97 protein-coding genes, 4 tRNA genes and 1 pseudogene (2 of these 102 cut by a window edge) are annotated in these 113,537 nt (G+C 73.1%); 40 read left to right on the top strand and 62 right to left on the bottom strand.

What is annotated here, in order from left to right; genetic code table 11:
* The 4 genes from VKA29_RS05655 to VKA29_RS05640 form a co-directional block, all read left to right on the top strand.
* Positions 1–501, top strand: partial view of a hypothetical protein gene (locus VKA29_RS05655; RefSeq protein WP_420718440.1) — the 3' portion only. 396 nt of this gene lie to the left of the window's left edge; 501 of the gene's 897 nt are visible here — the last part of the coding sequence; its start codon lies off the left edge, out of view; it ends in the stop codon at positions 499–501.
* Positions 502–624: 123 nt separating this feature from the next.
* Positions 625–1,404 carry an HAD-IIA family hydrolase gene (locus VKA29_RS05650; protein ID WP_324784061.1) on the top strand — a complete coding sequence of 260 codons (780 nt, stop codon included), beginning with the start codon at positions 625–627 and terminating at the stop codon, positions 1,402–1,404.
* 149 nt (positions 1,405–1,553) lie between these two features.
* A complete protein-coding gene (locus VKA29_RS05645) occupies positions 1,554–2,093 on the top strand; it encodes a hypothetical protein (protein WP_324784060.1) in 540 nt (179 codons plus the stop codon).
* Positions 2,094–2,149: 56 nt separating this feature from the next.
* Entirely contained in the window at positions 2,150–2,818 is a 669-nt protein-coding gene (locus VKA29_RS05640) for a class F sortase (RefSeq protein WP_324784213.1), read from the top strand.
* A 336-nt stretch (positions 2,819–3,154) separates the two neighbouring features.
* Here the strand turns inward: VKA29_RS05640 and VKA29_RS05635 are convergent, their stop codons facing one another.
* Positions 3,155–3,280 (bottom strand): hypothetical protein, encoded by a 126-nt coding sequence (locus VKA29_RS05635; protein WP_324784059.1) that lies wholly within the window; start codon positions 3,278–3,280, stop codon positions 3,155–3,157.
* A 150-nt stretch (positions 3,281–3,430) separates the two neighbouring features.
* On the opposite strand from VKA29_RS05635, the gene VKA29_RS05630 reads away from it, so the two are divergent.
* Entirely contained in the window at positions 3,431–4,447 is a 1,017-nt protein-coding gene (locus VKA29_RS05630; protein ID WP_324784058.1) for a glycoside hydrolase family 6 protein, read from the top strand.
* Positions 4,448–4,639: 192 nt separating this feature from the next.
* On the opposite strand, the gene VKA29_RS05625 is transcribed toward VKA29_RS05630, so the two are convergent.
* The 3 genes from VKA29_RS05625 to VKA29_RS05615 all read right to left on the bottom strand — a co-directional run bounded on the left by VKA29_RS05625 (position 4,640) and on the right by VKA29_RS05615 (position 9,109).
* Entirely contained in the window at positions 4,640–6,577 is a 1,938-nt protein-coding gene (locus VKA29_RS05625; protein WP_324784057.1) for a galactose oxidase-like domain-containing protein, read from the bottom strand.
* The gene (locus tag VKA29_RS05620) at positions 6,574–8,559 is read right to left on the bottom strand and encodes a glycosyltransferase family 2 protein (protein WP_324784056.1); all 1,986 of its coding nucleotides are present in this window, start codon (positions 8,557–8,559) and stop codon (positions 6,574–6,576) included. The genes VKA29_RS05625 and VKA29_RS05620 overlap by 4 nt, the downstream gene beginning before the upstream one ends.
* A gap of 476 nt (positions 8,560–9,035) precedes the next feature.
* Positions 9,036–9,109 (bottom strand) — tRNA-Lys (locus tag VKA29_RS05615).
* A 183-nt stretch (positions 9,110–9,292) separates the two neighbouring features.
* Here VKA29_RS05615 and VKA29_RS05610 point away from each other — a divergent pair.
* The 3 genes from VKA29_RS05610 (at position 9,293) to VKA29_RS05600 (ending at position 12,643) form a co-directional block, all read left to right on the top strand.
* Positions 9,293–10,591, top strand: a complete 1,299-nt coding sequence (locus VKA29_RS05610; RefSeq protein ID WP_324784055.1) for a peptidoglycan-binding protein — start codon at positions 9,293–9,295, stop codon at positions 10,589–10,591.
* A gap of 217 nt (positions 10,592–10,808) precedes the next feature.
* Entirely contained in the window at positions 10,809–11,921 is a 1,113-nt protein-coding gene (locus VKA29_RS05605) for an SPFH domain-containing protein (protein WP_324784054.1), read from the top strand.
* A 116-nt stretch (positions 11,922–12,037) separates the two neighbouring features.
* Positions 12,038–12,643, top strand: coding sequence for a lytic polysaccharide monooxygenase auxiliary activity family 9 protein (locus VKA29_RS05600; protein ID WP_324784053.1), 606 nt, complete (start codon positions 12,038–12,040; stop codon positions 12,641–12,643).
* Positions 12,644–13,073: 430 nt separating this feature from the next.
* Here the strand turns inward: VKA29_RS05600 and VKA29_RS05595 are convergent, their stop codons facing one another.
* Positions 13,074–13,196, bottom strand: coding sequence for a hypothetical protein (locus tag VKA29_RS05595; protein WP_324784052.1), 123 nt, complete (start codon positions 13,194–13,196; stop codon positions 13,074–13,076).
* Positions 13,197–13,292: 96 nt separating this feature from the next.
* On the opposite strand from VKA29_RS05595, the gene VKA29_RS05590 reads away from it, so the two are divergent.
* Positions 13,293–14,951, top strand: coding sequence for an AMP-binding protein (locus tag VKA29_RS05590; RefSeq protein ID WP_324784051.1), 1,659 nt, complete (start codon positions 13,293–13,295; stop codon positions 14,949–14,951).
* Here VKA29_RS05590 and VKA29_RS05585 read toward each other — a convergent pair.
* The 6 genes from VKA29_RS05585 to ehuB all read right to left on the bottom strand — a co-directional run bounded on the left by VKA29_RS05585 (position 14,917) and on the right by ehuB (position 19,127).
* Positions 14,917–14,990, bottom strand: a tRNA-Lys gene (locus tag VKA29_RS05585). The genes VKA29_RS05590 and VKA29_RS05585 overlap by 35 nt on opposite strands.
* 113 nt (positions 14,991–15,103) lie before the next feature.
* Positions 15,104–15,862: an IclR family transcriptional regulator gene (locus tag VKA29_RS05580; protein WP_324784050.1), complete on the bottom strand. Its 759-nt coding sequence runs from the start codon at positions 15,860–15,862 to the stop codon at positions 15,104–15,106.
* Positions 15,863–16,059: 197 nt separating this feature from the next.
* Positions 16,060–16,857 (bottom strand): ectoine/hydroxyectoine ABC transporter ATP-binding protein EhuA, encoded by a 798-nt coding sequence (ehuA, locus tag VKA29_RS05575; RefSeq protein WP_420718439.1) that lies wholly within the window; start codon positions 16,855–16,857, stop codon positions 16,060–16,062.
* Positions 16,847–17,494 (bottom strand): ectoine/hydroxyectoine ABC transporter permease subunit EhuD, encoded by a 648-nt coding sequence (ehuD, locus tag VKA29_RS05570; protein WP_324784049.1) that lies wholly within the window; start codon positions 17,492–17,494, stop codon positions 16,847–16,849. The genes ehuA and ehuD overlap by 11 nt, the downstream gene beginning before the upstream one ends.
* The gene (ehuC, locus tag VKA29_RS05565; protein ID WP_324784048.1) at positions 17,491–18,216 is read right to left on the bottom strand and encodes an ectoine/hydroxyectoine ABC transporter permease subunit EhuC; all 726 of its coding nucleotides are present in this window, start codon (positions 18,214–18,216) and stop codon (positions 17,491–17,493) included. Before ehuC ends, ehuD begins: the two co-directional genes overlap by 4 nt.
* The gene (gene ehuB, locus VKA29_RS05560) at positions 18,213–19,127 is read right to left on the bottom strand and encodes an ectoine/hydroxyectoine ABC transporter substrate-binding protein EhuB (protein WP_324784047.1); all 915 of its coding nucleotides are present in this window, start codon (positions 19,125–19,127) and stop codon (positions 18,213–18,215) included. Before ehuB ends, ehuC begins: the two co-directional genes overlap by 4 nt.
* Before the next feature lie 311 nt (positions 19,128–19,438).
* Between ehuB and VKA29_RS05555 the strand changes: the two genes are divergently transcribed.
* Entirely contained in the window at positions 19,439–20,170 is a 732-nt protein-coding gene (locus tag VKA29_RS05555) for a decarboxylase (protein WP_324784046.1), read from the top strand.
* A 596-nt stretch (positions 20,171–20,766) separates the two neighbouring features.
* Entirely contained in the window at positions 20,767–21,870 is a 1,104-nt protein-coding gene (locus VKA29_RS05550) for an LLM class flavin-dependent oxidoreductase (RefSeq protein ID WP_324784045.1), read from the top strand.
* Here the strand turns inward: VKA29_RS05550 and VKA29_RS05545 are convergent.
* Positions 21,849–23,705 carry a putative bifunctional diguanylate cyclase/phosphodiesterase gene (locus tag VKA29_RS05545; protein ID WP_324784044.1) on the bottom strand — a complete coding sequence of 619 codons (1,857 nt, stop codon included), beginning with the start codon at positions 23,703–23,705 and terminating at the stop codon, positions 21,849–21,851. The two genes, VKA29_RS05550 and VKA29_RS05545, sit on opposite strands and share 22 nt — an antisense overlap.
* A 313-nt stretch (positions 23,706–24,018) precedes the next feature.
* Between VKA29_RS05545 and VKA29_RS05540 the strand changes: the two genes are divergently transcribed.
* Positions 24,019–25,281 carry a M6 family metalloprotease domain-containing protein gene (locus tag VKA29_RS05540; RefSeq protein WP_324784043.1) on the top strand — a complete coding sequence of 421 codons (1,263 nt, stop codon included), beginning with the start codon at positions 24,019–24,021 and terminating at the stop codon, positions 25,279–25,281.
* Between the two features lie 258 nt (positions 25,282–25,539).
* On the opposite strand, the gene VKA29_RS05535 is transcribed toward VKA29_RS05540, so the two are convergent.
* The 7 genes from VKA29_RS05535 to VKA29_RS05505 form a co-directional block, all read right to left on the bottom strand.
* A tRNA-Lys gene (locus tag VKA29_RS05535) sits at positions 25,540–25,613 on the bottom strand.
* The gene (locus VKA29_RS05530) at positions 25,604–26,194 is read right to left on the bottom strand and encodes a hypothetical protein (RefSeq protein WP_324784042.1); all 591 of its coding nucleotides are present in this window, start codon (positions 26,192–26,194) and stop codon (positions 25,604–25,606) included. Before VKA29_RS05530 ends, VKA29_RS05535 begins: the two co-directional genes overlap by 10 nt.
* A 113-nt stretch (positions 26,195–26,307) precedes the next feature.
* A complete protein-coding gene (locus VKA29_RS05525) occupies positions 26,308–26,682 on the bottom strand; it encodes a hypothetical protein (protein ID WP_324784041.1) in 375 nt (124 codons plus the stop codon).
* Between the two features lie 154 nt (positions 26,683–26,836).
* Complete coding sequence (locus tag VKA29_RS05520; RefSeq protein ID WP_324784040.1) at positions 26,837–28,171, bottom strand: AAA domain-containing protein; 1,335 nt, start codon at positions 28,169–28,171, stop codon at positions 26,837–26,839.
* Complete coding sequence (locus VKA29_RS05515) at positions 28,168–29,760, bottom strand: hypothetical protein (RefSeq protein ID WP_324784039.1); 1,593 nt, start codon at positions 29,758–29,760, stop codon at positions 28,168–28,170. The genes VKA29_RS05520 and VKA29_RS05515 overlap by 4 nt, the downstream gene beginning before the upstream one ends.
* A 130-nt stretch (positions 29,761–29,890) precedes the next feature.
* A complete protein-coding gene (locus tag VKA29_RS05510; protein WP_420718438.1) occupies positions 29,891–31,150 on the bottom strand; it encodes a hypothetical protein in 1,260 nt (419 codons plus the stop codon).
* On the bottom strand, positions 31,047–31,985 hold the full coding sequence (locus tag VKA29_RS05505) for a phosphatase PAP2 family protein (protein ID WP_324784038.1): 939 nt from the start codon (positions 31,983–31,985) through the stop codon (positions 31,047–31,049). The genes VKA29_RS05510 and VKA29_RS05505 overlap by 104 nt, the downstream gene beginning before the upstream one ends.
* Positions 31,986–32,174: 189 nt before the next feature.
* On the opposite strand from VKA29_RS05505, the gene VKA29_RS05500 reads away from it, so the two are divergent.
* A complete protein-coding gene (locus tag VKA29_RS05500; RefSeq protein ID WP_324784037.1) occupies positions 32,175–32,771 on the top strand; it encodes a histidine phosphatase family protein in 597 nt (198 codons plus the stop codon).
* Positions 32,772–33,733: 962 nt separating this feature from the next.
* On the opposite strand, the gene VKA29_RS05495 is transcribed toward VKA29_RS05500, so the two are convergent.
* Positions 33,734–35,188 (bottom strand): tetratricopeptide repeat protein, encoded by a 1,455-nt coding sequence (locus VKA29_RS05495; RefSeq protein ID WP_324784036.1) that lies wholly within the window; start codon positions 35,186–35,188, stop codon positions 33,734–33,736.
* 298 nt (positions 35,189–35,486) lie between these two features.
* On the opposite strand from VKA29_RS05495, the gene VKA29_RS05490 reads away from it, so the two are divergent.
* Positions 35,487–35,942: a hypothetical protein gene (locus VKA29_RS05490; RefSeq protein ID WP_324784035.1), complete on the top strand. Its 456-nt coding sequence runs from the start codon at positions 35,487–35,489 to the stop codon at positions 35,940–35,942.
* A 48-nt stretch (positions 35,943–35,990) separates the two neighbouring features.
* Positions 35,991–36,860: a fused MFS/spermidine synthase gene (locus VKA29_RS05485; protein WP_324784034.1), complete on the top strand. Its 870-nt coding sequence runs from the start codon at positions 35,991–35,993 to the stop codon at positions 36,858–36,860.
* Positions 36,861–36,910: 50 nt separating this feature from the next.
* On the opposite strand, the gene VKA29_RS05480 is transcribed toward VKA29_RS05485, so the two are convergent.
* Positions 36,911–37,432 (bottom strand): hypothetical protein, encoded by a 522-nt coding sequence (locus VKA29_RS05480; RefSeq protein WP_324784033.1) that lies wholly within the window; start codon positions 37,430–37,432, stop codon positions 36,911–36,913.
* A 98-nt stretch (positions 37,433–37,530) separates the two neighbouring features.
* On the opposite strand from VKA29_RS05480, the gene VKA29_RS05475 reads away from it, so the two are divergent.
* Positions 37,531–38,244: a response regulator transcription factor gene (locus VKA29_RS05475; RefSeq protein ID WP_324784032.1), complete on the top strand. Its 714-nt coding sequence runs from the start codon at positions 37,531–37,533 to the stop codon at positions 38,242–38,244.
* The gene (locus VKA29_RS05470; protein WP_324784031.1) at positions 38,241–39,623 is read left to right on the top strand and encodes a HAMP domain-containing sensor histidine kinase; all 1,383 of its coding nucleotides are present in this window, start codon (positions 38,241–38,243) and stop codon (positions 39,621–39,623) included. The genes VKA29_RS05475 and VKA29_RS05470 overlap by 4 nt, the downstream gene beginning before the upstream one ends.
* Before the next feature lie 139 nt (positions 39,624–39,762).
* Here the strand turns inward: VKA29_RS05470 and VKA29_RS05465 are convergent, their stop codons facing one another.
* The 4 genes from VKA29_RS05465 to VKA29_RS05450 all read right to left on the bottom strand — a co-directional run bounded on the left by VKA29_RS05465 (position 39,763) and on the right by VKA29_RS05450 (position 44,538).
* Positions 39,763–41,199 (bottom strand): GH1 family beta-glucosidase, encoded by a 1,437-nt coding sequence (locus tag VKA29_RS05465; RefSeq protein WP_324784030.1) that lies wholly within the window; start codon positions 41,197–41,199, stop codon positions 39,763–39,765.
* Positions 41,200–41,301: 102 nt separating this feature from the next.
* A complete protein-coding gene (locus VKA29_RS05460; RefSeq protein ID WP_324784029.1) occupies positions 41,302–42,204 on the bottom strand; it encodes a carbohydrate ABC transporter permease in 903 nt (300 codons plus the stop codon).
* Entirely contained in the window at positions 42,194–43,228 is a 1,035-nt protein-coding gene (locus tag VKA29_RS05455) for a sugar ABC transporter permease (protein ID WP_324784028.1), read from the bottom strand. Before VKA29_RS05455 ends, VKA29_RS05460 begins: the two co-directional genes overlap by 11 nt.
* Positions 43,225–44,538 (bottom strand): ABC transporter substrate-binding protein, encoded by a 1,314-nt coding sequence (locus VKA29_RS05450; RefSeq protein ID WP_324784027.1) that lies wholly within the window; start codon positions 44,536–44,538, stop codon positions 43,225–43,227. Before VKA29_RS05450 ends, VKA29_RS05455 begins: the two co-directional genes overlap by 4 nt.
* Before the next feature lie 385 nt (positions 44,539–44,923).
* On the opposite strand from VKA29_RS05450, the gene VKA29_RS05445 reads away from it, so the two are divergent.
* Positions 44,924–45,979 (top strand): LacI family DNA-binding transcriptional regulator, encoded by a 1,056-nt coding sequence (locus tag VKA29_RS05445; RefSeq protein ID WP_324784026.1) that lies wholly within the window; start codon positions 44,924–44,926, stop codon positions 45,977–45,979.
* Between the two features lie 390 nt (positions 45,980–46,369).
* Here the strand turns inward: VKA29_RS05445 and VKA29_RS05440 are convergent, their stop codons facing one another.
* From VKA29_RS05440 to VKA29_RS05420, 5 genes are all read right to left on the bottom strand, one after another.
* Positions 46,370–46,867 (bottom strand): GNAT family N-acetyltransferase, encoded by a 498-nt coding sequence (locus VKA29_RS05440; RefSeq protein WP_324784025.1) that lies wholly within the window; start codon positions 46,865–46,867, stop codon positions 46,370–46,372.
* 66 nt (positions 46,868–46,933) lie between these two features.
* Positions 46,934–47,006, bottom strand: a tRNA-His gene (locus VKA29_RS05435).
* A gap of 116 nt (positions 47,007–47,122) precedes the next feature.
* On the bottom strand, positions 47,123–47,725 hold the full coding sequence (gene orn / locus VKA29_RS05430) for an oligoribonuclease (protein WP_324784024.1): 603 nt from the start codon (positions 47,723–47,725) through the stop codon (positions 47,123–47,125).
* A gap of 171 nt (positions 47,726–47,896) precedes the next feature.
* The gene (locus tag VKA29_RS05425) at positions 47,897–49,153 is read right to left on the bottom strand and encodes a helix-turn-helix domain-containing protein (RefSeq protein ID WP_324784023.1); all 1,257 of its coding nucleotides are present in this window, start codon (positions 49,151–49,153) and stop codon (positions 47,897–47,899) included.
* A gap of 432 nt (positions 49,154–49,585) precedes the next feature.
* Positions 49,586–49,864: a hypothetical protein gene (locus VKA29_RS05420; protein WP_324784022.1), complete on the bottom strand. Its 279-nt coding sequence runs from the start codon at positions 49,862–49,864 to the stop codon at positions 49,586–49,588.
* A gap of 315 nt (positions 49,865–50,179) precedes the next feature.
* Here VKA29_RS05420 and VKA29_RS05415 point away from each other — a divergent pair, with 315 nt between their 5' ends.
* Complete coding sequence (locus VKA29_RS05415) at positions 50,180–50,707, top strand: universal stress protein (RefSeq protein WP_324784021.1); 528 nt, start codon at positions 50,180–50,182, stop codon at positions 50,705–50,707.
* 364 nt (positions 50,708–51,071) lie between these two features.
* Here VKA29_RS05415 and glmS read toward each other — a convergent pair whose 3' ends face one another.
* The 5 genes from glmS to VKA29_RS05390 form a co-directional block, all read right to left on the bottom strand.
* Positions 51,072–52,889: a glutamine--fructose-6-phosphate transaminase (isomerizing) gene (gene glmS, locus VKA29_RS05410; protein ID WP_324784020.1), complete on the bottom strand. Its 1,818-nt coding sequence runs from the start codon at positions 52,887–52,889 to the stop codon at positions 51,072–51,074.
* Between the two features lie 14 nt (positions 52,890–52,903).
* On the bottom strand, positions 52,904–53,161 hold the full coding sequence (locus tag VKA29_RS05405) for a hypothetical protein (RefSeq protein ID WP_324784019.1): 258 nt from the start codon (positions 53,159–53,161) through the stop codon (positions 52,904–52,906).
* A gap of 104 nt (positions 53,162–53,265) precedes the next feature.
* Positions 53,266–54,150, bottom strand: coding sequence for a DUF4429 domain-containing protein (locus VKA29_RS05400; RefSeq protein WP_324784018.1), 885 nt, complete (start codon positions 54,148–54,150; stop codon positions 53,266–53,268).
* A gap of 248 nt (positions 54,151–54,398) precedes the next feature.
* On the bottom strand, positions 54,399–56,168 hold the full coding sequence (locus VKA29_RS05395; RefSeq protein WP_324784017.1) for an IucA/IucC family siderophore biosynthesis protein: 1,770 nt from the start codon (positions 56,166–56,168) through the stop codon (positions 54,399–54,401).
* Positions 56,165–56,719: a GNAT family N-acetyltransferase gene (locus tag VKA29_RS05390; RefSeq protein WP_324784016.1), complete on the bottom strand. Its 555-nt coding sequence runs from the start codon at positions 56,717–56,719 to the stop codon at positions 56,165–56,167. Before VKA29_RS05390 ends, VKA29_RS05395 begins: the two co-directional genes overlap by 4 nt.
* A gap of 117 nt (positions 56,720–56,836) precedes the next feature.
* Between VKA29_RS05390 and VKA29_RS05385 the strand changes: the two are divergent.
* Positions 56,837–57,187, top strand: a pseudogene (locus VKA29_RS05385) (zinc ribbon domain-containing protein); the annotation flags it as partial.
* On the opposite strand, the gene VKA29_RS05380 reads toward VKA29_RS05385, so the two are convergent.
* The 3 genes from VKA29_RS05380 to VKA29_RS05370 all read right to left on the bottom strand — a co-directional run bounded on the left by VKA29_RS05380 (position 57,114) and on the right by VKA29_RS05370 (position 61,198).
* Positions 57,114–58,397 (bottom strand): lysine N(6)-hydroxylase/L-ornithine N(5)-oxygenase family protein, encoded by a 1,284-nt coding sequence (locus tag VKA29_RS05380; protein WP_324784015.1) that lies wholly within the window; start codon positions 58,395–58,397, stop codon positions 57,114–57,116. The pseudogene VKA29_RS05385 and the gene VKA29_RS05380 sit on opposite strands and share 74 nt — an antisense overlap.
* Complete coding sequence (desA, locus tag VKA29_RS05375; protein WP_324784014.1) at positions 58,381–59,823, bottom strand: lysine decarboxylase DesA; 1,443 nt, start codon at positions 59,821–59,823, stop codon at positions 58,381–58,383. Before desA ends, VKA29_RS05380 begins: the two co-directional genes overlap by 17 nt.
* A 319-nt stretch (positions 59,824–60,142) precedes the next feature.
* Positions 60,143–61,198: an ABC transporter substrate-binding protein gene (locus VKA29_RS05370; RefSeq protein WP_324784013.1), complete on the bottom strand. Its 1,056-nt coding sequence runs from the start codon at positions 61,196–61,198 to the stop codon at positions 60,143–60,145.
* 178 nt (positions 61,199–61,376) lie between these two features.
* Here VKA29_RS05370 and VKA29_RS05365 point away from each other — a divergent pair, with 178 nt between their 5' ends.
* The gene (locus VKA29_RS05365; RefSeq protein WP_324784012.1) at positions 61,377–61,889 is read left to right on the top strand and encodes a DUF6232 family protein; all 513 of its coding nucleotides are present in this window, start codon (positions 61,377–61,379) and stop codon (positions 61,887–61,889) included.
* Positions 61,886–62,224 (top strand): hypothetical protein, encoded by a 339-nt coding sequence (locus tag VKA29_RS05360; protein WP_324784011.1) that lies wholly within the window; start codon positions 61,886–61,888, stop codon positions 62,222–62,224. Before VKA29_RS05365 ends, VKA29_RS05360 begins: the two co-directional genes overlap by 4 nt.
* Before the next feature lie 195 nt (positions 62,225–62,419).
* Here VKA29_RS05360 and VKA29_RS05355 read toward each other — a convergent pair whose 3' ends face one another.
* The 4 genes from VKA29_RS05355 to VKA29_RS05340 are packed head-to-tail and all read right to left on the bottom strand — an operon-like array spanning position 62,420 to position 68,180.
* The gene (locus VKA29_RS05355) at positions 62,420–63,580 is read right to left on the bottom strand and encodes an acyl-CoA dehydrogenase family protein (protein WP_324784010.1); all 1,161 of its coding nucleotides are present in this window, start codon (positions 63,578–63,580) and stop codon (positions 62,420–62,422) included.
* A 6-nt stretch (positions 63,581–63,586) separates the two neighbouring features.
* The gene (locus VKA29_RS05350; RefSeq protein ID WP_324784009.1) at positions 63,587–64,528 is read right to left on the bottom strand and encodes a hydroxymethylglutaryl-CoA lyase; all 942 of its coding nucleotides are present in this window, start codon (positions 64,526–64,528) and stop codon (positions 63,587–63,589) included.
* Entirely contained in the window at positions 64,525–66,546 is a 2,022-nt protein-coding gene (locus tag VKA29_RS05345) for a biotin carboxylase N-terminal domain-containing protein (protein WP_324784008.1), read from the bottom strand. Before VKA29_RS05345 ends, VKA29_RS05350 begins: the two co-directional genes overlap by 4 nt.
* 17 nt (positions 66,547–66,563) lie before the next feature.
* Positions 66,564–68,180, bottom strand: a complete 1,617-nt coding sequence (locus VKA29_RS05340) for a carboxyl transferase domain-containing protein (RefSeq protein WP_324784007.1) — start codon at positions 68,178–68,180, stop codon at positions 66,564–66,566.
* A gap of 97 nt (positions 68,181–68,277) precedes the next feature.
* On the opposite strand from VKA29_RS05340, the gene VKA29_RS05335 reads away from it, so the two are divergent.
* The 4 genes from VKA29_RS05335 to VKA29_RS05320 all read left to right on the top strand — a co-directional run bounded on the left by VKA29_RS05335 (position 68,278) and on the right by VKA29_RS05320 (position 71,936).
* On the top strand, positions 68,278–68,886 hold the full coding sequence (locus VKA29_RS05335) for a TetR/AcrR family transcriptional regulator (RefSeq protein ID WP_324784006.1): 609 nt from the start codon (positions 68,278–68,280) through the stop codon (positions 68,884–68,886).
* Positions 68,887–69,139: 253 nt separating this feature from the next.
* On the top strand, positions 69,140–70,297 hold the full coding sequence (locus tag VKA29_RS05330; RefSeq protein ID WP_324784005.1) for an acyl-CoA dehydrogenase family protein: 1,158 nt from the start codon (positions 69,140–69,142) through the stop codon (positions 70,295–70,297).
* Positions 70,298–70,332: 35 nt separating this feature from the next.
* On the top strand, positions 70,333–71,208 hold the full coding sequence (locus tag VKA29_RS05325) for an acyl-CoA thioesterase (RefSeq protein WP_324784004.1): 876 nt from the start codon (positions 70,333–70,335) through the stop codon (positions 71,206–71,208).
* Positions 71,209–71,267: 59 nt separating this feature from the next.
* Positions 71,268–71,936, top strand: a complete 669-nt coding sequence (locus VKA29_RS05320; RefSeq protein ID WP_324784003.1) for a maleylpyruvate isomerase N-terminal domain-containing protein — start codon at positions 71,268–71,270, stop codon at positions 71,934–71,936.
* A gap of 24 nt (positions 71,937–71,960) precedes the next feature.
* Here the strand turns inward: VKA29_RS05320 and VKA29_RS05315 are convergent, their stop codons facing one another.
* Together VKA29_RS05315 and VKA29_RS05310 are read right to left on the bottom strand one after the other, a co-directional pair.
* The gene (locus VKA29_RS05315; protein ID WP_324784002.1) at positions 71,961–72,749 is read right to left on the bottom strand and encodes a phosphatase; all 789 of its coding nucleotides are present in this window, start codon (positions 72,747–72,749) and stop codon (positions 71,961–71,963) included.
* Positions 72,750–73,234: 485 nt separating this feature from the next.
* On the bottom strand, positions 73,235–74,896 hold the full coding sequence (locus VKA29_RS05310) for a helix-turn-helix domain-containing protein (RefSeq protein ID WP_324784001.1): 1,662 nt from the start codon (positions 74,894–74,896) through the stop codon (positions 73,235–73,237).
* A 115-nt stretch (positions 74,897–75,011) separates the two neighbouring features.
* Here VKA29_RS05310 and speB point away from each other — a divergent pair, with 115 nt between their 5' ends.
* Entirely contained in the window at positions 75,012–75,992 is a 981-nt protein-coding gene (speB, locus tag VKA29_RS05305; RefSeq protein WP_324784000.1) for an agmatinase, read from the top strand.
* A gap of 52 nt (positions 75,993–76,044) precedes the next feature.
* On the opposite strand, the gene VKA29_RS05300 is transcribed toward speB, so the two are convergent.
* Positions 76,045–76,530 (bottom strand): MerR family transcriptional regulator, encoded by a 486-nt coding sequence (locus tag VKA29_RS05300; RefSeq protein ID WP_324783999.1) that lies wholly within the window; start codon positions 76,528–76,530, stop codon positions 76,045–76,047.
* 60 nt (positions 76,531–76,590) lie between these two features.
* Here VKA29_RS05300 and VKA29_RS05295 point away from each other — a divergent pair, with 60 nt between their 5' ends.
* Positions 76,591–77,298: an SDR family oxidoreductase gene (locus tag VKA29_RS05295; RefSeq protein ID WP_324783998.1), complete on the top strand. Its 708-nt coding sequence runs from the start codon at positions 76,591–76,593 to the stop codon at positions 77,296–77,298.
* A 69-nt stretch (positions 77,299–77,367) separates the two neighbouring features.
* Here VKA29_RS05295 and VKA29_RS05290 read toward each other — a convergent pair whose 3' ends face one another.
* Positions 77,368–78,171, bottom strand: coding sequence for an endonuclease I family protein (locus VKA29_RS05290; protein WP_324783997.1), 804 nt, complete (start codon positions 78,169–78,171; stop codon positions 77,368–77,370).
* Positions 78,172–78,504: 333 nt separating this feature from the next.
* Between VKA29_RS05290 and VKA29_RS05285 the strand changes: the two genes are divergently transcribed.
* From VKA29_RS05285 to VKA29_RS05260, 6 genes are all read left to right on the top strand, one after another.
* The gene (locus VKA29_RS05285) at positions 78,505–79,359 is read left to right on the top strand and encodes a serine hydrolase (protein ID WP_324784210.1); all 855 of its coding nucleotides are present in this window, start codon (positions 78,505–78,507) and stop codon (positions 79,357–79,359) included.
* The gene (locus VKA29_RS05280; RefSeq protein ID WP_324783996.1) at positions 79,356–79,628 is read left to right on the top strand and encodes a hypothetical protein; all 273 of its coding nucleotides are present in this window, start codon (positions 79,356–79,358) and stop codon (positions 79,626–79,628) included. Before VKA29_RS05285 ends, VKA29_RS05280 begins: the two co-directional genes overlap by 4 nt.
* A gap of 83 nt (positions 79,629–79,711) precedes the next feature.
* Positions 79,712–83,431: an ABC transporter ATP-binding protein gene (locus VKA29_RS05275; protein WP_324783995.1), complete on the top strand. Its 3,720-nt coding sequence runs from the start codon at positions 79,712–79,714 to the stop codon at positions 83,429–83,431.
* A 176-nt stretch (positions 83,432–83,607) separates the two neighbouring features.
* The gene (locus VKA29_RS05270; protein WP_324783994.1) at positions 83,608–83,997 is read left to right on the top strand and encodes a hypothetical protein; all 390 of its coding nucleotides are present in this window, start codon (positions 83,608–83,610) and stop codon (positions 83,995–83,997) included.
* Positions 83,998–84,095: 98 nt separating this feature from the next.
* Positions 84,096–85,517, top strand: coding sequence for a S28 family serine protease (locus VKA29_RS05265; RefSeq protein ID WP_324783993.1), 1,422 nt, complete (start codon positions 84,096–84,098; stop codon positions 85,515–85,517).
* 189 nt (positions 85,518–85,706) lie between these two features.
* Positions 85,707–86,273 carry a hypothetical protein gene (locus VKA29_RS05260; RefSeq protein WP_324783992.1) on the top strand — a complete coding sequence of 189 codons (567 nt, stop codon included), beginning with the start codon at positions 85,707–85,709 and terminating at the stop codon, positions 86,271–86,273.
* Between the two features lie 197 nt (positions 86,274–86,470).
* Here VKA29_RS05260 and VKA29_RS05255 read toward each other — a convergent pair whose 3' ends face one another.
* The gene (locus VKA29_RS05255) at positions 86,471–88,270 is read right to left on the bottom strand and encodes a glycoside hydrolase family 3 protein (protein WP_324783991.1); all 1,800 of its coding nucleotides are present in this window, start codon (positions 88,268–88,270) and stop codon (positions 86,471–86,473) included.
* Positions 88,271–88,507: 237 nt separating this feature from the next.
* On the opposite strand from VKA29_RS05255, the gene aroA reads away from it, so the two are divergent.
* Together aroA and VKA29_RS05245 are read left to right on the top strand one after the other, a co-directional pair.
* The gene (gene aroA / locus VKA29_RS05250) at positions 88,508–89,746 is read left to right on the top strand and encodes a 3-phosphoshikimate 1-carboxyvinyltransferase (protein WP_324783990.1); all 1,239 of its coding nucleotides are present in this window, start codon (positions 88,508–88,510) and stop codon (positions 89,744–89,746) included.
* A complete protein-coding gene (locus tag VKA29_RS05245) occupies positions 89,743–90,381 on the top strand; it encodes a GNAT family protein (RefSeq protein ID WP_324783989.1) in 639 nt (212 codons plus the stop codon). Before aroA ends, VKA29_RS05245 begins: the two co-directional genes overlap by 4 nt.
* Before the next feature lie 30 nt (positions 90,382–90,411).
* Here the strand turns inward: VKA29_RS05245 and VKA29_RS05240 are convergent, their stop codons facing one another.
* Entirely contained in the window at positions 90,412–91,200 is a 789-nt protein-coding gene (locus VKA29_RS05240; protein WP_324783988.1) for an alpha-L-glutamate ligase, read from the bottom strand.
* A complete protein-coding gene (locus VKA29_RS05235) occupies positions 91,197–92,111 on the bottom strand; it encodes a hypothetical protein (protein ID WP_324783987.1) in 915 nt (304 codons plus the stop codon). The genes VKA29_RS05240 and VKA29_RS05235 overlap by 4 nt, the downstream gene beginning before the upstream one ends.
* A 329-nt stretch (positions 92,112–92,440) precedes the next feature.
* Between VKA29_RS05235 and VKA29_RS05230 the strand changes: the two genes are divergently transcribed.
* Complete coding sequence (locus tag VKA29_RS05230) at positions 92,441–93,031, top strand: RBBP9/YdeN family alpha/beta hydrolase (RefSeq protein ID WP_324783986.1); 591 nt, start codon at positions 92,441–92,443, stop codon at positions 93,029–93,031.
* A gap of 22 nt (positions 93,032–93,053) precedes the next feature.
* Here VKA29_RS05230 and VKA29_RS05225 read toward each other — a convergent pair whose 3' ends face one another.
* From VKA29_RS05225 to VKA29_RS05210, 4 genes are all read right to left on the bottom strand, one after another.
* A complete protein-coding gene (locus VKA29_RS05225; protein ID WP_324784209.1) occupies positions 93,054–93,854 on the bottom strand; it encodes a sugar phosphate isomerase/epimerase family protein in 801 nt (266 codons plus the stop codon).
* 11 nt (positions 93,855–93,865) lie between these two features.
* Positions 93,866–94,798 (bottom strand): helix-turn-helix domain-containing GNAT family N-acetyltransferase, encoded by a 933-nt coding sequence (locus VKA29_RS05220; protein ID WP_324783985.1) that lies wholly within the window; start codon positions 94,796–94,798, stop codon positions 93,866–93,868.
* A gap of 380 nt (positions 94,799–95,178) precedes the next feature.
* A complete protein-coding gene (locus VKA29_RS05215; protein ID WP_324783984.1) occupies positions 95,179–95,784 on the bottom strand; it encodes a dihydrofolate reductase family protein in 606 nt (201 codons plus the stop codon).
* Positions 95,785–96,081: 297 nt separating this feature from the next.
* Entirely contained in the window at positions 96,082–97,128 is a 1,047-nt protein-coding gene (locus VKA29_RS05210) for a LacI family DNA-binding transcriptional regulator (protein ID WP_324783983.1), read from the bottom strand.
* 376 nt (positions 97,129–97,504) lie between these two features.
* On the opposite strand from VKA29_RS05210, the gene VKA29_RS05205 reads away from it, so the two are divergent.
* From VKA29_RS05205 to VKA29_RS05195, 3 genes are read left to right on the top strand one after another with little or no spacing between them, the layout of a single operon-like run.
* On the top strand, positions 97,505–98,656 hold the full coding sequence (locus tag VKA29_RS05205) for a Gfo/Idh/MocA family oxidoreductase (RefSeq protein WP_324783982.1): 1,152 nt from the start codon (positions 97,505–97,507) through the stop codon (positions 98,654–98,656).
* On the top strand, positions 98,653–99,804 hold the full coding sequence (locus VKA29_RS05200) for a dihydrodipicolinate synthase family protein (protein ID WP_324783981.1): 1,152 nt from the start codon (positions 98,653–98,655) through the stop codon (positions 99,802–99,804). Before VKA29_RS05205 ends, VKA29_RS05200 begins: the two co-directional genes overlap by 4 nt.
* Before the next feature lie 32 nt (positions 99,805–99,836).
* Entirely contained in the window at positions 99,837–100,652 is an 816-nt protein-coding gene (locus tag VKA29_RS05195; RefSeq protein WP_324784208.1) for a sugar phosphate isomerase/epimerase family protein, read from the top strand.
* Between the two features lie 280 nt (positions 100,653–100,932).
* On the opposite strand, the gene VKA29_RS05190 is transcribed toward VKA29_RS05195, so the two are convergent.
* The 9 genes from VKA29_RS05190 to VKA29_RS05150 all read right to left on the bottom strand — a co-directional run.
* Positions 100,933–102,333: a DUF6177 family protein gene (locus tag VKA29_RS05190; RefSeq protein WP_324783980.1), complete on the bottom strand. Its 1,401-nt coding sequence runs from the start codon at positions 102,331–102,333 to the stop codon at positions 100,933–100,935.
* Positions 102,330–106,301 carry a type VII secretion protein EccCa gene (gene eccCa, locus VKA29_RS05185; protein ID WP_324783979.1) on the bottom strand — a complete coding sequence of 1,324 codons (3,972 nt, stop codon included), beginning with the start codon at positions 106,299–106,301 and terminating at the stop codon, positions 102,330–102,332. Before eccCa ends, VKA29_RS05190 begins: the two co-directional genes overlap by 4 nt.
* Before the next feature lie 49 nt (positions 106,302–106,350).
* The gene (locus tag VKA29_RS05180; RefSeq protein WP_324783978.1) at positions 106,351–107,625 is read right to left on the bottom strand and encodes a hypothetical protein; all 1,275 of its coding nucleotides are present in this window, start codon (positions 107,623–107,625) and stop codon (positions 106,351–106,353) included.
* Between the two features lie 14 nt (positions 107,626–107,639).
* Positions 107,640–109,025: a type VII secretion integral membrane protein EccD gene (eccD, locus tag VKA29_RS05175; RefSeq protein WP_324784207.1), complete on the bottom strand. Its 1,386-nt coding sequence runs from the start codon at positions 109,023–109,025 to the stop codon at positions 107,640–107,642.
* A gap of 16 nt (positions 109,026–109,041) precedes the next feature.
* Positions 109,042–109,311 carry a hypothetical protein gene (locus VKA29_RS05170; protein WP_324783977.1) on the bottom strand — a complete coding sequence of 90 codons (270 nt, stop codon included), beginning with the start codon at positions 109,309–109,311 and terminating at the stop codon, positions 109,042–109,044.
* Entirely contained in the window at positions 109,308–110,054 is a 747-nt protein-coding gene (locus VKA29_RS05165) for an immunity 49 family protein (protein ID WP_324783976.1), read from the bottom strand. Before VKA29_RS05165 ends, VKA29_RS05170 begins: the two co-directional genes overlap by 4 nt.
* Positions 110,055–110,180: 126 nt before the next feature.
* Entirely contained in the window at positions 110,181–112,805 is a 2,625-nt protein-coding gene (locus tag VKA29_RS05160; protein ID WP_324783975.1) for a hypothetical protein, read from the bottom strand.
* Positions 112,802–113,191, bottom strand: a complete 390-nt coding sequence (locus VKA29_RS05155) for a DUF6507 family protein (RefSeq protein ID WP_324783974.1) — start codon at positions 113,189–113,191, stop codon at positions 112,802–112,804. Before VKA29_RS05155 ends, VKA29_RS05160 begins: the two co-directional genes overlap by 4 nt.
* A 91-nt stretch (positions 113,192–113,282) precedes the next feature.
* Positions 113,283–113,537, bottom strand: the 3' portion of a protein-coding gene (locus VKA29_RS05150) for a pore-forming ESAT-6 family protein (protein ID WP_324783973.1). 57 nt of this gene lie beyond the right edge of the window; 255 of the gene's 312 nt are visible here — the last part of the coding sequence; its start codon lies beyond the right edge, outside the window; the stop codon is at positions 113,283–113,285.

Here is a 113,537-nt window from a genome sequence, read left to right as displayed (position 1 = left end):
GCGGGATTCACCGTCGGCCCCGGCCGCACCGTCACGGTCGAGGTGCGGCTCGCCCTCGCCGCCGGCACCGGACCGAACGAGATCACCGCCACGGCGGCCGTCGTCCAGCGGCACGACGACGACGGCGACTGGGTCGGGCAGTCCAACGACTACCGCTTCCGCGTCGAGCCCGAACAGACCCCCACCACCCCGCGCCCCGCCACCCCCCAGCCCACCACACCCCGGCCCACCGGCACCGCCACCGCCAAGGACGCCGTCCCCGACGCCACGGCCGAGGACGCCCCCACCGGCACCTCCGTCGGCGTCGCCCCCACCGCTTCCCCCAGCCCCGACGCATCCCTGCCCTTCGCCGACGAACTCGCCCGCACCGGCCTCGCCACCCGCACCGGAGCCATGGCCGCCACCGCCGCCCTCCTCGTCGCGGCCGGCGCGCTGCTGCTCGCCCGGAAGCCGCTCGGACGAGTGCTGCGCGGGCCGGGCAGACCACGGAGGCGCCGCTGAACGTGCCGTCCAGCGTTCACGCTCCCGCCGAACCGGGCATTCCCTCAAGATCCGGTCACTGTCTAGGCTGGGCCACCCAGCACCGCGTACCCGCGCACACGCGTACGGCAGGAGATCTTGCACATGGCAGACCGCAAGCCCATCGAGTCGTGGCTCACCGACATGGACGGTGTTCTCATCCACGAGGGCGTACCGATCCCCGGCGCCGACGCCTTTCTGAAGAAGCTGCGCGAGTCCGGCAGGCCCTTCCTGGTGCTCACCAACAACTCGATCTACACCCCGCGCGACCTGCACGCCAGGCTGCGCCGCATGGGCCTGGAGATCCCGGTCGAGTCCATCTGGACGTCGGCGCTGGCCACCGCGCAGTTCCTCGACGACCAGCGGCCGGGCGGCTCGGCGTACGTCATAGGCGAGGCCGGGCTGACCACCGCGCTGCACGACATCGGCTACATCCTCACCGACCACGAGCCCGACTACGTCGTCCTCGGCGAGACCCGCACCTACTCCTTCGAGGCCATGACCAAGGCGGTCCGGCTCATCCAGAACGGTGCCCGCTTCATCGCCACCAACCCCGACGAGACCGGTCCCTCCACCGAGGGCCCGCTGCCGGCGACGGGCGCCGTCGCCGCGCTGATCACCAAGGCGACCGGCAAGCAGCCGTACTTCGCGGGCAAGCCGAACCCGCTGATGATGCGCACCGGTCTCAACGCGATCGGCGCCCACTCCGAGAGCAGCGCGATGATCGGCGACCGCATGGACACCGACGTGCTGGCCGGCATGGAGGCGGGGATGCAGACGTTCCTGGTGCTCACCGGTCTGACCCGGCCCGGGCAGGTGGAGGACTTCCCCTACCGGCCGTCCGAGGTGGTCGACTCCATCGCCGATCTCGTCGAGCGGATCTGAGCCGAGCGGATCCGAGCCGAGCGGACCGAGGGCGAACCCCTTCCGAACCCCTTCCGAACCCGTTCCGAACCCGTACGGAGCAGCCGGGGCCCGCTGAGGATGCGGGACGCGGTGCCGGGGAGGAACCTCCAGGTATCTGGAGGTTCACGATGGGTTCCACGAAAGCCACGCTCCGTGTGGCGGTCCTCGCCGCCGCCGTGGTCGCGCTCGCGCCGTCGGCGTACGCACAGGACGGAGGCGTCTCGGTCAGCCCGTCGTCCCCGGCCCCCGGCGGCGACGTGGCCCTGCGCGTGAGCGGCTGCGCGTCGCGGACCGCCACCGCCCACTCCGCCGCCTTCGTCGCGCAGGCCCGGCTCGCCGGTGCCGGCGGCACGCTCGCCGGTGAGACCCGCGTCCGTTCCTCGATCGGCCCCGGCACCTACGACGTGGAGATCGCCTGCGCGGACGCGGACGCGGACGTGAAGGGCAGGATCACCGTCGCCGCCGCGTCGTCCGGCCGTCCCGCCGGGCCCGCCTCGCCCGTCGCCCCCGTCCCCGCGGGCGGCGGCGGCACCGCCCGCCTGGCCGTCACGGACGCCCGGCCGGTCGGCCCCGGCACGGTCCACGAGGTGACCGGGCTGGTGCTGGCCTGCGCCGCCGCGGCCGCCGTGGCGGTGCTGGGTACCCGCCGCGGCCGGGGCAGGGGCTGACCGCCGTGCCGGTCAGGTTCGACCGCGAGTGCTCCGCCGGCGCCGGACGCCTCTTCATGGGGCTGGCCTGGGTCGTGCTGCTGCTCGGGCTGTGGCTGTGGGGGCGTCAGCTGACCGACGTGGCACAGGGCACGTCCGCGCCGACCACCGGTGACATGGCGGCCGTCGGCCGCCCGCCCGAGACCCGGCTGCCGCCCGCGCTGCGCCCGCTCGGGGACGCGCTGCCGCAGCGCATCGACATCCCTGACCTGGGCGTGCAGGCGCCGGTGGTGGCCCGCGGCCTCGACGCGCGGGGGGCCATCGACCCACCGCCCTTCGACCAGGCCGGTGCCGTGGGCTGGTACGCGGGCGGCGCCGCGCCGGGGGCCGTCGGTCCGGCGCTGATGGTCGGCCACGTCGACACCGAGACCCGGCCCGCCGTCTTCCACCGGCTGAGCTCCCTCCGGCCCGGTCAGACGATCCGGGTGGTGCGCGACGACGGCAGGATCGCCGAGTTCACCGTGGACGACGTGCAGGTCCAGGCGCGTGACCAGTTCGACGCCCAACAGGCCTACGGGCCGCGCCGGCCGGGGCGCGCCGAGCTGCGGCTGATCACCTGCGGTGGCACGTTCGACCGGGCGACCCACACCTACACGGCGAACGTGATCGTCTCGGCGTACCTCACGGGGTCGGCGGGTGAGCCCGCCCGGCCGCACCTGGCCCGGTCGACGGCTCGCTCCCCCTGAAGCCGCCGACCGGGCCGGTCCTCGACCGCGCGCCCGCCCCGGGCCGCGGGAGTAGCCCGGCGAGGTGCGCGGGAGGTCTCGGGAACCGAACGGGAGATCGGCCGGCCGGGGTCCGAGGCCGCCCGAGAAGACTTTAGAACGGATGAGCGGCCGGGCCCAGAGGGCGGCGACGCCGAGTCCCCGGCCGCTCGCCCTGAGTCATCGGCGCAGGTAGCGGGCCTTCACGGCCCCTCCTGTGCTCCTTCACGGCCCCTCCCGCAAACCTCCACGGCCTCTCCGGTGAGCCCGGTTGAGCCCTTACGGCGGCCTCCCTCGCGCCCGGCCGGGGCAGGCGTCTCAGCGCTCGGCCGGCATGCCGTCGGCCTGCTCCAGCAGCACCCCGCTGGACGACGTCCGCCGCAACTGCCTCGCCAGGTCCCGGTATTGGGCGTACGCGCTCCGCTGCCCGCCCGCCCCCTTCACCCGCCCCTTCAGCCCGCCCCCTTCAGGCCCGTCGCCTGCCCGCGCCGCCCGTGCGGTGACGGCCCGCCGGGGCAACCCCGCGACCTCGTGGGTGTCCGGGCGCGTGTGACACGATTGGCCCTCGGAAGAGTGCACCCAAGGGGGAGTTGGATGTACGGCAGCAGGGGGGCCGGAGTGCGCAGCTCCGCGATGGTGCTGGGGGCGGCACTGCTGATCGCGGGGTGTTCGTCCGGGGACGGTGACGGCAAGAACCGGGGCGCCGGCGCGAAGATCACCCAACAGCCCAAGGAGACCGACCCGTTCTGGGTCAATCCGGACGGCAACGCGGCCCGGCAGGTCGCCGCGTACGAGAAGGCCGGCAAGGACGCGGACGCCGAGCGGATCCGGCGGATCGCCGAGCAGCCCACCGGGGAGTGGATCGGCCCGGAGAACCCGGAGCAGGAGGCCCGCGGCTACACCGAGGCCGCCGACAAGGCCGACCGCACCGCCCTGCTGGTCCTCTACAACATCCCGCACCGCGACTGCGGCCAGTACTCGCAGGGCGGCGCCGCCGACGGCAACGCCTACCGAGCCTGGATCGACGGCGTGGCGGCGGGCATCGAGGACCGCTCGGCCACGGTGATCCTGGAGCCGGACGCCGTCCTGCACCTGGTCGACGGCTGCACCCCGGACGAGTTCCACGAGGAGCGCTACGACCTCCTCAAGGGCGCCATCGGCAAACTCAAGTCCCTGAAGAACACCAAGGTGTACCTGGACGCGGGCAACGCCGGCTGGGGCCACCCCGACCAGATCTTCGAGCCCCTGAAGTGGGCGGGCATCGACCAGGCCGACGGCTTCTCGGTCAACGTCTCGAACTTCTACACCACCGAGGACTCCATCGCGTACGGCAAGCAGCTGTCCGCGAAGGTGGGCGGCAAGCACTTCGTCGTCGACACCAGCCGCAACGGCAACGGCCCCTACGACGGCGGCGCCCAGGACGAGCGCTGGTGCAACCCGCCGGGCCGCGCGCTGGGCGAGCCGCCGACGACGAAGACGTCGGACCCCTTGGTGGACGCCTACCTGTGGGTCAAGCGCCCCGGCGAGTCGGACGGCGAGTGCAAGGGCGGCCCCAAGGCGGGGCAGTGGTGGTCCGCGTACGCGCTGAAGCTCGCGAAGGCCGGCAAGTAGCGAGCAGGCAGTCAGCAGGCAGTCAGCAGGCAGTCAGCAGGCAGTCAGCAGGCAGTCAGCAGGCAGTCAGCAGGCAGGCAGTCAGCGGTAGGCGCCCAGCAGGCAGTCACCCGGGCACATGAGACGGGGCGCCCTCCGTTCCCGGAGGGCGCCCCTGAGGCTCATCGGGTCAAGGGCTCATGAGCCCGTGACTCACGGCACCTTCACCCACTGCGCCTTGCTGGGGGTGCCCCGGTCGTCGTCGACGAACAGCATGTACCAGCCGGACTGGACCAGGTTGCGGTTCTTCGGCACCGTCACCGTGATCCTGTTGCCGGACGTCCTGAAGTCCAGCGCGATCGAGCGCTGGTCGACGTCCGTGACGTGCGTGCTCGCGCTCGGCCGGATCAGCCGTACCTTCTTCACCGCCGAGGCCTGCGGCGAGGTGAAGGTGCCCGAGCCGCCCCGCGCGATGGTCTGCGGGCCCCCGGACAGCGACGGGCGCGAGCCGCGGTACAGGTACGGCGGCGTGTAGATCTCGATGCGCTGCTCGAACTTGCCCGGCTTGGTGTTGGCCTTGTCGGCGTAGAGCGAGTCCGAGCCGAAGAACATCACGCGGCCGTCGGGCAGCAGGATCGAGCCCGAGTGGTAGTTCCGGCCCACCAGCGGATCGGCGACCCGGTCGAAGGTGTTGGTGTCCGGGTGGTAGATCCGCGCCTGGAGGATGTTGGAGGCGCTGCGCCCGCGGTAGTCCTGCGAGCCGCCCGACACCAGCACGGTGTCGTCGGGCAGCACCGAGGACTGCGGGTAGCGGGTGCCCTTCGCCAGCGTCGGGCCGTCCACGAACTTCGGGTTCTTCGCCTTGAGGTCGATCAGCCGCGTCCGGTTGCTGGACAGCTTGGACTCGCCGACCCCGCCGCCGCCGACGACCATGAACTTCTCGTCCTGCGCCGGCGGCAGCAGCACCGTGCCGGACGTCTCCATCCGGTCGGCGTCGCTCAGGCCGGGCAGCTCGGTGAACTTGTTGCTGGCCACGTCCCAGACGCCCGGGTCGCGGCCGACGTTGTCCGGCCCGTAGCCCGCGTTCGAACCCGAGTAGAAGATCTTGCCGTTCTGCATCAGGAACAGCGCGGGGTAGGTCGGGAACTGACGGATCGTGGACGTGTACGTCCACTTCCTGGTCTTCGGGTCGAAGATCTCGTTCTTGCCCGGCACCAGCTGGCCGATGTCGTCGAGGCCGGAGACGCTGAGGATCCTGCCGTCGCTCAGCGTGGTGAGCGTCGGGTACCAGCGGGCCTCGTTCATCGGGTCGACCTTGATGTACTTCTCGGCGACCGGGTCGAACTCGAAGGCGTCCCGGATGCCCTGGAAGTCCTTCTTGTCCAGGGCGAGCTTCTGCGCGATGCCGTAGGTGTTGCGCGCGTCGGCGCCGGTCAGGCCCTGGATGCGGTAGTTGTTCTGGGCGCCGGTCTCGTACTTGATGCCGCTGCGCTTCGCCTCGACGTAGATACGGCCGAGCCCGGGGTCGTTGCGCAGGAACGCGCCGGTCTTCGGGTCGAAGACCTTCTTCGCGCGCGGGACGAGCACCGGATCCTTCGACACGAAGGTCTTGCCGTTCTCCTTGCCGGTGAAATTGGTGCCCGCGGGCAGCGTGATCGGCTTGTCCGGGTTCTCGTTGTGCACGACCATCAGGCCGCCGGCCTTGGTGACGTCACCCTTGAGCTTCTCGTACCGCTTGGTGCCGCCGGCGATCAGCAGGTTGCCGTTGGCGAGCTGGGTGTGGCCGGTGCAGAACAGGTCCTTCGGCGTCGGCACCTTCTTGATGGTGCCCTTGACGGGGTCCCAGACGCGGGTGTCGTACTTCTTGGCGTCGAAGTTGTCCTGGTTGTTGCCGGAGCCCGCGATCAGCAGCACCTTGCCGGTGCGCAGGAGGGCCGCGTGGATGGTGTCCTGGCGGTACTCCTCGGGGAACTCGACGATGTCCCAGTGGCCGTTGTCCGCTTTGTACTCGGGCTTGTCGATCTGGTACTGGTGGTATTTCTCGGTCCCGAAGCGGTACAGCCACGGCCCGTTCATCCCGGCCAGCGCGAGCACCACCGCCGTGCCTATCGCGAGTCGACGGGCGCGGCGGCGGCCTGCACGGTCGTTCATTCCTTACGTCCCCCAAGTCCACCAAGGGCGATCTGCATGGTCTGGTCGTTGCCCCCGTCGGAGGCGGCCCAGCTCGGCTTCGGCTGCGGCGCGTGTCCGCCGTGCGCCGCCTGCTGCCCGGGCAGCGGCTGCGGCCGGTGTCCCGGGGGCACCGCGTCCTGCGGCTCCGGCGCCGGCGCCGGGGGCCGCTTCTTCGCCTGACGCAGTTCGTAGCGCCACGCGAAGATCGGCGAGGCCGTGATCAGCAGGGCGAACGTGGCCCAGGTGATCATCGCCGGGTGCGAGTGCCCGAGGACGAGACCGGCGGCGATCGAGCCGGCGAAGACCAGGATGAAGAACAGGTGGATGCGGAACGTCCCGAACAGCGTGTCGGGGCTCGCCGAGTCGCCCTTCGGCGTCACCACGAACTTGCTCTTGCGGCGCAGCACGGCGTCCATCAGGGAGCGTGCGTAGATCGGCGCCGACAGGGCCGACATCACCATGCCCGCCACGCCGCCGGAGCCCTCCGGCTCGTGCGGGGAGACGTTGTGCCGGCGGTTCCAGACGTACAGGCCGATCTGCAGCGCCGAGGCGTTGCCGTACAGCATCAGCCAGACGGTCGGGTCGATGTTCACACCCGACGCGCCCAGGCCCAGGAACAGCGCACAGCTGAGCGCCGCCAGGATCCAGTTCAGGGCCGACATCGGATAGAAGATGATCATCATCGTGTAGTTGAAGAGCTTGCCCGGCGGCAGCGTGCCCCAGCCCTTCCAGTACTGCGTGAGGATCGTCTCGTACGTGCCCCGCGACCAGCGCAGCTGCTGGGTGAAGAAGTCCGTCCAGGCGCCCGGGCCCTCACCGACGGCGAGCACGTCCGGCGTGTACACCGAGCGCCACTTCTTCCCCGTCGCCGGGTTCTTGTGCCGGTGCATCTCGAAGCCGGTGGCCATGTCCTCGGTGATCGAGTCGTACAGGCCGCCGATCTGTTTGATCGCCTTGATGCGCACGGCGTTCGACGTGCCCACGAACATCGGGGCGCCGTAGCGGTTGCCGGCGCGCTGGATGAGCGCGTGGAAGAGGAACTGCTGCGACTCGGCGGCCTTGGTGATCGGGTTGTCGTAGTTGCCGTAGACCTGCGGGCCGATGACGAAGCCGACGTCCGGGTCGCGGAAGAAGCCGAGCATCCGCTCCAGGTAGTTGGGCAGCGGCACGTGGTCGGTGTCCACGGAGGCGAAGAAGTCGTAGTCGTCGCCGTGCGCCTCGAGCCAGGCGTTGTAGTTGCCGTGCTTGGTCTTGGCGCGGTGCGGGCCCTTGGGCCGGTTCCACTTCGCCACGCCCTTGCGGGAGAAGTGGTGCACGCCCAGCCGCGCGCACACCTCCTTGACCTCCGCGTCGTCGCCCTCGTCGAGCAGCCAGACGTGCAGCAGGCCCCGGTGGCGCAGCCGGACGGCCGCCTCCAGGGTCTTCGTCACCATCTCCAGCGGCTCCTTGCCGGGCACGAAGGAGGTGAGGAACGCCACTTTGGTGCCGGTCTCCGGCACCACCGGAACGGGGTCGCGGGCGACCAGCGTGGCGTGCGCGTTGGACAGCACGTTCATGCAGCGGAAGAACTCGATCAGACCGATCGAGACGAGCATCACGACGTCGAGCGCCGGCAGGAAGTCGAAGGCGGGGTAGTCGCGCTCGGTCCAGTGCTCCGGCTGGAGCAGCCAGGCCAGCAGGACCAGCGACAGCAGCGGCGCCGCACCCAGCATGAGCGCGGCCCGGACGCGGTGCGGCTCCTGCGACAGCAGCGAGCGGTACTGGACCCGGTAGGGCTTGTCCGGGTCCGGCTGGGTGAGGGGGCCGGCCAGCCTGCTGTAGTGCTCGTAGTCGTATTTCGGCAGGGTCTTCTTGATCCGGCGGAACGCCCCCGTGTTGCCGCTCCGGTGCGAAGGCACCCGGAGCTGGGTGGTGTCTGACGGGTCCGGGTCCGGCCGGGCGCCCGTCGGCGTCGACGTCATGAGTCATCCCCCCACACGCAGGCGACCGCGTGTCGTGTAGTTCCTTACCGCCCGCACGAGTCCCCCTCGACTCCGTACAGACGTATCAGTGGCGGGCCGCGGTCACCACACTGTCCACCCACATGGACACGGAACCGCGACCTTCCGGTTGCATGATGCCCCCCTCGGCACCGCCCCGTGAACGGGGCCCCTCACCCCGTAGACCCGGCAACCGGTTCCCTGCCCCCCAAGTACCGCGGATCCGCGGCATCTTGCACGACAGGGTTCTACGGCGTTCAGCATGATCGCAAGATGCGCAACGCGGTGTTCACCGGTCATACGCGTTCATTGCGCCAGCTGTGGGTGGCATGTGCGCCGATCGCGGACGGACCTGCGCGGATGCCGACCGATCGCTTCCATGCCGCCTCCTTCGCCCTCGCCCGGCGCATACAGAGCAGAGGGCCCCCCGTTCCCACGGGGGGCCCTCTGGCTGTCGGTGCGCCGCCAGGGACTCGAACCCCGGACCCGCTGATTAAGAGTCAGCTGCTCTAACCAACTGAGCTAGCGGCGCCTGCTGACGCGGCAACTCTACCGGACGCCGGAGGGTGCTCCCGACCACCCGGCGCCCCGGCGGGTGCGGCGGGCGTCCGGGTACATCGTTCGGACCGTCGACATGCGCGGTCCGACGACGGTTGGGAAACTGATCGACGTGCACAGGCGCCGTCATTTCCGTCGGGAGTGTGAGGGGAATCGCATGGGAACTCCGGTATTCGAGGAATTCGATCCCGCGAGCGACTGCGACTGCCCCGGCTGCGCGCACTGGCGCCGCGTCCTGCCGTATTCCCCGGCCGCCCGGCGTCCGGCCCACCCGGCCGCGCACCGCGTCGTGATCGTCACGGCCGCCGCCTCCGCGGCCCTCGCCGCGGGTCATGCCGCACCCGCTCTCGCCGCGCCGCACGCCCCCCACCGGCCGGGCGTCCCCGCAGGTGACGAGCCCGGAACGCCACAGGGCGGCAGGGCCCCGCTGCACGGTCCGGCCGGCCGTCCCGCGCTGCCCGCAGCGCCCGTGCGGCTGCCGAAGATCACCCGTACGGAGATCATCAGCCGGGCGAAGACCTGGGTCGCCGCGCAGGTGCCGTACAGCATGTCCGACTACTGGTTTGACGGTTACCGGCAGGACTGCTCGGGCTTCGTGTCGATGGCCTGGAGCCTGCCCGGGAACGAATGGACGGGCAGCCTGGGCAAATACGGGGAACGCATTTCCAAGGCGGAACTCCAGCCCGGCGACATACTGCTGTTCCACAATCCGGACAACCCCGAGAAGGGTTCGCACGTCGTCCTTTTCGGCGGCTGGACGGACTCCACGCACACCTCCTACGTCGCCTACGAGGAGACTCCCCCGCACGCCCGCCGCCGGGCCACCCCGTACGCCTACTCGAGCAATTCGGACCGCTACGTCCCCTACCGGTACAAGGGAATCGCGGTGGGCGCGAACCCCGGCACGCCGGCCGCCCAGCAGGCCGCGACGGCCTATCCGGGCGCGGAGTACTTCGGCCCCGGCGCGAACAACGCGTACGTCACCCGGCTCGGACAGCTGCTCGTGGCGCGCGGCGGCGGGCGCTTCTACGCCTCGGGCCCGGGTCCGCGGTGGACGGACGCGGACCGGCGCGCCACCCAGGCCTTCCAGCTGGCGCAGGGCTGGCGCGGCGCGGACGCCGACGGGCTGCCGGGCCCGGCGACCTGGAAACTGCTGGTCACCGGCAAGGGCAGCGGCATCCCGGCGTCGACCGCCGGGCCGCCCGCCTCGCACGGCGTCCCCGGCTATCCGGGGCGCGCGCTGTTCCGGCCGGGCGCGAGCAACGCGTACGTCACCCGGCTGGGACGGCAACTGGTGAAGAAGGGGTTCGGCGCCTTCTACACGGGCGGGCCCGGGCCGCGCTGGGGCGAGGCGGACCGGCGTGCCGTGCAGGCGTTCCAGCGCGCCCAGGGCTGGCGGGGCGGCGCGGCGGACGGCTGCCCGGGCCCGGAGACCTGGCGCCGCCTCTTCTCCTGACCGACCTCACCGGACCGACCCCGGTCGGTCCACCCACCCCACCCTCACCCGACCCACCTCACTCGACCCACACCGGGCGACCGCAGCCCTGGCCCACCGGGGCCGCGGCGTCCGGGCCCACCGGGGCGGCCGCAGCCCTGGCCCACCGGGGCCGCGGCGTCCCGATCCATCTGTTGTGGCGCATCTGGCGCATCTGGTGCGGAGGCTGGAGGCACGCTTGAGCACGACGACCACGTCACACACGCCCGAGTTCGAGGGGCCGGGCAGGTCCGGGCGTCTCATTCAGAACGAGGCGACCACCGAGATCCCCGTCCACCTGCTGTTCCGCGACGAGCCGAGCCCGGTGCCGGTGCCGCTGAAGCCCGCGGTCGTGGGGCGTCGGCGGGGCACGGGGGAGCAGCCGCGGCTGCGCGGCCCGGCGCCGGTCAGGAACCGTGCCGCGCCGCGCGCCGACCCCGAGCTGGTGGAACGGCCGGCCCGGGTGCTGCCCGGCGCGGCCGGGGTCCTCGCCGGTGTCTGCGGGGCGGCCGGCTGCGCGGCCGCGTCATGGTGGGCCGGCGTCCTGCCGCGGGCGGCGCTGGAGGCACTGCGGCTGCCGGCGTACGCGGGGACGGGGCTGGGGCCGGCGCAGTGGGCGGCCTGCGCGGGGGCGGGCGCCGTAGGGCTGTTCGGCCTCGCCGGGCTGACCCGCGGGCGGACCGGGCGGGCCCTGGTGGTCGGCCTGTTCGGCCGCTACCGGGGAACCGTGCGGCGCACCGGCCTGATGTGGGTCAACCCGCTGCTGCTGCGCCGCCGGGTCGACGTACGGCTGCGGCACTGGCGCAGTGAGCCGATGCCGGCGGTCGACGGCGGCGGGGTCGCCCTGCGGGTGGTCGTGCTGGCGGTGTGGCGGGTGCGGGACACCGCGCGGGCCGTGCTGGGCGTCGACGACCACGAGACCTACCTGCGCGAGTGCGTGGAGGCGGCCCTGGCCCGGGTGCCGGTGGAGACGCCCGACGCCGCGGCGCGGGCGGCGGATGCGGCCGGGGAGGCGCTGACCCGGCTGGTGGCGGCCGACGCCGCGCCGGTCGGGCTGGAGGTGTACTCGGTGCAGCCGGTCCGCGTCGAGTACGCCCCCGAGGTCGCCGCCGCGATGCACCGCCGGAAGGTCGCCGCGCTGGACGCGCGGAACCGGGCGAGCATGCTGACGTCGGTGGTCGACTCCGTGGAGGACACGGTGACCCGGCTGACCGTGCGGGGTCTGGTGGACCTCGACGACTACGAGCGCAAGGCCCTGGTCAAGGACCTGACGGTGGCGTTCTGCGTGGGCCGGGCGGAGCCGGGGCACTGAGAACGACCTCTGCAATTGGTCTGGACATGTTCAAGTCCCGGTCATAACGTGAGGGTTGGTCTAGACCTACCAGCACAGCTCACTGAACCTTCCCCACGTTCTCCAGGAGCGGCAGCATGCGCACAAGAACCAAGTCGTACGCCGCCGTGGTGGGCCTCGCCACGGCCGGAGCCCTCGTGCTCTCCTCCGGTGGTGCAAGCAGCCACGGCTACACCGACCTCCCCGTCAGCAGGCAGAAGCTCTGCCAGAACGGCACCGTCACCGGTTGCGGTGACATCCAGTGGGAGCCGCAGAGCGTCGAGGGCCTGAAGGGCTTCCCCGCCGCCGGACCGGCCGACGGACAGATCTGCTCCGGCGGCAACACCCGCTTCGCGCAGCTGGACAGCCCGCGCACCCCCTCGGGCGACGCCTGGCCGACCACCGCGGTGACGGGCGGCCAGAGCTACACGTTCCGCTGGCAGTTCACGGCCCGGCACGCCACGACCGACTTCCGGTACTACGTCACCCGCCAGGGCTGGAACCAGGACCACAACCTGGCCCGCTCCGACCTCGACACCACGCCGTTCCTGACGGTGCCCTACGGCGGTCAGCGTCCGCCGTCGACCCTCTCCCACAGCGGCACCCTGCCGTCCGGGCTGAGCGGGCACCACGTCATCCTCGCCGTGTGGACGGTCGCGGACACCCCCAACGCGTTCTACGCCTGCTCCGACGTCACCTTCTGACCCGGGCCGGGCCGCGCGCCGGGGGTCCCCGCCCCGGCGCGCGATCTCTGAGGACTCCTCAAGCCCGCCGGGATCTCCCCCGGGTACTTTCCTGGCACGCCCGCCGGCGGGCGGCGCACCGTGACCGGGGGATCTCATGGACGTGCTGCTCTGCCTCGGGCCCGGCCTGATCATCGCCCTGGCCCTCTTCACGGCCTACCGCGTGACGCGCCGCCGGTTGCAGGTGCGCGGCGCCTGGAACGGCGGGCTGACGGCCGAGGGCCGGTGCCTGCGGACGTTCACCACGACCCACGGCGGCGGCCACGACAGCTCCGTGCGCACCCCCCCTGCACCACGTCCACGAGTTCACCGCGCGCGACGGCCGCCGGATCCGCTTCGAGGAGGAGGGCGGCCCGGCGACCCGGCTGGAGGGCGACTTCGTCACCGTCTGCTACACGGACGGCCCCCAGGTGGCCGCCACCGCGCACGAGCCGGCCCGCGCCGAGCAGGCCGCGGCGACCTTCGGCATCCTCGCGTTCCTCGGCGTGGTCGTCGTGTTCTGCGTCGTCTTCATGGTCACGTACACCGAGGCCTTCGTGGCCTCGGACGTCTCCGGCTACCAGGGCCGCACGTCTCCACAACTGACGGCGCGTCAGCTATCGTGCGCGCCATGGAGTCCGGCAGGCGCACGGTCGCGGAACTCGTCGCCGGGCGGTGGGGCGACCACCGGCCCGGTCTGTGGTGCGAGGACCGGACGCTCACCCACCACGAGGTCGCCGCGGGGGCCGCGGCCCGGGCCGCGCTGCTGGCCGACCTGCTGCCGCCGGACGCCGAGCCGCACGTGGGCGTGCTGCTGGACAACACCCCGGAATACCCGCTGTGGCTGGGCGCGGCGGCGCTCGCGGGAGCGGCCGTCGCCGGCGTCAACCCCACCCGCCGCGGCCCCGAACTGGCCCGCGACATCCTGCACACCGAGTGCCGGATCGTGGTCACCGAGCGCACCCACCTCCCGCTCCTCGACGGCCTCGCGCTGCCGGACACGGTGCGTGTCCTGGTCACCGGCACCGAGGAGTACGACACGCTCCTCGCGCCCTACCGGGACGCCGTGCCGGACGCCTCCCGGCGCACCCCCGGCGACCGGCTGCTGCTGTACTTCACCTCCGGCTCGACCGGCGCCCCCAAGGCCGCCGTCTGCAGCCAGGGCCGGCTGGCCGCCGCCGGACGGTCGCTGGCCGACCGGTTCGGCGTGCGCCCGGACGACGTGCACTACGTCTGCATGCCGATGTTCCACGGCAACGCGGTGATCGCCGACTGGGCGCCCGCGCTGGCGGCCGGGGCGGGCGTGGCGCTGCGGCGGCGCTTCTCGGCGTCGCGGTTCCTGGCGGACGTGCGCGCCTGCAACGCCACGTACTTCACCTACGTGGGCCGCGCGGTGCAGTACATCCTGGCCACCGGGGAACGGGACGACGACCGGGACAACCCGCTGCGGACCGGCTTCGGCACCGAGGCGGGGGCCGCCGACGCGGCGGCCTTCGAGCGGCGGTTCGGGGTGCGGCTGGTGGAGGGCTACGGCTCCTCCGAGGGCGGGGCCGCCGTGCAGTGGACGCCGGGCACCCCGCCCGGCGCGGTCGGGCGGGCCGAGCCCGGGCTCGTGGTGCTGGACCCGGAGACCCGGCGGGAGTGCCCGCCGGCCGTCTTCGACGCGGCCGGACGGCTGCTGAACGGCGACCGGGCGATCGGCGAACTGGTGAACCGGGCGCCCAACCCCTTCGAGGGCTACTGGCGCAATCCGCGGGCCGACGCCGAACGGCTCCGGGACGGCTGGTACTGGACCGGCGACCTGTTCTGCCGGGACGCCGACGGCTACCTCTACTTCGTCGGCCGCGCCGACGACCGCCTCCGCGTCGACGGCGAGAACCTGGCCGCCGCGATGATCGAGAACATCCTCGCCCGCTACGACGGCGCCGACGCCGTGGCCGTCTACGCGGTGCCGGACCCGGTGACCGGGGACCAGGTGATGGCGGCCGTCGCCGGGGACTTCGATCCGGCGGGGTTCGCGCAGTTCCTGCTCGCCCAGCCGGACCTGGGCACGAAGATGGCGCCGCGGTTCGTGCGGGTGGTGGAGCGGATGCCGGTCACCGCCACGAACAAGATCCACCGGGCGCTGCTGCGCCGGGAGGGCGTGCGGTGCGCCGACCCGGTGTGGTGGCGCCCGCCCGGCGAGCCGGCGTACCGCAGGCTGACCCCGGAAGACCTCGAGGGGCCCCTCGTGTCGCCGAGAGGCCCCTCATATGTGCGCCGCCAGGGACTCGAACCCCGGACCCGCTGATTAAGAGTCAGCTGCTCTAACCAACTGAGCTAGCGGCGCATGACTCCCGCCGTCCGCGCGATCTGTGTCTCGCGGGCGGCGACAGAGAAAATACTACCTGGTCCGCGGGGGTGCTGGTGACCACCCCCGGCGCGCCCGGATCGTCGGCGCGCTCAGATCGTCAGCGACAGCAGCACCGGCGCCGCGTTCCGGTTCAGGGTGTCCGCGGCCCGGCGTAGCCGGTGGGCGTCCTCGACCGGGAGGGACAGGGCCAGGCAGCCCACCGCCGAACCGGCCGTCGCCGGGACGGCCGCGCACACCGTGCCCACCGCGTACTCCTGGAGGTCGAGCGCCGGGGCGGTGGGCGGCTGGGCGGCCAGCCTGGACAGCAGCAGCTTGTCGCTGGTGATGGTGCGCGAGGTGAGGCGGGCCGGCCGGTGCCGGGAGAGGTGCTCGCGCCGGCTGTCGTGGTCGAGCTGGGCGAGCAGGCTCTTGCCGATCGCGGTGGCGTGCGCCGAGGAGCGGAAGTCGACCCACTCGTTGACCACCGGGGTGGTGGGCCCGGCGGCGTACTGGGCGACCCTGACCTCGCCGTCGACGTACCGGCTGAGGTAGACCGCGGCACCCAGCGAGTCGCGCAGCCGGTCGAGGGTGCGCTGAAGCCTGTCGCGCAGTGCCTGCTCGCGGTCGTGCGCGGAACCCAGGCGGCGCAGGACGTCACCGGTGACGTACACGCCGTCGGTGACCTGCTCGACGTAGCCCTCGCGGCGCAGCCACCTCAGGAGGGCGGCCAGCCGCTCCGGGCCGAGACCGGTGTGCCGGGCGAGGTCCGCTTCGGTGATTCCGGTGCTGTGCCGTGCCACGGTCTCCAGGACGCGCAGGGCGTCCTGGGCCGAGTGGTACGGTGCGGTCGGCTCGTGCTTCAGCGCCACGGTGTTCCCCCTGCGCTCGCTCGTTCGCACTGCTACTGGGCCGTGATCCGGACGGTCAAGCCCCACCACGATAACCGCCACAACGGCGCCGGCGGGTGAGGGCCGACCAGAAAAACGGCTTCCTCAGCAGCGGCGCGGGCCCTCCGGCACATGCCGCCGGCATGACCCGGCGCGACGCGTCCCGCCGGTCACCGCCGTCACAGGACCGCGCCCAGGAACTCCCGCGTCCGCTCGTGCTCCGGCTCGCTGAAGATCTTCTCCGGCGGGCCGGACTCGACGATCCGGCCGGCGTCGAACATCAGGACCTGGTCGGAGATGTCCCGGGCGAAGTTCATCTCGTGGGTCACGCACAGCATCGTGATGTCCGTGCTGCGGGCGATGTCGCGCAGCACGTCCAGGACGCCCGCGACCAGCTCCGGGTCGAGCGCGGAGGTCACCTCGTCGAGCAGCAGCACCTGCGGCCGCATCGCCAGCGCGCGGGCGATCGCCACCCGCTGCTGCTGTCCGCCGGACAGCTGGGAGGGACGCATGTCGCGCTTGTCGGCGAGGCCCACCAGGTCCAGCAGTCCGCACGCCCGCTGCTCCGCCTCGTCCCTGGACAGTCCCAGCACGGTGACCGGGGCCTCGGTGACGTTGCGCAGCACGGTCATGTTCGGGAACAGGTTGAACTGCTGGAAGACCATCCCGATCTTCTTGCGGACCTCGCGGACCTGATTCCCGGGGGCCGGGAAGAGCCGCTGACCGGCCACCGTGATCGTCCCCTCGTCCGGCCGGGCCAGCGTCATCAGCAGTCTGAGGATCGTCGTCTTGCCGGATCCGGACGGGCCGATCAGCGTGACGTGCCTGCCGGACTCGACGGAGAAGCCGAGCCGGTCCAGGACCGTGTGCGTGCCGAACCGCTTGGTGACCTGCTCCAGCCGGATCAGCTCGGTGCCGTCCACCGGCGGGTTGGCGTGGGCGTCTTCGGTGTTCAGCAGGGGGGCGTCAGTGGACAAGGCGTCGCTCCAGAGCTCGCAGGAGAAGGGAGGCCAGACAGGAGAGGACGACGAAGGCCACGCCGACCACGGTGACCGGCTCGGTGAACCGGAAGTGCTCCTGGGAGTACAGGCGCGCCCGGCCGAGCATCTCCAGCACGGTGATCACCATCAGCATCGGCGTGTCCTTCAGCATCGCGATCACGTAGTTGCCGAGGGCCGGCACGACCCGGCGGATCGCCTGCGGCAGGACCACCACCCGCCAGGTCCGCGACCTCGGCAGGTTCAGCGCCGTCGCCGCCTCCCACTGGCCGGCGGGCACCGCCTCGATGCCGGCGCGGTAGACCTGCATCGTGTACGTCGAGTAGTGCAGCCCGATCGCGAGGATGCCGGTGGTCAGCGCCGAGAAGGCCAGGCCCCACTCGGGCAGCACGTAGAAGAGGAAGAACAGCTGCACCAGCAGCGGGGTGTCGCGCACGAACTCGGTGACCGCCCCGACCGGCCGGCGCACCGGGGCCGGCGCCCGCATCAGCAGCGCCCACACCAGGCCCAGCGCGAACGAGATCAGCGAACCGAGGACCACCACCCGCAGGGTGACCAGCAGCCCGTCCCAGAAGTGCGGCATGAAGTCGCGCACGGCGTTCCAGTCCCAGGTCATGCCGCACCGCCTCCGGCGGCCACGCCTGCCGTCCCCGCGGGCCGGGGCTCCCGCGTCCCCGCCCCGCGCCGCGGCGCGCTGCCGACGCCCGACTTCAGCCGCCTCTCCAGCAGCCGCATCCCGCGGGTGAGCAGGAAGGCGATCACGAAGTAGATCAGCAGGACGTACGCGTAGATCTCCGCGCTCTCCTGAAGCGCCAGGCGCACCAGGTTGCCGCTGAAGGCCAGGTCGCCCATGCCCATGACCGACACCAGGGCGGTGCCCTTGAGCAGCTCCACCAGCAGGTTGCAGAACGGCGGGATCATCTCCGGCACCGCCTGCGGCAGCAGGATCAGCCGCATCCGCTGCCAGGGCGTGAAGCTCAGGGCGATCCCGCCCTCCCGCTGCGCCGGGTCGACCGCTTTCAGCGCGCCGCGCACGATCTCCGCGCCGTACGCCCCGTAGGTCAGTCCGAGCGCGAGCGTGCCCGCCCACATCGGCACCAGCTGCCATCCGAAGACCGGCGGCACGACGAAGAACACCCAGAAGATCATGACGAGCGCGGACGTGCCGCGGAACACCTCGGTCCAGCAGCCCGCCAGGAAGCGGACGGCCCACCGCCGGTGCGTGCGCGCGATGCCGACGGCGAAGGAGACCGCGGCGGCCAGCAGCGCGCTGAGGACGAGCAGCTGGACAGTGGTCCAGACGCCCTTGAGCACGAGTTCCCACAGTCCCGGGGTCATCCGGCGCACAGCTCCTTCGCGGTCAGGTCCGTCATCTCGGACTCGGTGAAACCGAAGGGCCGCAGGATCCGGAACAGTTCGCCGCTCCTCCTCAGCCGGCGCAGTTCGGCGTTGAAGGCGTCCCGCAGTCTCGTCTCCGTCGGCCGGAAGGCGAAGGCGCCGCCGTCGACGTGCGGTTTCCCGTCCACGAGCGGGGCGAAGGCCTTCGTCGCCTCCGCCCTGGACGACTTCTTCACCACCTCGCGGACGGTCAGCGCCGTTCCGGCGAAGACGTCCACGCGTCCGGCCTCGACCGCGTTCAGGCCGGCGACCTGGTCCGGCACGATCAGGATGTCGCTCCGCCGGTACCCGGCCCCGACGGCGTACTGGATCTCCGCGTAGCCGGTGCCGGTGGCGAACCTGGCCTTCTTCTCGACCACGTCCCGGTAGCTGTGCAGGCCCTTCGGGTTGCCCTTGCGCACGATGAAGGCGTCCAGCATCCGGTAGTCGGGGTCGGCGAAGATCACCTGCTCGCAGCGGTCGGGGTTGACGTACATCCCGGCCGCCACGACATCGAACTGCTGCGAGTTCAGGCCCGGGATCAGCGAGCCGAACTCGGTCGGCACCGGCTGCACCCGCTGCACGCCCAGCCGCTCGAAGACGGCCTTGGCCAGCTCCGGCGCCTCGCCGGTGAGTCTTCCGTCCTTGTCGATGTACCCGAAGGGGACCTCGCCGGCGATGCCCAGCCGTACCACGCCCGCCGCCCGCAGCCGGTCGAGCAGGTCGCCGCCGGTCCGGGCCGACGCCGAGGGCACGCGTGAGCAGCCCGCCGCGACCGGTACGCCGAGCGCCGCCACCCCCGCGAGCAGCGACCGGCGCGTGGTGCCGGGTGCCGTTCTTTCCTTGTTCTCCTTGCCGAGTGGTGCAGCCATGGCGGCGCTGCTACCCGACCGCCCCGGGTGTATGCCTCCCGGCCGTCCGTCCGGCGGCCGGGCTCCTGCCCGCGGGGAGGCGGGAGTTGGGGCCGGACCCCGGCGCCCCGGCACGTGCGGTGAGCGCGACGCCGGTCTCCCCGTGCGCACCGCGCGGTCGGCTGGGTACACGGGTGTGGGGCACGGGTGCGGGGTACGCGTGCGGGCCGTTCCGGCGCGCCGCGTGCCGCGCGGCGCCTCGCTGGACGCGATCCGGCGGTCGCGCCCGGCCCCGTGCCCGTGGCCGACGCAGACCAGCAGGAAGGCTCGCAATGACCGCTCTCGGATTCCTCTACCCGGGCCACAGCGCCGAGGACGACTATCCGCGCATCGAGCAGCTGATCGGCAGCGACATCAGGCTGGACGTCGTCCACACCCCGATCGGCGAGGACGCGCACCGGATGGACGCCCTGCGGGAGATCGCCTCGCCGGAGCGGCTCGCGGCGGGCGTCGAGGAACTGCGCATGGCGGGCGCGGAGTCGGTGGTGTGGGCCTGCACCAGCGGCAGCTTCCTGGTCGGCTGGGAGGGCGCCCACGAGCAGGTGCGCGCCCTCGCCCTCGCGGCGGGCATGCCCGCCTCCTCGACGTCCTTCGCCTTCGTGCACGCGGTGCGGGAGATCAAGGCGGTGCGGGTGGCGGTGGGCGCGCCGTACCCCGACGACGTGGCGGCGCTCTTCGCGGACTTCCTGCGGGCGGGCGGTACGGAGGTGGTGGCGGTACGGGGCTCCGGGGCCGCCACGGCGGCGGAGGTCGGCACCTGGGGAGAGGCGGAGGTGCTGGCGCTGGCGCGGCAGGCGGACACCCCGGACGCGGATGCGGTCCTGCTCCCGGACAACGCCCTGCACACCGCGGCCCACATCCCGGCCCTGGAGCGGCGGCTGGGCAAGCCGGTGCTGACCGCCAACCAGGTCACCGTGTGGGAGGGCCTGCGACTCGCGGACCGCCGGGTGAACGCCCCGACCCTGGGCGCCCTCTTCACCCGCGAACCCATCGTCCAGGTCTGACCCCCACCGCGTGCGGCGCGTGCGGTCGTGCGGCGCGTGCAGGGTGTGGGGTCGCAGTGCGGGCAGCCGCGATCCCGGCGCGCGAAGGGCCCCCGCGCCCCGCGGGTACGGCGCGCACTCTGGGTACGGCGCGCACTCTGGGTACGGCGCGCACTCTGGGTACGGCGCGCACTCTGGGTACGAGCGGCGCCGGGAACACGGACGCCCGAGGCCCACGGGCGAGTGGCGCCCCGCGGACTGGCGGAGGTCCGCCGACGGGTGGAGGCCCCGGGCGGCCGGGACCTGCGGACGAACAACGGCCCCGGGCGGGCGGAACTCCGCAGGCGAGCCGCTTCCCCGGGTGCGAGCGGAGGCGGGGGACGTAGCGGAGGCCCAGGGGCGGGCGGAGGCTGGTGGTGGGCGGAGGTCGGTGGGCGTGCCGTGGCCTGCGGGCGTGGGCCGCGACCGCAGGCGGGACGTGGTGGGGGGCGTAAGCGGGCCTGGCCGCAGGCGGGGACCGGGGGCGTGGGCGCGCCGGGGGCGGGAATAGGGCGGGGGCGTCTTCTGTTCCGGTCGGACGGACAGCGTACGGCCGGCGACAGCAGGAGGCACCCACCGTGGCAGCGGACGACAGGACAGGCGACGGGATCCGCGGCACCGCACAGGGCGCCGCCCCCGTTCCGCTGTCCGTGCTGGACCTGGTCACCGTGGGATCCGGCCGGACCGCCGGGGACGCCCTGCGCACCAGCGTGGCCCTGTCCCGTCTCGCGGAGTCCCGCGGCTTCCACCGCTACTGGGTCGCCGAGCACCACTCCATGCCTCGTGTCGCCTCCTCGTCCCCCGCCGTGATCCTGGCCCACCTCGCCGCCCACACCGGCCGCATCCGCCTCGGCTCGGGCGGCGTCATGCTGCCCAACCACGCCCCGCTGGTCATCGCGGAGCAGTTCGGCACGCTGGAGGCACTCGCCCCGGGCCGCGTCGACCTCGGTCTCGGCCGTGCCCCCGGCACGGACGGCGCCACCGCCGCGGCGCTGCGCCGCACGGACCGGCCGGGCGAAGGCCCCGACGACTTCCCCGAGCAGCTCGTCGAGCTCATCCGCTTCCTCGACGACGACTTCCCCGAGGGGCACCCGTACCGCCGTATCCACGCCGTGCCCGGCCCGGTGCAGGCGACCTCGCCCGGTGGCGTCCAGTCGCCGCACCGCCCGCCGGTGTGGCTGCTCGGCTCCTCCGGGTTCAGCGCCCGCCTGGCCGGCGCCCTCGGCCTGCCGTTCGCCTTCGCCCACCACTTCTCGGCGCAGAACACCGTCCCCGCCCTCGACCTGTACCGGGAGTCCTTCCGGCCGAGCGAGGTCCTCGACGCGCCCTACGCCCTCATCGGCGTCGCCGCACTCGCGACCGACGACGAGAAGGAGGCCCGCCGCCAGGTCGTGGCCGCCGGGCTGAACATGGTCCGGCTGCGCACCGGGCGGCCTGGCCTGTTCCCCAGCCCGGAAGAGGCGGAGGCACACCGGTTCAGTCCGCTGGAGCGGGAGTTCGTCGACTCCTGGGGCGCCAACGTCGTGCACGGCACGGCGCAGGAGGTGCGCGACGGTCTGGACGCGCTGCACAAGCGCACCGGCGCCGACGAGCTGATGCTCACCACGCCCGCCCACACCGGCGAGTTGCGCCTGCGCAGCTACGAACTCATCGCCGACGCCTACGGGTTGCCGACCACCTGATCCGCTCCGCGCGCCCGTGAGCCCATCAGCTCGGCGATGCGCTCGGGCGGCACCGGCCGCGAGTACAGCCATCCCTGGCCGGTGTCGCACCCGATGTCGCGCAGCCGGGCGGCCTGGGCCGGCGTCTCCACGCACTCGGCGGTGACGGTGAGGCCGAGCCGGTGGGCGAGCTGGATCATCGCCTCGACGACGACCTCGTCCGCCGGGTTGGGCGCGGCCTCCGCGTTCTCGTACTGGAAGCCACGGACGAAGGAGCCGTCCAGTTTCAGCACCGACACGGGCAGGCGGCTGAGGTAGGCGAGGTTGGAGTAGCCCGTGCCGAAGTCGTCGATCGCGATGCGCACACCCATCTCGCTGAGCGCCTGCAGGGTCTGCAGCGGGCGGCCCGCCGAGCCCATCACCGCCGACTCGGTCAGCTCCAGCTGCAGCAGCCGCGGCTCCAGACCGGTCTCCTCCAGGGTGTCGGCCACTTCCGCGACCAGGTCGGAGTCCCACACCTGGCGGACCGCCACGTTGACGCTCACGAACAGCGGCGGCTCGTCCGGGTTGTCCAGCTGCCAGCGGCGCGCCTGCCGGCAGGCCGTGCGCAGCACCCACCGCCCGAGCGGCACGATCGACCCGTCCTCCTCCGCCAGGCCGATGAACCGATTCGGCGTCAGCGTGCCGAACTGCGGGTGGTTCCAGCGCACCAGCGCCTCGACGCCGTGCAGCCGTCCGTCCTCCATGCCGACCAACGGCTGGTACTCGAGGGCGAACTCGCCGCGCTCGACGGCCGGGCGCAGGGTGGAGGCGAGGGCCTGGCGGGTCATGCGGTGGGCGTTGCGCTCGGGGTCGAACAGCGTCCAGCGGGCCTTGCCGTCGGCCTTCGCCCAGTACAGCGTCGTGTCGGCCGCCTGCATCAGCGCGGTCGGGCTGGTCCCGGCGGCCAGCCGTTCGACGACGCCGATCGAGGCCGACACCGACAGGCGCCGCCCGGCGATGTCGAAGGGGGCCTGTACGGCGTCCAGCAGCGACTCGGCGAGATCGGCGAGCTGTTCGGTGCCGGTCGAGTCCCGCACCAGCAGGGCGAACTCGTCACCGCCGAGTCTGGCCACCAGCGGGGCGGCGGCCCTGCCGTACCCCGCCTCGTCGGCGCAACGCGTGAGGCGTTCGGCGACGGCGGCCAGCAGGCGGTCGCCGACCCGGTGGCCGAGCGTGTCGTTGATCGCCTTGAACCCGTCCAGGTCGAGGTAGCACAGCCCGACCCGCCCGGTGCCGCCCTCCTCGTACGACTCCGCATCCAGCGCGGCGGTCAGGCGTTCGAAGAACAGGGTGCGGTTGGGCAGCCGGGTCACCGGGTCGTGCATCTGCAAGTGCCGCACTTTGGCCTGAAGTTCGCGGTGGGCGCTGATGTCGGCGACGGACATCAGGACGGCGTCGTCGACGGCCGGCAGGGGCGCGACGGTGACCTGCGCCCAGACGGACCGCCCGTCGGGCTGCTTCAGGCGCCGGGTGCAGCGCAACCGGGCCTCGCGACCGCGCAGCACCTCGAGGTAGGCGTGCCAGCCGCGGGCGTCGGAGGCGAGGTCCACCAGGTCGGCGGCGATGCGTCCGGCGAGCTGGTCCGGTGGGCTGCCGAACAGGGCGCCGAAGCCGTCGTTGGCGCTGACCACCAGCCCCTCGCGGTCGACGACGGCCATCGCGAGGGGGGCCGCGGCGAAGACCGACCGGTACGTCGGCGGCCCGGTACGCGTCGTCGGCGGCTCGGTACGGGGAGATGCGTGGATGTCACTCTCGGTCACGGCGGACCGGTCGAGGTCTGCCGCGGGCGTCGGCCCTTCGGACGTTCCGCTCACCGCTGGCTCCCGCAGTGCACTCGATCTCTGTCCGTGCAGGAAAGTGTGCCGATCATAGAGGCTGGCCGGAGGTCCATCCAGCCATCGTCCAGTGTCCCGGACGGACCGGCACTTCCGACAGATCGTTTTTGCCCGTACCTGGACGGGTCTCTTCAGGCCTCCGACCAGTTGTGACGTTCCGTGAGCGACTCGGGGCGTCGGCTCCGGGGGACTCGCCGATGACTCACTCGTCCGGTGCAGACAAACAGGGCGTAGTACGACAATCTCTAACAGGCTGGGTGCGGTGTCCCGTGTACCGCTCCCGGAGGTCCCCGTGCCGCGTCCGTTCCGACGGCCCCGACTGCGCAGCACCGCCGCCGTGTGCACCACCCTCTCCGCGCTCGCCGCGACCTCCCTGGTGAGCGGGACCTCGCCCACCGGACCGGACCGTGCGGCGCCGTGCGCGCTGCGGCGCACCGGCGCGCACCACTCGGAGGGCCTGGACACCTGGAACGCCGCCTACCCGCGCCCGACCCGGCGGCTGGACGCGGCGATGGTCTTCCTGTCCTTCCCGGACGCGGTCCCGCGCACCACCCCCGCCGAGCTGACCGCCGACCACTTCCCGGCCACCAGCCGCTTCTTCGAACGGTCGTCCTACGGCAGGTTCACGCTGCGCCCGCACCCGCTCGGTCACTGGATCCGGATGCCGCGGCCGTCCACGGCGTACGCCGTGCGGCGTGACTGGAACCCCGTCCGGCGCTCCGCCTACCTGCGGGACGCGGTCGCCGCCGCCGACCCCGAGGTCGACTTCTCCCGTTACGACGTCGTCTACTTCGTCGCCGACCCGGACGCGCCCGGCGTGGACTCGGACGCGACGAAGGTCGTCAACCTGGACACTCCGCTGCGGGCCGACGGCCGCGACATCCGCCGCGTCGTCACGGTGTTCGAGCGGCACCCACCGGACCGGCTCGTCCTGGCCCACGAGACCGGGCACGTCTTCGACCTGCCGGACCTCTACCAGCGGCCCGTCGACGGCAAGGGCGACTGGGACACGTACGTCGGCGACTGGGACCTGATGGGCAGCCAGTTCGGTCTGGCGCCGGACCTGTTCGCCTGGCACAAGTGGAAGCTGGGCTGGCTGGACCCGGGACAGGTGGTGTGCGTGCGGAGCCTGGGCACGACCCGGGTGACGCTGGAGCCGCTCGGCGCGGGGCCGGCCACCCCGGTGACGGGGGCGGCGGGGGTGCCGGTCTTCGGGCTCGGGCACGGCACGAAACTCGCGGTCGTGCGGACCGGTCCGGACAGCGTGCTCGCCTTCGAGGCGCGCGGCCCGGTCGGCAACGACGGGTCGGCCTGCCGGTCGGGCATCCTCGTCTACCGGGTGCGCAGCGGCGCCGCGTCCGGCGGCGGGCCCGTCCGGGTGATCGACGCGCACCCGCACACCTCGGCGTGCTGGGAGGGCTCGGTCTACCCGCCCCTCGCGGACGCCCCGGTCGGCCTCGGCGAGAGCTTCACGGTGCCGGCGGAGGGGGTGCGCGTGGAGGCGGAGTCGCGGACGGCCTCGGGGGCGTGGACGGTGAAGATCACGGCGGGGTAGTGCGCGGGGCGGGGCGGGGTGATGCGGGGTGGCGTGCGGCGCGGCGGACGGCGCCGGAGGGCCGGGCGTACGGGTCGGCCGGGCGGCCGCCCGCCCGGGCCGGCCGTACGGGTCGGCCGGGCGGCCGCCCGCCCGGGCCGGCCGTACGGTGTCCGGCCCGCTCGCGCGGTGTGGTCCGGCCCGCTCGTGCGGCCGGCTGTCGGGCCGGTCGTGGGCATGCGAGAAGCCCCTCGCTTCCGCGAGGGGCTTCTCGTGTCGTGCGCCGCCAGGGACTCGAACCCCGGACCCGCTGATTAAGAGTCAGCTGCTCTAACCAACTGAGCTAGCGGCGCCTGCTGACGTCGTAGACCTTAGCACCCTGGTCGGCGGGAGGAAAAATCGATATCCGCACGGCCGCGCGGGCCGCCCGGACGGCCGCCCACAGCAGGATCTCCGCCCCCGGCAGCCAGGGGCGGAGGGCGTCCGGGACGACCAGCCAGCGGGACGTCGGGGAGGTGGCGCCGCCCAGCGGGCCGGGCACGGTCACCGCGTCGCCGTGGCCGTGGCACAGCAGCGGCGGGATCGCGCCCGAGCGCCCGTACTCCTCCTCCCACCGCACCAGCGACGGCAGCCGCTGCGCGGTGCCCGGCGCGGCGAACAGCAGCATCCGGCCGCGGAACACCGCCACCGGCCCCGAGCCCGGCCCCTCGTCCCACAGCCGGTCGACCAGCCGGCGCCCGAACAGTGCCGGGGCGCTGACCACGTCGAAGACCGAGCCGCAGGGCAGCACGGCCGGGGCCTGGGGCCGCTCCCGCCAGTGGGCGAGCGTGCCGCGCGGACACGTGCCGGCCGAGGCCAGCCAGGCGGCTCCGTCCGCGGTCGTCCCGCGGGCGTCGTCGAGGTCGGGAAACGGTTCGCGGCGCAAGCTGCTCATGCCGCCCAGGTCTACCGACTGTGAACACTCCGTTCCGTACGGTTGCCGAAAACCGGGACAGGCGGGTGCGGGGGCGGGTATCCTGCCCCCCTGGCATATGCCGTCGAACGCGGCTACGCGCCCTGCACCGGGTCCGCGTGCCCCCGCCCCTCGGCCCCGCTCATCAGGTCCCGCCCGAACTCGACCATCTTCTTGGCGTAGTCCTCGGTCCACTCGGCGCGCTCCGCGATGTCCGCCGGGGTCAGCCGGTCGAACCGCCGCGGGTCCGCCAGCTGCGCGGCCGCCATCGCCTGGAACTCCACCGCCCGGTCCGCCGCCGCGCGGAACGCCTGCGTCAGCTCCGTCGCGCGGTCCAGCAGCGCCCGCGGGTCGTCGATCGACTCCAGGTCGAAGAAGTGCTCCGGGTCGGCGGCCGCCGCCGCGGGCTCGAAGAGCAGGGGCGCGGGGCGTAGCCGCGGCTCGTTCCGACGCGGCGTGGGCTCCGCCATGTCTTCTCCTCCTCGTACGTCACGATCGACCCGCCGGTACGTGGGCCACCGTCCATTGTCCCGCGCCCGCGCAAGAGGGCCGGAACCCCCGGCCGCTGCCGACTCCCCGCGGGCCGGGGATGTTCCCCGGCCGCCCGGACGACGGGGGCGGCGGTCACGGCCGGACCGGGACGCGGTGCTCGGCCAGGCGGGCCAGGACCGCGTGGTTGGCCTCCCAGCCGTCCGGGAACTTCACGAGCGTGCCCAGCTGGACCGGTTCCGTCGAGGGGTAGTCGTCCAGCAGGTCGCTCACGCCGGCGCGGCAGACCACGATGCAGGCGTGCCGGTGCCGGGAGGTCAGGACGCACAGGCGGCCCGTCTCCAGGTGGAAGGCGGTCGCGTCGGGGCGGCCGGAGAGCGGGTGCAGGACCACTGTGACGTCGTACTCGCGGCCCTGGAGGCGGTTGGCGGTGTCGACCGTGACGTCCGCGACGCCCAGGTCGGCCAGCGCCGAGCGGACGGCCGCCGCCTGGTCGCGGTGGGCCGTGCCGACGGCGATCCGGCCGGCCGTCAGGGGTGCCGGGGCCTCGGAGCGCTCGGACACCGCCGCGCCGCCGCGGTCCAGCAGCCGCCGGACGACCGCCGCCACCGCCCGCACCGCCTCCGGGTCGGTGCGGGGCGTGTGCCGGGCCGGCAGCTCCAGCAGCCCCCAGCCCGACTCGGCCGCTTCGTCGATCACCCGGTCGGGGCCGGAACCGTCGGACGGGACGGCGAAGGCCAGCCGCCGGTCGCCGTGACCGGTGCCGCTGCGGAACGGGGTGTAGGGGTAGAAGGCGTCGGAGACCAGGGGCGCGGCCGACGCCGGCAGCCGCCAGGAGACCGGCAGTCGGTGCTGCGGCAGCCCGGGATTGTGGGCGAGCAGGGTCGTCACCGCGGAGGCCGACGGGTCGTACGACAGCCCCGCCCACTGCTCGCCGCCCACGATCGAGAACGGGTCCAGCTGGCCCGGGTCGCCCACGAACAGCGCCCGCTCGAACAGGCCGGCCACCGCGAGCAGCGCGTCCGAACGCATCTGGTACGCCTCGTCGACGATCGCGTGCCGCCACGGCTCGTCGACCTTGACGTGCGCCCACTTCGCGGCGGTGGAGACCACGACGGCGAGCCCCGCCAGATCGGCGGCCTTCGCCGACTTGCGCACGTTCGGCAGGTCGTCGAGCGCCTTGTCGTACGGGTCGGCGTCGCTGCTGTGCAGGCGGCCGACCGGCAGCCCGGGGTCCTTCTCCGCGAGCCTGAGCACCAGGTCGTCGACCTGGGCGTTGGTCTGCGCGACCACCATCAGCGGGCGCCCGGCGCCGGCCAGTTCCAGCGCGGCCCGCACCACGAGCGTGGACTTCCCGGCGCCGGGCGGGGAGTCCACGACCACGCCCCGGTCGGTGCCGTGCAACGTGTCGTGCAGGATCGCCCCGGTGGCCGCGGCCGCCGCGGCGCCGGGGTCGAAGACGGCGGTCACAGGACGTCCTCCTCGGTCGTCGGGTCGGCCGGCTCGGGGACGGCCTCGCCGGGCGGCCCGCCGTGCGTCCACGGCGTCCGCTCGGGGTCGGGCAGCTTCGGGCCGCCCCGCTGCTCGTGCTCGAACAGCGTGAAGCAGACCAGGTCGCCCTTCTCCGGCACCGAACCGGCTTCGGGCTCCTTGCCGCGGCCCATCTTGTCGAGGATCCGGAGCACCAGCAGGCCGTCGTCCTCCCGCCCGGCGAACTCCGCCGCCTGCGGCCTGCCGCCCAGCGAGCGGTACACCTTCACCCGCTCGCCCAGCTGCGGCCGGTCGTCCGTGCGGACGGTGACCAGCGGCCGGGGGCTGGGCCGCTTGCCCTCGCTGTACGCCATCACCACGTCCGTGACCTCACCGGCGAAGGCCTCCCCGGCCAGCCGGCGCCCGGCCATCACCAGCGGATCGTCGAGGGCCTCCTGCGCCTCCAGCCGGGCCTGCTCGCGCTCGCGCGCGGCCAGCTTGTTCGCGGCGGTCACCGCGTCGTCCCGGCGCGGCTGCGGCGGCTCGCCCGCGGCGACCCGGTCGCGGTGGCCGGTGAACGACCAGCGGTCGCGCGTCCACCGCTCCTCGACGTGCGCCCCCTCGGGCAGCGCGCGCAGCAGGGCGAGGCCGTCCCACACCCGCTCCCAGGTGGGCCGGGTGACGCTCTCGATCAGGGCGCCGATCTCCCGCTCGGCGGCGGTGAGTTCCGCGAGCCGGTCGTCCGCCTGCAGGCCGTCCTCGGCGGCGGCGAGAGCGGTGCGCGCGCGGTCGTAGCGCTCGACGGCCGGGGCGAGCAGCTTGTTGTCGAACGCCGGGTCGGTCGCCGGGCCGGCCGGGGGGCACAGCAACTGGCCGCGCGCGTCCCGCGCGAGCTCGGCGTGCAGCGCGGCCTCGGCGCCCGTCGCACCCTGCTCCGGAGGCGCGATCCAGGCGAGCAGCGCGCCGAGGTGCTGGTCCTCCAGGGTGGACTGGCCGGTGGCCCAGTGCCGGGCCAGGACGTCGGTCATCGCCAGCAGCAGCGAGGAGCCCGGCATGCGGGCCCGCTCCGCGTAGTGGGTCAGCCACCGCCCGAGCAGCGGCACGCGCGGCGGCGCGGGGTACGGGGTCTCCGGGTCCTGCTCCGCGGTGCGCCGGAACCGCATGGAGCGCCCGAGCAGCCGTACGAAGTCGATGCCCGCGCGGCTCGGCACGATCAACTGCGGGGCGTCGGCGCACAGTTCGACCTCGACCTTGACCCGCTTGCCGGTCTCCGGGTCGGTGTCGGTGCGCTCGGCCGCCTCCACCTGCCCGGCGTAGCCCTCGATGTACGGCAGGACCATGTCCGCCAGTTCGGCGAGGAAGGCGAACCTGAGGTCCCGGTCGCGCGGCTGCGCCACCACCAGCAGGCGCGGCGCGTCCCGCTCGGTGCCCACGAGCGCGCCGAGCGGGGCGCCGGCCTCACCGGCGGTGGTGAGCGGCACGAGGACCAGGGGCCGCTCGGACAGGTGGCGGTGGCGGACGGTGGCGGCGGGCCGGGCGCGCCCGGAGCGGACCGCCTCCAGCCGGGCGAGCGTGCTGATCAGCGACACGGGGCGGCCTCCGGGCGGGGGCCGGCCGGCGCGTCGCCGTGATCCCGGCGGTCCGCGCGGGGGTGTGCCGGCGCGGCGTGGCGGTGCGGGCGGCCCGCGGGGCGCCCGGGGTCCGTGGCGGGTACCGCGGTCATCGGGCCGCACCTCCCGCGGTCACGGCCCCCAGCGCCTCTGCCCCCAGAACCTCGGCCCGCAGCGCATCGGCCCCCGGCGTCCCCGGCGCACCGGCCCCCAGCGCCTCGGCTCGCAGCCGTGCCGCCCGGCGCAGCGCCGCGACGGCCGGATCATCGGGGTCCCCGGCCTCCGCGCGGGCCGCCGCCAGGACCTCCCCGACCGTGCGCAGGCCGCCCAGTTCGGCGCGGACCGGGCGGCCGAGGGAGGTCACCGAGCCGGCCGCCCGGGAGCGGTCGCGGCAGTGGAAGGCCAGCTCGCAGGAGGACAGGCACTCCGGCGCGTACGTCGCCGGCACCGACTCCACCGCCGCCGTCAGCTCGGCGGCGGGCAGCTCGGGGGAGAAGCAGGTGCCCTCGGGCAGCTCGTCGGCGATGTCCTGTACGCGGGTGAGGCGGGCGAGCTGCCGACGGGTGACCGCGTGCTGCTTGCGGACGTCGACGGCGGAGGCGGTGGGCAGGTTGGAGAAGTCCTTGGGGCACACCAGGAGGATCCGGTGCCGCACCTCGGGCGCCGGGTCGAGGCGGCCGGCCACCTCCTCCAGGGCCAGCACGTACACCGCGGCCTGCCGGGCCGCCGCACCCACCTTCGCCGGGTCGGCGGAGCCGTCCAGCATCGGGAAGGACTTGATCTCCACGACCGTCCAGCTGCCGTCGGGGTGCACCACCACCGCGTCCGGCTCCAGGAACGCGGGGGAGCCGGCCACGTCGAGCGCGAGCATCGGATGGTCGAGCAGGGTCCACTCGCCCGGGGCCGCGGCGGCCTCGCGCAGCGCCAGCGCCGTACGGGCGGCGCGGCCCTCGGGGCCGGTGGCGGCCAGATCGGGCACGCGCGCGCCGACGGGCGGCTCGGCGGTCCGGTCCAGCTTCTCGCGCACCAGCCGCAGCAGCTCGGCGCCGCCGTCCGCCTTGACCTTCGCCTCGAAGGCGTTGCCCCGCACGAACGCGAACTGGGACTGCCCGAAGACCGACGGCGAGCCCAGCGCGCCCGCCAGCGCCGCCTTGTTCACCCCGGCGCCGTCGAGGATCGCGCGCCGTCTGCAGCCCGGGTTGGCGGCGAGGGCCGCCAGGGCCCGCGCGTCCAGCGCCTTGGCCGGTACGCCGGGCCCCCGCAGCTCAGCGAGCCGCTGCCGGAGCGCCTTCTCCCGCGTCGGTGGAAGAGGCGTCCGGCCCGGCTCCGGCTCCGGTCCGGGACTCGCGCTGACGTGGAATTCGCTCACCCGCGGAAGTCTGGCATCCGGCACTGACAATCGGGGAACCGGAGGCGCCGGAGAGCCGGGCGGCGAACGGGACCCGCGCCCGGAGCACGTCCGCGCGGCGCATCACGTACGGCGCCAGCAGCAGACCCACGCCCATCACACAGGCGCCCGCGACCGCGTCGAGGAAGTAGTGGTTGGCGGTGCCCATGACCACGACGGTGGTCAGCAGCGGGTAGGCGACCCCGGCGACCCGGGCGGCGCGCGTCCCGCCGTGGCGCCACAGCATCACCCCGCACCACAGCGACCAGCCCACGTGCAGGCTGGGCATCGCCGCGTACTGGTTCGTCATGCCGCCGAGGCCCTTGGGGGCGCTGGCGGCGGCGCCCCACCAGCCGTACGAGCTGTACTGGGCCATCGTGTCGACGAAGCCGTGGCCCGCCGACAGCAGGCGGGGCGGGCAGGTCGGCAGCAGCGTGAAGCCGATCAGGCCGATGAAGGTGGACGTCATCAGCCAGGTGCGGGCCGCCCGGTAGAACCGGGCGCGCGAGCGGAACAGCCAGATGAGGACCGCGGGCGTGACCAGGTAGTGCAGCGACGCGTACCAGAAGTCGGCCGGCACGCCGAGCCACGCCTCGCGCGTGAACAGGCGGTTGAGCGGGTGCTCGGCGTTGATGTGCAGGACCTTCTCGATCTGCAGGATCGACAGGCCGTGGTCGACGGCGCTCGCGGTGTCGCCGCGGGCGAGCAGCCGGCCGGCGGAGTAGCAGGCGTAGACGAGCAGGATCAGCGGCAGTTCCGTCCACCAGCGCAGGCGGGTGCGGGCCGCCTCCGTGCCCGGTGTCTCGGTCTGCGGCATCCGATCCCCTCCCCCTTCGCTCTGGCGCGTGCCCGTTGATCGGGACGTGTCACTTTACGGCGTCGTACGGCATCCCGGGGGAGCCCCCCGGACCTCATAGACGCCGGCATCGCCCGCCGGGTTGCCCCTGGGCGGCGTAGGCGATGATGGACGCCCTCCCCCTCGGACCCACCCGGAAAGGCCCCTTCCATGGCACCGCGCATCCTGCTGGCCCGGCACGGACAGACCGAGTGGTCGATGTCCGGCAAGCACACCGGCAGGACCGACGTACCGCTGCTGGAGGAGGGCCGGCGCGGCGCCGAGCTGCTCGGCGAGCGGCTGCGGCGCGTCCCCTTCGCGGGGCTGCCCGGCGTCGAGGTCCGCACCAGCCCGCTGGCACGCGCGCGCGAGACCTGCCGGCTCGCCGGGTTCGGCGAGCGGGCGCAGGCCTGGGACACGCTCATGGAGTGGGACTACGGCGCGTACGAGGGCATGACCCCGGGCGACATCCAGGCCCTCCGGCCGGGCTGGCTGATCTGGCGCGACGGAGTGCCGGAGGGCGAGAGCCCGGCCGAGGTGACCGCCCGGGCGGACGAGGTGGTGGCCTGGGCACGGGCCGAGGACCGCGACGTGCTCGTGTTCGCGCACGGGCACATCCTGCGGACCATCGGCGCCCGCTGGCTGGGCCTGCCGCTCGCCTTCGCCGCCCGCATCAGGCTCAGCCCCGCCTCCCTGTCGGTCCTCGGCTGGGCCTACGGCGAGCCCGCCATAGAGAGCTGGAACGACTCCGGCCACCTGACGCCGTAGCCCAGGACCCCGCGGACGCGACAGCCCGCGTCCGCGCACCGCTCGCGCCCTGCCCGGCGCCCGGCGCCTTCCCGGCTCGTTGCGTCGTGTTCGTGGGCGATGTCGTCCGTGGGTTGTGGGCGGTGGGCTTCGGGCCTGGGCTGCCGGTGCGGTCCGGGTCGTCTGCTGCGTCGTGTTCGTGGGCGATGTCGTCCGTGGGTTGTGGGCGGTGGGCTTCGGGCCTGGGCTGCCGGTGCGGTCCGGGTCGTCTGCTGCGGCGCAGGGCTCGCGGGGCGTTCGGACTGTCCGGCGTCTTCCTGGTCCGGGCCCGGTCCGGCTCGTTGCGTCGTGTTCGTGGGCGATGTCGTCCGTGGGTTGTGGGCGGTGGGCTTCGGGCCTGGGCTGCCGGTGCGGTCCGGGTCGTCTGCTGCGGCGCAGGGCTCGCGGGGCGTTCGGACTGTCCGGCGTCTTCCTGGTCCGGGCCCGGTCCGGCTCGTTGCGTGGTGTTCGTGGGCGATGTCGTCCGTGCGGTCGTGGACGGCGGGCCGGCCCCGCGCCCGGGCCACCGGCGCTTCCCCGGGGCGCCCGTTGCCGCGCAGCGCTCGCGGCACGGCACGGCACGATCAGCTTGGCGTCCGCCCGGCCCGCCCGTCGCCTCGCGGGCCGACGTGCTCCGCGCGGTCGTGGGCGGCTTCCCCCGCGGACCGGCGCGGGCCGCCCGCGCTTCGCCGGGGTGGCCCGCGTCCACGTAGTGCCCGCGGCCGCCTGGGCCTGCCCGCGTGCCTTTCCGGTCCGGGCCCGCACGTGGGCTCGTGGCCGACGGGCGGGCCCCGGACCGGCACCCGTCGCCTCGCGGCCGATGTCGTCCGCGCGGTCGCGGACGGCGGGCTCCGGGCGGCCCGGCCGTGTGCCGCTCGCCCTCCCGGGGTGGCCCGCCGTCGCGGGCGGTAGGCCTGCGCGCCCGCTGTCGGGGGCGTGCGGGATCAGGTGGGGCGGGGGGAGGAGGCGTGGCGTTCCAGGAAGGGGGCGACTCCCGATGCCCGCCGGTGCGGCAGCAGCACCCGGGCTGTGCCCGCCAGCATGGTCTGCACGCGCGACGACTGGACCTGGCCCAGCAGGTCCAGCACCCGCGTGCCCGCCGCCGCGGCCTCGTCCGGACGGCCGCCGCGCGCGAGGTCGTCCGCCAGCTCCGCGGTGTACAGCGCGATGTTGCGGGTGAAGTGCGGGTCCTGAAGGCGCGCCGCCCGGCGCGCGTGCCGGGCGGCGCGCGGCCAGTCGCCCAGCGCCGACCAGCACTGCGCCTCCAGCCCCTCCAGCTCGGCCTCCCCGTAGAAGCTCATCCACTCGGGGTCGGCGTCCGAGGGGCCGCGGTCGTGGAGGGCCTGCGCGCGGGCGAGGGCCTGTTCGCAGCCGGTGCGGTCGGCCAGCCCCGCCCAGCCGCCGGCCTCGCGCAGCGCCAGCAGCGACATCAGCCGGTGCGATCCCAGGGAGCGGGCGACGCGCTGCGCCGCCTGTGCGGCCCGCACCGCCTCGCGCGGCCGGCCGGCGTCGCGCGCGAGGAACGCCATGTTGCAGAAGGCGTGTGCCTCCAGGGCGTCGTCACCGGTCATCCGGGCGGTCGCGAGCGCCTCCGCGTAGTGCGAACGGGCGTCGTCGTAGCGCCCCGAGTCGTGCGCCAGCCAGCCCACCGAGATGGCCAGTTCGCCCGCGCCCGAGTGGAGCCGGTCGGCGGTCGCCTGACGGGTCGCGCCGGCGTCCAGCAGCGCGTACGCGGCGCGCAACGGGGCAGCCGCGCGCCGGTAGAGGCCGTCGGCGCCGTGTCGGTCGTCGAGCAGCCGGATCCGGCGCACGGCTTCCTCCAGGGCGCCCGCGTCGCTCGCCCCCGGGCGCCGGACGGGCCGCTCCGCGGCCGCGGCGTCGAGGGCGAGCCCCAGGGGGCCCACCAGCGAGGCGGCGGCCACCGTGGCGCCCCCGCCGGTCATGAATCCGCGACGCAGCACGTCGCTCTCCTCGTGATTCTCGTGGTGCTCGGGTGTGTCTTTCCGGTCCTGCGTGTCATACGGCCCGAAGGCGACCCTCGTCTCATCCGCGGCGGGCGCCGAGGCCGCCGGCTGCGCCAGGGGCGGGTCCTCGGCGGTGCGCGCCCCGCGCCCGCGTACGGACGAACGCGGCACGAACCCCAGGTCGGTGAGCGTGCGGCCGGGGAACATGTGCAGGAACACCCGCTCGTAGGCGTAGTTCGGGCACCGGATCTCGCCCGCCTCGACCCGGCCGATGTAGCGCGCGTCGCAGCTCACCCGTTCACCGATCTCGCGGGCCGCCCGCCGCACCGCCGCGGCGAACTCGGCCGGCGAGCGCCGCCCGCGCAACCGCCGGAAGACGAGGTTCGGCCGTGGCTGCCCCGCGGGTGCGGACGCTGACCCCTTCGACGACACCATGGCCGGGTCCTTCCTCGCGAACCGTCGAACCATGCCGGACCTGTGGTGAGCCGGCCCCGTTGCCGGGGCCGTCCCCCTGTTTCCGGCGGGGAAGAAGGTACTCGCTGTACCGGACCCACCACGCAGGGTTTGGCGGCAAATCGGACGTCTCCCCCACGATCTGCCATGAACTGCCATCCCTTACGGCGGACTTCCGCCGTAGCCGTTGACGCCCTGGCGCGTTGAACCCCGTGGGCCGGGAGCCGCCCGACTCCCGAGCCGCCCGCTCGTTGCAAGGAGTTGCGTGGTGGAGGCCGGGATGAAGACCAGACAGAGCACCGGACCGCAGACGGCGCGGACGCCGCACACACCGCTGACGACCGCGGGGCCCCCGCCGGCCCCGGAGCGCGGCGGTCCGCCGCCTGCCGCCCCCGGCTGCGACGTGGTGACGGTTCCGGCGCGGCAGGGGCTGGAGGCGGTCGACATCCTGCGGCGCGGCGCGTGCGACGCGGTCGGGCCCGTGCTGCACGACGACGGCGGCGACACGCTCGGCTTCGTGGTCCCGCCCGGCACGGCCGCCGCGTGGGACGTGCCGGGCAGCACCTGCACGGAGACCGAGGCGCTGGGCCTGAGCCAGGACCCCGAGCCGCCGGTGGAGGGGGCGGACTGGCTGCTGCCGCCCGGCGAGGCGGACCCCGCCACCGACCCGGCCGTACTGCGCCGGGCGCTGGGAGAGGCGGCCCGCATGATCGAGGCCGCCGACAACTGCCACTGACCCGGGCCCCGAGGGCGGCGCCGTCCGCCGGTTGCGACAATGGCCGCCATGGGAAAGCCCAGGAACGCCCGGCGCGGGAGCGGTGCCGCACACGTCGTCGTCGAGGCCGTCGACGGCGGGCTCGCCGAACTCGTACCCGACCGGGACCGGGCGCGCGCCTGGACGCTGCTCATCGACGGCGCGCCGCAGTCGCACGTCGACCTCGACGACCCGGCCCGTCTCTCCTTCGAGTACCAGCGCCGGTTCGGACACGTCGTCGACCTCGCCGCGCCGGCCGGGAAGCCCATCCACGCCGTGCACCTGGGCGGCGGGGCGCTCACCCTCGCCCGTTACGTCGCCGCCACCCGCCCCCGCTCCACCCAGCAGGTCGTCGAGCGCGACGCGGCACTGGTCCGACTGGTGCGCCGTGAGCTGCCGTTGGAACCGAACGCGCGGATACGGGTGCGCTGCGCCGACGCCCGCGAGGGCCTGCGCAAGGTGCCCGACGGCTGGGCCGACCTGATCGTCGCCGATGTCTTCAGCGGGGCCCGCACGCCTGCCCACCTGACCTCCACCGAGTTCCTCGACGAGGTCCGCCGGGCGCTGCGGCCGGGTGGCCTGTACGCCGCGAACCTCGCCGACGGGCCGCCGCTCGCCCACCTGCGCGGCCAGATCGCCACCGCCGCCGCCCGCTTCCCCGAACTCGCCCTGGTCGCCGACCCGACGGTGCTGCGCGGCAAGCGGTTCGGCAACGCCGTCCTCGTCGCCTCCGACGCCCCGCTGCCGGTCGCCGAGCTGACCCGGAAGGCGGCCGGGGACCCGCACCCCGGCAGGGTCGAACACGGCCGCGCGCTGCGCGACTTCACCGGCGGTGCGGCCGCCGTCACGGACGCCGCGGCGGTCGCCTCCCCGGCACCGCCGCCCTCGGTGTTCCGCTGACGCCCTGGGTGTTCCGTTGACGCCCTCGGTGCGCCACCGCCGGAACCGGCTCAGTAGGTGCCGATGTCCACGTGCGGTGGGCCGTCGTGCCAGGTGCAGAACACCGACACCCGGTCCGCGCCCGAGGCGAACTCCACCCGGATCCACGACTCCGTCTTCCACACCCGCATCGACCACCCCGCACCCGGCGTCGCCGACACCAGCGTCGCGGACGCCTCGCCCAGGTCGAACACCGCCCGGCCGCCTTCGGTGTCGTAGCTCCTGACCCGGCCGGCGGCGGTCGCGGACGGGCCGGTCCGCGTCGCCGGGGTCCGCGACGACGACGGCGCCGGCGTGGGCGTCGGGGCCGCGGACCGCCGGTGCGAGGGGCTCGCCGGCGGGGACGGCCGCCGCGTCGACGACGCCCGCGGCTCCGCCTCCCGTGCGGCCCCGCCCGCCGCCGTGACGGGCAGGGCGCGCGGCGGGTCGTACGCCGTGCCCGCCAGCACGGTGTGGACGCCGAACCACGACAGCGTGACCGCCGCGCCGGTGGCCAGCAACCACGCCAGTACGTGTACGAGTCCTCTGCGCATCGCCCGTCATACTGCCCCACCGGCCCCGGGAGCCGCACTCGGCGGGAGTTGTCCACAGGCCCCGGTGAGGTGCGCCCGCATGGCGTACGGTGCCGCGCATGGCAAGTGTGCTAGTGGTCGAGGACGACCAGTTCGTGCGCTCGGCGCTGATCCGGCACCTGACCGACGCCGCCCACACGGTGCGCAGCGTCGGCACGGCGCTGGAGGCGCTGCGCGAGGTCGCCCACTTCCGGTTCGACGTCGTCGTCCTGGACCTCGGTCTGCCCGACCTGGACGGGTCCGAGGCCCTGAAGATGCTGCGCGGCATCACCGACGTGCCCGTGATCATCGCCACCGCCCGCGACGACGAGGCGGAGATCGTCCGGCTGCTGAACGCGGGCGCGGACGACTACCTGACCAAGCCGTTCTCCGTCGAGCACCTGTCCGCGCGGATGGCGGCCGTCCTCAGACGGTCCCGCCCGGCCGCCGGGGAGGCCCCGCACTCCGGCGTCCTGCGGGTCGGCGGCCTGACCGTCGACCCGCTGCGCCGCCGGGCCGAACTGGACGGCGTCCGACTCGCCCTCACCCGCCGCGAGTTCGACCTGCTCGCCTTCCTGGCCGGCCGCCCCGGCGTCGTCGTCCCCCGCAAGGAACTGCTCGCCGAGGTGTGGCGGCAGTCCTACGGCGACGACCAGACCATCGACGTCCACCTGTCGTGGCTGCGCCGCAAGCTGGGCGAGACCGCCGCGCACCCCCGCTACCTGCACACCCTGCGCGGTGTCGGCGTGAAACTGGAGCCGCCCGCCGACCCGCCCCCGGCGCAGCCGCGATGAGGTGGGCCCTGGTCAAGGTCTGCCTCGCGGTCACCGCCATGGTCGTGGTCGCCTTCGCGGTGCCGCTCGGTCTGGTCGTCCAGGAGATGGCCCGCGACCGCGCGTTCTCGGGCGCCGAGCGGGAGGCCGCCGCCCTCGCCCCGGCGCTGTCCATCACCACCGACCGCGGCCAGTTGGAGAAGGTCGTCGCCTCGGCCGGCTCGGACGCCGGTATGGCCGTGCACATACCGCCGGCCGACGGCAGGGCGGCCGTCGACCTCGGCCGGCAGCGCGCCGCCGACGCGGACATCGCCACCGTGCGGAGGCTGGGCCGCGCCTCCACCACCGAGGTCCCCGGCGGGTCCACGCTGCTCCAGCCGGTCGCGCTGAGCTCCGGCACGATCGCCGTCGTCGAGGTGTACGTCCCCGAGTCCGAGGTCAGCAACGGCGTCGGCACGGCCTGGGCGGTGCTCGCCGCCGTCGGCGCCGCGCTCGTCGTCGGCTCGGTCGCGGTCGCCGACCGGCTGGGCGTCCGCATGGTGCGGCCCGCCCAGCGCCTGGCCGAGGGCGCGCACGACCTGGGGGAGGGCAAGCTGGGCGCCCGCGTGCCGGAGGACGGACCGGCCGAACTGCGGCTCGCGGCCGTGGCGTTCAACTCGATGGCCGACCAGGTCGTCCAACTCCTCGCCAACGAAAGGGAGCTGGCCGCCGACCTGTCGCACCGGCTGCGCACCCCGCTGACCGTGCTGCGGCTCAACGCGGCCTCGCTCGGCGACGGGCCCGCCGCCGAGCAGACCCGCGCGGCCGTCGCCCAGCTGGAGCGCGAGGTCGACATCATCATCCGCACCGCCCGCGAGGCCAAGCCGCAGACCGCGGCCGCCGGCCCCGGCGCCGGATGCGACGCGGCCGAGGTCGTCCGGGAGCGGATGGCGTTCTGGTCGGCGCTCGCGGAGGACGAGGGCCGCAAGTGGCGGGTGGCCGGCGCCGACCGGCCGGTGCGCATACCCGTGGCCCGCCCGGACCTCGCGGCCGCCCTGGACGCGCTGCTCGGCAACGTCTTCCGGCACACCCCGGAGGGCACCGCCTTCGCCGTCGACCTGCACAACGGCGAGGACGCGGTGATCGTGCTCGTGTCCGACGCCGGGCCGGGCATCACCGACCCGGAGGCGGCCGTGGCCCGCGGGCGCGGATCCGGCGCCGACGGCTCGACCGGCCTGGGCCTGGACATCGTGCGCCGCCTCGCCGAGTCGACCGGCGGCGATCTGCGGATCGGCTCCTCGGTGCTGGGCGGCACCGAGGTGCGCGTCCGGATCCAGCTCTACGCACGGGAGCGCCCGCCCGCCCGGCTGGGCCACCGCGGAACCGTACGTCGCCGCAGGCGCACCGCCCGCGCCCGCTGAACCCCCGGCCCCGGCGGCGCGACGGCGGCGCCGAGCCGGGTGCCGGGGCCGCCGGGGGAAAGGAACGGGGCGCGGCGCCCCTCACAGGCGCCGCGCCCCGTTCCCCGCTTCCGGGGACCCCGTTCTCGGAGCCCCGCGCTCAGGCGGCCTCCACCGGCGGCAGCGAGCCGGTGCGCGCCGCCTTGCCGTACCAGTGGGCGCTCGACTTCGGCGTGCGGGCCAGCGTCGCGTAGTCGACGTACACCGCGCCGAAGCGCTTGCCGTAGCCGTACGCCCACTCGAAGTTGTCCATCAGGGACCACAGGAAGTAGCCGCGCACGTCCGCGCCGTCGGTGATGGCCCGGCGCACCGCCGCCAGGTGGCCGTGCAGGTAGGCGATCCGCTCCGGGTCGTGGACGCGGCCGTCCGGGTCGGGCTTGTCGTCGTAGGCCGCGCCGTTCTCGGTGATGTACAGCGGCAGGCCCGGCGCCTCCCGGGTGTAGCGCATGATCAGCTCGTGCAGGCCCGTCGGGTCGATGGTCCAGCCCATCTCCGTGCGCTCGCCCGGCGTCTGGTGGAAGGCCACGTCGTCCGCGCCCGGCCAGGGCGAGTGGTCGCTCGCGCCGTGTCCGTCGGCCCGCGGCGCGCGCGCGTCGGCGTCCGTCGCGGACACCAGGGTCGGCGTGTAGTAGTTCAGGCCCAGCGCGTCCAGCGGCTGCTGGATCACGCGCAGGTCACCGTCGAGGACGTACGACCAGTCGGTGACCGACGCGGTCGCCTCGAACAGGGTCCCGGGGTAGGCGCCGTGCAGGATCGGGCCGTGGAAGACGCCGTTGGCCAGGTCGTCGATCCTGCGGACCGCCGCCAGGTCGGCAGGGGTCTGCGACAGCGGCCGCACCACCGACGAGTTCAGGCTGATCGCGACCTGGTTGCGGGCCGGCATGACGGACCGCAGGGCGGTGGTGCCCAGCCCGTGCGCCAGGTTCAGGTGGTGCGCGGCCCTCAGCGCGGCCTCCGGCTCCGTACGGCCCGGCGCGTGCACACCCGAGCTGTAGCCCAGGAACGCGCTGCACCACGGCTCGTTCAGGGTGATCCACTGCTCCACCCGGTCGCCCAGCGCCTCGCCGACGATCTGGGCGTACTCGGCGAACCGGAACGCGGTGTCCCGCTCCGGCCAGCCGCCCGCGTCCTCCAGCTCCTGCGGCAGGTCCCAGTGGTAGAGGGTGACGGCCGGCTTGATGCCGCGCTCCAGCAGCTCGTCCACCAGCCGCCGGTAGAAGTCCAGCCCCACCTGCACGGCCGGGCCCCGGCCGGTCGGCTGCACCCGCGACCAGGAGATCGAGAAACGGTAGGCGTTCAGGCCGAGGTCGGCCATCATCGCCACGTCCTCGCGGTAACGGTGGTAGTGGTCGACAGCGATGTCACCGTGCTCGCCGCCTGCCGTCTTGCCCGGCGTATGGCTGAAGGTGTCCCAGATCGAGGGCGTACGGCCGTCCTCCCGAGCCGCCCCCTCGATCTGGTACGCGGAGGTCGCGGCGCCCCAGAGGAAGGCGGGAGGAAAGGTCACCGGGGTCGCCGGCTTTGCGGGCTCAGGCATGGAAGCGCTCCCAAAATGGTCGTGGAGACCGAAGGGTCGAAGGAAGAAGAGAAGAGGGGGCCGGGGCGGCGCTGACCCGGCTCCCGGGGACTCGGCGGCGCGTCAGCCCTTGATCGCGCCCTGCATGATGCCGCCCACGATCTGCTTGCCGAACAGCAGGAACGCGATGAGCAGCGGAAGCGTGCCGAGCAGGGCACCCGCCATGATCACCGCCTGGTCGGGGACGTACCCCGTGCCCAGCGAGTTCAGCGCCACCTGCACGGTCGGGTTCTGCTGGTTCAGGGCGATGATCGGCCACAGGAAGTCGTTCCAGGCGAACACGAACGTCAGCAGACCCAGCACGGCCATGGCCGGCCGCGCCGCGGGGAAGACCACGTGCCACACGATCCGCAGGCTGCTCGCGCCGTCCACCCGCGCCGCCTCGATCAGCTCGCTCGGCAGCGCCTGCACCAGGTACTGCCGCATGAAGAACGTACCGAAGGCGGTGACCAGCGTCGGCAGGATGACCGTCTGGAGCTGGTTCGACCAGCCGAGGTCCGACATCCACAGGTACAGCGGTACGACGGCCAGCTGCGGCGGGATCATCATCGTGCCGATGGTCAGCAGCAGCAGCACGCCGGAGAACCTGAACTTCAGCTTGGCGAAGGCGAACCCGGCGAGCGTGGAGAACAGCACCGTGCTGATGGTGATGGTGCCCGCCACGAGCGTGCTGTTCACCATCGCCGTGCCGAGCCCGGCCTCGTCCCACGCGGTCTGCAGGTTCTTGAACAGGTTCCCGCCGAACCACAGCGGCGGCGGCGTCTGCGCCAGGCGCTGGTCGGTGCGCGAGGCCGCGATCGCCGTCCACACCAGCGGGGCCAGCGAGACCAGCGCGAACAGCGTCAGCACCACGTAGGTGACCGGGCCGGCGTCCAGCTGCTTGCCCGCGCCCATCACCCGGTGCCGGGACTTCCGGCCGCCGCCCTTCACCTTCGACTGAGGCAACGTCAGTTCACTAGCCGTCATGGGTCTTCCTCAGACGTCGGTTGATCAGCAGATTGATCCCGGCGATGATCAACAGGATCAGGAACATCGACCAGGCGATCGCGGACGCCTTGCCGAGGTTGCCGATGATCCAGCCCTGGTCGTACATGTACAGGCCGAGCGTCTGGTACTGGTGCTCGGAGCCGCCCTTGGAACCGCTCACCCCGCCGAACAGCAGCGGCTCACCGAACAGCTGCGTGGCGCCGATCGTGGACACGACCACCGTGAACAGGATCGTCGGCCGCAGCATCGGGATCGTCACGTGACGGAACTGCTCCCAGCGGTTGGCACCGTCGATGGCCGCCGACTCGTACAGGTCGGTCGGGATCGCCTGCATCGCCGCCAGGTAGATCAGCGCGTTGTACCCGGTCCACCGCCAGATCACGATCGAGGACACCGCGAACTGCGAACCCCAGTCCGCCTCACGCCAGTTGACCGGATCGATACCGATGAAGCCCAGCAGCCAGTTGACCAGGCCGCCGTCCCACGAGTACAGCAGCGTGAACACCAGGGTCGCCGCCGCCACCGAGGTGGCGTACGGAGTGAGCATCACGACCCGCCACGCGGTCGAACCGCGCAGCTTGTAGTTCAGCATGTGCGCGAGCCCGATCGCCGCGAGCAACTGCGGCACGGTGGAGATCACGCCGATGGTGAGCGTGTTCTTCAGCGCGTTCCAGAAGAAGTCCGAGGACAGCAGGTTCTTGTAGTTGTCCAGACCGGCCCAGGTCTGCGTGTCGAGCGACGACAGCTGCACGTTGTGCAGCGAGTACCAGGCCGTGTACAGCAGCGGGACGAGCGAGAAGGCGCCGAAGATGACGAAGAAGGGGGCGATGAACGCGTACGGCGACGCCTTCATGTCCCAGCGGTACAGCCGGCTGCGCCAGGAGCCGGAGCCCCCGGACGGCGTACCACGACCGTGAGCGCCCCGGGCCGCGCCCGGCGTGATGCCGGGCGCGGCGTCGGCGCTCGTCGCGGGATGCGCGAGAGCCTGCTTGGAGCTGCTCACTGGCCGAGCACGTCCTTGATCTCGCTCTTCGCGGCGTCCCAGCCCTGCGAGGGCGACTTGCCCTTCTGCTCGACCTGGAGGATGCCGACGTCGGTGAGCGCGGTGTTGATCGGCTGGTCCTTGACGCCGAAGTACTGGACCGGGATGGTCTTCGCCGAGTCGCCGAAGATCTGGGTGATCGGCGCGTCGGAGAAGTACGAGGTGGTCTCGGCGGCCGGCTTCAGGCTCGCGTACGCCGACGGGGTGGACGGGAAGCTCGCCTGCTTGGCGAACACCTTCGCCTGCTGTTCGGGCGCGGTCAGCCACTTCGCCAGGGCGATGGCCTCCTTCTGGTGCTTGCCCGCCGTCGGCACGCCGACGAAGGAGCCGCCCCAGTTGGCCGCGGTCGGCGCCGCCGCCACGTCCCAGTTGCCCTTGCCGGAGTCACCCGACTTCTGCTCGATGTAGCCGATCATCCACGCCGGGCAGGCCACCGTCGCGAAGGTGCCGTTGGCGAAGCCCTGGTCCCACGGCTTGTCGAACTGCTTCAGCTTCGCGGACATGTTGCTGGTCGCCACGGTCATCGCGGCGTCCCAGGCCTTCTTCACGCCGTCGGACTTCTCCCAGATGACGTTGCCGTCCTTGTCGTAGTACCGCTCGCTGCCGCCGCCGAGCGCCGCGTTGTAGACGGAGGAGGCGGAGTCGACGTACTTCGTGCCGCTCGGCGCCTTCTTCATGTACTGCTTGCCGAGGTCGACGTACTTCGCCCAGTCGCCCTTCCACTGCGCGGCGAGCTTGGTGCGGTCGGTCTCCAGGCCGGCCTTCTTGAACAGGTCCTTGCGGTAGCAGATCGCCATCGGACCGACGTCGGTGCCGAGGCCGATCAGCTTGCCGTCCTTGGTGGTGGCCTGGGCGTTCTTCCACTCCAGCCACTGCGACTTGTCGACCTCCTTGCCGAGGTCCACGAACTTGTCGGCCTGCGTCTGCACGGCCTCGGTGATGTTGCCGACCTCGATCGCCTGGATGTCGTCCGTGCCGGAGCCGGCCTGCAGGCGGGTGAGCACCTTGGGCCAGTACACGTCGGTCCTGGTGGTGACGTTCTCCTTGATGGAGATGTTCGGGTGCAGCTTCATGTACTCGTCGTACAGGCCGGCCTGCTTGTAGCCGAAGACACCGAAGGTGCCTATCGTCAGGGTGGTCTTGCCCTTGGCGTCACCACCACTGTTCGAGCCCGACGAGTCGTCGTCCGAGTCATTGGCGCAGCCGGCCAGCAGGCCTGTGGTCAGCGCGGCGACGGCCGCGAAGGCCACCAGCCGGGTACTCGTACGCATGTGCGTCCTCCTGTTGCCTGACGTGCCGACCCCCCGGCCAACTGCACTGTTGGGCCCGTTTTCTTGCTGCGGCTCGGGCGGGGAACGTGCGGGACATGTATGTGTCAGGTACCGTGGGAGCGCTCCCACAGGTGATGTGTTGAAGGTTCGTCGGTTCGGGCGGGGGTGTCAAGGGAGCGGACGCCGCGAGATGCGTTCAGTTATCGGCCTGTTAACTGGAATCGTAGAGTCCGCTGCTTTCGCGGATCGCCCGGTGTCGCGGTTGCCCGCCGGGCACCCGGGCGGGGGTGCCGCGCGGCGGCCCCCGGGGCAGGTCACCGTAAGGGGCGGGACTGTTAGATTCCAAGGCCAGCGTGATGATGACGGCGGGAAGGCGGCGGAGCCCATGGCAAGCCACGGAGTGCGGGGGCGCAGCGGCGGGCGGCCCACCCTCGAGGAGGTCGCCGCCCGCGCCGGTGTGGGCCGGGGCACGGTCTCCCGGGTGATCAACGGGTCGCCGCGGGTGAGCGAGGCGACGCGTGCCGCCGTCGAGGCCGCGGTCGCGGAGCTGGGCTACGTGCCGAACACGGCGGCCCGTGCGCTCGCCGCCAACCGGACCGACGCGATCGCCCTGGTCGTGCCCGAGCCGGAGACGCGTTTCTTCGCCGAGCCGTACTTCTCCGACATGCTCAAGGGCGTCGGCGCCGCGTTGTCGGACACGGAGATGCAGCTGCTGCTGATATTCGCCGGCAGCGACCGCGAGCGCCGCCGCCTGGCGGAGTACCTGGCCGCGCACCGGGTGGACGGTGTCCTGCTGGTGTCGGTGCACGCGGACGACCCGCTGCCCGACATGCTGGCGCAGCTGGAGATCCCGGCGGTGATCAGCGGTCCCCGGTCGGCCGCGGAGACGCTGACGTCGGTGGACTCGGACAACTACGGCGGCGGGCGCTCGGCCGTGGAGCACCTGCTGTCCCGCGGCCACCGCAAGATCGCCCACATCACCGGCCGCCTCGACGTCTACGGTGCCCAGCGCCGTGTCGACGGCTACCGCGACGCGCTGCGCGACGCGGGGCAGGAGGTCGACGAGCGGCTGATCGAGCCGGGCGACTTCACGGAGGAGGGCGGCCGCCGGGCGATGAAGAAGCTGCTGGACCGCTCTCCGGACCTGGACGCCGTCTTCGCGGGCTCGGACGTCATGGCGGCCGGCGCCCGTCAGGTGCTGCGCGAGGAGGGCCGCCGCATTCCCGAGGACGTGGCCCTGGTCGGTTACGACGACTCGGCGATAGCCCGCCACATGGACCCGCCGCTGACCAGTGTCCGCCAGCCGATCGCGGAGATGGGCCGCCGCATGATCGACCTCCTGATGTCGGAGATCGCCGACCGCCGCCCTGCCGTGTCGCGCGGTCTGGAGCGCCGCCAGATGGTCCTGGCGACCGAACTGGTACCGCGAGCGTCGTCCTGACCGGCCGCTGAGCGGCAGGCGATCGGCCCGGCGGCCGTCCGCTGCCCGGCCCGGCAGGCGATCGGCCCGGCGGCCGTCCGCTGCCCGGCCCGGCAGGCGATCGGCCCGGCGGCCGTCCGCTGCCCGGCCCGGCAGGCGACAGGCCCGGCGGCCGTCCGCTGCCCGGCCCGGCAGGCGACAGGCCCGGCGGCCGTCCGCTGCCCGGCCCGGCAGGCGATCGGCCCGGCGGCCGTCCGCTGCCCGGCCCGGCAGGCGACAGGCCCGGCGGCCGTCCGCTGCCCGGCCCGGCACCGGTGAGGACGTGATCCACCCGGTGCCGCCGATGCGTCGTCCGCACCGGTGTCTCCGAGGATGTCGTCCGTTGCCGCCGGGGACCGCGCGGTGGGGGCGTCAGGCGCGCAGGTCGAGGCGCCAGCGGGTCTCCCCGTCCCGTTCCTCGTCCGTCGGCGCCAGTCCCGCGGCCGTGGCTACGGCGGCGGAGGCCGCGTGGGCGGGGTGGATGTGGGCGATCACCGTGCGCGTGGAGCGCCGGCCCAGCCAGTCGACGAGGGCGCGGGCCGCCTCGCGGGCGTGGCCGCGGCCCTGCCAGGGAGTGCCGACGACCCAGGCGATCTCCGCGACCGGTCCGGCGACCGTGGCCTGGACGGTTCCCACCAGGCAGGCGTCCGTGCGGCTGTGCAGCACCCAGTTCAACCAGGAGACGGCCGGGTCGGGGGATCCGGCGACGAGACGTTCGTAGCGGGTCCGCAGGGCGTCGGGGGCGGCGGGGGAGCCGCCGGTGAAGGTGTGCAGGGCGGGGTCCGACAGCACGGCGGCCATCTCGTCGGCATGGTCGACGCGCAGCGGGAGAAGGCCGAGGCGAGGGGTGCCGATGATGTCGGCGCGCACGTGGGCCTCCGGGGAACGAGTCAGCCGGTGACCTCGCTTTCGCGAGGTCACCGGCTGATGACTCAGGGTGAGTGACGGGACTCGAACCCGCGACATCCTGGACCACAACCAGGTGCTCTACCAGCTGAGCTACACCCACCATGACCGGAGGTTCAGATCTGTGGTTTCCCTGACCGGCCGAGAAAAAGTGTACAGGGTCCGAAGGGGTGCTCGCGCCCGGCTTTCGCGGCGCCCCTCCGGGCGGCCCCGGAAGGCCTACTGCGCAGGCAGGACGTGCTTCGCGGCGATCGCCTTGGCGGTGTCCGAGTCGGGGCCGGGCTGCGGCACGAAGATCGCCTCCCGGTAGTAGCGCAGCTCGGCGATCGACTCGCGGATGTCGGCGAGGGCGCGGTGGTTGCCGTTCTTCTCGGGGCTGTTGAAGTACGCCCGCGGGTACCAGCGCCGGGCCAGCTCCTTTATGGAGGAGACGTCGACGATGCGGTAGTGGAGGTAGTCCTCCAGCGTGGGCATGTCCCGCAGCAGGAAGCCGCGGTCGGTGCCGACGGAGTTCCCGCACAGCGGAGCCTTGCCGGGTTCCTTGACGTGTTCGCGGACGTACGTCAGGACCTGCTCCTCGGCGTCGGCCAGCGTCGTGCCGCCGGCGAGCTCGTTCAGCAGCCCGGACGCGGTGTGCATCTGACGCACCACCTCCGGCATCGTCTCCAGCGCCGAGTCCGGCGGGCGGATGACGATGTCCACACCCTCGCCGAGCACGTTCAGCTCGGAGTCGGTGACGAGGGCGGCAACCTCGATGAGCGCGTCGTCGGACAGCGAGAGGCCGGTCATCTCGCAGTCGATCCACACCATGCGATCGTTCATGCGACCACCCTAAAGCTGACGTCCGGCTTTGCGACGCCCGGTGCCGGTGCCGGTGCCGGCAGCGGTGCAGAGCCCGGGCGGGGCCGGGACCGGTGCAGAGCCCGGGCGGGGCCGGGACCGGCCGCGGACGCCGGACGGACGGAGCGGGTCCGTCCGTCCGGCGTCGCCGGATCAGGTGCCGCTGCGCTGTCCCGGCACGGCCGCCCGGGCCGCGAGGTAGGCGTCGCGGCCGTTGTCGGACGCGGACGCCGCCGCGTACGCCGAGGCCGGTGACGGCGCCGGGCCCATCGCGCTCGCCGCGGTGCGGCGGGTCTGCGGCGGGACCGGACCCTCCGGGTGCAGCGCAGGCGCCGGTCCGGGGGCGCCGACGGGTGCCGCCGGACTCTCCGGCTCGACCGGCCGCTCGCTCTGCGGCCGCCGGGCCCGGTACGCCGCGCGGTACGCGGCCGGGGACGAGCCCAGCTGCCGGCGGAAGTGGCCGCGCAGGGCCACCGGGGAACGGAAGCCGCAGCGGCCGGCCACCTCGTCCACCGAGTAGTCCGACGTCTCCAGCAGGCGCTGCGCCTGCAGCACCCGCTGGGTGATCAGCCACTGCAGGGGGGCGCTCCCGGTGAGCGAGCGGAAGCGGCGGTCGAAGGTGCGCCGGCTCATGTAGGCGCGCGCCGCGAGGGTCTCCACGTCGAACTGCTCGTGGAGGTGCTCCAGCGCCCAGGCGACGACCTCGGCGAGCGGGTCGGCGCCGATCTCCTCGGGTAAAGAGCGGTCCAGGTAGCGCTCCTGGCCTCCTGTCCGGCGCGGCGGGACGACCAGCCGGCGCGCGAGCGCGCCGGCCGCCTCGTTGCCGTGGTCGGTCCGCACGATGTGCAGGCACAGGTCGATTCCGGCCGCGGTGCCGGCCGAGGTGAGCACGTCCCCGTCGTCGACGAAGAGTTCTCTCGGATCGACGTGGACCGACGGGTAGCGCTTGGCCAGCGTCGGCGCGTACATCCAGTGTGTGGTCGCCGGGCGGCCGTCCAGCAGGCCGGCCGCGGCCAGGACGAAGGCGCCGGTGCACAGCCCGACGATGCGGGCGCCCTCCTCGTGGGCCCGGCGCAGCGCGTCGAGCGCCTCCTCCGGTGGCGGCGAGGTGATCGAGCGCCAGGCCGGCACGACGACCGTGCCCGCGCGCGAAATCGCCTCCAGCCCGTGTGGCGCGGTCAGTTCCAGGCCCCCTGTGGTCCGCAGCGGGCCTTCCTCACCGGCCGCCACCAACAGGCGGTAGCGCGGTACGCCGGCGTCCTGGCGGTCGATCCCGAACACCGACAGCGGAATGGAACTCTCGAAGATGGGGCCGCCGCTGAACAGCAGCACCGCGACGATCTCCTTGCGGCGTCGCCCGGAAAGCTTCCGGGCCGCGGCTTCCGGCGCGGCAGTGGAGTCGTGGCTCATCCTGCTAAGCCCCCCTCGGTGGTCGCGGCTCCTCGGTTGTGTCGCTCCTGCACGTTTCCCCTCGGTCCTGCACGAGTCCCCCGCCGTAAGACGTCAAGATCGAATCTACTGTGTCCCGTGGTGCCGGGGTGACCGACTTCGGCAACCGGCACATTGTCGACATGGCAACTTGGCGTGAAGCATTCGATCACGAAGCGTTGCACTCGTGGGCCGTGCAGGGAAGTGCGCCTCGTGGCGGTGGCCAATCCGCATAGGGTGCGTGGGGCCCGCGACCCCCTGTCCGTGCAGGTGGAACGGGGGTTGGGGGGTGGTCGGCCCAAAGGATGCGCGGTGTCCAGAAGTTGGCTGAAAAGATGCGCTTGCGTGCGCGGAAACCGGTCAGCCGACCGGTGTACGTCCCCCGGTGTGACGTCCGCCTCGGTGCGGGCCCGCTCAGGCCCCGTGGCGGCGGTCGCGGTGCGGGACCCGCGCGGCGGCCGGCGGCCGGGCCGCGCCGCGCTCCGAACGGCGCAGCGGCAGGCGGCAGACGGACGTGACGGCGGCGAGGCCGCCGGCCGTGCCCGCCGCGCCGGCGAGGGAGGTGCCGCACCACAGGAGGACCACCGGGACCAGGAAGCAGCTGAAGGCCGCCCAGCGGACGAGGCCGGTCGCGGAGTCCGGGACCGGGGCGCTGCGGCGGGGGCGGTCGGGAGTGCGGTGCGGTGCGGCCATGCGTGTGCTCCCTGGGACGGCGGTCACCGGGTTCAACGCCTGTTCCACCGGGCGGTCACTGTACGCCTCGGCCGGGCGGGCGGCACGGACACCTGAACCCCGGGCGAACCGCCTGTACGTCGCAGCAACCATTGCGTGACGGGCGCACCCTCGTGCATGCTCCCTGGAACCCCCGCCGGGTCGTGGGCGGGGTCTGGGCTAAGGAGGCGTGCCGCCGTACCCTTGGGGGTATGGGGTTGGGAAGATGTTTCCCGGACACAGCTCCGCCGCACACTGTCGTCCCACCCGATCAAGGATCACAACGCCGAGACAGCCATGGCCGGTCACGAATTCTTCGAACCCGCGGACCGCAAGCGGCCGGTCGCCGACCCCACGGCGGCCGATCCCCTGGCGGCGGAAGAGCCACGCCATTCCTGCGATCCCGCCTTCAAGCACGGTGTCGTCGTGGGATTCGACGGCTCGACCTCCAGTGAGCGAGCCCTCGCGTACGCCGTCGGCATGGCCCACCGCTCCGGCTCGGGCCTGATCATCGTCCACGTCGCCAACCGGCTGCCCACCACGGTGTGGGCGGGCTGCGAGCCGCCGGTCTTCGTCGACGTGCCCGACCACCGCACCGAGGTGCTCGGGCTGGAGCTGGCCTGTGCCGACCATCTCGCCGAGGTGCCCTGGATCCTGGTCGAGCGCGGCGGCGACATCTGCCACGAGCTCGAGGAGGTCGGGCGGGAGTACGAGGCGGACGCGATCGTCGTCGGCTCCACGCACGGCATCGCGGGGCGCATCTTCGGCTCCGTCGCGGGGCGGCTGGCCAAGCGGGCGCGGCGGCCCGTGGTGGTCATCCCGTAGCTCCCCGTAGCTCCCGCGGTCCGGTTGTAGCCGCGGACTTCGCGGTCGCCGACTCACGCATCGTCAAATCCCCCGCGCGCGGCGCGAATCTACCGGCGCGTAGGGGTGTCCGCGTTTTTGCACAGGGCATATATCGCTCACGTACCCGTGTTCGACGGGCTGCCTGCCGGGGTGTGACGGCCGCCGGCCGAGGCAGCCGGGGGCCGGGAGCCGAGGGGCGTGGCGGCCCCGGCCGTTGAGAGGAGCGACCCCCTGTGCGGGTGGCACACAGGGGGTCGTTCGGCCCGCGCGCGGAGGGCACCGGGTGCGCGGAGGCGGATCTACGTCACCGTCACTACGCCACCCGTCTCCACTCCGCCGTCTTCTACTCCACCGTCACGGACTTGGCGAGGTTGCGCGGCTTGTCGATGTCCCGGCCCAGGGACAAGGCCGTGTGGTAGGCGAGGAGTTGGAGGGGGATGCCCATCAGGATCGGGTCCAGCTCGTCCTCGTTCTTCGGGACCACGATCGTCTGGTCGGCCTTCTCCTGGTGCTGGTGGGCCACCGCCAGGATGCGGCCGCTGCGGGCCTTGATCTCCTCCATGGCCGCGCGGTTCTTCTCCAGCAGGTCGTCGTCGGGGACGATGGCGACCGTCGGCAGGGCCGGCTCGATGAGTGCCAGCGGGCCGTGCTTGAGCTCGGAGGCCGGGTAGGCCTCGGCGTGGATGTAGGAGACCTCCTTGAGCTTCAGCGAGGCCTCGCGGGCCACCGGGTAGCCCCGGACGCGGCCGATGAAGAGCATCGAGCGGGCGTCGGCGAACTGCTCGGCCAGCTTCTTGATCTCCTCCTCCTGCTCCATGATCTCGGAGATCTGCGCGGGCAGCCGGCGCAGACCCTCGATGATCCGCTTGCCGTCGCGGACGGAGAGGTCGCGGGTGCGGCCCAGGTGCAGCGCGAGCAGCGCGAAGGCGACCGTGGTGTTGGTGAAGCATTTGGTGGACACCACGCACACCTCGGGCCCGGCGTGCACGTAGATGCCGCCGTCGGCCTCGCGGGCGATCGCGGAGCCGACCACGTTGACCACGCCCAGCACCCGCGCGCCCTTGCGCTTGAGTTCCTGCACGGCGGCGAGGACGTCGTAGGTCTCGCCGGACTGGGAGACGGCGATGTAGAGGGTGTCGGGGTCCACCACGGCGTTGCGGTAGCGGAACTCGGAGGCCGGCTCGGCGTCCGCGGGGATGCGGGCCAGCTCCTCGATCATCTGGGCGCCGATCATGCCCGCGTGGTAGGAGGTGCCGCAGCCGAGGATCTTCACGCGGCGGATCTGGCGCGCCTCACGGGCGTCCAGGTTCAGGCCGCCGAGGTGCACGGTGGAGAAGCGGTCGTCGATCCGGCCGCGCAGCACACGGTCCACAGCCTCGGCCTGCTCGTGGATCTCCTTGTGCATGTAGGTGTCGTGGACGCCCATGTCGTACGACGCCGCCTCCCACTCCACGGTGGTCGGCTCGGCCGTGGTGCGGGTGCCCTCGGTGGTGTAGGTGCGGAAGTCGTCGGCCTTGAGGGTGGCCATCTCGCCGTCGTCCAGCGTGACTATCTGCCGGGTGTGGGCGACCAGGGCGGCGATGTCGGAGGCGACGAACATCTCCTTCTCGCCGATGCCGAGGACGACCGGGGAGCCGTTGCGGGCCACCACGATCCGGTCGGGGAAGTCGGCGTGCATCACGGCGATGCCGTACGTGCCCTCGATGACCCGCAGGGTCTCGCGGACCTTCTCCTCCAGCTTCTCGGCCTGGGAGCGGGCGATGAGGTGGACGAGGACCTCGGTGTCGGTCTCGGAGAGGAACTCCACGCCGTCCGCCTCCAGCTTGCGGCGCAGGTCGGAGGCGTTGTCGATGATGCCGTTGTGGACGACGGCGACCTTGCCCTCGGCGTCCAGGTGCGGGTGGGCGTTGACGTCGGAGGGGGCGCCGTGGGTGGCCCAGCGGGTGTGGGCGATGCCGGTGGTGCCCTTGAACCGCGCCGGGACCTTGGCCTCCAGGTCGCGGACCCGGCCCTTGGCCTTGACCATCTTCAGCCCGGCCGTCTTCGGGGACGTGACGACGATGCCCGCCGAGTCGTAGCCGCGGTACTCCAGCCGCTGCAGGCCCTCGAGCAGCAGCGGGGCGACGTCACGCTTCCCGATGTATCCGACAATTCCGCACATGGAAGATGTGTCCCTCAGCCGTAGACGATGCGGCGCAGCTGCCGGAGCGTGAGCTCCGGAGGTGCCACCGCCCGGTATTTCAGGTCCGCCTCGATCCGTTCGAAGATCGTCGAGTTCACCAGGCCCTGGGCCTGCAGCTCGCGGTGGCGGCGACGGACGTACTGCTCGGTCGTCTCGTCGAAGTAGGCGAGCACGTCCTGGATCACCCGCAGTGCCTCGCCCCGGCTCAGGGGCGTGGTCCGCGTCAGGTGATCTACGAGTTCGTCGTGCACCGGTAGATCATGGGCCACCGGAGGCGGTTTCGCAAGAATCCTGCCCGATTTCGGGCAAGGGGCTGCTGGAACCCCTGTCGGGGTGCACGGGCGGCGGGCGGTTCTCACATGCGCTTGAGGACCGCCTGCTTGGCCAGGGCGAACTCCTCGTCCGTGAGGACCCCCGAACGGTGCAGGTCGCCCAGCTCGCGCAGTCGCCGCAGCAGCGCGTCGTGGTCGTCCTCGCGGGCCGGCCCGGGCGGCTCGGGGAGCCGCGGGCGCGGCGGTTCCGGCTCCGGCGCGGCCGCCGTCGAGGGGTGCGGCAGCCGGGCCTGCACGGCCGCCGCGACCAGCGCCATCAGCGGGTCCTTCTTGAAACCCCACAGCTCGACGGCGTGGGGGTCGTACTTGGGCGGCGCCTCGGTCGCCGCGTCCTTCACGGTGAAGCGCAGATGCCCGTTCTCCAGGCCGACGGCCGGCTGCCACTCCACGGCGGCGATGTCGGTCAGGGCCAGGGTGCGGGCGCCGGCGGCGGCCTTGGCGTCCTCCGTCTTCCAGTTCCACTCCAGGCGGACCCGCTCGCCGTCGAAGCTCGCGGTGCCGTCCCCGGCGGAGACCGACAGCGGGACCGGCGGTCCGGACAGCAGGAACTCGGTCGCCGGGCCGGCCGGGACCTGGTCCAGCAGCAGGGCGCTGCGGACCTCGTCCGTGAAGTACTCGGCGACGCCGTGACGGTCGGGCTCGACGATCAGCTGGTAGGGGTCGTGGGGTTCGGTCAGCCGGCCGCCGGTCGCGTGCAGCAGCGGGTCGGCGCCGTCCCGCAGGCGCAGCCGCAGCCGGCCCGCACGCTTGCCCTGCTCGAACGAGATCCCGGCCAACGCGCCCAGCGGCACGACGAGTTCACCGAGCGTCTGGCGCAGCAGGCTGACGTTCTTGTCGCGTCCGGGAGTCAGTCGGAGCGCGTCGCCGTCGAACGCCCAGGTGCCGTCCTTCTGGAGGATTTCCGCCATGGGGGGATTGTCGCACCGGTTCCCCGGGCGGGTGATCCGCACCGATCCGGGCGACCGGCGCAAGCGGTGCAAGCGGCACAAGTGGTGTGACCGGCGTGGCGGGCGCGGCGGTCGCGACCGGCCGGCGGGCGTGACGGGCAGGCGGGCGTGACGGGCAGGCGGGCGTGACGGGCAGGCGGGCGCGGAGGGTGCGGAGGGCGAGGTGGGCACCCCGCGGACCGTGCCGCGGGGTGCCCGCTCGTGCCGGGTCAGTACCGCGCGAGGGGGTTCCTCAGGGTGCCGGCGAGCTGGAGCGCGCCGGACGGGTCGGCCAGGTCCACCATCTGCCGGTTGTCGCGCAGTTGGAGCCGGTTGAGGCAGGACAGGGCGAACTCGGGGGCGAACAGGTCGTACCGGGCGAACCTGTCGGCCAGCCCGGGCGTCGACTCCTGGTACTCGCGGGTGACGTCGGCGACCGTCCGCCAGAAGCCGTCCTCCTCCAGGATCCCCCCGGTGGCGAGGTTCGCGGCGAGGAAGCGGAAGAAGCAGTCGAAGACGTCCGTGAAGACCGACAGCAGCCTTTGTTCTTCGGGCACTTCCACGCGGACGCGCCGCACCTCGGGCGGCAGGACCGCGTCCGGGTCCAGGACGGCGATCTCCTCGGCGATGTCCTTGTAGACCGCCCGCCGCACCACGCCGTCCCTCAGCACCAGGATCACGTTCTCGCCGTGCGGCATGTAGACCAGTCCGTAGGCGTAGAAGCTGTGCAGCAGCGGGACGTAGTAGGCCCGCAGGTAGTGCCGCAGCCATTCGGCGGGGGCGAGGCCCGACCGCTCGATCAGCGCGCCCGCGACGGACGCGCCCTCGTGGTCGACGTGCAGCAGGCAGGCCATGGTGGCCAGGGACTCGCCGTCCGCCAGCGAGGTGACCGGGCTCTCCCGCCACAGCGCCGCCAGCATCTTGCGGTAGGGCGAGCGGCGGTCGGTCGCCTTCTCGTACTCCGGGTGCCGGTAGCCGACCGCGGCCCGCTCACGGATGATCGTCAGGCCGGTCGCCCGCAGCACCGGGTCGGCCTCGACGAGCCGGGCCAGCCAGTCGTTGATCGCCGGGGTGGCCTCCATGTAGGCGGCCGACAGACCGCGCATGAAGCCCATGTTGAGCACCGACAGGGCCGTCTTGACGTAGTGCTTCCCAGGGTGGGAGACGTTGAAGAAGGTCCGCACCGACTGCTGGGCCAGGTACTCGTCGTCGCCCTCGCCGAGGCACACCAGGTGCCCGCGGGCGACCTCGGCGGCGAAGGTGACGGCGAGCTTGTTCCACCACTGCCAGGGGTGCACGGGGATCAGGAGGTAGTCGGCCGGGTCCAGGCCCCGCCCGGTGAGCGTGCGGTGGAAGCGTTCCACGGCCGTGTCGCCCAGCTCCTGCCGGACGAACGTCCCGTACTCGATCCCGGCGCCGGCCGTGAACGCCGCCCGCGAGCGGTGCGCGGCCAGCCATACCAGGCGCACCGGGCTCGCGGTCTCCGGGGCGTACGACAGGTAGTCGTGGACGCCGAAGCCGAGCCGGCCGTTGTTGGCGACGAAGCAGGGGTGGCCCTCGGTCATGCCGGTCTCGACGTCCTGGAAGCCGGCCCGGGCCAGCTCGGCGGCGGTGACCGGCGGCTTGGTGAGCTTGTAGCAGATGCCCGAGACGGTGGAGGAGATCTCCTCCAGGTAGACGGGCAGGATGTCGTCGCCCAGGCCCAGCGTCCGCCGCAGTTCGATGAAGAACTCCAGTGCGTCCAGGGGTATTTCGGCGCCTTCGCGGTGCCGGGTGATGGAGTCCGCGTCCACCTGCCAGTGGTCCAGGGCGCGGCGGGTGGCGGTGAACCGGTAGTGGGTCAGCCCGTCGTCGCCGCGGACGACGTACCCGTCGCCGTCCGGCTCGGGGGTGATCAGCCGCTCGTGCGCGAACTCGGCGAGCGCCTTGCGCAGCAGGAGGCGGCCCGCCCGTTCCCAGCGCTCGGGGGAGAGGTGGGCCACGGCGTCGGCGGGGCTCACGCGACCGCCCCCGTCGCCGCCCGGAACCGCTCCCGGGTGCAGACGCTCAGCAGCGCCCGCTTCTCCGGTTTCTCGATCTCGCGCAGTGGTTCGAAGCCGACGGCCGCGTTCAGGGCGTGGACGGCCTTGTTGCGCACGTCCGGCTCGACCACGACCCGGGCGGCCGCCGGGTCCGCGAAGAGGTGCGCCAGTACGGCGGTGATGACGGCGCGGGTGAACCCGTGCTCGGGCGTGTCGGTGGCCGGTACCAGGAAGTGCATGCCGACGTCACCCGGCTCGGGCTCGTACAGGCCGGTCAGTTCGCGGTGCGCGGGGTCGTACTTCTCCATCAGGAAGGCGGGTTCGCCGTCGCGCAGGCCGAGCAGGGCGTGGTGGTGCCGGTCGGCGGCGATCTCCAGGTAGGCGCGCTCGACGTCCTCCCGCCGGGCGTCCCGCATCATCCAGAAGGCCGCCTTGGGGTGCGTCACCCAGCGGTGCAGCAGTTCGCCGTCGGCCGGCGGGTCGACGGGCCGGAAAGTGAAGGCCGTGTACCGGGTCGTCTGCCGGGTCATCGGGATTCCTCCGTGGATACCCCGGCCGTCAGGCCGGGATGGGGGTACCTCCCGCTCGCGGGGGAGGAACGGACTCCTGCGGAGCAGGGCAGGGAAAGCCGGTTCGCCGCCAGGGCGGACCGGCAGCCACCGTCCACCGAGCTGTGCGGGGCGTGCGGAGCGGTCGCGGCGAAGACGCCGCTGAACGTCCGCGAGTGGACGTGTGACTGCGGCGCCGTGCACGACCGCGACGTGAACGCGGCACGCGACATCCTGGCCGCCGGGCCGGCGGCGTCCGCCTGTGGAGACGGTGTAAGACCTCAACGGGAGTCCTCCCGGACGGGGCGGTCGTCGGTGAAGCAGGAACCCCAGCGGGTGACCGCTGGAATCCCCCGCCTTCAGGCGGGGGAGGAAGTCAAACGCCGAACTCCTGGAACGCGATGGTCTTCTCGACCGGGTAGTACTCGCCGCCGAGCAGCTCGCGGATGATGCAGCTGTTGCGGTACGGGCCCATGCCGAGGTCGGGTGAGGTGACGCTGTGCGTGTGCACGCCGGCGTTCTGCAGGAACACGCCCCGGCCGGTGACGTCGACGGCGTAGTTGCGGCCCACGTCGAAGCGGCCGTGGGCGTCGAAGCGCAGGCGGTCGCGGACCGGGTCGAGGAAGGCCGGGGGTTCGTAGTGGTAGCCGGTGGCCAGCACCAGGCCCTCGGTGTGGATCTCGAAGTCCTTGCCCTGCTCGTCGTGGTGGAAGCCGAGCGTGTAGCCGCCGTCCTCGTGACGGGCGCGCACCAGCGAGGAGTTGGTGAGCAGACGGGTGGGTACCGGGCGGCCGCCGCCCTCGGCGTTCTTCCGGTAGAGCAGGTCGAAGACCGCGTCGATCAGGTCCGAGTCGATGCCCTTGAACAGGCCCTTCTGCTGTTTCTCCAGCCGGTAGCGGGTCTCCTCGGGCAGCGCGCGGAAGTAGTCGACGTAGTCCGGGGAGGTCATCTCCAGGGTCAGCTTGGCGTATTCCAGCGGGAAGAAGCGCGGGGAGCGGGTGACCCAGTTGAGCTGGTAGCCGTGCACGTCGATCTCGCCGAGCAGCTCGTGGTAGATCTCCGCGGCGCTCTGGCCGCTGCCCACGATCGTGATCGACTTCTTCGCCCGCAGGTCCTCCCGGCGCCGCGTGTACTCGGCGGTGTGCAGGAGGCCGCCGCCGAGCCCCCGGCACGGCTCGGGCAGGAACGGGGTGGTGCCGGTGCCCAGCACCAGGTGCCGGGCGCGGCAGGTGTCGCCCGCGGCGGTCCGCACCGCGTACAGCCCGTCCTCGTACGTCACCCGGGTGACCGTCGCGCCGAAGCGGACGCTGCTCAGCTTGCCGGCCGCCCAGCGGCAGTAGTCGTCGTACTCGACCCGCAGCGGGTAGAAGTTCTCGCGGATGTAGAAGGGATACAGCCGGCCCTTCTCCTTCAGGTAGTTGAGGAAGGAGTACGGCGAGGTCGGGTCGGCCAGGGTGACCAGGTCCGACATGAACGGCGTCTGCAGATGGGCGCCGTCGAGGAACATGCCCGAGTGCCACTCGAAGTCCGGCTTGGACTCCAGGAAGACGCAGTCGAGTTCGGAGATCGGCTCGGTCAGGCAGGCAAGCCCGAGGTTGAACGGGCCGAGCCCGATGCCCACCAGGTCGTGGACGCGGCCGGGTTCAGGATGCGCGGTCAAGGGACTCTCCCAGGTACTGCTCGGCGTGGCCGGCGATGAGGTCGAGGACGGCGGCGATGTCGGACGGCCGCGTCTCGGGGTTGAGCAGGGTGAACTTCAGGTAGTGGCGACCGCCCACCTTGGTGCCCGCGACCACCGCGTCACCCGAGGCGAACAGGGCCTTGCGGGCGTGCAGGTTGGCGCGGTCGATCAGCGCCGGGTCGGTGACGGCGGCCGGGACGCAGCGGAAGACGAGGGTGGACAGGGCCGGCTCGACGACCACGTCGAAGCGGGGGTCGGCCATGAGGAGTCCCCAGCCCTGCCGCGCCAGGTCGCACACCTCGTCGAACAGCTGCCCGATGCCGTCGGCGCCCATGGTGCGCAGCGTCATCCACAGCTTCAGCGCGTCGAAGCGGCGGGTGGTCTGCAGGGACTTGTCGACCTGGTTGGGGACGCGCTCGCGCACCGTGCGGCGGGGGTTGAGGTAGTCGGCGTGGTAGGTCGCGTGCCGCAGCGTGGCGCCGTCGCGCACCAGCACCGCGGACGAACTCACCGGCTGGAAGAAGGACTTGTGGTAGTCGACGGTGACCGAGTCGGCGCGCTCCACGCCGTCGATGCGGTCCCGGTGCTTCAGCGAGACCAGCAGCCCGCAGCCGTAGGCGGCGTCGACGTGCATCCACGTCCCGTACCGGGCGCACAGCTCGGCGATCCCGTGCAGCGGGTCGATGGAGCCGAAGTCGGTGGTTCCGGCGGTGGCGACGACGGCCATCGGCACCAGGCCGTCCTGCCGGCAGCGCTCCAGCTCGCGGGCGAGGGCGACGGTCCGCATGCGCCTGTCGCGGTCGACGGGGACGGAGACCACGGCGTCCTGGCCGAGGCCGAGCAGTTTCGCGGACTTCTGCACGCTGAAGTGACTGGCCTCGGACGCGAAGACGCGCAGGTCGGCGAGCGACGCGCACCTGGCCTCCTCTCGGGCCAGCAGCAGCGCCTGGAGGTTCGACTGGGTGCCGCCGGAGGTGAACACGCCGTCCGCGGCGGGGCCGAAGCCGATGCGTCCGGCGGTCCAGTCGATGACCCGTCGCTCGATGAGGGTGCCGCCGGCCGACTGGTCCCAGGTGTCGAGGGAGGAGTTGACGGCGGACAGCACCGCCTCGCCGAGCACCGCCGGAATGACGACCGGGCAGTTGAGGTGGGCGAGGTAGCGGGGGTGGTGGAAGTAGACCGCGTCCCGGAGGTAGACCTCGTCGAGCTCGTCGAGCACGGCCGCGGTGTCGTGCAGCGGCCGGTCGAGATCGATCCGCTCGATGCGGGGCGCGAGGGCGTCTGCCGTGATGCCGGTGAACGGACGCTCGGTGGCGGCCAGTTGCGCGGCCACCCGCTCGACGCCTTCCGTCACGGAGCGGCGGTAGTGCTCCGCGGTCGTGTCATTGAGCAGGTGCGAGCGCATGGTGGGGGTCCTCCGGTGGGGACGGTCCGCGGCGGGGCGGACACGGGGCGGATCCGCGAGATCAACTTAGGTTAGCCTAACCTAAATTAGAAGGGGGTCTGCTTCGTCCGTGACCGTCCCCACGCCCCCGGAGTGTCGCCGCGGTCGCCGCACGCCCCGCACCGCGACCCGTCCCGGGGCGGTGCGGGACGGGCCGCGGTGCGGAGCGTGTCGGGTGGGTGCGGGGCGCTTCGGGGCGCGGAGTGTGCCGGGTGGGCGCGGGGTGCTTCGGGACGCGGGGTGTGCCGGGTGGGTGCGGGGCGTACCGGGGTGCGGCGGGTCAGGAGACCTTCTTGGCCTTCTCCAGCGCCTCGGCGAGGCCGGTGAGCAGCGGGGTGCACTTGTCGTACGACAGGATCGGCTCGGGTGAGCGGGACATGACCTGGCCGGCCTTGACGGCGGGCAGCTTCTTCCAGGTGGCCTCGGTGATGTCGGCCGGCTGGAGGGCCGAGGTGCGGTCGTCCATCATGATGATGTCGGCCGCGTACTTGTCGACGTTCTCCCAGCTCAGGCTCTCGTACCAGCCGCCGCCCTCGGCCTTGGCCTTCTCCGGAGGCTCGACGAGGTTCACGCCGAGCGCCTTGAAGTACTCCAGGTCGATGGAGAGGTTGCTGCCGGAGACGTAGAACAGCTCCTGGCTCGCGGAACCCGCCATCACCTTGATGTCGGGCTTGGCCTTGGCGGCCTCGCGCAGCCGGGCCGCGGCCGCCTCGAACCTCTTCTTGGCCTCGGTGGCCGCGGCGGCCTTCATGTCGGCGCCGAGCGACTCGGCGAGCGCCCACACGCGTTGCAGCGGCTCGGTGAGCGGACGGTCGTAGACGGAGAGCCCGACGCCGGGGGCCAGCTCGGCGATCTTGTCCTTGGACTCCTCGGGGACGTACCAGAGGGTGCCCGCGCCGTCGAACATGGTGGAGATCAGCACGTCCGGCGCGAGGGCCGCGTACTTCTCGACGTTGAACTGGCCCCAGACGTTGCCGAGGACGGTGACCTTGCTGATGTCCATGTCGCCGGCCTGGACGTCGGGCTTGCCGTCCGGGGTCCTGGTCGGGCCGAAGACGCCCTTCACGGAGATGCCGTAGTCGTACAGCGCGGCGGCGACGCCGGTGAACGCGACGATGTTCCGCGGGGCCTTGCCGAGCTTCACGGTCTTGCCGCGGTCGTCCTCGAAGGACCAGGGGCCGGACGTGGCGGCGGCCGTCCCGCTGTCCGAGTCCCCGCCGCCCCCGCTGTTCGCGCCGTCGCCGCCGCAGGCCGCGAGCGCGGCGCCGAGGCCGAGGGCGCCGCCCGCGGCGAGGATGCCGCGGCGGGTGAGGTGGGAGGCTCTGGAATTGGGCATGGCGTGACTGCTTTCGAACGGGGCGAGGTGCCCGCCGGACAAGTTCGAAGGTAGGTTAGCCTAACCTAAATTACTGTCCAGGGGGCGGTCCCGGTCGCAAGGCGCCGAGCGTGGCCGGTTTCGGTCAATGTCCGCATCCTGTAAGGCGGTTGACTGTAAATCGCCTCTTGCCGAGTCGGTGAGCGGACGGCTGCTGTGGGTGGGCGAAGCTGCCTATCCGCTGCACAACATCTCGCGCGTCCACACCTTCGTCCTCAAGCCGAAGAGGGCGGAGGCGGTGAACGACTTCCTGAAATGGACGGCGCTCACCGCGGCGGCGCTCGTGGCGCTGCAGGCGATCAGCCAGGACGCCTCGTCCCGCGGCCAGGAGAACGGCAGTGTACGGGGGCTGGGGGCGCTCGGCCTGGTCGTGGTGATCGGGCTGTTCGTCCGGATGCTGAAGATGTGGAACACGCCGCCCGAGCACGTCCCGGCCGTCGAGACCGCCAGCGGGTCCACGTCCCTGGTGACCCTGCCCGACCCGGCCAAACTGCGGCAGCTCGTCCTCTACATCGTCAACGCCATCGAGAACCCCGGGGCCGAGTTCCACGTCCGGGTGGCGAGCCTGCAGGTCAACCCCGAGAACTACCAGTTCGGGGACACGGTGAACATGTACGGCGGACTGCACAACACGGGGATGACGAAGAAGTGAGCGGCGACACCTTCAACAGCTACGGCAGCGGCCACCAGGTGGTCATGAACGGCGGCTCCGGCAACACCGGCATCGTCACGGGCGGTCGGGCGACCGCGGCCCAGGCGGCGGTCGAGGCGCTGCGGCTGGAACTGCGGGAACTTCGCGGCACGCTCGCGCCGGACGCCGAGCGGACGATCGACGGAAGTCTGCCGGTCCTCGCCGACGGCACGCGCCCCGCCGCGGAACGGCGCGCGGCCCTCCCCGCGATCTCCGGCGCCGTCGCGGCCCTCGGCGCGGCGGCCGCACCGGTACGCGACCTGATCGAGGGACTGCGGGGCCTGCTCGGCGGGTGATACGCGGCCGGCCCCGGGGTGATACGGGGCCGGTCCCGGGCCCGGGGTGATACGGGGCCGGTCCCGCGCCGGGGGCGACCCCGGGGGCAGAAAGACCCGGCACGGACGGACCCTCAGGGCCGAGCACGGCGACCCCGCCCGTGAGGACCATCCGGTGGTCTTCGAGGACGCGAGCGGGGTCGGCGCGCGGGTGGATCAGCTGACCAGCCCCAACTCCCGCGCGATCAGCATCCGCTGGACCTCGCTGGTGCCCTCGCCGATCTCCAGGATCTTGGAGTCGCGCCACATCCGGGCCACCGGGTACTCGTTCATGAAGCCGTAGCCGCCGTGGATCTGGGTGGCGTCGCGGGCGTTGTCCACCGCGATGGTCGAGGAGTACAGCTTCGCCAGCGCCGCCTCCTTCTTGAACGGCTCGCCGGACACCAGCCGGGCCGCCGCGTCGCGCCAGGCCAGCCGGGCCGTGTGGGCCCGCATCTCCATGTCCGCGATCTTGAACTGGACGGCCTGGTTGGCGCCGATCGGCCGGCCGAAGGCGTGACGCTCCTTCGCGTACTTCACCGACTCGTCGACGCAGCCCTGGGCGAGCCCGGTGGCCAGCGCGGCGATGGCGATCCGCCCCTCGTCCAGGATGCGCAGGAACTGCGCGTAGCCCCGGCCCTCCTCGCCCAGCAGGTTGGCCGCCGGGACGCGGACGTCCGTGAACGACAGCTCGCGGGTGTCGGAGGCGTTCCAGCCGACCTTCGAGTACGCCGGCGCGACCGTGAAGCCCGGCGTGCCGGACGGGACGATGATCGCCGAGATGCGCGGCCTGCCGTCCGGCTTGCGGCCGGTGACCGCGGTGACCGTGACCAGGCCGGTGATGTCGGTGCCCGAGTTGGTGATGAAGCACTTGGTGCCGTTGATCACCCACTCGTCCGTGTCCGGGTCGAGCCGGGCGGTCGTACGCGTCGCGCCCGCGTCCGAGCCGCCGTCCGGCTCGGTGAGCCCGAACGCGCCGAGGATCTCCCCGGAGCACAGCCGGGGCAGCCACTGCCGCTTCTGCTCCTCGGTGCCGAACAGGTGGATCGGCATCGCGCCCAGGGAGACGCCCGCCTCCAGGGTGATCGCCACCGAGGAGTCGACGCGGGCCAGCTCCTCCAGCGCCACGCCGAGCGCCAGGTAGTCGCCGCCCATGCCGCCGTACTCCTCGGGGAACGGCAGTCCGAACAGGCCCATGCGGCCCATCTCGCGGACGATCTCGTAGGGGAACTCGTGGTGCTCGTAGAACTCGCCGATCTTCGGCGCCACCACGTCGTGCGCGAACTGCTCGACCGTGCGCCGCAGTTCTTCGAGTTCGGGGGAGAGACGGTAGTCCATGGCGGATCACTGGTCCTTGTGGGAGAGGGCACGGACGGTGCGGGACGGGCTGGGTCGGCCCAACTGCTCGGCCATCCACACGCTGGTGGCGACGAGGCGGCCGAGGTCGACTCCGGTGTCGATGCCGAGCCCGCGCAGCATCCACACGAGGTCTTCGGTGGCGAGGTTGCCGGTGGCGGACTTGGCGTAGGGGCAGCCGCCCAGACCGCCGGCGGAGGCGTCGACCGTGGTGACGCCGTGCTGGAGGGCGGCCAGGGTGTTGGCGAGGGCCTGGCCGTAGGTGTCGTGGAAGTGCACGCCGAGCACGGAGACCGGAACGCCCGCCTCGCCCAGCGCGGTCAGCAGCGCGCGCACATGTCCCGGTGTCGCCACGCCGATGGTGTCGCCGAGACTCAGCTCGTCGCAGCCCATGTCGAGCAGCGCCCGGCACACGCCCACGACCTGCTCCACCGCGACGGCGCCTTCCCACGGGTCGCCGAAGCACATCGACAGGTAGCCGCGCACGTGCACGCCCTCGCCCTTGGCCCTGGCCACCACCGGCTCGAACATGGTCAGCGCCTCGGCCACCGTGCGGTTGAGGTTGGCCTTGGCGAAGGACTCGGTGGCGCTCGCGAAGACGGCGACGCGCCGGGCGCCGAGAGCGAGCGCGCGGTCCAGCCCGCGTTCGTTCGGCACCAGCACCGGCAGGTCGGCCGGCACGTCGGCGACGAGCGGGAACAGCGCCTCCGCGTCGGCGAGCTGGGGCACCCACTTCGGGTGCACGAAGCTCGTCGCCTCGATCGTGGTCAGACCCGCGCCGGCCAGCCGCCGCACGAACTCCGCCTTGACCTCGGTCGGTACGGTCGCCGGCTCGTTCTGCAGACCGTCCCGCGCGCCGACCTCGTGGATCCGCACCCGCGCGGGCAGTCCCTCGACGGGTACGACCATGGGGAGCCCTTCCGCCGTCATTCCGTCACCTCCTCGTGGGGCGTGATCACCGCGAGCACCTGGTCCATGGCGACCGTGGTGCCCGGGGAGACGTCCAGTTCGGCGACCGTGCCGGCGTGCGGGGCGGAGATGACGTGCTCCATCTTCATCGCCTCGACGACCAGCAGGCTCTGACCGGCGCTCACCTCGTCGCCGACGGCGACCTTCACGACGGTGACCGTGCCGGGCATGGGCGCGGTGAGCGAATCGGCGCCCGCGTGCGCCGCGCGGGTGAGCGACGCGGCGACCGGGTCGTGGTCGCGCACCTGCCAGGCGTCGCCGTCGCGGCCCAGCCAGGTGCCGTCCGGCAGGGCGGCGAAGGTGTGGACCAGGCCGTCGAGCCGGAAACTGAAGACGCCCTCGGCCCCGGGCCGCGGGAGCACACCCCCGGACCCGCGCACCGGCCGGTCCGCGCCGGGCAGCAGCACCTCGGTCCCGCCGTCCGGCGTGCGGCGCACCCGCACACTGACCGGGTCGTGGCCCGGCACCCGCAGGTGGTGCGCCGTCCAGACCCGCTCGCCGCCCAGGCGCCAGCCGTCCGCGGCCGCGAACGGGTCGGCCCAGCCGGTGCCGTCGCCGGCGGGGGCGAGCGCCGCCTGGCGCAGCAGCGCCGCCGCCGCGTAGACCTCCGCGGGGACTTCGTCGGTGACGAGCCCGGCCGCGTCCCGCTCCACCAGCCCGGTGTCCAGCTCGCCCGCGGCCACCGCCGGGTGGGCCAGCAGCCGGCGCAGGAAACCGGCGTTGGTCTGCACGCCCAGCACGACCGTCCCCGCGAGGGCCGCCCGCAGCTTCCGCAGCGCGCTCGCCCGGTCGGGGCCGTAGGCGATGACCTTGGACAGCATCGGGTCGTACAGGCTGCCGACCTCGGTGCCCTCGCTGAGCCCGGAGTCGGTGCGCACGCCGTCGCCCTGCGGCTCGCGCAGGGCGAGCACGGTGCCGCCGGACGGCAGGAACCCGCGCGCCGGGTCCTCCGCGCACACCCGGGCCTCGACCGCGTGCCCGGTCAGCGTGACGTCGCCCTGCCCGAACGGCAGCGGCTCCCCGGCGGCGACCCGCAGCTGCCACTCCACCAGGTCGAGCCCGGTGATCAGCTCGGTGACCGGGTGCTCCACCTGGAGGCGGGTGTTCATCTCCATGAACCAGTACGACGACGGGTCGTCGCCCGGGACGATGAACTCCACCGTGCCCGCGCCCCGGTAGCCGCAGGAGCGGGCGGCCTGCACCGCGGCCTCGCCCATGGTCGCGCGGGTGTCCTCGTCCAGCAGGACCGACGGCGCCTCCTCGATGATCTTCTGGTGGCGGCGCTGCAGGGAGCACTCGCGCTCGCCGAGGTGGACCACGTTGCCGTGGCCGTCGGCCAGCACCTGGATCTCGATGTGCCGGGGGCGGTCGATCCACCGCTCGACCAGGAGGGTGTCGTCGCCGAAGGAGGCGCGGGCCTCGCGGCGGGCCGCGGCGATCTCGTCGGCGAGAGCGGCGGCGTCCCGCACCCGCCGCATGCCCTTGCCGCCGCCGCCCGCCGACGGCTTCAGCAGCACCGGCATGCCGATCTCCCGGGCAGCGTCGGCCAGTTCGGCGTCGGTGAGGCCGCTGCCGCTGGAGCCGGGCACGACCGGGACACCGGCCGCCCGCACCGTCTCCTTGGCGCGGATCTTGTCGCCCATGAGGGCGATCGCGTCCGCGGGCGGCCCGACGAAGACCAGCCCGGCGTCGGCGCAGGCGCGCGCGAAGGCCGCGTTCTCCGCGAGGAAGCCGTAGCCGGGATGGACGGCCTGGGCTCCGGCGCGCGCCGCCGCGTCGAGCAGCCGCTCCACCGACAGGTAGCTCTCCGCCGCCGGCGCCGGACCGATCCGCACCGCCGTGTCGGCCTCCCGGACGTGCCGGGCGTCGGCGTCCGCGTCGGAGAAGACGGCCACCGAGCGCACGCCCAGCGACCGCAGCGTGCGGATGACACGCACGGCGATCTCGCCCCGGTTGGCCACGAGTACTGTGTCGAACATGATCGGGTAACCCCCCTCTACATCCGGAAGACGCCGAACTGGGGCTCACCCAGGGGCGCGTTGGCACAGGCGGTCAGGGCCAGGCCCAGCACCTGACGGGTCTCCAGCGGGTCGATGACCCCGTCGTCCCAGAGCCGGGCGGTGGCGTAGTAGGCGTTGCCCTGGCGCTCGTACTGGGCGCGGACGGGGGCCTTGAAGGTCTCCTCGTCCTCCACGGACCATTCCTCGCCGCGGGCATCGAACTGGTCCCGCTTGACGGTGGCGAGGACCGAGGCGGCCTGCTCGCCGCCCATCACCGAGATCTTGGCGCCCGGCCACATCCACAGGAAGCGGGGCGAGTAGGCCCGCCCGCACATCGAGTAGTTGCCCGCGCCGTACGACCCGCCGACCACCACGGTCAGCTTCGGCACGCGCGTGCAGGCGACGGCCGTGACCATCTTGGCGCCGTGCTTGGCGATGCCGCCGGCCTCGTAGTCCCGGCCGACCATGAAGCCGGAGATGTTCTGCAGGAACACCAGCGGGATGCCGCGCTGGTCGCACAGCTCGATGAAGTGCGCGCCCTTCTGGGCGGACTCGGAGAACAGGATGCCGTTGTTGGCGACGATGCCGACCGGGTGCCCGTGGATCCGGGCGAAGCCGGTGACCAGGGTCTGCCCGAACTCGGCCTTGAACTCCGCGAACCGCGAGCCGTCGACCACGCGCGCGATGATCTCGCGCACGTCGTAGGGGGTGCGGGGGTCGACCGGGACGGCGCCGTAGAGGCCGTGGGGGTCCACCTTCGGCTCGACGACCGGGGCGGCCTGCCAGGGCAGCGGTCCGCGCGCGGGCAGCGTGGCGACGATGTCCCGCACGATCCGCAGCGCGTGCGCGTCGTCCTCGGCGAGGTGGTCGGTGACGCCCGACACGCGCGCGTGGACGTCGCCGCCGCCGAGCTCCTCGGCGGTCACCACCTCGCCGGTGGCCGCCTTCACCAGGGGCGGCCCGCCCAGGAAGATGGTGCCCTGGTTGCGGACGATGACGGCCTCGTCGCTCATCGCCGGGACGTACGCCCCGCCGGCCGTGCAGGAGCCGAGCACGGCCGCGATCTGCGGGATGCCGGCGCCGGACATCCGGGCCTGGTTGTAGAAGATCCGCCCGAAGTGGTCGCGGTCGGGGAAGACCTCGTCCTGCATCGGCAGGAAGGCGCCCCCGGAGTCCACCAGGTACACGCACGGCAGGCGGTTGTCGAGGGCGACCTCCTGGGCGCGCAGGTGCTTCTTCACCGTCATCGGGTAGTACGTCCCGCCCTTGACGGTGGCGTCGTTGGCGACGACCACGCACTCGCGCCCGGCGACCCGCCCGATCCCGGCGATCACCCCGGCGGCCGGGGCCTGCCCGTCGTACATCCCGTCGGCGGCCAGCGGGGCCAGCTCCAGGAACGGTGAGCCGGGGTCGAGGAGGGCGTCCACACGGTCCCTGGGCAGCAGTTTCCCGCGCGCGGTGTGCCGCGCCCGCGCCTTCTCGCCGCCGCCGAGCCGGGCCGCGGCCAGCTTCTCGTGCAACTCCTCCACGAGCGCGCGGTGCGCCGCCTCGTTGGCCCGCCAGGCCTCCGACGCGGGGTCTGCCGCGCTCGTCAGCTCCGGTGCCTGATCCATTCCTGCGGTCCCCTCACCCAGTGGTCCGGCTGTTAATGAGCGTTAACCATTTCCTTCAGGTTAACGACCGCTAACCTCCCTGTCTAGAATTGCCTCCATGGCCACCAGAACCGACGCCCCCACCCGCCGCGACCAGATCCTCAAGGAAGCCGCGCGGCTGTTCGCCGAGCGCGGGTTCCACGGCGTCGGGGTCGACGAGATAGGCGCCGCGGTCGGCATCAGCGGGCCCGGTCTCTACCGCCACTTCCCGGGCAAGGACGCGATGCTCGCCGAACTGCTGGTGGGCATCAGCGGCCAGCTGCTGACCGGCGCGAAGCGACGCCTGAAGGAGGCCGACGGGACGGCCGGTGCCGGGGCGGTCCTCGACTCGCTGATCGAGGGGCACATCGACTTCGCGCTCGACGACCGCCCGCTCATCACCCTGCACGACCGTGAGCTGGACCGCCTGCGGGACAGTGACCGCAAGCTGGTCCGCCAGCTCCAGCGGCAGTACGTGGAGCTGTGGGTGGAGGTGGTCCGCGAGGTCTACCCGGGCCTGGCCGAGCCGGTGGCCCGCTCGGCGGTGCACTCGGTCTTCGGCCTGCTCAACTCCACCCCGCACCTGGGCCGTCCGGGCTCCCTGCCCGGACGGGGCGGCACGGCCACCCTGCTGCACCGGATGGCGAGGGGCGCCTTCGCGGCGGCCGCGGCGGACGGCGAGGACTGACCCGCGGTGCGCGTCGGTCCTGCGGGGGCGCGCGTCGCTCCTGCGGGGGTGCGCGTCGGTCCTGCGGGGGTGCGCGTCGCTCCTGCCGGGGCGCCCGGTGGATGAGCCGTACGGGTTACGGAACCGCCGGACGGGTGAGAGGGTGACGAGCGTTACCCGGACCCCTCTGGACGCCCTCGCCTACTCGCCGGTACGTTGGCGTGAGCAAGCGCTTAGACATGCTCAGTCATGCCGAGTACGTGGAGGTGGCGGCGTGCGCCGTACGGTGTTCAACGAGGACCACGAGGCGTTCCGGGAGACCCTCCGGGCCTTCATCGAGGCCGAGGTCGTCCCCGTCTACGACGAGTGGTTCGCGGCCGGCCTGGCGCCGCGCGACTTCTACTACAAGCTCGCCGAGCTCGGCGTCTTCGGCATCAACGTGCCCGAGGAGTACGGCGGCGCCGGCATCGACTCGTACAAGTTCGAGGCCGTGATGTACGAGGAGACCGCGCGCGCGGGCGTCCAGTTCGGCGGCTCCGGCGTGCACGTGCTGCTGGGCCTGCCGTACATCAAGATGCTCGCCACCGAGGAGCAGAAGAAGCGCTTCCTGCCGAAGTTCGTCTCCGGCGAGGAGATGTGGGCGCTGGCGATGACCGAGCCGGGCACCGGCTCCGACCTCGCGGGCATGAAGACCACCGCCAAGCTCTCCGAGGACGGCACGCACTACGTCCTCAACGGCGCCAAGACCTTCATCACCGGCGGCGTGCACGCCGACCGCGTGATCGTGTGCGCCCGCACCTCCGCGCCGACCGCCGAGGACCGCCGCCACGGCATCTCCCTGTTCGCCGTGGACACCAAGTCCGAGGGCTACTCCATCGGCCGCAAGCTGGACAAGCTGGGCCTGCGCACCTCCGACACCGCCGAGCTGGCGTTCGTCGACGTGAAGGTGCCGGTCGAGGACCTGCTCGGCGAGGAGAACAAGGGCTTCTACTACCTCGGCCACAACCTGGCCTCCGAGCGCTGGGGCATCGCCTTCGGCGCCTACGCGCAGGCCAAGGCGGCCGTCCGGTTCGCCAAGCAGTACGTCCAGGAGCGCACCGTCTTCGGCAAGCCGGTCGCCAGCTTCCAGAACACCAAGTTCGAGCTGGCCGCCTGCCAGGCCGAGGTGGACGCCGCCGAGGCCGTCGCCGACCGCGCCCTTGAGGCCCTGGACGCCGGCGAGCTCACCCCCGCCGAGGCCGCCTCCGCCAAGCTGTTCTGCACCGAGGTCGCCCACCGCGTGATCGACCGCTGCCTGCAGCTGCACGGCGGCTACGGCTTCATGAACGAGTACCCGATAGCCCGCCTGTACGCGGACAACCGCGTCAACCGCATCTACGGCGGCACCAGCGAGATCATGAAGACGATCATCGCCAAGGACATGGGCCTGTAAGGTCCAGGCAATCCCTGGCCGGTACAACTAACTCCATGAGTCAGGCACTACAGGATCTCCTCGATCTGCTCGACCTCGAGCAGATCGAGGAGAACATCTTCCGCGGCAGCTCCCGGCCCTCCCTGGTCCCGCGCGTCTTCGGCGGGCAGGTGGCGGCCCAGGCGCTCGTCGCCGCCGGGCGGACGGTCCCCGCGGACCGGCCCGCCCACTCCCTGCACGCGTACTTCCTGCGCCCCGGCGACCCGGGCGCGCCGATCGTCTACAGCGTCGACCGCATCCGGGACGGCCGCTCCTTCACCACCCGGCGCGTGGTCGCCGTCCAGCACGGCAAGCCGATCTTCCACCTCTCGGCGTCCTTCCAGACGCACGAGGAGGGCCTCGACCACCAGGCCCCGATGCCGCCCGCGCCGGACCCGGCGACGCTGCCGACCTCCGCCGAGCGGCTGCGCGCCTACGACCACCTCGACCCGGCCGTGGTCGAGCGGTTCATCGGCGCCCGGGAGGCCGTCGACCTGCGGTACGTCGACGAACCGCCGTTCGGCAGGTTCGGCGAGCCGCGCGAGCCGCACTCCCAGGTGTGGTTCCGCGCCAACGGCAAGCTCGCCGGCGCCGTCGACGAGCCGCTGCTGCACGTCGTCCTCGCCACGTACGTCAGCGACATGACCCTGCTCGACTCGATCCTGCTCGCGCACGGGCGCGGCGGCTGGGCGGTCGGGGACGTCGTCGGCGCCTCGCTGGACCACGCCATGTGGTTCCACCGCCCCTTCCGCGCCGACGAATGGCTCCTGTACGACCAGGAGTCGCCGTCGGCGTCCGGCGGGCGCGGACTCGGGCAGGCCCGCATCTACACCCAGGACGGCCGGCTGGCCATCACGGTCATCCAGGAGGGCGTGGTCCGCGTCCCGCGGTGATCCGGCTGCCCTGCCGGGCCGGTTGCCGGATCACGGGCGCCCGCGTTGGGATGGGCACCATGACCGAATCGTGGAACTGGCGGGGCGGGCGGATCCGGGAGGCGTACCTCCTGGCGGCGGACACGGTCGCCGGACTGCTCGCCGATCCCGCCGTGGCGGCCGTATGGGACGGGCCGAGCGTGCTGAAGGACTTCGGCGTGCGCGGGCTCGCCGGACACCTGTTCGGACAGGACCTCGACCTGCCGGGCCTGCTCGCCGCGCCCGTGCCGTCCGAGCCCGTCGTGTCCCTGCGCACGTACTACCTGGAGCGCGTGATCTGGCTGGACGCCGGGGCCGACGCCCCGGTCGGCGCGCGCATCCGGGCCGGCGGCGAGGCCAGGGCGGCCGACGGGCACGCGGCCCTGAACGCGCGCGTGCGCGAGGCGCTGGACGCGCTGCGCACGGAGGTGCCCCGGGCGCCCGCCGCGCGGCCCGTGCACGTGGCCACCTGGGGCGAGTGGTCCCTCGAACTCGACGACTTCCTGCTCACCCGCCTGATGGAATTCGTCGTCCACGCCGACGACCTGGCGTGCAGCGCGGGTCTGCCGACGCCGGAGTTCCCGGAGAGCGTCACCGCGCCGGTCGTCGAACTGCTCGCCCGGCTCGCGGTCCGGCGGCACGGCACGGTGGACGTGATCCGGGGGCTCGCCCGCGCCGAGCGCGCCCCCGCCTCCATCGCCGGTCTCTGACCGGCCACCGGAAGGGCACCGGCGTCAGGAGAGCCCCGCCTCCGCGAGCAGGTACGCCGTCATCGGGTCGTAGTAGCGCGGGCTGAGCACGTGGTCGTCGAGCGGGACCGTCACCTGTACGGTCCCCTCGGCCTCGGCGAGGAACAGCGCCGGGTCGTTGCAGTCGGCGTAGCCGACGGAGTCCACGCCGTGCTGCCCCGCGTACCCGGCCCAGCCGTGGTCGGCGACGACCAGGTCGGGCAGCGGGCGGCCCTCGCGCTCCAGCGCCGTCAGGATGGCCTTCATCGGCTCGCCCGAGTGCGTGTGCCACAGCGTGGCGCCGTGCTCCAGCACCGCCACGTCCGCGAACTGCATCACGTACCCCTCGTCGGTCTGCAGCCCGTCCGGGATGACGACGATCTCGCAGCCGGCGGCGCGCAGCGCGGCGGCCGTGGCGCGGTGCACGTCGAGCAGGCCGCCGGGGTGGCCGGTCGCGAACAGCACCTGCTGCCGTCCGTCGGCCGCCTTGCGCAGCCGGGCCGCCATCCGGTCGAGGGCGTCGACGGTCAGCTCGGGGTCGATGGTGTCCTGGCCGTACCGGTGCTCCGGGTCGTCGATCACGCCGCACCGCTCCGCCATCACCGCGAGCACGTCCTGCTCGTCCCGCCAGCGGTCGTCGAGCTCCAGGCCGAGCCAGAAGTTGCGGACTCCGTTGGCGAGCTGGCGGTAGTGGGAGAGGTTGTTCTCGCGCGGGGTGGCCACGTCGCCCGCGATGCGGGTCTTGACGAGGTGGTCGACGAGCTCGGCGCGGCTGGGTGTCCCGGGTATCGGCATGGCTCCCATTGTGAGGCAGTCCCCTGTGCCCGTCCCCGGCGTTTGCGCACGCTGGGACGCGGGTCACGTGCGCGCGGCCTCCCGTCGGGGCGGGTGGGCCGCCCGCTGTGGGTCGGCCTTCCGGTCGCGACGGCGCGCGGGCACGCGGGCACCCGGGCACGCGGGCCGCACGGTGCCCGCGGGTCGCCGCTCGCTGTCGGCGTGCGCACGGTCGGCGTGCGGGGCTGCTGCGGCGGCCGCATTTCCGGGCGACGGTGAACACCGACAACCGGCTGATGTCCGGGCACCAGCACAGCCTCGGGCTGGGTATCGGCGGGTTTCCGGGTGGAGAGACGACCGGCGTCCGGCGGCACCGGGGCGCTCGGCTCGCGAGGCCGTGCGGCGTGCTGAGCCGCGCGGGCGCGTGTGCGGGCGGGCGCGCGGGCGCGCGGGCTACCGCACGGCGGACGCGCGCCGTTTCTCCGTACCCGCCGCGCGCCACGCGCCTACCGCACCTGCCGCAGGGCGAACCACAGCTCCATGCGTACGTCGGGATCGTCCAGGTCGGCGTCGAGCAGGGCCGCGCACCGGGCGATGCGCTGGCGGACGGTGTTGCGGTGCACCGACAGGGCCACCGCCGTACGGTCCCAGCTGCCGTGCAGGGACAGCCAGGCGCGCAGGGTCTCCGTGAGGGCCGGGGCGGCGGCGATGGGGCCGAGCAGCGCCCGCGCGTGCGCCCGCGCCTCGTCCGGGCCGACCAGTTCGGCGAGGGCGGTGCGGGCGCCGTGCCGGGCGAGCGGGACGCGGGTGGCGCGGGCGCGGGCCAGGGCGCGGGCCGCCTGCGCGTCGGCGGCCGGCCACTCGCCGGGACCGGCGGCCGCGCTCACGCCCAGCGTCCAGCCGGGATGGGCCGCCGGCTCCCGGTCGGCGGGCACCAGGACCCGGACCACCCCGTCCCCGAGGTCGACCAGTGGCGAGCCCAGCGCGGCGCCCAGCGCGGAGGCGGCCACGGCGTCCGGCGGCCGTGTCTCGGGCCGGCCGTGCACGACGATCCACCGCTCGGCGCCCAGCAGCCCGGCGGCCTCCTCGGGCGGGGCGCCCAGCAGCAGCCGCACCAGCGCCGAGGAGCGGGCCGCGCCGCTGCCGCTGTGCTGCTCGCCGGTGAGCAGGGACAGCAGCACGGCGGCGACGGACACGACGGTGTGGTCGCCGGGGTCCCGCCGGGAGGGCGCTCCCCCCGTCGCCCGATCGGAGCCGGGAACGGGGACGGGGGCGGGAACGGTGCCGGGAACGGGGACGGGGGCGGGAACGGGGACGGCGACCCCGAGGACGAAGCCCCCGCCGGCGCCGAGACCGTAGGCGGCGAGGTGGGCGCCGGCGACGGTGTCGGTGGCGGAGGCGGGGACGGCGGCAGAGGCGGGGACGGCGGCGGGGACGGCGGTGGGAGCGTCTCGGCGCGCGGAGGCGTCCGCCCGCGGGCTCGCGCCCGGCCGCACCACGTCCGCGAGCCGGGCCAGCCCCTGCCGCGCTTCCGCCGCCGCCCGCCGCCCCGCCGAGGCGAGCTCCGCGCCGTCCGGCCCGTACAGCACCGCCCACCCGTCCACCCGCCGGGCCAGCTGCCGCAGCACCGACGGCACCGGGTCCGGGCGGGATGCCGCGGCGGCCAGGCTCCGCTGCGCCTCCGTGACCCGGCGCAGCTCCGCCAGCCGGGCCTCGGCCATCAGCTGCCACACCGCGCGGGCGACGCCGGAGAACGTCGTCCGCGGCGGGACCTCGATCAGCGGGAGCCCGTGCGCCTCGCAGGCCGCGGCCAGGGCGCGCGGCACCGCGTCGTGCACCGGCGCCACCCCGAAGCCGAGGGCCGCGCCGCCCGCCGCGACGATCCGCGCCACGTAGCCGTCGAAGTCGTCGAAGTCGTCGAAGCCGTCGGAACGGGCACCGGAGTCGGCCGCCTCCGGGATGTGCACGCCCGCCGTCAGCAGCAGCTCGCCGCCGAGCAGGTACGGGGAGGGGTCGGCCAGTTCCGAGGTGTGCGCCGCGTGGACGACGACCCCGGGTCCGGACGGCCCGGCGATCTGCCGCAGGGCCAGGTCCTCGCGGGCCAGCAGGGACGCCAGCGGCACCGGGGGAGTGGGCGGAACGGCGGGCTCCCGCCCGGAGGACGACATGGTGGACGTTCCCTCCACAATCAGCGGCCTGAATGGAGGAAACGTACACTTCGCAACCGCGCTCCGGCCACCTAGTGTCGGTGGCACGCAGCGTGCGGAAGGAAGGCATGACCCCATGAGCAGCAACGAGACGCCCCGCGGCCCCGTCGACTCCTCCCGCGTCCCGCGGTACGCCGGACCCGCGACCTTCGCCCGGCTGCCCCGCCTCGACGAGGTCGGCCGCGCCGACGTCGCCGTGGTGGGGGTGCCCTTCGACTCGGGCGTCTCCTACCGGCCGGGCGCCCGCTTCGGCGGCAACGCGATCCGTGAGGCGTCCCGGCTGCTGCGCCCCTACAACCCGGCGCAGGACGCGTCCCCCTTCGCGCTGGCGCAGGTCGCCGACGGCGGCGACATCGCGGTGAACCCCTTCGACATCCACGAGGCCGTGGAGACGGTCGAGGCGGCGGCCGGCGACCTGCTCTCCACCGGCGCCCGCCTGATGACGCTGGGCGGCGACCACACCATCGCCCTGCCGCTGCTGCGCGCGGTGGCCCGGAAGCACGGCCCGGTCGCCCTGCTCCACTTCGACGCCCACCTCGACACCTGGGACACCTACTTCGGCGCCGAGTACACGCACGGCACCCCCTTCCGCCGCGCGGTGGAGGAGGGCATCCTCGACACCTCCGCGCTCTCCCACGTCGGCACCCGCGGCCCGCTGTACGGCAAGCAGGACCTCACCGACGACGAGAAGATGGGCTTCGGCATCGTCACCTCCGCCGACGTCTACCGGCGCGGCGCCGACGAGGTCGCCGACCAGCTGCGGCAGCGCATCGGCGACCGCCCCCTCTACATCTCCATCGACATCGACTGCCTCGACCCGGCGCACGCGCCCGGCACCGGCACGCCCGAGGCCGGCGGCATGACCTCCCGCGAACTGCTGGAGATCCTGCGCGGCCTGGCCTCCTGCAACCTGGTCTCGGCGGACGTCGTCGAGGTGGCCCCGGCCTACGACCACGCGGAGATCACGTCGGTGGCCGCCTCCCACACGGCCTACGAACTCACGACGATCATGACCCGCCGGATCGCCGAGGAGCGCCGGGAGAACGACGGCGTCTGACCCCCGGCCACGCCCCGCCCCGCGACCCGGCCCGACGGCGGCCCCGGCCGGGTCATGGGGCCGACGGTGCCGTCGAGAGCCTGCCGCGGTACCGCTCAGCGGTGTCGCGATCGGACCGCTCGACCGCTCGGGCAGCTGTTTCCGGCCCGTCGGGAGTGGCGTCCGCTCGCGGCGCGCACTGCGCCGGTGAGGACGCCGTGTAGTCGGCGGAGAGGCGGATCAGCTCGTCGAGCCGCTCCCGTGCCCGGGTCAAGTCATGGATCCGGGCCTGGATGCGGTCACGCTCATCCGTGAGTCGCCGGGTCATCTCCGGTGTTGCGACCAGGGTGTCCATGAACGGCAGGATGTGCAGGATCGCCTTGCTGGGCAGTCCGGCCGAGTACAGGAGCTGGATGAACCTCACCCGCTCGACGTCGGACTCGGAGTACTGCCGTTGGTCCCCGGAGCCGCGGGCAGGAACGACGAGTCCCTGCTCCTCGTAGTAGCGCAGGGCGCGAACGCTGACCCCCGCGCGTGCGGCGACCTTCCCGATGCGCATCGTGCCTCCCGGCCGGCCGGACTTGAACCTCACGCCGACGTGAGGTTCTAGCGTACGCGTATGAACATCAGCGGAGCCACAGCGCTCGTCACCGGAGCCAACCGCGGCATCGGCCTCCACCTGGCAGCCCAGCTCGTCGAGCGGGGGGCGAAGGTCTACGCGACCGCGCGGAGGCCGGAATCCATCGGCCTCGACGGCGTGGAGATCCTCGGCCTCGACATCACCGACCCAGGCGGCGTCGCCGCCGCCGCGCAGGCCGCCGGCGACGTCGACCTGCTCGTCAACAACGCCGGCATCGGCGGCGCGGCCCTGCTCGGCGACCTCGCCGGTGTCCACGCCACCATGGACGTCAACTTCTGGGGAACGCTGTCCATGGTCCGCGCCTTCGCCCCGGTCCTGGCGAGGAACGGCGGAGGCGCCATCATGAACATCGCCTCCTCGGCGTCCTGGTTCGTCTTTCCCGGCAGCAGCGCCTACGCGGTCTCCAAGGCCGCGGTCTGGAGCATGAGCAGCGCGCTGCGCCAGGAACTGGCCGGGCAGGGGACCCTCGTCACCTCCGTACACCTCGGGGCGGCCGACACCGACATGATGAAGGGCTACGACGTACCCAAGATGCCCCCGGCCGATGTCGCACGCGCCGCCCTCGACGGTGTCGAGGCCGGCGCGGTCGAGGTCGTCGTCGACGAGTTCACCGCAATGGTCAAGGCGTCGCTGAGCAAAGACCCGAGGGAGTTCGACAGGCAGTTCCGGCAGCTCCTCAGCCCCTGACGCGGTGGAGGGGCAGGTCGTCGTCCTCGGCGGCGCGTGACGCCGGGGGCGCTGGGACAGCGCTGCGGTCTACCAGATCGCGTCGACCCACTCCGGGTGGTCGATGAAGGGGTTGCGGTTGTGCTGGTAGGTGTCGTAGATGACCTGGTTGCGGCGCTCCTCGAAGGCGTCCGGCGGGTCCTGGTCGTTCCAGGTCTTCAGCACCGAGAGCTTGCCGATGTACGGCGTCGAGCCGTTGCCGACCTTGTCGTCGGGCTCCAGGTCGGCGAAACCGTCGTCGCCCTCGTAGCGGACGGCCATGTAGAGGATCATGCGGGCCACGTCGCCCTTGACGGCGTCACGCGGCTCGAAGGAGTCGGAGTCGACCTTGCTGCCGCCGGAGTTGGTGAAGGTGCTGCCGCCCTCGTCGAAGTCCAGGTTGCCGCGCTTGGAGTTCACGGCCACGTCCTCGGGGCGGATGTGGTGCAGGTCGGTGCCCGGACCGGTGGAGGTGGTCAGGTTGCCGTGCGAGATCGCCCACACGTGCTCGCGGTTCCAGTCGCCGGTGTTCCCGCCGTTGAGGGACTTGCTGCGGGAGATGCCCGAGTACAGCAGGATCACGTTGCCGCTGTTGTTCGGGTCCTGGTCGGTGTTCTTCAGGGCTTCCCAGAGCGCCGAGTACGACAGCTTGGTCTGGCTGCTGGTGATGGTGTGCAGCGCGGACTTCAGGCCGGTGCCCGACTTGCCGACCGCGTTCTTGTAGTACGTCGAGTCGTACGCGGTGGTCGTGGCGGCGGCCGGGGTGGCCGTCAGGGCCGGGGCGCTGAGGCCCACCAGGACGGTGGCGGTGGCCAGCGCCACCGACTTCCAGCGGCGTATGCGTGTCGCCGGCATGTGTGGGGTCCCATCTACGCGGGTTGAACGAAGGCGGCAGAGGGAGCGTGACATGGACACGCGGTCCTGTAAATGAATCGAACATGTCAATCACATGACCGGAACCGGCAATCCACCACGACTTCAGGCGAGTCGGCTCTCCGCCGACTCCGCTGCCCGTCGGCCGAGACACGCGCCGCGCTGACCGACGCGCCGCGGATCGCGGAGACCCGGGGCGCACGTCTCCGCGGCAGCCACGGCCCCGATCCGGCCCCCGGTCACGATCCGGCCCCCGGCCCGGATCCATCGGGGCCCGGGCACAACCATCGGCGCGGCCTCGTGAGTCAACTGGGTATGACTCACCTCAACTCCAGACGAGCCGGCGCGCTCACCGCCGCGCTCGGCGCCGCGGTGCTCATACCGGCGACCGTCGCGGTGACCCCCGCCGCCGCTGCCACCACACCCACCGTCAGCTGCGCGTCCGCCAAGGCCGGACTCGCCACGAAGCTCCAGAAGGACATCACCGCCGCCCTCGCCAACCGCAAGGGCACCATCGCCGTCGGCCTCTACGACCGCTCCACCAAGACGACCTGCACCCTGCGCTCCGGCTACGCCTACGACTCCGCCAGCGTCGTGAAGGTGACCATCCTCGCCACGCTCCTGTGGGACGCGAAGAAGCACAACCGCTACCTGACCGACCGCGAGGCGTCCCTCGCCAAGGCCATGATCACCAAGTCGGACAACACCGCGGCCACCACGCTGTGGAAGCAGCTTGGCCTGACGAAGATCAAGGGCTTCCTCGCCGCGGCCGGCATGACCCAGACCAAGCCGGACCCGTACGGCCACTGGGGCCTGACCCAGATCACCGTGACCGACGAGCAGAAGCTGCTGAAGCTCCTCACCGCGAAGAACACGGTCCTCAGTGACAACGCCCGCGCCTACATCCTGAAGCTGATGGGCCAGGTCATCTCCTCGCAGCGCTGGGGCACCCCGTACGGCGCCCCGTCCACCGTGTCCGTGCACGTCAAGAACGGCTGGCTGCAGCGCTCCACGCACGGCTGGCGGGTGCACAGCGTCGGCACCTTCAACGGCGGCGGCCACGACTACATGATCACGGTGCTCACGCACGGCAACAGCACCATGAGCTACGGCGTCACCACCATCCAGGGCGTCGCCAAGGTCATCCACCGGGATCTCGCCGCCAGTTGACGCTTCTCCGCCCTCCGTCCGTCACCGGCCCGTCCTGCGGTGACGTCCATGCGCCCAGAACCGCACTCGCCACCCTCACCGCGGCCCTGGCGGCGGCCGGCTGCCCGACCGCCGCCGGACCGGCCGCCGCCGGTCCCGTGACCGCCGGTCCCGTGGCCACCGGTCCCGTGGCCACCGGACCCGCCGTCGCCGGTCCCGTGACCACCGGTCCCGCCGTCGCCGGTCCCGCCGTGCAGGGCAAGGCCCTCCACCCGGCCGACCCGCGGTGAGCCCGATCGTAGCGGAGGGATGAAATCCGCTTCCTTCGGTGTTGGTGCCTTCCGGCAGACCAGGACGAACGGGAGGCACCCGCGTGAGCGAGCATCGGGGATGGGCACGGCGACTGGCCGGATACGCGTGGCGGTATCCGAAGGACGTCGTCCTGGCCCTCGGCTCCTCGCTCGCCGGCATGGCGGTCATGGCGACGGTCCCGCTGATCACCAAGGTGATCATCGACGACGTGATCGCCGGTCACACCCGGCGGATGGCACCCTGGGCGGGCGCCCTGATCGGCGCCGCGCTGCTCGTGTACGCCGCGACCTACGTCCGCCGCTACTACGGCGGCCGGCTCGCCCTCGACGTCCAGCACGACCTGCGTACGGCGATGTTCGACACGATCACCCGGCTCGACGGCCGCCGCCAGGACGAGCTGTCGACCGGGCAGGTCGTCGGCCGCGCCACCAGCGACCTCCAGCTGATCCAGGGCCTGCTGTTCATGCTGCCGATGACCATCGGGAACGTCCTGCTGTTCCTGATCTCCCTGGTGATCATGGCGTGGCTGTCGCCGCCGCTGACGCTGGTCGCGCTCGCCGTGGCGCCCGCGCTGTGGTGGATCGCCCGGCGCAGCCGCTCCCGGCTGCACCCGGCCACCTGGTACGCGCAGGCCCAGGCCGCCGCCGTGGCGGGCGTCGTCGACGGCGCCGTCAGCGGCGTACGCGTGGTGAAGGGGTTCGGGCAGGAGGAGCAGGAGACCGGCAAGCTGCGGGAGGTCGGGCGGCGGCTGTTCGCCGGACGGCTGCGCACCATCCGGCTGAACGCCACCTACACCCCCGCCCTGCAGGCCGTGCCCGCCCTCGGCCAGGTCGCCATGCTGGCGCTCGGCGGCTGGCTGGCCGTGCGCGGGCACATCACGCTCGGCACCTTCGTCGCCTTCTCCACCTACCTCGCCCAGCTCGTCGGCCCGGTCCGCATGCTCGCCATGGTCCTCACCGTCGGGCAGCAGGCCCGGGCGGGCACCGAGCGCGTCCTGGAGCTGATCGACACCGAGCCGTCGCTCACCGACGGCACCAGGGAGCTGCCCGCCGACGCGCCGGCGACCGTCGAGTTCGACGACGTGTCCTTCGGCTATGACCGGCAGCGGCCCGTCCTCGAAGGGCTCAGCTTCGAGATCCGCGCCGGCGAGACCCTCGCCGTCGTCGGCTCCTCCGGCTCCGGCAAGTCCACCGTCTCCCTGCTGCTGCCGCGCTTCTACGACGTCACCCACGGCGCCGTCCTGGTCGGCGGCCACGACGTCCGCGAGCTCACCCTCGACTCGCTGCGGGCCTCGATCGGCCTGGTGCCCGAGGACTCCTTCCTCTTCTCCGAGACGGTCCGCGACAACATCGCCTACGGCCGTCCCGACGCCACCGACGAGCAGATCGAGGCCGCCGCCCGCGCCGCCCAGGCCGACCGCTTCATCCGCGAGCTGCCCGACGGCTACGCCACCAAGGTCGGCGAGCACGGCCTGACCCTCTCCGGCGGCCAGCGCCAGCGCGTCGCCCTGGCCCGCGCGATCCTCACCGACCCGCGCCTGCTCGTCCTGGACGACGCCACCTCCGCCGTGGACGCCCGCGTCGAGCACGAGATCCACGAGGCGCTCCGGCACGTCATGGAGGGCCGTACGACCCTGCTGATCGCCCACCGCCGCTCCACCCTGAACCTCGCCGACCGCATCGCCGTCCTCGACGGCGGCCGGCTCGCCGACATCGGCACCCACGAGGAACTCCAGGAGCGCTCGGCGCTCTACCGCCGCCTGCTCACCGACCCCGACGAGCTGGGCGGCGTCTCGCCCGGCCACGCCCGGGCCGCCGAGCCCGCCGAGGACACCTCGGTCAGGGACGAACTGGACGCCGAGTTCGACGCCGAGCGCGGGGTGACGCCACGGCTGTGGACCGGCGACCGCGAGCCCAAGGACGCGGCGCTGGCCGGGATGCCGGCCACGCCCGAACTGCTGGCGCAGGTCGAGGCGCTGCCCCCGGCGAACGACACCCCCGACGTCGACGAGGCGCGGGCGGTGCTGCCGGAGGAGTCGTACGGGCTGCGCAGGCTGCTGCGGGGCTTCGGGCTGCCGCTGCTGGTCAGCCTGGGCCTGGTGGCCGTCGACGCCGGGGCGGGGCTGCTGCTGCCGGTGCTGATCCGGCACGGCATCGACCAGGGCGTCACGGCGATGGCCATCGGCGCGGTCTGGGCGGCGTCCCTGCTGGGTCTGGGCACGGTCGCGGTGCAGTGGGCGGCGCAGGTCGGCGAGACCCGGATGACCGGACGCACCGGCGAGCGGGTCCTGTACGCGCTGCGGCTGAAGATCTTCGCGCAGCTCCAGCGGCTCGGGCTCGACTACTACGAGCGTGAGCTGACCGGCCGCATCATGACCCGGATGACGACGGACGTCGACGCGTTGTCGACGTTCCTGCAGACGGGCCTGGTCACCGCGTTCGTGTCGGTGGTCACCTTCTTCGGCATCATGGCCGCCCTGCTGGTGATCGACGTGCAGCTGGCGCTGGTCGTGTTCGCGACGCTGCCGCCGCTGTTCGTCGCCACGTTCTTCTTCCGCCGGGCGAGCGTGAAGGCGTACGAGCTCGCCCGCGAGCGGGTGTCCGTGGTCAACGCCGACCTCCAGGAGTCGGTGTCCGGGCTGAGGATCGTGCAGGCCTTCCGGCGCGAGAGGGACGGCGGGCGGCGGTTCGCCGAGCGCAGCGACAGCTACCGCAGGGCCCGCATCCGCGGCCAGTGGCTGATCTCGGTCTACTTCCCGTTCGTCCAGTTCCTGTCCTCCGTCGCCGCGGCCGCCGTGCTGATCGCGGGCGCCGGCCGGGTCGACGACGCCACGCTCACCACCGGCGCGCTGGTCGCCTACCTGCTCTACATCGACCTGTTCTTCGCGCCCGTCCAGCAGCTCTCCCAGGTCTTCGACGGCTACCAGCAGGCCACCGTCTCGCTGGGCCGCATCCAGGAACTCCTCCAGGAGCCGACCTCCACGAAGACCGCCGACGCCCCCCGCGAGGTGCGCTCCCTGCGCGGCGAGATCGCCTTCGAGGACGTCCACTTCGCCTACGGCGCCGACGAGGAGGCCCTCAGCGGCGTCGACCTGCGCATCCCGGCCGGGCAGACCGTCGCGTTCGTCGGCGAGACCGGCGCCGGCAAGTCCACCCTGGTGAAGCTGGTCGCCCGCTTCTACGACCCGACGGGCGGCCGGGTCACGGTCGACGGCACCGACCTGCGGTCCCTGGACCTGACGTCGTACCGGCACCGGCTGGGCGTCGTCCCGCAGGAGGCCTACCTCTTCCCGGGCACCGTCCGCGACGCCATCGCCTACGGCCGTCCCGGCGCCACCGACGCCGAGGTCGAGGCGGCGGCCCGCGCGGTCGGCGCGCACGAGATGATCGCCACGCTGGACGGCGGCTACCTGCACGAGGTCGCCGAGCGCGGCCGCAACCTGTCCGCGGGCCAGCGCCAGCTGATCGCGCTCGCCCGCGCCGAACTCGTCGACCCCGACATCCTCCTCCTCGACGAGGCGACGGCCGCTCTCGACCTGGCCACCGAGGCACAGGTCAACCAGGCGACCGACCGTCTCGCCGGCCGCCGCACCACCCTCGTGGTAGCCCACCGGCTGACCACGGCGGCCCGCGCGGACCGGGTCGTGGTCATGGACCACGGCCGGGTCGCCGAGGACGGCACCCACGACGAACTGCTCGCCCGCGGCGGGCGGTACGCCGCGCTGTGGCGGACGTTCATCGGGGAGCCGGACACGGAGGAGACCGTCGGCGCGGCCCGCTGACGGCCGGGGCTGCGGGGCACTGCGGGGCACTGCGGGGCCCCGGGGCACCGCGCGGCTGTCCGGCCGCGCAACCATCCGCCGTACGCCGTGCGTCCGTACACCCGTACGCTCATTGACGGCTGCACGGCTCATCGACGGCTGCACGGCTCATCGACGGCTGCACGGGGAGGGCGAAGGTGGACAGTGGTGCGATACGCAGGCGGCTCGCGCTCGGCGCGGCCCTGCTGACCGCGTCCGGGCTGCTCGCCCTCGCCGCGCCCGGCGAGGCGCAGGCCGCCGACCACTGCGCGGGCCGCAAGGTCAGGGAACTGCCGTTCTCCACCGGCGTGGTGCGCGTCTACAAGCGGGACGGCTACGTCTGCGCCGTCACCTTCCCCGAGCGCTCCGACGGTTCGAGGCGGTCCATGTCGGTCAGCGTGCAGGCGCGCGGCAACCGTCCCGTCGTCGACAAGGGCCAGTACTCCCACCACGCCGGACCGGTGACGGTGCACGCCGGGCACCGGTGCGTGCGGATCAAGGGCTCGGTGGGCGGCGGTTCGGTCAGCTCCGGCTGGATTCTTTGCTGAACCATAGGTTTATTACAACGAGTTCCTGAACTCCCCTGGTGCGTGCGCCGGTTGCGTTGCTAGCTTCCGGCGACATCTGTAATCACAGGGGAGGGTGCATGCGCAAGGCGCTCAGATGGCTGCTGGCGTTCACCGTGTTCATCGGTACGCTCAGCACGGCCACGGCGGCCACCGCCGCCGAGCCGGACGCCACCGGCACCACGGACATCGAGGAACAGCTGCTCTCCATACCGGGGATGAGCCTGATCCAGGAGAAGCCCTACACCGGCTACCGCTTCTTCGTCCTGAACTACACCCAGCCGGTGGACCACCGGGACCCGTCCAAGGGCACGTTCCAGCAGCGGATCACCGTGCTGCACAAGGACGTCAGCCGGCCGACGGTCTTCTACACCGGCGGCTACAACGTCTCCACCAATCCCGGTCGCCGCGAACCCACCCGGATCGTGGACGGCAACCAGGTCTCCATGGAGTACCGCTTCTTCACCCCGTCCCGGCCCGCCCCGGCGGACTGGAGCGACCTGGACATCTGGCAGGCCGCCAGTGACCAGCACCGCATCTTCAAGGCGCTGAAGAAGATCTACACCCACAACTGGATTTCCACCGGCGGCTCCAAGGGCGGCATGACCGCCACCTACTACGAGCGCTTCTACCCCAGGGACATGGACGGAGTGGTCGCGTACGTCGCCCCCAACGACGTCGTCAACGAAGAGGACTCGGCCTACGACCGCTTCTTCGCCACCGTCGGCACCAAGGAGTGCCGGGACCGGCTGAACGGCGTGCAGCGCGAGGCGCTGGTGCGGCGGGAGCCGCTGGAGAAGAAGTACGCGACCTACGCGGCCGACAACGGCTACACCTTCGACGTCATCGGCAGCCTGGACCGGGCCTACGAGGCGGTCGTCCTGGACTACGTGTGGGGCTTCTGGCAGTACAGCCTGCTGTCGGACTGCGACACCGTCCCGGCGGACGCCAAGTCGGCGACCGACGACGAGATCTGGGACTCCGTCGACACGATCTCCGGGTTCTCCGCCTACACCGACCAGGGCCTGACGCCGTACACGCCGTACTACTACCAGGCCGGCACCCAGCTCGGCGCGCCGACGATCAACTTCCCGCACATCGAGAAGCAGTACATCCGCTACGGCTACCAGCCGCCGCGGAACTTCGTGCCGCGGGACATCCCGATGAAGTTCCAGCCGTGGGCCATGCGGGACGTCGACACCTGGGTGCGGCACAACGCCGACCACATGCTCTTCGTCTACGGGCAGAACGACCCGTGGGGCGCCGAGCGGTTCCGCCTGGGCAAGGGCGCGCACGACTCCTACGTCTTCACCGCGCCCGGCCTGAACCACGGCGCGAACATCGCGGGCCTGGTCCCCGACCAGAACGCGCTCGCCACGGCCCGGATCCTGGAGTGGGCCGGGCTGTCCGACGCCGCGGTGGCCCGCGCGAAGCCGCTGGCTGCGTACGACCGGAAGTTGGACGTCCGGGACGTGGAGCGCGAGCCCGCGCTGCGCCCGTGACGCGTAGGCCGTGTCCGTGACGCGTCCGCGTCCGTGACCCGTGGGCTGCGCCCGGCCGTCGATCACCGCGATCACACCGGCCGGGCGCAGCCCACCGACGGTTCGCCCCTCAACCGCACGTACAGCGCCGTCGGCGCCGCCGGTTGCACCTGTTCGTAGCCCGAGGACATCGGAAAGGGAAAATCCTTCATGCTCTGGCCCGCCCTCCGGGTGCTCTCCCAGGGAGAGCTGTCCTCCGACCAGCTACGGCGGCTGATCGGCACGCTCCGGCTCGAAGAGACCCCCCGCGCAGAAGGGCCCGGGGCCGCGAAGAGCCTCGCGCACCGCTCCTTCACCGACGACACGGGCACCCGCCTCGTCCTGGACCTCGCCCGAACCGGCGAGTCCGGCTGGGTGCTCGCCCTGTTCTTCGACGGGGAACCGCCCTCCGCCGGAACCGTCGAAGGTCACCGGGTGCTGCTCCGCGACGCCGTCGAACGGCTGGGCCTCTCGCTCGTCGAGATCACTCCCGCCGCCACCGCCGACGAGGTCCACGTCGCGCCCCCACCGCCCGGCTCCGCCGCACCAGGGATCGGAGTTTCCTGGGACCTTCCCCACGACGACCTGGATCAGCTGTGGCCGCACCTCGGCCTGCGCAAGGACGCCCCCCGAGAGGTGAAGGCGGTCAAACTGCGCGAGATGATGCGCACCCCGGTCTGGTCCGCCGCCCCTGAGTCCTTCCGCCGCCGGGCCGAGGCCTTCCTCAGGGACATCTGACCCGGCCCTCCGCCACTCACCCACGAACGTCTGGTCCAGCAACTCCTCGTCCGCCAAGTGACCGAGGAAGCCCAGCGACGCGCCGGACTCACCCCGGAGCAGCGGCAGGCGGAAGAGGCCGTGCGCCGACGGGAGGCCGTACGCCGACGGGAGGCCGTCGCTGTAGGCACGGCCCCCCGATGGTGTGAAACGGGTGGCTAGTACGACAGGCCGTAGCCGATCGGGTAGAGCACCCGCGCCGGGTCGTCCGCCCGTTGCACCGGCACCGGCAGCCGCCCGCGCGGGTCGGTCTTCCCGGCGATCACCCGTGCCGCCGCCCGCAGTTCGACGTCGGTCCAGGAGTACGCCGCCAGGAAGCCTGGCACGGACGGCAGTTGGGCCACGTCGTAGGGATTGCGGACGGCGACCGCCACCACCGGCCGTCCGGTCGCCAGCAGTTGCTCGACCAGCGTCTTCTGCGGGCTCGTCGCCGTGACGTTGTACGTGCCGACGACCACCGCGTCCGCGTCCTGGGCGGCGGCGACCGCCTTGGCGACGGTCGCGGTGGACGGCGCGGTGCCGGTGGACAGGGCGGTGGCGGTGAAGCCCAGTTCGGTGAGCGCGGCGGCGAGCACGCCGGTCGGCGGTCCCGTCGTGCCGGACGGGGAGGCCGGGTCGGCGCCCACGACGAGGAGCTTCCGGTGCGTGCTGCGGGACAGCGGCAGCAGGCCGCCCTCGTTGACCAGGAGGGTGGTGGTCCGCCCGGCGATGCGGTCGGCCGCCGCCAGATGGGCCGGGGTGCCGACGGCCCGGTCGACGCCGGCCTGGCCGACGTACGGCTCGTCGAACAGCCGCAGCTTCGCCTTCAGCCGCAGGATCCGCAGGACCGACTCGTCCAGCCGTGCCTCGGTGAGCTCGCCGGCGCGGACGGCGTTCAGCACGGCGTGCCAGGCGACGTCCAGGGAGGGCGGGTTGAGGAGCTGGTCCACGCCCGCCTTCAGGGCGAGGACGGGGACGCGGTCGTCGCCGTACTTGGTGCGCACGCCCTCCATGCCCAGCGAGTCGGTGACCACCACGCCGTCGTAGCCCAGTTCCCCGCGCAGGATGCCGGTGACGATCGGGTGGGAGAGGGTCGCCGGGTCGCCGGAGTCGTCGAGGGCGGGGAACTGGATGTGCGCGGTCATGATCGAGGCGATGCCCGCGCGGATCGCGGCCCGGAACGGCACCGCGTCCAGCTTCTCCCACACCTCGCGGCTGTGCGTGATCACGGGGAAGCCGTAGTGGCTGTCGACGGCCGTGTCGCCGTGGCCCGGGAAGTGCTTGGCGGTCGCCGCGACCGACGAGGCCTGGTAGCCGCCGACCTCCGCGGCGACCAGGCCGGCCACCGCGTCCGGGTCGGCGCCGAGGGAGCGGACGCCGATGACCGGGTTGGCCGGGTTGACGTTCACGTCGGCGACGGGGGAGTAGTCCTGCCGGATGCCCATGGCGCGCAGCTCCGCGCCGGAGATCCGGCCGAGCGTGCGGGCGTCGCCGCGTGAGCCGCCCGCGCCCATCGCCATCGCGCCCGGGAAGAGGGTGGCGGGCTTGCCGACGCGGCAGACGATGCCGTGTTCCTGGTCGGTGCTGATCAGCACGGGCAGTCCGCGCGGCAGGCCGAGGGACGCCCGCTGGATGCCGTCGGAGAGACCGGCGATCTGGTGCGGGTCGCGGGTGTTGTGCGCCCAGGTGAAGTAGATGATGCCGCCGACCCGGTACTTCTCGATCAGCTCGGCGGCGGTGCGGACGCCGATCTCCTTGAGGTTGGCGTCGATGTCGGCCTGGTCGGGCGCGGTGGCGGAGTGGCCGTAGACCCGCATCACGAAGAGCTGGCCGACCTTCTCCTCGAGGGTCATGCGGGAGACGAGGGAACGGAGCTCGCTGTCGTCGGGCTTGCTGTCGTCGGCGTGCGCGGTGTCGCCGAGGGCGAGGGTGGCGGCGACGCCTGCCGTGGCGGCCAGGACGGTACGTCTGGAGGGCACGTGCGCTCCTTCCGGAGGTGATCCGCTGAAGGAAACTTCCGAAGAGCCAGCAATATCCGGGAAGTTTCTGCCAGTCAAGGGAAAGTGCGCCGAACGGTTCCCGCTCACCGACTGATCTGTGGAAGCCGGTGGCGCTGGGACCGACGGGACATCCGGGCCCGTCCGTCCGGGGCTGCCGTTGCCGTCCATCCCGTGGACGTCCCGGCGTCGGAGGCGGCGGACGGCCGATCATGAGGCATGCCCGCAGTCGCCATCCCCGGTTCCAAGTCCATCACCGCCCGCGCCCTGTTCCTGGCCGCCGCGGCCGACGGCGTCACCACCCTCGTACGGCCCCTGCGCTCGGACGACACCGAGGGCTTCGCCGAGGGTCTGGTACGGCTCGGCTACCGCGTCGGCCGCACCCCCGACGCCTGGCAGGTGGACGGCCGCCCGCAGGGCCCGGCCGTCACCGAGGCGGACGTCTACTGCCGGGACGGCGCGACGACGGCCCGCTTCCTGCCCGCGCTGGTCGCAGCAGGGCACGGCACGTACCGCTTCGACGCCTCGCCCCAGATGCGCCGCCGCCCCCTGGGCCCGCTCACCCGCGCCCTGCGCGACCTCGGCGTGGACCTGCGGCACGAGGAGGCGGAGGGCCACCACCCGCTGACGGTGCGGGCGGTCGGCGTCGAGGGCGGCGAGGTGACACTGGACGCCGGACAGTCCTCGCAGTACCTCACCGCCCTGCTGCTGCTCGGCCCGCTGACCCGCACCGGCCTGCGCATCACGGTCACGGACCTGGTCTCGGCGCCGTACGTGGAGATCACGCTGGCGATGATGCGGGCGTTCGGCGTGGAGGTGGCGCGGGAAGGGGACGTGTTCCTGGTCCCGCCGGGCGGCTACCGGGCCACGACCTACCCGATCGAGCCGGACGCGTCCACCGCGAGCTACTTCTTCGCGGCGGCGGCGCTGACGCCGGGCGCCGAGGTGACGGTCCCCGGCCTGGGCGCGGGCGCGCTCCAGGGCGACCTGGGCTTCGTGGACGTGCTGCGCCGCATGGGCGCGGACGTCAACGTCGGCGCCGAGGGCACGACGGTCCGGGGAACCGGCACCCTGCGCGGCCTGACGGTCGCCATGCGGGACATCTCCGACACCATGCCGACGCTCGCGGCGATCGCCCCCTTCGCCTCCGGCCCGGTGCGCATCGAGGACGTGGCGAACACGCGGGTGAAGGAGTGCGACCGGCTGGACGCCTGCGCGGAGAACCTGCGGCGGCTGGGCATCGGCGTGTCCACCGGCCCCGACTGGATCGAGATCCACCCCGGCACCCCCGCCGCCGCGCGGATCAAGACCCACGGCGACCACCGCGTCGTCATGTCCTTCGCGGTCACCGGCCTGCGGACGCCCGGTATTTCGTTCGACGACCCCGGATGCGTGCGCAAGACTTTCCCGGGCTTCCACGAGGCGTTCGCGGAACTGCGAAGGGACATCGGCTGTTGAGCTACAGGCTGCGGGGACCGCTTCTGGAGGGCGCGTCGGTGCGCCTGGAGCCGCTGGAGCACCGGCACGCCGCCGATCTGGCGGTGGCGGCGGAGGAGGAACGGGGGACGTACTCCTTCACCTGGGTGCCGCGGGCCGAGGAGGCCGGCGCGTACGTCGACGCGCAGCTGGAGCGCGCGTCGACGGGACGGCTGGCGCCGTACGCGCAGGTGTCGGCCGCGACCGGACGGGCGGTCGGCGCCACCTCGTACTGGGACCCGCGCTGCTGGCGGTCCGACGACCGGCTGGACGCCGTGGAGATCGGCTTCACCTGGCTCGCCCGCTCCGCCCAGGGCACCGGCATCAACGCCGAGGCCAAACTCCTGCTGTTCCGCCACGCCTTCGAGGAGTGGGGAGTGTCCCGGGTCGACCTGAAGACCGACGCCCGCAACAGCCGCTCCCGGGCGGCCATCGAGAGCGTCGGCGCCCGCTTCGAGGGCGTCCTGCGCAACTGGTCCCGCTCCTGGACCCCGGGCGAGGAGGACCGGCTGCGCGACACCGCGATCTTCTCGATCACGGCGGAGGAATGGCCGGCCTGCCGGGCGCGGCTGGAGCAGCGGGTGGCGCGCTTCGCGGCACGGGCGCCCAGGCCCTGACCGGCCGAGCGCGGACGCCGGAGGCCGGGGTCAGGCGGCCCGGGACAGGGCCAGGGCTGCCAGGGCCTCGGGGGCGCCCGACTGGCCGCGGATGCCGGGGAAGGCGTTGATGTCCACGATCAGCGGGGCGCCGTCGCCGCGGTCGACGATGTCGACGCCGTACACGTCGAGGGAGAACACCTCTCCGACGCGGCGCACCAGGGCCGGCCATCCGGGCGGCAGGTCGTCGAGGTGGAGCGCTCGTGTGGGGCCGCGTCCCTGGGGGGAGAGTTCGGAGCGGCGCAGGCCGGCGAAGAGCCGGTCGCCGATCGCCCAGAGCTTGTGGTCCCAGCCGTCGTTGGGGGCGAAGTCCTGCACCACGACCGGCTCGTCCGGGTGGGCGGCGGCCAAGTCGTGAAGCTGCGCGGGGGTGTCGACGCGGGCCACCACGTCGTGCCGGCGGCTGTGGCGGCTCTTGACCACCGCGGGTCCGGACAGCGCCGGCCCGGACGCCAGTCGGGCCAGGGTGGTGAAGGTGCGAGTGCCGGCGAAGGGGAGACCGGCACTCAGGGCCAGCGCGGCCATGGACGTGCGGTCCTGGCACAGCGCGGTCGCCGCGGCCGAGTTGATCACGCGGGAGCCACGCTGCTCCAGAAGCCGGGCGAGGGCGAGGGCGGACGGCGTACGTGCCTTCAGCAGGTAGACGTCGGCGAGAGGTCCGGGGGCGGGCAGCGCCGCGCGCGGATCCAGCACCTCCACCTGGTGGCCGGGCGCGAGCAGGGCCGTGGTGAGGGCCAGCAGCGGGTGGCCGGGGTCAGGCGTGATCAGGCCGATTCTCACGCCGTCTCGCCCGCCGTCATGGGGACCGGAACGACGCCGAGCGGTGGCCGCGCGGCCACGCCGAGCGCCGCGGCGGCCGGCGCGGCCGCGGTCACCCCGCCCGCGCCGGTCGCCAGGGCGAGGACGGCTCTCGCCAGGCGGGCCGGCGCTTCAGGGACCTGGCGGAAGCTGGGGAAGTCGTTCACGTCGACGACCACGGGGCCGTCCGGCCCCAGGACCACGTCCACACCGTACAGATCGAGGCCGTAGACCACGCCGACCTGAGCGGCGATCGCGGCGATCTCCGCCGACAGCGGCACCCGGCGCTCCCGTACCGCATGGTCGGGGTGGAGCGGGGAGCGGCGCTCGGTGGCGTACAACTCGTCGCCGACGCTGTACACCTTGATGTCCACGCCGGAGTTGGGCACGTACGGCTGGGCGACGAGCATGCCCTCTCCCGCCAGCTCGGGGAGCATCTCGGCGAGCCGGCCCGGGGAGGACACCAGGTGCACGGCCCGGCCCGCGCTGCCGTCGGCGGGCTTGACCACGATCGGATACTCCGAATCCGGTATCTCCAGCAGCAGTTCGGGCCGCGCGGCCGCGTAGGTCGCGGGCACCGGCAGCCCGCAGTTGAGGCCGATGGCGCCGGCCAGCGCCTTGTCCCGCACGCCGCGTATCGCCCGGGCGTTGTTGATCGTCGCCAGACCGGCCGAGGCCGCCGCCTCGAGAAGGGTGAGGCCCGGACCGCCGGAGACCGTCTTGAGCACCCATGCGTCATGCGTGCTCGTCTGCACGGCCTCCGTCAGGCGCAGCAGGGAGCCGCCGGGGCGCAACACGTCCACCTCGTGTCCCCAGGCGGTCAGCTGATGGATCACCTCGTTGGGCATGCCGTCGCGGCGATACTGCTCCTCCACCAGAAAGCAGAACTTCATCGTTCGTCCCCGTTACCGCCGGCGCGCCCGTCTTGTCGTCTGTCGCCCGGCATTCCGTAATGTCCTGTGGCGGTACAGGATGTCATGGCCGCGCGGCGGTAACAGGGGGCGGTCGGCGCCCTGTTCTCCGCGAACGCCGCCGAGGAACGGTGGACCAGGTGGCGGGGGGAGAGACGGTGAGGCGGGGCGCACCGGCACGCCCCCGTTCCGGGCCATACTGCGCGTGCGGGCGTGCGGGCGGCGAGTCCGCCTGGGCGCGGGTCTTCGGCCGGCGGACGGTGCGGAAGATCGACTGGACCGGCACCCGGTGATCGGAAACGATCGCGTCCATGACCGCGTACCTCATCCTGCACGGCTGGCAGAACCACCGCCCCGAGGGGCACTGGCAGCACTGGCTCGCCGACCGGCTCACCGAACTCGGCCACCACGTCACCTACCCGCAGCTGCCCGACCCCGACGACCCCGACCTGGAGGTCTGGCTCACCGAACTGGCCCGGCACCTGGACGGTCTCGAAGGGCCCGAGCGCGTGGTCCTCGCGCACAGCGCCTCCGCCGTGCTGTGGCTGCACGCGGCCTCCCGCGGGATCGTGCGGCCCGGCGCGGCCGACCGGGTCCTGCTGGTGGCCCCGCCGTCCGCCTCGGTGCTGGCGCGGCACCCGGAGATCGCCGGGTTCGCCCCGCCGCCGCCGGGCTTCGGCCTGCCCACGCCCACCCGCCTGATCGCCGGCGACGACGACCCGTACTGCCCGGAGGGCGCGCGCGAGGTCTTCGGCGAGCCGTACGGCATCCCCACCGACATCCTGCCGGGCGCCGGCCACCTCGACATGGACGCCGGTTACGGCTCCTGGCCGTCCGTGCTGGCCTGGTGCCTGGACCCCACGGTGCCGCTGCTGGCCCGCCCGGCGGCGTCGTCCTCGTAGCCGTACGGTCCCGCCGCCGGCCTCACGCCGATTCGTTGAGCAGGCGGGCCAGATGCTCCCGCCCCGCGTCCAGCAGCTCGGGCAGCGGCGCCGCCTGCTCGTACCACCGCTTCTCGTACTCCCAGCACAGCCAGCCGTCCCAGTTGTGCCGGGAGAGGACCTCCACGCACTCGGCGAGCGGGAGGATTCCGGCGCCCAGCGGCAGCGGGGTGGTGTCGTCGGCCGAGGCGATGTCCTTGACCTGCACGTATCCGAGGTACGGGGCGAGGGCGGGGTACGTCTCGGCCGGCTGCTCGCCGCCCAGCCAGGTGTGCATGACGTCCCAGAGCGCGCCCGCGTTGCGGTGGCCGACCAGGCCGAGTACGCGGATGACGTCGGCGGCCGTGCGGTACGAGTCGTGGGTCTCCAGCAGGATGCGCACGCCGACGTCGGCGGCGTGCTCCGCGGCCAGGCCGAGGCGCCGGGCGGCCGCGCGGTCGGCGCGCTCGGTGGTCTGCTCGGGGTCCGCGCCGGGGAAGACCCGGACGTACGGGGCGCCGAGGTCGCGGGCGAGGTCGCACAGGGCGCGCAGCTCGTCGATCACGGGACCGTCGTCGCCGGGCGCGGCGACCCGCGCGTACCCCGCCAGGCCCAGGATCTCGACGCCTCCCGCCTTGAACGCGGAGGCCACCGCCGACCGTTCGGAGGAGCCGAGGCCGGGGTGCACCGGTTCCTCCGGATGGGCGCGCAGCTCGACGCCGTGGAAGCCGTGGGCGGTCGCGAGCCGGACCACGTCCGGGATCGGCAGGCCGGGGACACCGAGGGTGGAGAACGCCAGTCGCATGGTCACCACTCTCACCCGGGGGCGGGGTGCAGGTCCAGCCGCCAGTCCTGGCCGACCAGGTCTTTCCCGAAGGAGCGGTGCGGTCGCTCGGCCACGAGGACGAAGCCGTGGCGCCGGTAGAGGCGCCGGGCGGCGGTGAGGACGTCGTTGGTCCACAGGACGAGTTCGCGGTAGCCGACGCCGCGGGCGAAGTCGACGACGGCCCCCACCAGCCGGTCGCCGACGCCCAGCCCGCGCGCCTCGGGCTCGACGAGCAGCAGCCGCAGCCGTGCGGTGGCGGGCGCCTCGTCCCGTACGCACATCACGCAGCCGACCGGCCTGCCGTCGAGCTCGGCGATCCACACCCGCTCCAGGCGCGGGTCGTGGTCCCCGGCGAAGTCGGCGACGATACGGGCCACGAGCCCCTCGTAGTCGGCGTTCCAGCCGTACTCGGCGGCGTACAGGGCGGCGTTGCGCTGCACGATCCAGCCCAGGTCGCCCGGGGCCGGCTCGCGCAGGACGGCGTCCTCGCGGCGCGGGGTGCGGCCCTCGGAGAGGATCTCGCGGACGGTCAGCATCGCCTCGGCCAGGCGCGGCCGGTCGGCGGCGGGCACGGTGGACAGCAGCGCGCCGACGGACTCGTTCGCCCGCTCCGCGAGCAGGGCGGCGGTCTCCCGGCCGCGCGGGGTGAGCGTGACGTGGCGCCGCCGGGGGTCCTGCCGTGCGGGGGCGCGCTCGATCAGCCCGTCCTGCTCGAACTTGTTCAGGATGCGGCTCAGGTACCCGGCGTCCAGCGACAGCTCGGCCCGCAGGTCGGCCGCGTCGGTGCGCGGGGAGTGGGCGAGCTCGTACAGCACGCGGGACTCGGTGAGGGTGTACGGCGCGTACAGCCGGCGGCTGTAGTCGAGGGCGCCGATGACGTTGGTGTAGAAGCGGTTGAAGGCGCGGATGTCCTGGACGGTCATGATCGTCGGCCCCCGGATCGTTGACTCCGTCAGAGATGCCGTCGATTCGAGCGTAGGACACCCGCACCCGGGCTGCCAGCCCTCGGGCCGGTCCGCCGCGTTCAAGCCTTCGCGCCCGGCCCTGGGGGCCGGCCCGCTGCGCCCGGCACTCGGCGCGCCTGGGCCCTGTCGTTCGGATCATCCCGGCGTCGCGGGCCCTGGCCCGCGCGTCTGCCGCGTTGTCGTCGGTCCCCGACTCCCCCACGCTCGGCCGCGCTCGCGCGGGGGGACCCCCATCGCGTCGGCTCCCTCCTCCGCCTTGCAGCTGCACGCACCAGACCCCGCTCGGGTCGGCCGCAAGGCACCGCACCTCACAGCCGACCTGATCCGAACGACAGGGCCTAGCCCTCCGAGCTCTCCGCGGCGGGCCGGAAGACGCACACCTGCACACCGGTGGCGCCGGTGACCGACGACACCAGCTCGAACGGCCGTTTGGCGCCGTCGGTGGGGAAGACGGACTTGCCGCCGCCCAGCAGCACCGGCATCACGATCAGCTGGAGCTCGTCGACCAGGCCCTCGGCGATCAGCGTGCGCACCAGGGTGGGGCTGCCCATCATCGCCAGGTCCCCGCCGGGAGCCCCGCGTAGCCCACGGATCCGCGCGACGGCCTGCGATCCGGGGATGCGCTCGGTGTTGTTCCAGGTCAGGTCGTCGTCGCCGAGGGTGTCGGAGACGACGTACTTCTTCAGGGCGTTGAGCCGGTCGGCGAAGGGATCGCCCGCCCGCTCGGGCCAGGCCGCGGCCATCGTCAGGTACGTCCGCCGCCCGTACAGCAGCGCCTCCGCGTTCTCCAGCCCCTTGGTGAACGCCCCGCCGATCACCTCCGGATCGAAGTACGGGTGCGACCAGCCACCGTGCGCGAACCCGCCGTCGGTGTCCTCCTGCGGGCCGCCGGGCGCCTGCACGACACCGTCGAGACTGATGAACTCACTGACCACGACACGCATGGGAAATCACTCCTGGATCCTCGGGTTCTCGAGCGGGGGCTCGTCCGGTCGATGACAGCAGAAGAGACCGCGCCGCGCCCGGAAAGCCATCGGTGACGGGAACGGACCCGCCGTCGCGACGACGCCGGGTGCGTCGAACCAGCCCGTTCAGCGTTCGAGGACAAGGCCGTTCAAGGACCACGCCCGTTCAAGGACAAGCCCCGTTCGAGGACAAGGCCCGTTCAGGGCCGGCGCGGGGGCCGGGGGCGGCAGCCCCGGCCGCGAGGAGCGCCGGTGCACTCGACGACCCCGGCGCCGTCAGGCCCGCGGCACCCCGGAGGACCCCCGCACCATCAGCTCCCCCCGGATCGCCGCGATGTCCCCGGGCGGGGGCTCCTCGCGGCCCATCGCGATGCGGCCGGCCCGTGCCCCCGCCTCCGCGAGCGGCAGCCGCACCGTCGTCAGGGCCGGCACCGCGTCGATGCTGAACGGCAGATCGTCGAATCCGGCGACCGACACGTCCGCCGGGATCCGCAGTCCCGACTCGCGCAGCGCCGCGCACGCCCCCAGCGCGACGGAGTCGTTCGCCGCCACCACCGCCGTCAGGGACGGGTCCCGGCGCAGCAGTTCGAGGGTGGCCTCGTAGCCGGAGCGCCGGTCGTAGTGGCCGTACACGGTCCAGCCGGGGTCCTCCTCGATCCCGGCGGCCGCCAGCGCGGCCCGGTGGCCCTCCAGCCGGTGCCGGGTCGTCGTCCGCTCCTCCGGGCCGGCGATGTAGCCGAGCCGCCGGTGCCCGAGCCCGATCAGGTGCTCGGTCAGTTCCTGCGAGCCGCCGCGGTTGTCGAAGGTCAGCGCGATGGCGCCGGTGTCCGGTGCCGGCGGCCGCCCGCACAGCACCACCCGCGTCCCCGCGTCCGTCAGCTTGCGCAGCTTGGCCGCCACCGCCGCGGCGTGCGGCTCGCTCTCCATCGCCCCGCCGGTCAGCACCACCGCCGCCGCGCGCTGCCGCTGCAGCAGCGTCAGGTACGTCAGCTCGCGCTCCGGGGACCCGCCGGTGTTGCAGACCACGGCGAGGCGCTCCCCGCCCGCCCGGCCGCCCGGTCCGCCGATCTCCGACTGGATGGCGCTCGCCATGATCCCGAAGAACGGGTCGGCGATGTCGTTGACCAGGATGCCGACCAGGTCGGACGTGGCGGCGGCCAGCGCGCTCGCCGGACCGTTCAGCACGTAGTCCAGCTCGTCGACCGCCTTCAGGACCCGCTCGCGGGTGGAGGCGGCGACGGGGTAGTTGCCGTTCAGCACACGCGACACCGTCGCGGGGGAGACCTGCGCGCGAGCCGCCACGTCCGCCAGGGTCACCGTCATCTCGTCGTCCTCCGGTCGCGCATCTCGTCGTACCTCGTCGCATCTCGCCGTACTTCGCAGCACGTCACCGTACTTCGCGGCGTCGCCGTACTTCGCAGCACGTCGCCGTACTTCGCCGTGCGCCCTCGTGGACAGGCCGCCCGGCGGCCACGGTTCCGAGCAGGTGACGGCATGTCCGAGCGGACTCCGGAGCCGCAGCCCCGCTCGTCCGTTCGCCCGAACACTCGAAGCAGCGGTCACGGTCTTGTCCGGACCACTGGTCAGAGGCTAGCTTCTCATCGGATAGAAAGCGCTTGCTGCTGCGCTCGCCATCGGGGCGTCACACGGCGCGCACACCCACGTACGAGCTGCGTACGACGCTGTGAAGGGAACGAACGTGACACGCAAGACGGTGCGTATCGCCATGAACGGCGTGACCGGGCGCATGGGCCACCGCCAGCACCTGGTCCGCTCCATCCTGGCCATCCGCGACCAGGGCGGCCTCGACCTCGGCGACGGCACCGTGCTGTGGCCGGAACCGGTGCTGCTCGGCCGCCGCGAGCACGCGCTGCGCGCGCTCGCCGAACGGCACGGCCTGGCGCACTTCTCCACGGACGTCGACGAGGTCCTCGCCGACCCGTCCGTGGACATCTACTTCGACGCCCAGATCACCTCCGCCCGCGAGGAGGCGATCAGGAAGGCGATCGCGGCCGGCAAGCACGTCTACACCGAGAAGCCGACCGCGACCGGCCTCGACGGCGCCCTGGAACTCGCCCGCCTCGCGCACGCCAAGGGCATCAAGCACGGCGTCGTACAGGACAAGCTGTTCCTGCCGGGCCTGCTCAAGCTCAAGCGCCTCGTCGACGGCGGCTTCTTCGGCCGCGTCCTGTCGGTGCGCGGCGAGTTCGGCTACTGGGTGTTCGAGGGCGACTGGCAGGCCGCCCAGCGCCCCTCGTGGAACTACCGCGCCGAGGACGGCGGCGGCATCGTCGTCGACATGTTCCCGCACTGGGAGTACGTGCTGCACGAGCTGTTCGGCCGCGTGAGGTCCGTGCAGGCCGTGGCCACCACCCACATCCCGCAGCGCTGGGACGAGAACGGCAAGCCCTACGACGCCACCGCCGACGACGCCGCCTACGGCGTCTTCGAACTCGACGGCGGCGCTATCGCGCAGATCAACTCCTCCTGGGCGGTCCGCGTCGACCGCGACGAACTCGTCGAGTTCCAGGTCGACGGCACCGAGGGCTCGGCCGTCGCCGGCCTGCGCAACTGCCGTGTCCAGCACCGGAGTCTGACCCCGAAGCCGGTGTGGAACCCGGACATCCCCGCCACCTGCTCCTTCCGCGACCAGTGGCAGGAGATCCCCGACAACGACGAGTTCGACAACGGCTTCAAGGCCCAGTGGGAGCTGTTCCTCCGGCACGTCCACACCGGCGCCCCCTACCGCTGGGACCTGCTCGCCGGCGCCCGCGGCGTCCAGCTCGCCGAGCTGGGCCTGAAGTCGTCGGCCGAGGGCCGCCGCATCGAGGTACCGGAGGTCTCCCTGTGACCGTCCGGCTCCCCGACGCCACGGGCGCCCTGCGCGCCTACGAACCCCGCCCCGAACCCGTCGCCGTCACCCCCGGCGCGCCCTTCGCCTCCCGTACGGTCTTCTCCGCCGCGCACGTCGTCGCCGACCCGTACGCCGACGTGTCCCCCGACTCGCCCGCCGCCGTGGACTGGGACGCCACCCTCGCCTTCCGCCGCCACCTGTGGTCGCACGGGCTGGGCGTCGCCGAGGCCATGGACACCGCCCAGCGCGGCATGGGCCTGGACTGGGCGGGCGCGGCCGAACTGGTCCGCCGCTCGGCGGCCGAGGCGAAGGCCGTCGGCGGCCGCATCGCCTGCGGCGTCGGCACCGACCAGCTCACCGCCGGCTCCCTCGCCGAGGTCCGGGCGGCCTACGAGGAGCAGCTCGCCGTCGTGGAGGAGTCCGGCGCGCAGGCCGTCCTGATGGCCTCCCGCGCCCTCGCGGCGGCCGCCTCCGGCCCCGAGGACTACCTGGAGGTCTACGGCCACCTGCTGCGCCAGTCCGCCGAACCGGTGATCCTGCACTGGCTGGGCCCGGTGTTCGACCCGGCGCTGGAGGGCTACTGGGGCTCGTCCGACCTCGACGCGGCCACCGCCACCTTCCTGGAGGTCATCGCCGCCCACCCGGACAAGGTCGACGGCATCAAGGTCTCCCTGCTGGACGCGCGGCGCGAGATCGGCCTGCGCCGCCGCCTGCCGCAGGGCGTGCGCTGCTACACCGGCGACGACTTCGACTACCCGGAGCTGATCGCGGGCGACGAGCAGGGCTTCAGCCACGCCCTGCTCGGCATCTTCGACCCGCTGGGCCCGCTGGCGGCGCAGGCGGTACGGGTGCTCGACACCGGGGACACCGCCGGCTTCCGCGGACTGCTCGACCCGACCGTCGAGCTCTCCCGCCACCTCTTCCGGGCGCCGACCCGCTTCTACAAGACGGGCGTGGTCCTCCTCGCCTGGCTGGCCGGCCACCAGTCCCACTTCACCATGGTCGGCGGCCTGCAGTCGGCCCGCTCCCTGCCGCACCTCGCCCGTGCCTACGAACTCGCCGACGGACTGGGCCTGTTCCCCGACCCGAAGCTGGCCGAGGAACGGGTGAGGAACCTGCTGTCGCTGTACGGGGTGGACCAGTGAGCACCGGCCTCGAACGCTTCTCCGTCAACCAGATGACCGTCAGGCAGCTCTCGCTGCCCGAACTCGTCGGCGCCTGCCGCGAACTGGGCGTCCCGGGCGTCGGCCTGTGGCGCGAGCCGGTGCGGTCCTACGGCGTCGAGGCGACCGCGAAACTGGTCCGCGACGCGGGCCTGACGGTCACCACGCTGTGCCGCGGAGGCTTCTTCACGGCCGCCGACCCCGACGAACGCGCCGCCGCCCTGGCCGACAACCGCCGCGCCATCGACGAGGCGGCCACCCTCGGCACGGACACCCTGGTCCTGGTCCCGGGCGGCCTCCCGGCCGGCTCGAAGGACCTGCACGGCGCGCGGGAGCGGATCGCGGATGCGCTGGCGGAGCTGGGCCCGTACGCCGAGTCGCACGGCGTACGGCTGGCCATCGAACCGCTCCACCCGATGTTCGCCTCGGACCGCTGCGTGGTCTCCACGCTCGCCCAGGCGCTCGACCTCGCGGAACGCTTCCCGGCCCACCAGGTCGGCGTCACGGTCGACACGTACCACATCTGGTGGGACGACCGGGCCCCCGAGCAGATCGCCCGCGCGGGCGCCGGCGGCCGCATCCACACCTTCCAGCTCGCCGACTGGACCACCCCGCTGCCGGAGGGCGTCCTCAACGGCCGCGGCCAGATCGGCGACGGCGCGATCGACATGCGCGAGTGGAAGGGCCACGTGGAGGCGGCCGGCTACACCGGCCCCATCGAGGTCGAACTCTTCAACGAGGCCCTGTGGTCCCGGGACGGCCGGGAGGTACTGGCGGAGACGGCGACCCGCTTCGTACAGCACGCGATCCGGCCGGCACCGCCGAACTGACCCTCCGCCGGGGCACGCGGTCCGGGCGCCGAGGGGGTGCCGGGGCGCCGAGGGGGAGCCGGGCGCCGAGGGGGTGCCGGGGCGCCGAGGGGTGCCGGGCGCCGAGGGGGTGCCGGGGCGCCGAGGGGTGCCGGGGCGCCGAGGGGTGCCGGGCGCCGAGGGGGCGCCGGGCGCCGACGGGGCGCCGGACGGCGAGGAGGTGCCGGGCGGCCCCGGACCGCCGTGGCGGCTCGGGGAATGCCGTGGCGGTCCCGGGTCGGCGTGGCCTTCCGGGCGCGTCCTACGAGGCGCCCGGAACGCCGCCCCGCAGATGCCGGTCCAGCAGCCGCAGCTCCGTCCAGGCCCCGTGGTCCGTGCCGTCCCCGAGCGGGTAGTGCAGGGCCGGGGCGGAGGCGGGGCCGAGCTGCACCGGCCGCCCGGCGACCGGCGGGCGGCGGGCGTGGGTGAGACCGATGCCGCGCACGTCACGCGCCCCGAGGGTGAAGGCCACCGGGGTGGGCGGCGCCTGGAACCGAGGGGGCGTGGTCAGGTCGCGGGGGGCGCGGCGCAGCGACGTGAGCATCGTCGCCAGTCCGTGGTCCGCGGCCAGGGCTCCGGCCAGCGACTCGATCCGGTCCGTGGGCGGGGCCTCGTCCGCTGCGTAGCCGACGGTCAGGGTGACGTCCTCCTCGACCCCGCCCTCAGTGCGCGAGATCCGCAGCGAGGCCGTCGCCGGGCGGCCGGGGTGTCCGACGGCGAGCAGATGGGTCGGCGCGGGCGCCCGGTCGCGCGCCAGATCGGTCAACTGACGTGGTGACCAGGGCAGGTTGACGGGTTCGGCGGTGCCCCAGCCGGCCGGTGCGGCCCCGGTCAGCGTGCGCCAGGCGGTCTCCAGGGCCCGGCCCAGGACCAGGTCGGCGGCGGCCGGCCGCAGGGTGCGGAACGCCACCACGAGCTGCCGTTCCGCGGTCGGTTCCGTCCTGGTGAACGCCTCCGCGACCACGGCCGCGCCGTCGGCGGTGACCACGGGTGCGAACGTGCCGTCCCGCCAGCGCAGTACCGCCCCGGACAGGCCGTCGTAGTAGCCCTGCGCCGGATCCTGGACGACCCAGCGGTTGGGCGCCTGCGGCAGCGTCGCACGGGCGGCGGGGGTGAGGCGGACCTGCGGCGGGGTGACGATCTGCAGGGCCCGTCCCGAGGCCGCCGCCGTCCGGAAGACCTCCGACAGCCACGGTGTCAGGGCGAGCACGGGCCGGTCGGCCAGCACGACCGCCGTGCTGTCCGTCAGCACGTCCACGACGGGCTGACCGTCGTCCGGCGCGGCGACGGCCGTGACGTCGACGACCCGGGTGTCCGCCGCTCCCGCGGGCCACACGCCGCCGTCCAGCAGCAGGGCGAGCCGCCCGCAGACGGAGCCCGCCAGCCGCTCGGCCTCGGGCGCCGCGGTCGAGGCCCGGGCCTCGGTCCACCAGAACGGCACCGGAGCCGTCCGCCCGAGCAGGCGTTCGGCCTCGCCCGGTACCTGGACCAGGACCGGCGCCTCCACGGACACCAGCGGCCGGCCGTCCGGCCCGCGCAGGTGCAGGACCGCGCCGTCGGCTCCGGCGCTCACCTCCGCGCCGGGGCCGCCCGCGTAGAGCCCGGCCAGCAGGGCCCAGGTGTCGGGCATCTTCCGGGTGAGCGCGATGACGTCCTTGGTCACCTGGTCCCCTCCGCGGCGAGGGCGGTCTGGACCAGCAGGTGGGAGCGGCCGCGGCGGACCAGGGTGCCGCGCCCCGGCGGCTGCTGGGAGGCGTACAGGCCGGGAAAGAGCTGTCCCTCGGTACGGTCGCCGGTCATGACCAGAGCCGCCGTGCCGGTCTCGCGCAGGGTGGTCAGCAGCGGTTCGTACAGCGCGCGGGAGGCGCCGGCCGCGCGCCGGGCGAGGACGAAGTGCAGGCCGATGTCCTGGGCCGAGGAGACGTAGGGCAGGAACGGCGCCAGCGGCTGCTGTCCCGCGGTGGTGAGGATGTCGTAGTCGTCGGCCAGGATGACGATGCGCGGTCCGCTGAAGGCGGGGCCGGTGTCGGGTGCGTCCGGGTCGGCCGTCTCCGGCAGGCGCTTCTCCAGCTCGGTGGCGATGCCCGTGGCCAGGGCGTTCGCCAGTCTGGCGTTGTGCGCGTAGCCGCCCCGGTACGGCTCGGGAACCACGCCGCGCAGGCCGCGGCGCGGGTCGAAGACGCCGAAGACGAGTTCCTGGTCGGAGTACCGCTCGACGAGCTGGGTGGCGACGAGCTTCAGCAGGTTCGTCTTGCCGCACTCGTTGTCGCCGAGGATCAGCAGGTGCTGGTCGGCACCGAACAGGTCGAGCGGGACGGGCGAGAGGGTCTCCTGATCGACACCGAGGGGGATCCGCGCCGGTTCGGCGGCCGGCGAGGGCAGCCGGTCCGCGGGCAGACGGGTCGGCAGCACCCGCACGGGCCGCGCGACGTCGCCGTGCCAGGTGGCCCGGACGGTACGCGCGGCGTCCTCCAGCGCGGCCGCCATGTCGCCCGTGGTGGCACGGCCGTCGACGCGGGGCAGCGCCACCTGGGCGAAGAGCCTGCCGTCGGTCAGCACCCGGCCGGGGGTGTCCGGGGACAGGGTCTCGGACAGCTTCCGGTCGACGGAGGAGTCCGCGGGGTCGTTCAGCCGCAGTTCGAGGCGGGTGCCGAACATCGACTGGGTGGCGATGCGGACGTCGTTCCAGCGCAGCATGCCGGCCACGACGTGGATGCCGTAGCCGCCGCCCCGTTTGAGCAGGTCGGCCACCGCGTCGTCGAGGTCGGCGAACTCGTCCCGCAGCGCGCCGAAGCCGTCGATCACCAGGACGACGTCGGTGGCGCCCAGCTCGGGCAGCCGGCCCAGGCCGCGCAGCCGGCGCAGTTCGTCGACCGAGTCGATCCCGTGCTCGCGGAACACCGCCTCGCGGTGCGTCAGCATGGCGCGCACCTCGGCGACGGTGCGGGCGGCCCGCTCGTGGTCGGCCCGTCCGGCGACCCCGCCGACGTGCGGCAGCCCGGTCAGCACGGACAGGCCGCCGCCGGCCAGGTCGAGTCCGTAGACGGCGACGTCGTCCGGGGTGTGGGTGAGGGCGAGCGAGAGGACGAGCGTGCGCAGCAGTGTCGTCTTGCCGGACTGCGGGCCGCCGATCACCGCCGCGTGCCCGCCCGCCACCGTCAGGTCCAGCAGCCACCCGCCCTGCCACTGCCGGGCGGGATCGTCCAGCACCCCGAGCGGCGGGCGCATCCCGCCCGCGGCGCCCGCCAGGTGCAGTCCGCGCTCGGAGACCCGCACCGGGCCGGCGGCCGCGTCGAGGGTGACGGCGTCCGGCAGCGGCGGCAGCCAGATCCGGCGGACCGGGGGTGCCGCCGTGGCGAGTTGACCGACCACCACGGACAGGACGGTGGGTCCGGTCTCGCGCTTGGTGGCGACCGGCTCGTCGGCCACGGCGTCGGACGTCCGCTCCGGGCTGTAGGCCGGGTAGGGCAGGGCGAGCGGCTGGTCGCCGTCCTCCGGGTGCCGCTCGGGGCCGTGATGGGCGCCGGAGACGTAACCTGCCTTGAACCGCTGGTAGGTGGAGGTGTCCACCTTCAGGTAGCCGAACCCGGGCAGCGGCGGCAGGTGGAAGGCGTCGGTGGTGTCGAGGACCGTGCGGGACTCGTCGGCGGAGAAGGTGCGCAGACCCAGCCGGTACGACAGATAGGTGTCGAGGCCCTTGAGCCTGCCGCCCTCGATGCGCTGGCTGGACAGCAGCAGATGCACGCCGATGGAGCGTCCGATGCGGCCGATGGACAGGAACAGGTCGATGAAGTCCGGTTTCGCGGTGATCAGTTCGCCGAACTCGTCGATGACCACGAAGAGGTGGGGGAGGGGCTCCAGTTCGGGGCGCCCGGCGGCACGCAGGGCGGCGTAGTGGCCGATGTCGGCGACGCTGCCCGCGTCCTTGAGCACCTGCTGGCGGCGCTTGACCTCGCCGGCCAGGCTGGTGTGGACGCGTTCGACGAGGCCGGCCTGGTTCTCCAGGTTGGTGATCACGCCGGCCACGTGCGGAAGTCCGGTGAAGGGGGCGAAGGTCGCGCCGCCCTTGTAGTCGACGAGGACCAGGGCGAGGTCCTCGGGGGAGTGGGTGGCCGTCAGCGCGAGCACCAGCGTGCGCAGCAGTTCGCTCTTGCCGGAGCCGGTGGCGCCGACGCACAGCCCGTGCGGTCCCATGCCGAGCTGTGAGGACTCCTTCAGGTCCAGCAGTACCGGCTCGTGACGGTCCGTCACGCCGATCGGCACGCGCAGGAAGTCCCGTTCGCCGCGCGGCGCCCACAGCCGCTCCAGGTCGAGGGCGGCCGGGTCGTCGACGCCGAGCAGGGCCGGGAAGCCGACCGTTCCGGTGACCGGCGTGCCCTCGGCGGCCGACTCCGCGGACAGCCGCAGCGGGGCCAGCATGCGGGCGATCCCCTCCGCCCCGGCCGCGGTCACGGCGTCGGCGGTGCCCCGCGCACTGCTTCCGCCCAGGTCGTCCACGACCACCTGGTCGCCGTCGACGCTGATGCGCACGCTCACCTGATCGGGTTCGTGCACCTGCCGCTCCAGCAGGTGCAGCACCGTGACGCCCAGGTCCGGCAGGCCGACCGCCGAGTCCGGGCCGGGCAGCTCGGCGGCCGGCTCACCGTAGGAGTCGTGGACGACGAGCAGCCGGGACGTCGCCCGCAGCGCGTCCCGGTCGGCGAGGCCGCGCCGCACCTCGGCCGCGTAGCCCGCCCGCCGCCCCAGCTCGTGCCGGAACCGGTGGCCGAGCTGCGGCAGGCTCGGCGCGATCCGCCGGGCGGCGACGGGACCGTCGTACTCCTGGGAGTCGAGGACGTGGGGCAGCCACTTGGCCCATTCCCACTCCGCGAGCCGGTCGCCGGGCACCGCGAGACCGACGGCCAGGTCGTCGGGCGCGTGCGCCACCGCTGTCTGCACGAGCAGGGCGCGCGCCACCCGCAGGACGCCTTCCCGGTCGCCGACGACACTCACGTTCCCGGCCCGGTCCAGCGGAACGGTGAGCGGGAAGTCGGGGGCGGCGGCGAAGCGGCTCTGCAGCGCGCGGGCCTCGTTGAGCATGAACGGATCCGGAGGCGTCAGCACCCCGCCCGCTCCGCTCTGGCCGATCGTCACCTCCTGGGCGGGCACCTCGCCGGTGCCCAGCCGCGGGTGCAGGAAGTCGGCGTCCTGGCGGCGGCGCTCCCACAGCCGGGCCGGGTCCCGCACCACGTCGTACAACGCCTCGGGCGGGGGGTTCACCTCGCGTGCCGCGCGCCGTCGCTCCCGTTCGGCCGCGCCCAGCTCCTCCCGCAGCTCCTCCAGGTACTCCAGGTACCGCTCCCGCTGCACCCGCCGGGTGCGCTGCGCCTTGCCGCGCTGCGACAGGAACAGCGCCACCGCACCGAGCAGCGCGAAGACCAGGACGACCGCGCCGAGCACCGCGAACTGGCTGTTGCGGACGACCGTCATCATGATCACCGACCCCATGACCCCGGCCATCGGGAGCAGCGCCGTCGCCGCGTTGCCGAGCTTGCCCTCGGGCAGGTTGGGCGGAGGTTCCACGGTGCGCCGCGGTGCGGGCGGCAGCGGGCGGGTGCTGCGGGCGGGGCGGTGGACGAGGCGCAGGGTCACGGGCCGGGCTTTCGACGTCGGAGGGCAGGAGGGGCGGGCGGGCGCGGTGTCACCGGACCCGCACCGCCCGGCGCATCGCCTCGGCCGCCAGCCCGAGCGCCGCGTCCCGGGTGGTACGGCCGAGCAGATCCGTACGGATGGGTCCGCCGCCGGCGAGGTGGCGGTCGTACGGCAGGACGACGACGGTGGCGCCGGTCTCCTTCAGGTGCGCGGTGGCCGTCTTCACGTCCAGCCGCGTGTCGGGCGTGTTCGCGGTGAGGGCGACCACCGTGGTCGCCAGGGCCGAGTGCGGCAGCCCGGCCAGCCAGTCCAGCACCTGACGGGTGCCGCCGACGCCCTCCGCGGTCGTGGGCGCGACGATCACCCTGGCGTGGGCGGTGTCCATCGCGGTGCGGGCCACCTCGCCGGGCAGCGTCTCGCAGTCGACCACCGTCACCGCGAAGTACCGCCGCAGCGCGAGCGTCACCCTGCGGTACGTCGGTACGTCCAAGGGGGCGCCCACCCGGCCCTGGCTCGCGGGCAGCAGCCAGCCGCCGTCGGACACGGGCACCAGGTAGCCGGTGACGTCGGTCAACCGCATGGCGGGGGTCAGGATCCGCGCCAGGTCGACGCACGACCACCGCACCGACTCCGCGCCCATCCGCACCGCCAGCGTGCCGAGCGCGGCGTCGGCCTCCAGGGTGAGGACCGGATCGTGACGGTAGTGGTTGAAAGCCCGGCCGAGCAGCGCGGCGACCGTGGACTTTCCGACACCTCCGCGGATGGAGGTGACAGCGATGATCCGCCCGGTGGTGACCGGCTGCTGCAACTCCTCGGCGAGACGGGTCTGTTCGGCCACGTCCTGGGAGACGGAGGAGGCCAGCCCGCGCAGCGAGCGGCCGGTGCGGCGGCCGAGCGAGTCGCCGTGCCGGGGGCGGCCGAGGGCTATGGCGAGGCGGGGGTCGACCGTGGGCACGGACTCCGGCGCGGGGACGGCGGGAGCCGACTCCGGCGCGGGGGAGGGCTGCCGGGGGCCGGCCGGGGGGCCGGGCGCGGGGACGGGCGCGGGCGTGCGGGGATCGGCGGGCGGAGCGGCCCCGGGATCCGGTTGCCGGCGCTCGACGGGCGGGGCGGGGTGCGGTTCCGGCCGGCGATGCCCGGTGGGCGGGGTGGGCTCGGGTTCCGGCTGCCGGGGTTCGGGCCGGGCCGAGTGGACGAGGCGCAGGGCCGGCTCGCCGGCGCCGCGGGCCGGAGCCGCCCCCTGCCCCAACTCCCGCAGCACATCCTGCTGCCAGTCCCCTGCGCCTCCGCCCTCGTGCCCCGACCTCTGCTCCCCCTGCGCCATGCCGTCCCGCTCCCTCAAGCGAAGGTGCCGAGCAGACGCCCGTACACGCCGAAGACCCCGATGAGCAGCGGGAGCAGCGCGATGACGCCGACGGACTCGAGCAGGTCGCCCGCCCGCCGCAGCCGCACCCGCACGTGTTCGGACGGCTGGACGACGAGGACGGCCAACGGCAGCACGGCCAGCGCCGCGAGCACGATCAGCGGCGTCCCCGCCGTGCCGGACCGCTCCGACCACACCGACACCAGCCGTACGGCCACCACCGCGCCGCCCGCGAGCAGCACCACCACCTCGCCGACCAGGGGAAACGCCCGGGCCCGGAGAGCCAGCACCACGGCCGTGACGACGGCGAGCAGCACCGTCCACACCGAGGGCTCGCGCAACGCCCACACGCCCGCGACCGTCGCCGACCCGGTCAGGACCACCGTGGCGAGCACCAGCCCGCGATGCGCTGCCGCCAGGGCCGCGGAGACCTGGTGCCGGCTCACCGACACCCCGCCCGACCGCCGGTCGTCGAGCCCCGACAGCCCGGACGCCATGAGGGCGAGCCGCGGCAACAGCCCCAGCACCACCACGGAGGCGACGGCGAGCACGGCCCCCGTCCTGGCCTGCTGTCCGGCCGTCTCCGCGCCGCTCTGCACGGCGGCGACGGCCTCCCAGCCGAGCACGGTGACGGCCACCGCACCGGCCCCGACCACCGCGCCGCGCCCCAACGGCGTGCACAGACCGAGCAGCACCAGGGTCGCCGCCGCCACCGCGGACACGCCCGCGACCCGCAGCGCGCCCGGCCAGCCCTGAGCGTCGGCGAGAGCGAACGCACCGAGAACGCCCAGCACTCCGGCGGCGCAGACGAGGGTGGCGGCGATCCCGCGCCGCCCGGCCCGCCCGAGCAGGCCCCCGGCGAGCGCGGCGACCGCGGCCGGGACGAGCAGCGCACCGGCGACGGTGTCCGGCGGGTAGGCGTTCCGCGCGAACAGGCCGGCGGCGCCCACCCACCCCACGGTGGCGAGCCCCGCGGTGACCCGCCGCGCCCGCGGTCCCCACCGCCACGCCCGGCCGCCCAGGTCCTCGGCGACCTCGTCGCTCACGTCGTGCACGACGGGCGCCGAGGGCGCGTCCTCGGCCCGCACCAGCCGCAGCACGGCGCCGTCGCGGACGCCCGCGGACTCCAGGGTGCTGTCGTGGTCGAGCGCGGACCCGTCCGGGGTCACGAGATGCCGGGGCTCGGGACGCTCACCCACCCGGTCGTCCAGCAGCCGCAGAATCTCCGGCAGCAGCAGCCCGACCGGCTCCCGCGCCGGCAACACCAGATCGATACGACGCCGCTCACCGACCAGGGTGACGCGGCTGAGGACGACCGCGGTCCCACCGGCCGCCGTATGACTCAACGCCCCCGCAGACATCACGTGTTCGAACCTATCACCGGGCGGAAGGGCTGCCCGAGGGCACGGACGACTGCACGGACCCGCCGTACGGGCTCTTCCCGACCACCCGGTGCGACACGAACGACCACCCCACACACCCGGCGCACAACACGGCCGCGATCACCACTCCGGCGAACACCTTCCCCACCCGCTCGTCGACGGAACGCCGTTGCCGCTGGGCACCGAAGAGCAGAGCGTCCCGCAACCGCCGGCGCCTCACCGACACCGACTCCAGCAACTGACTGTCGTAGTCCTGGGCTGTCACGTGGGGAACTCCCCGAGCCAGGCCCGATTCAGCAACTCACTGGGGAGGTAGTCGGACTCCACCTCGATCGGGAGGCCGGCGTCGTAGGCGAGGCAGGCAATGGCGAGCGGCCCCAGTGCGAGGTAGCCTTCTACGGTTCGCTCCCGGTCCTGCGTCGCAGTCCAGAACGCCTTGTGGAGTTGCAGCGCTTCGACCAGAGCCTGATTGAACCCGGCGCGGTCTTTCCGCAGGAACTGGTGGAAGAGACTGATCGGCTGGTAAAGGATCTTGTCCAGGAGGTCCCGGTCGGCGATTCGAGCGATCTCCGGGGCGGACGCCTGAATGGCGGCGACCAACTTCTCACCCAACCCCGGGCGCTCCAGCCAGTAGGACTGGAGCGCGTCGATCCAGTGGTAGACGTACTCGTCGTATTCGGTTCCCGATGCGCGCAGCGTATCGATCGGGACGTTGCACAACTGGGTCATCCGGTTCTGCTCACGGCATACGACGGAAAGCCAGAAGGCCGTGAGCCAGTTGCCCGCCTTGACGTAAGGCTGTGGACCGGTCGCCGGAATCGCTCGCATGCGGTCACTGATCCGGCACTCCACGACCCCATCGGTCCGGCCGGCGGCTGCGAACATCGCGGTACTCACCTGCATGGCTGTGACAACGGCCTCCCAGGTGGCCAATTCCGACGCGTCGGGATTGACCGCCAGGCGGGCCTGCACATGGGTCATCGCCTTGCTCAACGCGAGGTCGAACATGCGCGGCGACTGCTCGAGGGACGCGACGGACCGGGCAAGGCTCTCGCCCAGCCTCTGCGCGTACGCCTGGTCGTCAGGTCCCGGGCTGCCATGCCGAGCCACCCTCACCGTCACTGAATGCTCCCGTTACCCGATGTCGAACTTGTACATTTCGTAGCCAGCGTACTTGGCGCCGTCGACCTTGCCCTTGACGAGTATGTAGTCGACCTTGCCTTCAGCAAGGGCCTGTTCGAGTTCATCCGCCAGAATATCCTCGCTGGGGTGCTCGCGGCCCCGAAGTCGCATTTCCCGGAGGATGTCCAGAAAGTATTCACGGGTCCCTTGCATGGCTCTCCCGCCGCCATCCTCCGGAGGTATTCGGCGGGAGCCGAGGTCCGTGGTGACGTTGGACTTTGCTTCTACGACGGCAAACCCGCCGTCGGTGCGGCGCCAAACCTGGTCGAACTGATCGTTGCCGTTGGCCGGTCCGTACAGTGTCTCTCTGGTGGAGTTTGGGTACAACTCAGGGATCGCCTGATGCTCCGCTACCGCCTCGCCAAAGGATTCAGCGGCTCTGGTGCGTTCAGTCATTGCGGCTTTGTATTCATTTCCGACCTCTCGCAGAGCCAGGTCGTCCGCCGTTCCCGCGAGCAGCCCTCTGTGACGGTCGGCACTCATTGAATAGTCGATGGAACTCCGTCGGCGGCCTGCCGCATCATCCAACGTGCGGAGTGTGTCGTCACTCAGTACCTGATTCCGCGCCCGATTTATTTCGGCGCCATGGACGTACTTCTCCGGAATGGGCGGTGGGGCGTCCGAGGCTGCTGTCTTCACGCGCGTCACTGGGTCTACATCCAGCTGAACAGGCGCGAAGCCGCTCTCATCCGTGATCTTTGTGTTCAGCCGCCGGCCGTCGGTCATGTAGTACTTTGCGAAGTATCCGGGCTCATTATTGGCGCGGTAGACCTGTATCTCCTTGATCTGCGCGGGAGTGAGCCTTCCCCGAGGTCCGTAGGGGTTCGGGCCTTCCTGCATGAAGGCTGGCCGCTCCGGGCTCGTCTGCCGGCCCGCAGCATCCTGGCCGGGATGGCGTATGGCGCCTGTTGCGTCGTCCCCTGTATGGCCGGAGTCGTCCGTACTGCCGCCCCCGTGACCGCCTTCTGCTCTGCCGTGCTGCGCACCGCCGTGATCGCCCTGGCGCCCGGCGCCGGTGTCGGAGCTGTGGCCTTCGGAGCCGCGCGCCGGCAACGCGTCGGCGTCGTGTCGGCCTGCCTGCTCGCCGGCATGCGGGGCGGAGCGTCCGCCGCCGTGCCCTGAGGTGCCGTCGCCGAGCGGGCGTGCTGCCGCCTCGCCCCCGGCATGGACCGCGGCGCTGCCCCCGGCCCCCACCGGCACCGCCTCCCCGTGCGGCAGGGTGTGTTCCAGCATCGCCCGGTCCGCCGCCGAGAGTTCCACCGTGGCCGTCGCCCGGGTGCCGTCCGGTCTGATGACCGAGCCGTCGTCCAGGTTCAGGCGTGTTCCGTCCGGCCACTCGATGTGGCTGCCGACCACGACCGGCACGTCGTCGGCGATCCTCAGCACGCTGCCGTCCGGCTGGAGCCTCCCCGCGCCCGAGAGGACGTCGGTGTACGCGCCGGTCCGCAGGTTCTTCAGGCTGCCGAACAGGTCGGCCACCTTGACCGTGCCGAACTTCGCCGCCTTGCCGATGTACGTCATCGGGTCGACCAGCCGGCTCGCTCTGCCGAGCGCGCCGATCGTCCGCGCGACGGCGCCGCCCTTGGCCGCGGTGCCCGCGCCGCCGGTGAAGACGGTCGTCAGCACGTTGAAGGTGACCGCGCCGCCGGCCCGCGCCGGGTTCCCGCCCCACTCGTCGTAGGCGATCAGCGCCTTGCCGGCCTCGGTCACCGTCCGCCGGGAGTCGCGCAGGTAGGCGGGCAGTTTGTCGTCGGGCAGCAGCCAGTACGCCGCCCCGAGCGGCGAGAGCGTGATCCCGAGGCCGGTCACGAGCTTGCCGAGCCCCTTCCAGGCCTCGCCCATCGCGTCCAGGCCGTCGAAGCCGACCAGCGTGCCGAGCCCGCGGATCGTGCCCCACACGCCGTCGACGAAGAAGCCCTTGCCGAACTCCACGACCTGGTGGCCCAGCCAGTCCAGGCCGTGCCGCTCCTTCTCGACCGTCCTGCCCCAGGGCAGTTCGTCGGAGGAGTCGAGGAGATCCTCGGTGAAGCCGTAGGTGGACGTGCCCCGCTCGAGGAGACGCTTCTGCGCGCCGTCCTCCACGATCAGCGTCGAGCCGTGCACCAGCGCCGTGATCTTGTTGTGGCAGGTGATCTCGGCCTGCCAGAAGGCCGCGGTCGCGGCGTTGACGTCGTGCACCAGGTCGTTGTTGAGCTGGACGTTGTCGTCGTCCTCACGCCAGTGGTCGTCGCCCGCGATGTCCGCCCGGAAGGTCTCCGCCCGTGCCTTGAGACTCCTGAGCTTGGCCACCAGCGGCTGGATCTCCGCCTCGTAGGCGCTCAGCGCCGCGCCCACCTTCTCCAGGTCGTCGGCGAACCGGTCGGCCTTGGCCGCGACGGGAGCGGTCGTCGCGAAGAGCTGCTCCGCCTCCGGGGCCGAATAACACGCTGACAGGCCCTGGAACTTGGCGTGCACGTCCGCCCCGGCGAACCGGAAGGCGGACGCCTCCGCGGTCAGCAGCAGGGCGTCGGTGCTCAGCTGCTCCAGGTCGCCGGTGAACTGCGGGATGTTCTGCGGATCGATGAGGTCGGCGCTCACTGACCCCCCTGCGGTCCCTCGGCTCCGGGCAGGTCGATCTTGGGCTCCTTCAGCGCGTTCGCCTGCGCCTTCGCGGCCATCTCCAGATCGCCCTTGATGTATTCGCTGGTGGCGGTGGCCGCACCGCTCAGGGAGTTCGACGTGCGCACCGCCACGTACGTCAGGTCCTTCTGGTACGCCTCGAAGAACTCACCCAGCGCCGCCGCGACCGGCCCCTGCACCCCGCTCTTCTCGACACCGCCCTGCTGGATCGTGCCGGCGGACTTCGCCGCGCTCGGCAGCGTCTCACCGAGCGCCTTGCCGGTGTTCGAGAGCCCCTCGGCGGCCTTCCCCGTCTCGTTCAGGACGTGCTGCACGCCCGAGGGCGAGATGTCCCACCCCGTCATGTGGATCCCCCGTGAAGTTCAGGCACTTGCCGTCGCCGTCGCCGTCGCCGTTACCGTCGCCCTGGCACATCGTCGCCATGACGCATCCGGGTCAACCGATGTTGTCGACCGCCGCCCGCGCCTTGGCCATCGTCGACTGCGCGGTCCCGTCGTTCTCCTCGAGCGTGGTGCGGACGAGGTGGATGATGTTGCGCACCTCGGTCGCGGCGTGGTTCCAGCGGACCTCCTTGCCGTGGTACTCGTCCGAGACGCCGTCGGCCTGGAAGTCGGCCATCGCGGCCTTCACCGCACGGTCACGGTCGGACAGCACCCGCTCCAGCTGGCCGATGATGCCCTGCAGGCTGCC

This window comes from Streptomyces sp. H51 (assembly GCF_035656535.1).
Classification (GTDB): Bacteria; Actinomycetota; Actinomycetes; order Streptomycetales; family Streptomycetaceae; genus Streptomyces.
Note: the sequence above shows the minus strand (reverse complement) of the source record. Positions and strands in the feature narration are given on the sequence as shown.

Excerpts from the sequence above, each read along its gene's own strand:
- VKA29_RS05650 (WP_324784061.1), top strand. The coding sequence starts at position 625 with ATGGCAGACCGCAAGCCCATCGAGTCGTGGCTCACCGACATGGACGGT.
- VKA29_RS05645 (WP_324784060.1), top strand. The coding sequence starts at position 1,554 with ATGGGTTCCACGAAAGCCACGCTCCGTGTGGCGGTCCTCGCCGCCGCC.
- VKA29_RS05640 (WP_324784213.1), top strand. The coding sequence starts at position 2,150 with ATGGGGCTGGCCTGGGTCGTGCTGCTGCTCGGGCTGTGGCTGTGGGGG.
- VKA29_RS05630 (WP_324784058.1), top strand. The coding sequence starts at position 3,431 with ATGTACGGCAGCAGGGGGGCCGGAGTGCGCAGCTCCGCGATGGTGCTG.
- VKA29_RS05625 (WP_324784057.1), bottom strand. The coding sequence starts at position 6,577 with ATGAACGACCGTGCAGGCCGCCGCCGCGCCCGTCGACTCGCGATAGGC.
- VKA29_RS05620 (WP_324784056.1), bottom strand. The coding sequence starts at position 8,559 with ATGACGTCGACGCCGACGGGCGCCCGGCCGGACCCGGACCCGTCAGAC.
- VKA29_RS05610 (WP_324784055.1), top strand. The coding sequence starts at position 9,293 with ATGGGAACTCCGGTATTCGAGGAATTCGATCCCGCGAGCGACTGCGAC.
- VKA29_RS05600 (WP_324784053.1), top strand. The coding sequence starts at position 12,038 with ATGCGCACAAGAACCAAGTCGTACGCCGCCGTGGTGGGCCTCGCCACG.
- VKA29_RS05595 (WP_324784052.1), bottom strand. The coding sequence starts at position 13,196 with ATGAAGACGACGCAGAACACGACGACCACGCCGAGGAACGCGAGGATG.
- VKA29_RS05590 (WP_324784051.1), top strand. The coding sequence starts at position 13,293 with ATGGAGTCCGGCAGGCGCACGGTCGCGGAACTCGTCGCCGGGCGGTGG.
- ehuD (WP_324784049.1), bottom strand. The coding sequence starts at position 17,494 with ATGACCTGGGACTGGAACGCCGTGCGCGACTTCATGCCGCACTTCTGG.
- ehuC (WP_324784048.1), bottom strand. The coding sequence starts at position 18,216 with ATGACCCCGGGACTGTGGGAACTCGTGCTCAAGGGCGTCTGGACCACT.
- ehuB (WP_324784047.1), bottom strand. The coding sequence starts at position 19,127 with ATGGCTGCACCACTCGGCAAGGAGAACAAGGAAAGAACGGCACCCGGC.
- VKA29_RS05555 (WP_324784046.1), top strand. The coding sequence starts at position 19,439 with ATGACCGCTCTCGGATTCCTCTACCCGGGCCACAGCGCCGAGGACGAC.
- VKA29_RS05530 (WP_324784042.1), bottom strand. The coding sequence starts at position 26,194 with ATGAGCAGCTTGCGCCGCGAACCGTTTCCCGACCTCGACGACGCCCGC.
- VKA29_RS05525 (WP_324784041.1), bottom strand. The coding sequence starts at position 26,682 with ATGGCGGAGCCCACGCCGCGTCGGAACGAGCCGCGGCTACGCCCCGCG.
- VKA29_RS05505 (WP_324784038.1), bottom strand. The coding sequence starts at position 31,985 with ATGCCGCAGACCGAGACACCGGGCACGGAGGCGGCCCGCACCCGCCTG.
- VKA29_RS05500 (WP_324784037.1), top strand. The coding sequence starts at position 32,175 with ATGGCACCGCGCATCCTGCTGGCCCGGCACGGACAGACCGAGTGGTCG.
- VKA29_RS05495 (WP_324784036.1), bottom strand. The coding sequence starts at position 35,188 with ATGGTGTCGTCGAAGGGGTCAGCGTCCGCACCCGCGGGGCAGCCACGG.
- VKA29_RS05490 (WP_324784035.1), top strand. The coding sequence starts at position 35,487 with ATGAAGACCAGACAGAGCACCGGACCGCAGACGGCGCGGACGCCGCAC.
- VKA29_RS05485 (WP_324784034.1), top strand. The coding sequence starts at position 35,991 with ATGGGAAAGCCCAGGAACGCCCGGCGCGGGAGCGGTGCCGCACACGTC.
- VKA29_RS05480 (WP_324784033.1), bottom strand. The coding sequence starts at position 37,432 with ATGCGCAGAGGACTCGTACACGTACTGGCGTGGTTGCTGGCCACCGGC.
- VKA29_RS05475 (WP_324784032.1), top strand. The coding sequence starts at position 37,531 with ATGGCAAGTGTGCTAGTGGTCGAGGACGACCAGTTCGTGCGCTCGGCG.
- VKA29_RS05470 (WP_324784031.1), top strand. The coding sequence starts at position 38,241 with ATGAGGTGGGCCCTGGTCAAGGTCTGCCTCGCGGTCACCGCCATGGTC.
- VKA29_RS05465 (WP_324784030.1), bottom strand. The coding sequence starts at position 41,199 with ATGCCTGAGCCCGCAAAGCCGGCGACCCCGGTGACCTTTCCTCCCGCC.
- VKA29_RS05460 (WP_324784029.1), bottom strand. The coding sequence starts at position 42,204 with ATGACGGCTAGTGAACTGACGTTGCCTCAGTCGAAGGTGAAGGGCGGC.
- VKA29_RS05450 (WP_324784027.1), bottom strand. The coding sequence starts at position 44,538 with ATGCGTACGAGTACCCGGCTGGTGGCCTTCGCGGCCGTCGCCGCGCTG.
- VKA29_RS05445 (WP_324784026.1), top strand. The coding sequence starts at position 44,924 with ATGGCAAGCCACGGAGTGCGGGGGCGCAGCGGCGGGCGGCCCACCCTC.
- orn (WP_324784024.1), bottom strand. The coding sequence starts at position 47,725 with ATGAACGATCGCATGGTGTGGATCGACTGCGAGATGACCGGCCTCTCG.
- VKA29_RS05425 (WP_324784023.1), bottom strand. The coding sequence starts at position 49,153 with ATGAGCCACGACTCCACTGCCGCGCCGGAAGCCGCGGCCCGGAAGCTT.
- VKA29_RS05420 (WP_324784022.1), bottom strand. The coding sequence starts at position 49,864 with ATGGCCGCACCGCACCGCACTCCCGACCGCCCCCGCCGCAGCGCCCCG.
- VKA29_RS05415 (WP_324784021.1), top strand. The coding sequence starts at position 50,180 with ATGGCCGGTCACGAATTCTTCGAACCCGCGGACCGCAAGCGGCCGGTC.
- glmS (WP_324784020.1), bottom strand. The coding sequence starts at position 52,889 with ATGTGCGGAATTGTCGGATACATCGGGAAGCGTGACGTCGCCCCGCTG.
- VKA29_RS05400 (WP_324784018.1), bottom strand. The coding sequence starts at position 54,150 with ATGGCGGAAATCCTCCAGAAGGACGGCACCTGGGCGTTCGACGGCGAC.
- VKA29_RS05390 (WP_324784016.1), bottom strand. The coding sequence starts at position 56,719 with ATGACCCGGCAGACGACCCGGTACACGGCCTTCACTTTCCGGCCCGTC.
- desA (WP_324784014.1), bottom strand. The coding sequence starts at position 59,823 with ATGCGCTCGCACCTGCTCAATGACACGACCGCGGAGCACTACCGCCGC.
- VKA29_RS05370 (WP_324784013.1), bottom strand. The coding sequence starts at position 61,198 with ATGCCCAATTCCAGAGCCTCCCACCTCACCCGCCGCGGCATCCTCGCC.
- VKA29_RS05355 (WP_324784010.1), bottom strand. The coding sequence starts at position 63,580 with ATGGACTACCGTCTCTCCCCCGAACTCGAAGAACTGCGGCGCACGGTC.
- VKA29_RS05350 (WP_324784009.1), bottom strand. The coding sequence starts at position 64,528 with ATGACGGCGGAAGGGCTCCCCATGGTCGTACCCGTCGAGGGACTGCCC.
- VKA29_RS05345 (WP_324784008.1), bottom strand. The coding sequence starts at position 66,546 with ATGTTCGACACAGTACTCGTGGCCAACCGGGGCGAGATCGCCGTGCGT.
- VKA29_RS05340 (WP_324784007.1), bottom strand. The coding sequence starts at position 68,180 with ATGGATCAGGCACCGGAGCTGACGAGCGCGGCAGACCCCGCGTCGGAG.
- VKA29_RS05335 (WP_324784006.1), top strand. The coding sequence starts at position 68,278 with ATGGCCACCAGAACCGACGCCCCCACCCGCCGCGACCAGATCCTCAAG.
- VKA29_RS05325 (WP_324784004.1), top strand. The coding sequence starts at position 70,333 with ATGAGTCAGGCACTACAGGATCTCCTCGATCTGCTCGACCTCGAGCAG.
- VKA29_RS05320 (WP_324784003.1), top strand. The coding sequence starts at position 71,268 with ATGACCGAATCGTGGAACTGGCGGGGCGGGCGGATCCGGGAGGCGTAC.
- VKA29_RS05315 (WP_324784002.1), bottom strand. The coding sequence starts at position 72,749 with ATGCCGATACCCGGGACACCCAGCCGCGCCGAGCTCGTCGACCACCTC.
- VKA29_RS05310 (WP_324784001.1), bottom strand. The coding sequence starts at position 74,896 with ATGTCGTCCTCCGGGCGGGAGCCCGCCGTTCCGCCCACTCCCCCGGTG.
- speB (WP_324784000.1), top strand. The coding sequence starts at position 75,012 with ATGAGCAGCAACGAGACGCCCCGCGGCCCCGTCGACTCCTCCCGCGTC.
- VKA29_RS05300 (WP_324783999.1), bottom strand. The coding sequence starts at position 76,530 with ATGCGCATCGGGAAGGTCGCCGCACGCGCGGGGGTCAGCGTTCGCGCC.
- VKA29_RS05295 (WP_324783998.1), top strand. The coding sequence starts at position 76,591 with ATGAACATCAGCGGAGCCACAGCGCTCGTCACCGGAGCCAACCGCGGC.
- VKA29_RS05290 (WP_324783997.1), bottom strand. The coding sequence starts at position 78,171 with ATGCCGGCGACACGCATACGCCGCTGGAAGTCGGTGGCGCTGGCCACC.
- VKA29_RS05285 (WP_324784210.1), top strand. The coding sequence starts at position 78,505 with ATGACTCACCTCAACTCCAGACGAGCCGGCGCGCTCACCGCCGCGCTC.
- VKA29_RS05265 (WP_324783993.1), top strand. The coding sequence starts at position 84,096 with ATGCGCAAGGCGCTCAGATGGCTGCTGGCGTTCACCGTGTTCATCGGT.
- VKA29_RS05260 (WP_324783992.1), top strand. The coding sequence starts at position 85,707 with ATGCTCTGGCCCGCCCTCCGGGTGCTCTCCCAGGGAGAGCTGTCCTCC.
- aroA (WP_324783990.1), top strand. The coding sequence starts at position 88,508 with ATGCCCGCAGTCGCCATCCCCGGTTCCAAGTCCATCACCGCCCGCGCC.
- VKA29_RS05235 (WP_324783987.1), bottom strand. The coding sequence starts at position 92,111 with ATGAAGTTCTGCTTTCTGGTGGAGGAGCAGTATCGCCGCGACGGCATG.
- VKA29_RS05230 (WP_324783986.1), top strand. The coding sequence starts at position 92,441 with ATGACCGCGTACCTCATCCTGCACGGCTGGCAGAACCACCGCCCCGAG.
- VKA29_RS05225 (WP_324784209.1), bottom strand. The coding sequence starts at position 93,854 with ATGCGACTGGCGTTCTCCACCCTCGGTGTCCCCGGCCTGCCGATCCCG.
- VKA29_RS05220 (WP_324783985.1), bottom strand. The coding sequence starts at position 94,798 with ATGACCGTCCAGGACATCCGCGCCTTCAACCGCTTCTACACCAACGTC.
- VKA29_RS05215 (WP_324783984.1), bottom strand. The coding sequence starts at position 95,784 with ATGCGTGTCGTGGTCAGTGAGTTCATCAGTCTCGACGGTGTCGTGCAG.
- VKA29_RS05210 (WP_324783983.1), bottom strand. The coding sequence starts at position 97,128 with ATGACGGTGACCCTGGCGGACGTGGCGGCTCGCGCGCAGGTCTCCCCC.
- VKA29_RS05195 (WP_324784208.1), top strand. The coding sequence starts at position 99,837 with ATGACCGTCAGGCAGCTCTCGCTGCCCGAACTCGTCGGCGCCTGCCGC.
- VKA29_RS05180 (WP_324783978.1), bottom strand. The coding sequence starts at position 107,625 with ATGGCGCAGGGGGAGCAGAGGTCGGGGCACGAGGGCGGAGGCGCAGGG.
- eccD (WP_324784207.1), bottom strand. The coding sequence starts at position 109,025 with ATGTCTGCGGGGGCGTTGAGTCATACGGCGGCCGGTGGGACCGCGGTC.
- VKA29_RS05165 (WP_324783976.1), bottom strand. The coding sequence starts at position 110,054 with ATGTTCGACCTCGCGTTGAGCAAGGCGATGACCCATGTGCAGGCCCGC.
- VKA29_RS05155 (WP_324783974.1), bottom strand. The coding sequence starts at position 113,191 with ATGACGGGGTGGGACATCTCGCCCTCGGGCGTGCAGCACGTCCTGAAC.